General features: G+C 64.0%; 102 protein-coding genes and 2 pseudogenes (2 of these 104 only partly in view). 41 read left to right on the top strand and 63 right to left on the bottom strand.

Annotated elements, in window-relative coordinates; translation table 11 throughout:
- From ISX93_RS07860 to ISX93_RS07840, 5 genes are all read left to right on the top strand, one after another.
- On the top strand, positions 1-658 hold the end of the coding sequence (locus ISX93_RS07860; RefSeq protein WP_195778164.1) for a methyl-accepting chemotaxis protein. Its footprint begins 1,385 nt before the window's first position; the window shows 658 of its 2,043 coding nt (coding positions 1,386-2,043); its start codon lies beyond the left edge, outside the window; it ends in the stop codon at positions 656-658.
- Between the two features lie 84 nt (positions 659-742).
- Positions 743-1,609 (top strand): CheR family methyltransferase, encoded by an 867-nt coding sequence (locus ISX93_RS07855; RefSeq protein ID WP_195778325.1) that lies wholly within the window; start codon positions 743-745, stop codon positions 1,607-1,609.
- Between the two features lie 11 nt (positions 1,610-1,620).
- Positions 1,621-8,835 carry an Hpt domain-containing protein gene (locus ISX93_RS07850; protein WP_195778324.1) on the top strand — a complete coding sequence of 2,405 codons (7,215 nt, stop codon included), beginning with the start codon at positions 1,621-1,623 and terminating at the stop codon, positions 8,833-8,835.
- Positions 8,828-9,847 (top strand): chemotaxis protein CheB, encoded by a 1,020-nt coding sequence (locus ISX93_RS07845; protein ID WP_195778163.1) that lies wholly within the window; start codon positions 8,828-8,830, stop codon positions 9,845-9,847. The genes ISX93_RS07850 and ISX93_RS07845 overlap by 8 nt, the downstream gene beginning before the upstream one ends.
- 61 nt (positions 9,848-9,908) lie before the next feature.
- Positions 9,909-10,379: a chemotaxis protein CheW gene (locus ISX93_RS07840; protein ID WP_195778162.1), complete on the top strand. Its 471-nt coding sequence runs from the start codon at positions 9,909-9,911 to the stop codon at positions 10,377-10,379.
- A gap of 16 nt (positions 10,380-10,395) precedes the next feature.
- Here ISX93_RS07840 and ISX93_RS07835 read toward each other — a convergent pair whose 3' ends face one another.
- Entirely contained in the window at positions 10,396-11,115 is a 720-nt protein-coding gene (locus ISX93_RS07835) for a 16S rRNA (uracil(1498)-N(3))-methyltransferase (RefSeq protein ID WP_195778161.1), read from the bottom strand.
- A gap of 77 nt (positions 11,116-11,192) precedes the next feature.
- A complete protein-coding gene (locus ISX93_RS07830; RefSeq protein WP_195778160.1) occupies positions 11,193-12,599 on the bottom strand; it encodes an adenosylmethionine--8-amino-7-oxononanoate transaminase in 1,407 nt (468 codons plus the stop codon).
- 116 nt (positions 12,600-12,715) lie between these two features.
- On the opposite strand from ISX93_RS07830, the pseudogene ISX93_RS07825 reads away from it, so the two are divergent.
- Positions 12,716-14,080 (top strand): annotated as a pseudogene (locus ISX93_RS07825) (flavin monoamine oxidase family protein); the annotation flags it as partial.
- Positions 14,081-14,088: 8 nt separating this feature from the next.
- Here the strand turns inward: ISX93_RS07825 and ISX93_RS07820 are convergent.
- The 7 genes from ISX93_RS07820 to ISX93_RS07790 form a co-directional block, all read right to left on the bottom strand.
- Positions 14,089-15,753, bottom strand: coding sequence for a SulP family inorganic anion transporter (locus tag ISX93_RS07820; protein ID WP_195778158.1), 1,665 nt, complete (start codon positions 15,751-15,753; stop codon positions 14,089-14,091).
- Positions 15,754-15,965: 212 nt separating this feature from the next.
- Positions 15,966-17,267, bottom strand: coding sequence for an MFS transporter (locus ISX93_RS07815; RefSeq protein ID WP_308705307.1), 1,302 nt, complete (start codon positions 17,265-17,267; stop codon positions 15,966-15,968).
- A 209-nt stretch (positions 17,268-17,476) separates the two neighbouring features.
- On the bottom strand, positions 17,477-18,523 hold the full coding sequence (locus tag ISX93_RS07810) for a 3-keto-5-aminohexanoate cleavage protein (protein ID WP_195778157.1): 1,047 nt from the start codon (positions 18,521-18,523) through the stop codon (positions 17,477-17,479).
- A gap of 90 nt (positions 18,524-18,613) precedes the next feature.
- Positions 18,614-19,015: a carboxymuconolactone decarboxylase family protein gene (locus ISX93_RS07805; RefSeq protein WP_195778156.1), complete on the bottom strand. Its 402-nt coding sequence runs from the start codon at positions 19,013-19,015 to the stop codon at positions 18,614-18,616.
- A gap of 968 nt (positions 19,016-19,983) precedes the next feature.
- Positions 19,984-20,775, bottom strand: a complete 792-nt coding sequence (locus ISX93_RS07800) for an SDR family NAD(P)-dependent oxidoreductase (RefSeq protein WP_195778155.1) — start codon at positions 20,773-20,775, stop codon at positions 19,984-19,986.
- Between the two features lie 40 nt (positions 20,776-20,815).
- Positions 20,816-21,649: an SDR family NAD(P)-dependent oxidoreductase gene (locus ISX93_RS07795; RefSeq protein WP_195778154.1), complete on the bottom strand. Its 834-nt coding sequence runs from the start codon at positions 21,647-21,649 to the stop codon at positions 20,816-20,818.
- A 35-nt stretch (positions 21,650-21,684) separates the two neighbouring features.
- Positions 21,685-22,509 (bottom strand): SDR family NAD(P)-dependent oxidoreductase, encoded by an 825-nt coding sequence (locus tag ISX93_RS07790; protein WP_195778153.1) that lies wholly within the window; start codon positions 22,507-22,509, stop codon positions 21,685-21,687.
- A gap of 176 nt (positions 22,510-22,685) precedes the next feature.
- Here ISX93_RS07790 and ISX93_RS07785 point away from each other — a divergent pair, with 176 nt between their 5' ends.
- From ISX93_RS07785 to ISX93_RS07755, 7 genes are all read left to right on the top strand, one after another.
- Positions 22,686-23,687: an AraC family transcriptional regulator gene (locus tag ISX93_RS07785; protein WP_229732104.1), complete on the top strand. Its 1,002-nt coding sequence runs from the start codon at positions 22,686-22,688 to the stop codon at positions 23,685-23,687.
- 286 nt (positions 23,688-23,973) lie between these two features.
- Positions 23,974-25,974: a transketolase gene (gene tkt, locus ISX93_RS07780; protein WP_195778151.1), complete on the top strand. Its 2,001-nt coding sequence runs from the start codon at positions 23,974-23,976 to the stop codon at positions 25,972-25,974.
- A 90-nt stretch (positions 25,975-26,064) separates the two neighbouring features.
- Positions 26,065-27,114 carry an erythrose-4-phosphate dehydrogenase gene (gene epd, locus ISX93_RS07775; RefSeq protein WP_195778150.1) on the top strand — a complete coding sequence of 350 codons (1,050 nt, stop codon included), beginning with the start codon at positions 26,065-26,067 and terminating at the stop codon, positions 27,112-27,114.
- A 26-nt stretch (positions 27,115-27,140) separates the two neighbouring features.
- Positions 27,141-28,301 (top strand): phosphoglycerate kinase, encoded by a 1,161-nt coding sequence (locus tag ISX93_RS07770; protein ID WP_195778149.1) that lies wholly within the window; start codon positions 27,141-27,143, stop codon positions 28,299-28,301.
- A 59-nt stretch (positions 28,302-28,360) separates the two neighbouring features.
- Positions 28,361-28,720, top strand: a complete 360-nt coding sequence (locus ISX93_RS07765) for an MliC family protein (RefSeq protein WP_195778148.1) — start codon at positions 28,361-28,363, stop codon at positions 28,718-28,720.
- A 69-nt stretch (positions 28,721-28,789) separates the two neighbouring features.
- On the top strand, positions 28,790-29,854 hold the full coding sequence (gene fba, locus ISX93_RS07760) for a class II fructose-bisphosphate aldolase (protein ID WP_195778147.1): 1,065 nt from the start codon (positions 28,790-28,792) through the stop codon (positions 29,852-29,854).
- A gap of 104 nt (positions 29,855-29,958) precedes the next feature.
- Complete coding sequence (locus tag ISX93_RS07755; protein ID WP_195778146.1) at positions 29,959-30,480, top strand: YgjP-like metallopeptidase domain-containing protein; 522 nt, start codon at positions 29,959-29,961, stop codon at positions 30,478-30,480.
- A 127-nt stretch (positions 30,481-30,607) separates the two neighbouring features.
- Here ISX93_RS07755 and ISX93_RS07750 read toward each other — a convergent pair whose 3' ends face one another.
- The 4 genes from ISX93_RS07750 to ISX93_RS07735 form a co-directional block, all read right to left on the bottom strand.
- Positions 30,608-31,306, bottom strand: a complete 699-nt coding sequence (locus ISX93_RS07750; RefSeq protein WP_195778145.1) for a lipopolysaccharide kinase InaA family protein — start codon at positions 31,304-31,306, stop codon at positions 30,608-30,610.
- 14 nt (positions 31,307-31,320) lie between these two features.
- Entirely contained in the window at positions 31,321-32,004 is a 684-nt protein-coding gene (locus ISX93_RS07745; RefSeq protein ID WP_195778144.1) for a class I SAM-dependent methyltransferase, read from the bottom strand.
- 156 nt (positions 32,005-32,160) lie between these two features.
- On the bottom strand, positions 32,161-34,014 hold the full coding sequence (gene ilvD, locus ISX93_RS07740; protein ID WP_195778143.1) for a dihydroxy-acid dehydratase: 1,854 nt from the start codon (positions 34,012-34,014) through the stop codon (positions 32,161-32,163).
- 141 nt (positions 34,015-34,155) lie between these two features.
- On the bottom strand, positions 34,156-35,352 hold the full coding sequence (locus tag ISX93_RS07735; protein WP_195778142.1) for a class I SAM-dependent rRNA methyltransferase: 1,197 nt from the start codon (positions 35,350-35,352) through the stop codon (positions 34,156-34,158).
- 172 nt (positions 35,353-35,524) lie between these two features.
- Between ISX93_RS07735 and mutM the strand changes: the two genes are divergently transcribed.
- Together mutM and ISX93_RS07725 are read left to right on the top strand one after the other, a co-directional pair.
- Positions 35,525-36,337 carry a bifunctional DNA-formamidopyrimidine glycosylase/DNA-(apurinic or apyrimidinic site) lyase gene (mutM, locus tag ISX93_RS07730; RefSeq protein ID WP_195778141.1) on the top strand — a complete coding sequence of 271 codons (813 nt, stop codon included), beginning with the start codon at positions 35,525-35,527 and terminating at the stop codon, positions 36,335-36,337.
- Positions 36,338-36,661: 324 nt separating this feature from the next.
- Positions 36,662-37,036: a multidrug transporter gene (locus tag ISX93_RS07725; RefSeq protein WP_195778140.1), complete on the top strand. Its 375-nt coding sequence runs from the start codon at positions 36,662-36,664 to the stop codon at positions 37,034-37,036.
- A gap of 88 nt (positions 37,037-37,124) precedes the next feature.
- Here ISX93_RS07725 and ggt read toward each other — a convergent pair whose 3' ends face one another.
- The 7 genes from ggt to ISX93_RS07690 all read right to left on the bottom strand — a co-directional run bounded on the left by ggt (position 37,125) and on the right by ISX93_RS07690 (position 44,225).
- A complete protein-coding gene (gene ggt, locus ISX93_RS07720; RefSeq protein WP_195778139.1) occupies positions 37,125-38,798 on the bottom strand; it encodes a gamma-glutamyltransferase in 1,674 nt (557 codons plus the stop codon).
- 71 nt (positions 38,799-38,869) lie between these two features.
- Positions 38,870-39,121 (bottom strand): YfhL family 4Fe-4S dicluster ferredoxin, encoded by a 252-nt coding sequence (locus tag ISX93_RS07715; RefSeq protein WP_195778138.1) that lies wholly within the window; start codon positions 39,119-39,121, stop codon positions 38,870-38,872.
- Between the two features lie 109 nt (positions 39,122-39,230).
- Positions 39,231-39,713: a pantetheine-phosphate adenylyltransferase gene (gene coaD, locus ISX93_RS07710; RefSeq protein WP_195778137.1), complete on the bottom strand. Its 483-nt coding sequence runs from the start codon at positions 39,711-39,713 to the stop codon at positions 39,231-39,233.
- Positions 39,714-39,793: 80 nt separating this feature from the next.
- On the bottom strand, positions 39,794-40,789 hold the full coding sequence (locus ISX93_RS07705) for a hydrolase (RefSeq protein WP_195778136.1): 996 nt from the start codon (positions 40,787-40,789) through the stop codon (positions 39,794-39,796).
- Positions 40,790-40,796: 7 nt separating this feature from the next.
- Positions 40,797-41,396 carry a 16S rRNA (guanine(966)-N(2))-methyltransferase RsmD gene (gene rsmD, locus ISX93_RS07700; protein ID WP_195778135.1) on the bottom strand — a complete coding sequence of 200 codons (600 nt, stop codon included), beginning with the start codon at positions 41,394-41,396 and terminating at the stop codon, positions 40,797-40,799.
- Complete coding sequence (locus tag ISX93_RS07695) at positions 41,396-42,877, bottom strand: M16 family metallopeptidase (protein WP_195778134.1); 1,482 nt, start codon at positions 42,875-42,877, stop codon at positions 41,396-41,398. The genes rsmD and ISX93_RS07695 overlap by 1 nt, the downstream gene beginning before the upstream one ends.
- Complete coding sequence (locus tag ISX93_RS07690; protein WP_195778133.1) at positions 42,870-44,225, bottom strand: M16 family metallopeptidase; 1,356 nt, start codon at positions 44,223-44,225, stop codon at positions 42,870-42,872. Before ISX93_RS07690 ends, ISX93_RS07695 begins: the two co-directional genes overlap by 8 nt.
- 139 nt (positions 44,226-44,364) lie before the next feature.
- On the opposite strand from ISX93_RS07690, the gene ftsY reads away from it, so the two are divergent.
- From ftsY to rpoH, 4 genes are all read left to right on the top strand, one after another.
- The gene (gene ftsY / locus ISX93_RS07685) at positions 44,365-45,942 is read left to right on the top strand and encodes a signal recognition particle-docking protein FtsY (RefSeq protein WP_195778132.1); all 1,578 of its coding nucleotides are present in this window, start codon (positions 44,365-44,367) and stop codon (positions 45,940-45,942) included.
- The gene (ftsE, locus tag ISX93_RS07680; RefSeq protein ID WP_195778131.1) at positions 45,939-46,607 is read left to right on the top strand and encodes a cell division ATP-binding protein FtsE; all 669 of its coding nucleotides are present in this window, start codon (positions 45,939-45,941) and stop codon (positions 46,605-46,607) included. Before ftsY ends, ftsE begins: the two co-directional genes overlap by 4 nt.
- The gene (ftsX, locus tag ISX93_RS07675; RefSeq protein WP_195778130.1) at positions 46,607-47,614 is read left to right on the top strand and encodes a permease-like cell division protein FtsX; all 1,008 of its coding nucleotides are present in this window, start codon (positions 46,607-46,609) and stop codon (positions 47,612-47,614) included. The genes ftsE and ftsX overlap by 1 nt, the downstream gene beginning before the upstream one ends.
- 112 nt (positions 47,615-47,726) lie before the next feature.
- A complete protein-coding gene (gene rpoH, locus ISX93_RS07670) occupies positions 47,727-48,581 on the top strand; it encodes an RNA polymerase sigma factor RpoH (RefSeq protein ID WP_195778129.1) in 855 nt (284 codons plus the stop codon).
- 826 nt (positions 48,582-49,407) lie between these two features.
- On the opposite strand, the gene mtgA is transcribed toward rpoH, so the two are convergent.
- Positions 49,408-50,115 carry a monofunctional biosynthetic peptidoglycan transglycosylase gene (mtgA, locus tag ISX93_RS07665; RefSeq protein ID WP_195778128.1) on the bottom strand — a complete coding sequence of 236 codons (708 nt, stop codon included), beginning with the start codon at positions 50,113-50,115 and terminating at the stop codon, positions 49,408-49,410.
- A 69-nt stretch (positions 50,116-50,184) separates the two neighbouring features.
- On the opposite strand from mtgA, the gene ISX93_RS07660 reads away from it, so the two are divergent.
- From ISX93_RS07660 to trmB, 4 genes are all read left to right on the top strand, one after another.
- Entirely contained in the window at positions 50,185-50,559 is a 375-nt protein-coding gene (locus tag ISX93_RS07660; protein ID WP_195778127.1) for a DUF423 domain-containing protein, read from the top strand.
- A gap of 69 nt (positions 50,560-50,628) precedes the next feature.
- The gene (thiS, locus tag ISX93_RS07655) at positions 50,629-50,829 is read left to right on the top strand and encodes a sulfur carrier protein ThiS (protein ID WP_195778126.1); all 201 of its coding nucleotides are present in this window, start codon (positions 50,629-50,631) and stop codon (positions 50,827-50,829) included.
- Positions 50,830-50,908: 79 nt separating this feature from the next.
- On the top strand, positions 50,909-51,703 hold the full coding sequence (locus ISX93_RS07650) for a thiazole synthase (protein ID WP_195778125.1): 795 nt from the start codon (positions 50,909-50,911) through the stop codon (positions 51,701-51,703).
- A gap of 71 nt (positions 51,704-51,774) precedes the next feature.
- A complete protein-coding gene (gene trmB / locus ISX93_RS07645) occupies positions 51,775-52,422 on the top strand; it encodes a tRNA (guanosine(46)-N7)-methyltransferase TrmB (RefSeq protein ID WP_219841004.1) in 648 nt (215 codons plus the stop codon).
- Positions 52,423-52,467: 45 nt separating this feature from the next.
- Here the strand turns inward: trmB and ISX93_RS07640 are convergent, their stop codons facing one another.
- The 11 genes from ISX93_RS07640 to ISX93_RS07590 all read right to left on the bottom strand — a co-directional run bounded on the left by ISX93_RS07640 (position 52,468) and on the right by ISX93_RS07590 (position 61,526).
- Positions 52,468-52,791 (bottom strand): DUF3392 domain-containing protein, encoded by a 324-nt coding sequence (locus ISX93_RS07640; RefSeq protein ID WP_195778124.1) that lies wholly within the window; start codon positions 52,789-52,791, stop codon positions 52,468-52,470.
- 64 nt (positions 52,792-52,855) lie between these two features.
- Complete coding sequence (hemW, locus tag ISX93_RS07635) at positions 52,856-54,019, bottom strand: radical SAM family heme chaperone HemW (RefSeq protein ID WP_195778123.1); 1,164 nt, start codon at positions 54,017-54,019, stop codon at positions 52,856-52,858.
- On the bottom strand, positions 54,016-54,615 hold the full coding sequence (rdgB, locus tag ISX93_RS07630; protein WP_195778122.1) for an RdgB/HAM1 family non-canonical purine NTP pyrophosphatase: 600 nt from the start codon (positions 54,613-54,615) through the stop codon (positions 54,016-54,018). Before rdgB ends, hemW begins: the two co-directional genes overlap by 4 nt.
- On the bottom strand, positions 54,612-55,031 hold the full coding sequence (locus ISX93_RS07625; RefSeq protein ID WP_195778121.1) for a DUF4426 domain-containing protein: 420 nt from the start codon (positions 55,029-55,031) through the stop codon (positions 54,612-54,614). Before ISX93_RS07625 ends, rdgB begins: the two co-directional genes overlap by 4 nt.
- Before the next feature lie 37 nt (positions 55,032-55,068).
- Complete coding sequence (gene metW / locus ISX93_RS07620) at positions 55,069-55,674, bottom strand: methionine biosynthesis protein MetW (protein WP_195778120.1); 606 nt, start codon at positions 55,672-55,674, stop codon at positions 55,069-55,071.
- A 7-nt stretch (positions 55,675-55,681) separates the two neighbouring features.
- On the bottom strand, positions 55,682-56,821 hold the full coding sequence (metX, locus tag ISX93_RS07615) for a homoserine O-succinyltransferase MetX (RefSeq protein WP_195778119.1): 1,140 nt from the start codon (positions 56,819-56,821) through the stop codon (positions 55,682-55,684).
- Between the two features lie 104 nt (positions 56,822-56,925).
- Complete coding sequence (locus ISX93_RS07610) at positions 56,926-58,914, bottom strand: dynamin-like GTPase family protein (RefSeq protein WP_195778118.1); 1,989 nt, start codon at positions 58,912-58,914, stop codon at positions 56,926-56,928.
- Positions 58,915-59,064: 150 nt separating this feature from the next.
- Entirely contained in the window at positions 59,065-59,361 is a 297-nt protein-coding gene (locus ISX93_RS07605) for a DUF167 domain-containing protein (protein WP_195778117.1), read from the bottom strand.
- 8 nt (positions 59,362-59,369) lie between these two features.
- Positions 59,370-59,963, bottom strand: a complete 594-nt coding sequence (locus tag ISX93_RS07600) for a YggT family protein (RefSeq protein ID WP_195778116.1) — start codon at positions 59,961-59,963, stop codon at positions 59,370-59,372.
- Positions 59,964-59,988: 25 nt separating this feature from the next.
- Positions 59,989-60,807, bottom strand: coding sequence for a pyrroline-5-carboxylate reductase (proC, locus tag ISX93_RS07595; protein WP_195778115.1), 819 nt, complete (start codon positions 60,805-60,807; stop codon positions 59,989-59,991).
- Positions 60,804-61,526 carry a YggS family pyridoxal phosphate-dependent enzyme gene (locus tag ISX93_RS07590; protein WP_195778114.1) on the bottom strand — a complete coding sequence of 241 codons (723 nt, stop codon included), beginning with the start codon at positions 61,524-61,526 and terminating at the stop codon, positions 60,804-60,806. Before ISX93_RS07590 ends, proC begins: the two co-directional genes overlap by 4 nt.
- A 64-nt stretch (positions 61,527-61,590) precedes the next feature.
- Here ISX93_RS07590 and pilT point away from each other — a divergent pair, with 64 nt between their 5' ends.
- The 3 genes from pilT (at position 61,591) to ISX93_RS07575 (ending at position 64,264) form a co-directional block, all read left to right on the top strand.
- A complete protein-coding gene (gene pilT / locus ISX93_RS07585; protein WP_195778113.1) occupies positions 61,591-62,625 on the top strand; it encodes a type IV pilus twitching motility protein PilT in 1,035 nt (344 codons plus the stop codon).
- Between the two features lie 68 nt (positions 62,626-62,693).
- Positions 62,694-63,839: a PilT/PilU family type 4a pilus ATPase gene (locus ISX93_RS07580; RefSeq protein ID WP_195778112.1), complete on the top strand. Its 1,146-nt coding sequence runs from the start codon at positions 62,694-62,696 to the stop codon at positions 63,837-63,839.
- A gap of 23 nt (positions 63,840-63,862) precedes the next feature.
- Complete coding sequence (locus ISX93_RS07575; RefSeq protein ID WP_195778111.1) at positions 63,863-64,264, top strand: NINE protein; 402 nt, start codon at positions 63,863-63,865, stop codon at positions 64,262-64,264.
- A 54-nt stretch (positions 64,265-64,318) separates the two neighbouring features.
- Here the strand turns inward: ISX93_RS07575 and ISX93_RS07570 are convergent, their stop codons facing one another.
- Positions 64,319-65,743: a coniferyl aldehyde dehydrogenase gene (locus ISX93_RS07570; RefSeq protein ID WP_195778110.1), complete on the bottom strand. Its 1,425-nt coding sequence runs from the start codon at positions 65,741-65,743 to the stop codon at positions 64,319-64,321.
- Between the two features lie 173 nt (positions 65,744-65,916).
- Here ISX93_RS07570 and ISX93_RS07565 point away from each other — a divergent pair, with 173 nt between their 5' ends.
- Positions 65,917-66,678 (top strand): helix-turn-helix domain-containing protein, encoded by a 762-nt coding sequence (locus tag ISX93_RS07565; RefSeq protein WP_195778109.1) that lies wholly within the window; start codon positions 65,917-65,919, stop codon positions 66,676-66,678.
- 45 nt (positions 66,679-66,723) lie between these two features.
- Here ISX93_RS07565 and ISX93_RS07560 read toward each other — a convergent pair whose 3' ends face one another.
- Positions 66,724-68,031: an NADH:flavin oxidoreductase/NADH oxidase family protein gene (locus ISX93_RS07560; RefSeq protein ID WP_195778108.1), complete on the bottom strand. Its 1,308-nt coding sequence runs from the start codon at positions 68,029-68,031 to the stop codon at positions 66,724-66,726.
- A gap of 249 nt (positions 68,032-68,280) precedes the next feature.
- On the opposite strand from ISX93_RS07560, the gene ISX93_RS07555 reads away from it, so the two are divergent.
- Positions 68,281-69,147, top strand: a complete 867-nt coding sequence (locus ISX93_RS07555; RefSeq protein WP_195778107.1) for a type 1 glutamine amidotransferase domain-containing protein — start codon at positions 68,281-68,283, stop codon at positions 69,145-69,147.
- Between the two features lie 120 nt (positions 69,148-69,267).
- Here the strand turns inward: ISX93_RS07555 and ISX93_RS07550 are convergent, their stop codons facing one another.
- The 3 genes from ISX93_RS07550 to ISX93_RS07540 form a co-directional block, all read right to left on the bottom strand.
- Positions 69,268-70,257: an alpha/beta hydrolase gene (locus ISX93_RS07550; protein WP_195778106.1), complete on the bottom strand. Its 990-nt coding sequence runs from the start codon at positions 70,255-70,257 to the stop codon at positions 69,268-69,270.
- Between the two features lie 62 nt (positions 70,258-70,319).
- Positions 70,320-71,288, bottom strand: a complete 969-nt coding sequence (locus ISX93_RS07545; RefSeq protein ID WP_195778105.1) for an alpha/beta hydrolase — start codon at positions 71,286-71,288, stop codon at positions 70,320-70,322.
- Positions 71,285-72,958 carry a wax ester/triacylglycerol synthase family O-acyltransferase gene (locus tag ISX93_RS07540; protein ID WP_195778104.1) on the bottom strand — a complete coding sequence of 558 codons (1,674 nt, stop codon included), beginning with the start codon at positions 72,956-72,958 and terminating at the stop codon, positions 71,285-71,287. Before ISX93_RS07540 ends, ISX93_RS07545 begins: the two co-directional genes overlap by 4 nt.
- 314 nt (positions 72,959-73,272) lie before the next feature.
- Here ISX93_RS07540 and ISX93_RS07535 point away from each other — a divergent pair, with 314 nt between their 5' ends.
- Positions 73,273-74,220, top strand: a complete 948-nt coding sequence (locus ISX93_RS07535; protein WP_195778103.1) for an alpha/beta hydrolase — start codon at positions 73,273-73,275, stop codon at positions 74,218-74,220.
- Positions 74,221-74,238: 18 nt separating this feature from the next.
- On the opposite strand, the gene dbpA is transcribed toward ISX93_RS07535, so the two are convergent.
- The 7 genes from dbpA to ISX93_RS07500 all read right to left on the bottom strand — a co-directional run bounded on the left by dbpA (position 74,239) and on the right by ISX93_RS07500 (position 82,794).
- The gene (dbpA, locus tag ISX93_RS07530) at positions 74,239-75,618 is read right to left on the bottom strand and encodes an ATP-dependent RNA helicase DbpA (protein WP_195778102.1); all 1,380 of its coding nucleotides are present in this window, start codon (positions 75,616-75,618) and stop codon (positions 74,239-74,241) included.
- A 94-nt stretch (positions 75,619-75,712) separates the two neighbouring features.
- Positions 75,713-77,269: an alkyl hydroperoxide reductase subunit F gene (ahpF, locus tag ISX93_RS07525; RefSeq protein WP_195778101.1), complete on the bottom strand. Its 1,557-nt coding sequence runs from the start codon at positions 77,267-77,269 to the stop codon at positions 75,713-75,715.
- 225 nt (positions 77,270-77,494) lie between these two features.
- Positions 77,495-78,058 carry an alkyl hydroperoxide reductase subunit C gene (gene ahpC, locus ISX93_RS07520; protein ID WP_195778100.1) on the bottom strand — a complete coding sequence of 188 codons (564 nt, stop codon included), beginning with the start codon at positions 78,056-78,058 and terminating at the stop codon, positions 77,495-77,497.
- Positions 78,059-78,260: 202 nt separating this feature from the next.
- On the bottom strand, positions 78,261-79,436 hold the full coding sequence (locus ISX93_RS07515) for a zinc-binding dehydrogenase (RefSeq protein WP_195778099.1): 1,176 nt from the start codon (positions 79,434-79,436) through the stop codon (positions 78,261-78,263).
- A gap of 128 nt (positions 79,437-79,564) precedes the next feature.
- Complete coding sequence (locus tag ISX93_RS07510; protein ID WP_195778098.1) at positions 79,565-80,260, bottom strand: hypothetical protein; 696 nt, start codon at positions 80,258-80,260, stop codon at positions 79,565-79,567.
- Between the two features lie 65 nt (positions 80,261-80,325).
- Positions 80,326-81,129, bottom strand: coding sequence for an alpha/beta fold hydrolase (locus ISX93_RS07505; protein WP_219841001.1), 804 nt, complete (start codon positions 81,127-81,129; stop codon positions 80,326-80,328).
- 27 nt (positions 81,130-81,156) lie between these two features.
- Entirely contained in the window at positions 81,157-82,794 is a 1,638-nt protein-coding gene (locus tag ISX93_RS07500) for an acyl-CoA synthetase (protein ID WP_195778097.1), read from the bottom strand.
- Between the two features lie 172 nt (positions 82,795-82,966).
- On the opposite strand from ISX93_RS07500, the gene ISX93_RS07495 reads away from it, so the two are divergent.
- On the top strand, positions 82,967-83,986 hold the full coding sequence (locus ISX93_RS07495) for an AraC family transcriptional regulator (RefSeq protein WP_195778096.1): 1,020 nt from the start codon (positions 82,967-82,969) through the stop codon (positions 83,984-83,986).
- A 117-nt stretch (positions 83,987-84,103) separates the two neighbouring features.
- Here ISX93_RS07495 and ISX93_RS07490 read toward each other — a convergent pair whose 3' ends face one another.
- Positions 84,104-86,284 (bottom strand): malate synthase G, encoded by a 2,181-nt coding sequence (locus tag ISX93_RS07490; RefSeq protein ID WP_195778095.1) that lies wholly within the window; start codon positions 86,282-86,284, stop codon positions 84,104-84,106.
- Positions 86,285-86,468: 184 nt separating this feature from the next.
- Between ISX93_RS07490 and ISX93_RS07485 the strand changes: the two genes are divergently transcribed.
- Both ISX93_RS07485 and ISX93_RS07480 read left to right on the top strand, forming a co-directional pair.
- The gene (locus ISX93_RS07485) at positions 86,469-86,912 is read left to right on the top strand and encodes a GNAT family N-acetyltransferase (RefSeq protein WP_195778094.1); all 444 of its coding nucleotides are present in this window, start codon (positions 86,469-86,471) and stop codon (positions 86,910-86,912) included.
- Positions 86,913-86,945: 33 nt separating this feature from the next.
- On the top strand, positions 86,946-87,464 hold the full coding sequence (locus tag ISX93_RS07480) for a glycine cleavage system protein R (RefSeq protein WP_195778093.1): 519 nt from the start codon (positions 86,946-86,948) through the stop codon (positions 87,462-87,464).
- A 272-nt stretch (positions 87,465-87,736) separates the two neighbouring features.
- Here the strand turns inward: ISX93_RS07480 and rarD are convergent, their stop codons facing one another.
- The 10 genes from rarD to ubiE all read right to left on the bottom strand — a co-directional run bounded on the left by rarD (position 87,737) and on the right by ubiE (position 94,878).
- Positions 87,737-88,624 (bottom strand): EamA family transporter RarD, encoded by an 888-nt coding sequence (gene rarD, locus ISX93_RS07475; RefSeq protein ID WP_195778092.1) that lies wholly within the window; start codon positions 88,622-88,624, stop codon positions 87,737-87,739.
- 67 nt (positions 88,625-88,691) lie between these two features.
- On the bottom strand, positions 88,692-89,399 hold the full coding sequence (locus tag ISX93_RS07470; protein WP_195778091.1) for a 16S rRNA (uracil(1498)-N(3))-methyltransferase: 708 nt from the start codon (positions 89,397-89,399) through the stop codon (positions 88,692-88,694).
- Entirely contained in the window at positions 89,396-90,178 is a 783-nt protein-coding gene (gene tatC, locus ISX93_RS07465) for a twin-arginine translocase subunit TatC (RefSeq protein WP_195778090.1), read from the bottom strand. Before tatC ends, ISX93_RS07470 begins: the two co-directional genes overlap by 4 nt.
- Positions 90,175-90,522 (bottom strand): Sec-independent protein translocase protein TatB, encoded by a 348-nt coding sequence (gene tatB, locus ISX93_RS07460; RefSeq protein ID WP_195778089.1) that lies wholly within the window; start codon positions 90,520-90,522, stop codon positions 90,175-90,177. The genes tatC and tatB overlap by 4 nt, the downstream gene beginning before the upstream one ends.
- Before the next feature lie 17 nt (positions 90,523-90,539).
- On the bottom strand, positions 90,540-90,785 hold the full coding sequence (locus ISX93_RS07455) for a twin-arginine translocase TatA/TatE family subunit (protein ID WP_195778088.1): 246 nt from the start codon (positions 90,783-90,785) through the stop codon (positions 90,540-90,542).
- Between the two features lie 24 nt (positions 90,786-90,809).
- Complete coding sequence (locus ISX93_RS07450) at positions 90,810-91,145, bottom strand: phosphoribosyl-ATP diphosphatase (RefSeq protein WP_195778320.1); 336 nt, start codon at positions 91,143-91,145, stop codon at positions 90,810-90,812.
- Positions 91,146-91,152: 7 nt separating this feature from the next.
- Positions 91,153-91,554: a phosphoribosyl-AMP cyclohydrolase gene (gene hisI, locus ISX93_RS07445; RefSeq protein ID WP_195778087.1), complete on the bottom strand. Its 402-nt coding sequence runs from the start codon at positions 91,552-91,554 to the stop codon at positions 91,153-91,155.
- Between the two features lie 74 nt (positions 91,555-91,628).
- On the bottom strand, positions 91,629-93,218 hold the full coding sequence (gene ubiB / locus ISX93_RS07440) for a ubiquinone biosynthesis regulatory protein kinase UbiB (RefSeq protein WP_195778086.1): 1,590 nt from the start codon (positions 93,216-93,218) through the stop codon (positions 91,629-91,631).
- Positions 93,215-93,832 carry a ubiquinone biosynthesis accessory factor UbiJ gene (locus tag ISX93_RS07435; RefSeq protein WP_195778085.1) on the bottom strand — a complete coding sequence of 206 codons (618 nt, stop codon included), beginning with the start codon at positions 93,830-93,832 and terminating at the stop codon, positions 93,215-93,217. Before ISX93_RS07435 ends, ubiB begins: the two co-directional genes overlap by 4 nt.
- A gap of 275 nt (positions 93,833-94,107) precedes the next feature.
- A complete protein-coding gene (ubiE, locus tag ISX93_RS07430; RefSeq protein ID WP_195778084.1) occupies positions 94,108-94,878 on the bottom strand; it encodes a bifunctional demethylmenaquinone methyltransferase/2-methoxy-6-polyprenyl-1,4-benzoquinol methylase UbiE in 771 nt (256 codons plus the stop codon).
- A 162-nt stretch (positions 94,879-95,040) separates the two neighbouring features.
- Between ubiE and ISX93_RS07425 the strand changes: the two genes are divergently transcribed.
- The 3 genes and pseudogenes from ISX93_RS07425 to ISX93_RS07415 all read left to right on the top strand — a co-directional run.
- Positions 95,041-95,319, top strand: coding sequence for a polyhydroxyalkanoic acid system family protein (locus ISX93_RS07425; RefSeq protein ID WP_195778083.1), 279 nt, complete (start codon positions 95,041-95,043; stop codon positions 95,317-95,319).
- A 102-nt stretch (positions 95,320-95,421) separates the two neighbouring features.
- The gene (locus ISX93_RS07420; protein WP_195778082.1) at positions 95,422-95,844 is read left to right on the top strand and encodes a phasin family protein; all 423 of its coding nucleotides are present in this window, start codon (positions 95,422-95,424) and stop codon (positions 95,842-95,844) included.
- Between the two features lie 10 nt (positions 95,845-95,854).
- A pseudogene (locus ISX93_RS07415) lies at positions 95,855-96,556 on the top strand (phasin family protein); the annotation flags it as partial.
- A 58-nt stretch (positions 96,557-96,614) separates the two neighbouring features.
- On the opposite strand, the gene ISX93_RS07410 reads toward ISX93_RS07415, so the two are convergent.
- From ISX93_RS07410 to ISX93_RS07380, 7 genes are all read right to left on the bottom strand, one after another.
- Positions 96,615-97,229 (bottom strand): TetR/AcrR family transcriptional regulator, encoded by a 615-nt coding sequence (locus ISX93_RS07410; protein WP_195778080.1) that lies wholly within the window; start codon positions 97,227-97,229, stop codon positions 96,615-96,617.
- Between the two features lie 100 nt (positions 97,230-97,329).
- On the bottom strand, positions 97,330-97,701 hold the full coding sequence (locus ISX93_RS07405) for a gamma-butyrobetaine hydroxylase-like domain-containing protein (RefSeq protein WP_195778079.1): 372 nt from the start codon (positions 97,699-97,701) through the stop codon (positions 97,330-97,332).
- A gap of 56 nt (positions 97,702-97,757) precedes the next feature.
- Complete coding sequence (gene hslU / locus ISX93_RS07400; protein ID WP_195778078.1) at positions 97,758-99,098, bottom strand: ATP-dependent protease ATPase subunit HslU; 1,341 nt, start codon at positions 99,096-99,098, stop codon at positions 97,758-97,760.
- A 27-nt stretch (positions 99,099-99,125) separates the two neighbouring features.
- Complete coding sequence (gene hslV, locus ISX93_RS07395) at positions 99,126-99,656, bottom strand: ATP-dependent protease subunit HslV (protein ID WP_195778077.1); 531 nt, start codon at positions 99,654-99,656, stop codon at positions 99,126-99,128.
- Between the two features lie 96 nt (positions 99,657-99,752).
- Entirely contained in the window at positions 99,753-100,430 is a 678-nt protein-coding gene (locus ISX93_RS07390) for an SPOR domain-containing protein (RefSeq protein ID WP_195778076.1), read from the bottom strand.
- Positions 100,431-102,170, bottom strand: a complete 1,740-nt coding sequence (gene argS / locus ISX93_RS07385; RefSeq protein ID WP_195778075.1) for an arginine--tRNA ligase — start codon at positions 102,168-102,170, stop codon at positions 100,431-100,433.
- Positions 102,171-102,270: 100 nt separating this feature from the next.
- A complete protein-coding gene (locus tag ISX93_RS07380; protein WP_195778074.1) occupies positions 102,271-104,490 on the bottom strand; it encodes a primosomal protein N' in 2,220 nt (739 codons plus the stop codon).
- Positions 104,491-104,783: 293 nt separating this feature from the next.
- On the opposite strand from ISX93_RS07380, the gene rpmE reads away from it, so the two are divergent.
- The 4 genes from rpmE to ISX93_RS07360 all read left to right on the top strand — a co-directional run bounded on the left by rpmE (position 104,784) and on the right by ISX93_RS07360 (position 108,617).
- A complete protein-coding gene (rpmE, locus tag ISX93_RS07375; RefSeq protein ID WP_090196816.1) occupies positions 104,784-104,996 on the top strand; it encodes a 50S ribosomal protein L31 in 213 nt (70 codons plus the stop codon).
- A gap of 62 nt (positions 104,997-105,058) precedes the next feature.
- Positions 105,059-105,823: a thermonuclease family protein gene (locus tag ISX93_RS07370; protein WP_229732103.1), complete on the top strand. Its 765-nt coding sequence runs from the start codon at positions 105,059-105,061 to the stop codon at positions 105,821-105,823.
- Positions 105,820-107,262 carry a M48 family metalloprotease gene (locus ISX93_RS07365; protein ID WP_195778072.1) on the top strand — a complete coding sequence of 481 codons (1,443 nt, stop codon included), beginning with the start codon at positions 105,820-105,822 and terminating at the stop codon, positions 107,260-107,262. The genes ISX93_RS07370 and ISX93_RS07365 overlap by 4 nt, the downstream gene beginning before the upstream one ends.
- A gap of 86 nt (positions 107,263-107,348) precedes the next feature.
- A complete protein-coding gene (locus ISX93_RS07360; protein ID WP_195778071.1) occupies positions 107,349-108,617 on the top strand; it encodes a malic enzyme-like NAD(P)-binding protein in 1,269 nt (422 codons plus the stop codon).
- Between the two features lie 79 nt (positions 108,618-108,696).
- Here the strand turns inward: ISX93_RS07360 and ISX93_RS07355 are convergent, their stop codons facing one another.
- Positions 108,697-111,102, bottom strand: a complete 2,406-nt coding sequence (locus ISX93_RS07355) for a penicillin-binding protein 1A (RefSeq protein ID WP_195778070.1) — start codon at positions 111,100-111,102, stop codon at positions 108,697-108,699.
- Between the two features lie 181 nt (positions 111,103-111,283).
- On the opposite strand from ISX93_RS07355, the gene ISX93_RS07350 reads away from it, so the two are divergent.
- Positions 111,284-112,348, top strand: a complete 1,065-nt coding sequence (locus tag ISX93_RS07350) for a pilus assembly protein PilM (RefSeq protein ID WP_195778069.1) — start codon at positions 111,284-111,286, stop codon at positions 112,346-112,348.
- Positions 112,348-112,882, top strand: partial view of a PilN domain-containing protein gene (locus ISX93_RS07345; RefSeq protein ID WP_195778068.1) — the 5' portion only. 41 nt of this gene lie beyond the right edge of the window; 535 of the gene's 576 nt are visible here — the first part of the coding sequence; its start codon is at positions 112,348-112,350; the stop codon falls past the right edge of the window. Before ISX93_RS07350 ends, ISX93_RS07345 begins: the two co-directional genes overlap by 1 nt.

The raw sequence follows: 112,882 nt of genomic DNA, 5'->3' as shown, positions 1-112,882 counted from the left end.
CTCCGTAGCCATCGCCAACAAGGGCAACGAGGTGGTGCATAACACCATCACCGGCATGGACAACATCCGGGAGCAGATCCAGGACACCTCGAAGCGGATCAAGCGTCTCGGTGAGTCGTCGCAGGAGATCGGTGACATCGTCAGCCTGATTAACGATATTGCTGACCAGACCAACATCCTGGCACTTAACGCGGCAATTCAGGCATCCATGGCCGGTGACGCGGGTCGCGGCTTCGCCGTGGTTGCGGACGAAGTTCAGCGCCTTGCAGAGCGTTCATCCGCCGCGACCAAGCAGATCGAAGCGCTGGTTAAAACCATTCAGACTGACACCAACGAAGCGGTAATTTCGATGGAGCAAACGACCTCCGAAGTGGTTCGAGGTGCGCGTTTGGCCCAAGATGCCGGGGTTTCCCTGGAGGAAATTGAAAAGGTATCCAAGGCCCTTGCGGCATTGATCCAGAACATTTCCAACGCTGCGCGGCAACAGGCGTCCTCTGCTGGGCATATTTCCAACACGATGAACGTCATCCAGGAAATTACTTCGCAGACCTCTGCCGGTACTACCGTGACAGCAAACAGCATCGGTACCCTGGCGAAGATGGCTAATGAAATGCGCGGTTCCGTTTCCGGCTTTAACTTGCCGGAATCAGCTGGTTAGGCTCAAACAACCATATAGCAGTGGCTCCAGATGCAGGGGCCTTGTTTGAGAGGCCCAACCATGAGCGTCGGCGGGGAACACGGCATGCGGTCGAGTGGAGCCTGGGCTCTGAGGCCTGTGATTGATATGTCCGCCCAGGAGTTTCATGAGTGGCAGGTGTTGCTGGAAGATCGTACCGGACTTGTGGTTAGCGAGCAGAGACGGGCCTTTTTGCAGACCAGCCTAAGTTCGCGGATGCGTGAACTGGGCTTCCAGGACTACTGTAGCTATTACCGTTATGTGACAGACGGGCTGAAGGGGGCTGTCGAGTGGTCAGCTTTGCTTGACCGCCTGACCGTTCAAGAAACACGGTTCTTTCGCCACCGCGCGTCATTTGATGCTCTCGATAGTTACCTGTGCCAGCGGCTGTCGGGTTCAGCGCTCAAGCAGCCACTGGAGCTCTGGAGTGTGGGTTGCTCTACAGGTGAGGAACCGTACTCCTTGGCGATCAGTGCTGCGGAGATCTTGCGCCGCCTGGAGCAGCCTGAACTGTTTGGTGTGACCGGTACCGATATCAGCCTTAGCGCCTTGAGCAAAGCACGCGAAGGTGTCTATGGCGCGCGTAAGTTGGAGCAGCTGGATATTGAGTTTGGCGAGCGTTATTTCGAGCGTCTTGCTGATGGGCATTTCAAAGTTATACCGGCACTGGCGTCGCGAGTATGTTGCGCCAGGCTCAATGTGCTGGAGCTGGCGAAAGCGCCATTTTTCGGCATGGACGTCATATTTTGTCAGAACTTGCTTATCTATTTCCGTCGCTGGCGTCGCCGCGAAATCCTTAATCGCCTGGCGGAGCGCCTGGTGCCGGGAGGGTTGCTGGTGGTTGGGGTGGGTGAAGTAGTTGGTTGGCAACATCCGGACATGCTGCCGGTGGCTGACGAGCGGGTTTTGGCATTTATCCGGAAGAATGTATGAGCGGAGTCGTTATGGGTGATTGGCACGACTATGTCGCCCTGGAATGGGTCAAAGGCGAGATTTCCGAAACCCTGAAGCAGGCGCGCCAGGCGCTTGAGGCTTACGTAGAAAATCCGCAGGATCTGACGCGTTTGCGTTTCTGCCTCACATACGTCCATCAGGTGCATGGCACCTTGCAGATGGTCGAATTCTTTGGTGCGGCCCTGCTCGCTGAAGAAATGGAAAAACTTTCCCAGGCGATGATTGATGGGCGCGTCAGCAACCAGAATGAAGCGCTTGAGGTAATGATGCAGGCAGTCCTGCAGATGCCAGCGTATCTGGAGCGTGTACAGGAGGCGCGGCGCGACTTGCCGATGATTGTCCTGCCGCTGCTCAATGACTTGCGCGCGGCGCGAGGAGAAACGCTGCTTTCCGAAACCAGTCTGTTTTCGCCTGATTTGTCTTCTCGTCCACCCAGCTTGCCAGCCGATGCATTGGCAAACAGGCACGGAGCTGAGTTTCCGGTACTGTTGCGAAAGCTGCGACAAATTCAGCAGCAGGCTCTGGTTGGCGTTGTTCGCGGACAGGACTTGCCGGCCAATCTTGGCTACATGGCCCGCGTTTTTGCGCGGCTTGAAAGTCTGTGCCAAGGCGCTCCCTTAGGGCAGTTGTGGCAGATAGCCGCCGGACTGACCGAGGGTCTGGCCAACGGCAGCATAGCCAATGGCGCTTCGGTACGCAGCTTGTTACGTCAGGTCGACAGGGAGCTCAAGCGCCTGATTGAACAGGGTAGCCTGGGGATTAACCAGGCGGCCCCTGATGTGCTGGTCAAGAATTTGTTGTTTTACATTGCCAAGTCCGGCGCGCAGTCGCCACGCATCAAGCAGTTGGTAGAGCTGTTCAGGTTGAATGAAGCGCTGCCTGATCAGGGCCTGGTTGCTGATGAGCGGGCCCGGTTGGGTGGGCCGGATCGTGACGCGATGCGCTCGGTTGTCGCGGCACTTTGTGAAGAACTCGTTCGGGTTAAGGACAGTCTTGACCTTTTTGTGCGGAGCGACCGCAGTAGGATTGCCGAGCTTGAGGCGCTACTGGCACCGCTCAAGCAAATTGGCGACACCCTTGCAGTGCTCGGATTTGGCCAGCCGCGCAAGGTGATTCTCGATCAGTTGGATCTGCTCAAGGAGATGTCTCTGGGTGAGCAGCAGCCCACTGATGCCCTGCTGATGGACATTGCTGGCGCGTTGCTTTATGTCGAGGCGACACTGGCCGGGATGGCTGGCCCTGCTGATGTTGCGCGAGGCGAAGAAAGCCTTATGCCAACGACAGACGTGTCGCAAATCCACCAGGTGGTGATCAAGGAGGCGCGCAACGGTCTCGAACAGGCCAAGGACGCGATCGTCGAATTCATAGCTTCACAATGGGATCATCAGCATCTTGAACGGGTTCCTAACCTGCTTTCGCAGGTGCGCGGCGGCCTGGCCATGATCCCCTTGCCCCGCGCCGCCGCGTTGCTGGGTGTGGCTACACAGTATATTCAGGAGCAACTGCTGTTCCGCAAAATGGTACCTAACTGGCAGAGCCTGGATACCCTGGCGGACGCCATAACGGGCCTCGAGTATTACCTTGAGCGGATATCTGAAGACCGGACCGATCAGGGCGAGCAGATTCTGGATGTGGCTGAAGACAGCCTGGAAGCGCTGGGGTATTCGCTCAAAGACAAATCTTTGCCGGAGCAGTTGCCTGAGCCGGCCGCTAGCCCGTTCTTGTCCGCCATCGACCCTCTGCAGGAAATTGATGTTCTTGCCGTGGCGCCTGCGGAGGATGACGGAGCTACACAAGACCTTAGTCTTTCCCTGCCCGATGAGCTGGCCTGGCCAGGCGATTCGTTGGATGAGGGCGCGGAGCTATCTGGCGCACAGATGGAAATAACCGACATCCAGGCCGAACAGCCCGAGGAGGCAGCCGAGCTGCCAGTGATGGAGGCATCTTGGGCTGACGAGGAGCTGGAGGTTGAGGCTTGGGCCGACTCAGGAGCCGACGCAGTACTGCCTGCCGATTATCTGCAGCCATTGGAAGCAGGTGATCTGGAAGAGCTTTCTGCTGGAGAGCTTGAGCCTTCGCTGACGCAATCGGCCGGTAACGAGATTGCCGAGGCAGGGTTGTCGGATGTGGCACTGTCAACAGTGGCTGAAATAGCGCCCGAGAAAATGGCTGAACCGACATTGTCGGTCGCGGATGTCATGGCAACTCCGGTAGCGGCGATCAACCCGCCGGCTCAAGATGTCCCGCAAAGCTTGTTGCCACCACCGTCTGATGAAGAGCCGCTGGACGAAGATTTGCTAGAGGTTTTTATCGAGGAAGCCGGCGAGGTTCTCGAGACCATTGCTGAATATTTGCCGAAATGGTTTGCAGATACTGCAGACAAGTCAGCCCTGAGTGAAGTTCGTCGGGCTTTCCATACCCTTAAGGGCAGCGGCCGAATGGTTCGTGCGCTGATCATTGGTGAGCTCTCCTGGTCGATCGAGAACCTGCTCAATCGAGTGCTGGATCGCAGCATCGAGGCTGATCTCGATGTGCAACAAGTCATCACGGATGTGGTTGCCTTGCTCCCCGAGCTGGTGGAAGAGTTTGCTGCCAAGCAGCAACGCCAAAGAGCAGACGTGGATCAATTGGCTGCCCGGGCGCACGCACTGGCAAAAGGCCTTAAGCTTGCCGTGCCCGAGCCTGAAACCCGGGCCGAAGCTGAGTTCGAGCAAATTGCGCTGACGGAGCCTGAAGCTGAACATGCTCAAGGCGAGCGGCTCGACGCACAGTTGCTGGAGATTTTCCGCAACGAAGCAGATACGCACCTGGAGACGCTGCATGCGTTTCTTCAGGATTGCGCAAACGAACTGCCACAGCCTGTGACGGATGACTTGCAGCGAGCGTTGCATACACTCAAGGGCAGCGCGTACATGGCGGGCATCCAGTCCATCGCGGAAATTGCCGCGCCACTGGAGAAGCTGGCCAAGGAATACAAAGCCCACCAGCTTGATTTTGATCTCGCGGAAACCGAGCTGCTGCTGCAGGCAACCGACCTTCTTCGGCGTGGCCTGGCGCAGTTGGACAGCACCCCGACGCTGCCCGTTACGGGCTCCAGTGAGTTTATTCAGCGTATCCAGCTTCTTCAGGAGGAAAGGCTGGCGGCAGAGGCTAGCCTGCTGGAAGAGGAGGGGCTTACGCGGGATCCACAACTTATCAGCATATTCCTGGCCCAGGGCATGGACATTCTGCTGGATGCAGAAGGATTGCTTAAGCGTTGGCGCAACCATCCCGCTGAGCAGCAGGAACTTACGGCATTGCTGGATGAGCTGAATACGCTGGGGCGCGGCGCGCAAATGGCTGAGTTGTCGCAAATTGACGCGCTTTGTCAGTCTCTGCTGGGCTGTTATGCCGCAGTCCAGAGCGGACGCCTCCCGGTCAGCACGGGATTCTTCGACCAGGTGGAAGCCGCACATGAAGCGCTGATCAGCATGATGGATCAGGTAGCTGCGGGACTCGAAGTAACGCCGCGGAATGAGCAGGTTGAGGCGTTGGATGCGCTGACCTCGCAGTTGCCGGATGACCAACCGCTGAGTCTGCAGGCAGCGGAAAGTGTTGAAATGACGGATGTTATCGACTTCTTCGATGCTTCATCCGCTGAGCTGGTCGAGCCGGAAGCGGAATTCAGCCCTGCACCGTCACCGCCACATCAAGCGGTTTACCAGGAGCCTGCAGCTTCTATTGCCGCGGATGATCTGGAAGAACTCGACGAGGACATGGTTGAGATTTTCCTGGAAGAGGCCATAGAGCTGGTCGAAAGCTCAAGTCACTCGCTGGAAAAATGGCTTGGTGACACGGCCAACACGCAAGCACTGGCCGCCCTGTTGCGAGATCTGCATACCCTCAAGGGCGGGGCCAGAATGGCCCGAGTACGTCCGGTAGGGGATCTGGCGCATGAGTTGGAAACCCTTTACGAGGGTCTGGTTGACGGTCGCTACAGGCCGTCTGCCGAGCTGGAGGGCCTGTTGCATCAGGGCCACGATTTGCTGGCTGTGTTGATTGAGCAAATGCAGGGTGGGCAGTCACTGGGCAATCCTGCCGAACTGATTATCGCGCTGTCGAATTTTTGTCGGGGCACCGGGTCCGCTACGAAGGGGCAGCAGTCGGAGTTTTCCGCTGATCACGAGAGCGCTGCATTAGAGGCCCGGCAGGCTGATTCGGAGCTGATGACGGCTAGCCCTGCGCAGGATGAGTCCGCGTCCATGGCGGCAGTCGAAGTGCAGACCGGAGAACTCTCCCCGGCAACAGAAGTGATCGACTTGCTACCGCTTCCTGCAGATGTCCTGCCGGATGCGCCGCAGCTTGATGAGTACCTTGATGCGGCAGAGATGGCCGATCCCGAGCTGGTAGAAATCTTCCTCGAGGAAGGCTTCGAGATCGTAGACAGCGCTGCCGCATCGCTGCACAACTGGATTGCCAATGTAAATAACAGCCTTGAACTGGAGTCTCTGCAGCGAGATCTGCATACCCTCAAGGGCGGGGCGCGGATGGCAGAGATTCGCCAGGTCGGTGACCTGGCGCACGAGCTTGAGTTTCTTTATGAAGGACTTGGCGCGGGCAACCTGAGGCCTGGACCTGAGCTGTTTGCCCTCTTGCAGCGCTGTCACGACTGCTTGGCGGAAATGCTCGACGCCGTTCGCAACCGGCACGTGATGCCGGATGGCGATGCGTTGATCGACGCCATCAAGCGCCTGCGTGCAGACCCACAGGCGCAGCAGAGCATCCCGCCCAGTGTGCATGTCCAGGCGCTGGAGCCAGTGCCTTCCGCGCCAGCAGCGGTACCCGTGAACACCGACACCGACACGGATATCCTCAAGATATTCCTGGAGGAGGCGGATGGCCTGATGGAGGCCATGGCGCTAGCAATTGGCCGTTGGGGTGCAGTGCCCGACGACACTACCCAGCTCGATGAGTTGCGCCGTACGCTGACTACCCTCAAGGGCGGTGCGCGGCTGGCCGTTCAGCCTCGCCTGGGAGATCTGGCGCAAGATCTTGAACAGTATCTGAGCGAAATTCAGCAGCAGGGTACGCCTTGGGCAGAGCCTCAACTGGCAGACGTGCAAGCCGCATTTTCCAGCCTGCAGGCTGAGTTGGAGCGCCTGCGCGAAACGGTCACTCAGGGTGCGGAAAGCACATCTGGCCAGTCCCCAGCAGTGACTGAGCTGCATTCGAGCCGCAGCGTAAAGTTTGATCAGCCGATCATCGCGGTCAGCCACCGTTCTGCGCCCACTGCCAAGCAGGCGCGAGTATTACCGTTCGTCCAGCGCGCGGCCAAAGCGGCGCAAGAAGCCGAGTCAAACCGCGCTCCGCAGGAGCTGGTCAAGGTTCCTGCCGAGCTGCTCGAGGGGCTGGTCAACCTGGCCGGCGAGACCTCCATTTTCCGTGGTCGTGTCGAGCAGCAGGTGAGTGATGTCGGCTATACGCTGGGTGAAATGGAAGCCACCATTGAGCGGGTGCGCGACCAGTTGCGCCGGCTTGACACAGAAACCCAGGCACAGATCCTCAGTCGTTATCAATCGGAAACCGAGCGTTCGGGCTATGAAGAGTTCGACTTGCTGGAAATGGATCGCCACTCGCAGTTGCAGCAGCTCTCGCGCGCCTTGTTCGAGTCAGCCTCCGACCTGCTTGATCTGAAAGAAACCCTGGCGGTGAAGAACCGGGATGCGGAAACCCTGTTGCTGCAGCAGGCACGCGTCAATACCGAATTGCAGGAAGGTCTGATGCGAACCCGCATGGTTCCGTTTGACCGCCTGGTACCACGCCTGCGCAGGATAGTCCGGCAAGTGTCCGGGGAGCTCGGTAAGCAGGTCGAATTCAACGTCGGCAACGCCGAAGGCGAGATGGATCGTACCGTCCTCGAGCGCATAGTTGCGCCCTTGGAGCACATGCTGCGCAATGCCGTCGACCATGGCATCGAACCTGCCGCGACCAGGATTGCCAATGGCAAGCCTGAGGTTGGCACCATTAGCCTGAGCCTGGGCCGCGAAGGTGGCGAAATCCTGCTGATCCTTGCCGATGATGGCGGTGGTATCAAGCTCGAAGCGGTGCGCCGCAAGGCTATCGATCGCGGCATGATGGCCGCTGATTCGGACCTGTCCGATCAGGAGATTCTGCAGTTCATCCTCGAGGCCGGGTTCTCCACCGCCGAGAAGGTCACGCAGATTTCCGGGCGTGGCGTGGGCATGGATGTGGTTTATTCCGAGGTCAAGCAACTCGGTGGCTCCATGCGCATCGAGTCCGTGGAGGGCAAGGGCACACGCTTCCTGATCCGCTTGCCGTTCACCGTATCGGTCAACCGCGCGTTGATGGTGCTTTCGGGTGAAGACCTGTATGCCATCCCGCTGAACACCATTGAAGGTATCGTGCGCGTTTCGCCTTTCGAGCTGGAAGCCCTGTACCAGCGCGAGGAGGGCAAAACCGAAGCGCCCCGTTTCGAATATGCCGGCCAGGCTTACGAGCTCAAGTACCTGGGCGATCTGCTGGCCAACGGCCAGCAACCGAAACTGGTCGGGCAGACCCTGCCGTTGCCGGTGATTCTGGTGCGCTCGGACGAACATACCATGGCTGTTCAGGTAGACAGCCTGGCGGGTTCGCGGGAAATCGTGGTGAAAAGCATGGGGCGGCAATTCGCCGCCGTGCATGGGATTTCCGGCGCGACAATCCTTGGTGACGGTCGCGTAGTGGTGATTCTCGACCTGCTGGCAACCATCCGCAGCCTGCACACCCAGCACCAGCTGCTGTTGCCGCGCACGCAGGGCCAGATGCTGCTACAGGCCGAAACCGATCTGGCCAGGCCGACGCTGGTGATGGTGGTAGACGATTCGGTAACGGTGCGCAAGGTAACCACTCGCCTGCTCGAGCGGGCCGGGATGAACTCCTTGACGGCCAAGGACGGGATCGACGCACTGACCCAGCTGCAGGAACATCGTCCGGACATCATCCTGCTCGATGTGGAAATGCCGCGCATGGACGGTTTCGAGGTGGCGACATTGGTCCGCCACGATGAGCGTCTGAAGGATTTGCCAATCATCATGATCACTTCGCGGACGGGTGAGAAACACCGTCAGCGCGCCCTGGCGATTGGCGTCAACGAGTATCTGGGCAAGCCGTACCAAGAGGCGCAGCTGCTCGAAACCATCAACCGGCTGGTCAAGGAACATGACTGAGAAAACTGCAGCACGCATCGCCGTCATCGCCGATACCTCGCTGCAGCGCCATGTTCTGCAGCAGGCACTGGTGAGCAATGGCTATCAGGTGGTGCTGAACAGTGATCCGCTGCGTCTTGCACCGGAGATGCTGCAGGACTGCCAGACCGACTTGTGGCTGGTCGACCTTGACCAGGTCGAGGATTCGCCGCTGATCGACGAGCTGATCGAACAGGCCACGGCCCCGGTGCTGTTCGGCGAAGGGCGTGCGCCGGAACGAAACTCGGAGAACTATCCGCGCTGGGAGCGGCGCCTGTTTGGCAAGCTCAAGCGACTGGTCGGAGACCCGGCCAGGGCGGTCGGTCCGAGCTTGGATGCATTGCTGGAGGATACCCAGCGCCCCAATCGTCTTGAATTGCCCCAGGCGCTTGCCCAAACCCCGCTCAAGGCTGGCGCGGTGGCTGATCAGGTGTGGCTGTTGGCCGCCTCGCTGGGGGGGCCGGCCGCGGTCAAGGCATTTCTGGATGCCCTGCCCGGCGGTCTGCCCATCGGCTTCATTTATGCCCAGCACATCGATTCGGGTTTCGAGGCCATGCTGCCGCAAGCCGTTGGCCGGCATAGCCAGTGGCATGTGAACGTGGCTCGGCAAGCCGAGGCGGTTCGCTGTGGCGAGGTGGTGATCGCACCGACCAGCAATGAGCTTGGTTTTGCCGATGACGGCCTGATGTGCATGAGCAGTCGCGGCTGGCCCGACCCCTACAGTCCTTCGATTGACCAGATGATGCTCAACCTTGGCCGGCAGTTTGGCCGACGCTGCGGCGTGATCGCGTTCAGTGGCATGGGCAGCGATGGGACCGCCGCGGCAGCCTATGTGGTGCGCCAGGGAGGCCTGATCTGGACCCAGAGCGCAGAAAGCTGTGCTTGTCCGAGCATGCCCGACAGTCTGCGCGAAGGTGGCTACAGCAGCTACAGCGCAGACCCGCGGGAACTGGCGGCGGCACTGGTCAATCATCTGGCAGAGCAGTGCGCCTGAGGGCTCCCGCGGTTAGCCGCATAGTCGCCATACAACACACAGTATTATTACGGAGTCATGCATGAGCCAAGCCGTCGCCACCAAGAGCCGGGAAGAGACCCTCACGGGGCTGTTGCTGCCGCTGGCAGATCGCACTTTGCTGCTACCCAACGTCGCCCTGGCTGAACTGGTGCCCTATCGCGCTCCGCAGACCACCTCGGGAATGCCGGCCTGGCTGCTGGGGCAGATCAGCTGGCGCGAATTACGCCTGCCACTGCTGTCTTTCGAGGCCGCTTCCGGTGGCGTCGCGCAGGTGGGCCCCGGTTGCCGGGTGGCCGTGCTGAATGCGCTGGGTGGCAGGCCGCAGGTCAAGTTCATCGCCCTGCTGCTGCAGGGTATCCCGCACTCGATCAAGGTCGATGCCAAACTGGCACCTGTGGATAGCCCCCTGGCACCGCTGGAGCTGCAGGCCGCGTTGCTCGACGACTCCGTGGTGAAAATTCCGGACCTGATCGGGCTTGAGCAATTGTTGGCCGATGCCGGGGTGATCTGACTTTCGTCAGCCCGACCTAGAAATCTCCCCACAATTGCTGTGCCACCGCCAGCGCCACCACCGGCGCGGTTTCCGTGCGCAGCACCCGTGGTCCGAGTCGCGCGGCCTGGAAGCCGGCGGCCTGCGCCTGGCCCACTTCCGTATCCGTCAAACCACCCTCGGGGCCGATCAGGAAGGCCAGCGATCCCGGCCGGGCATGGCTCACCAGCGGTTCGGCCAGCGGGTGCAACACCAGCTTCAGTTCGGCGCTGGCCTGCGCCAGCCACTCATCCAGTTCGACCGGTGCCTGCAGCACCGGCAATACTGAGCGCCCGCACTGTTCGCAGGCGCTGATGGCCACCTGGCGCCAGTGACTCATGCGCTTGTCCGCGCGTTCATCCTTCAGGCGCACCTCGCAACGGGCGGAAATGATCGGCGTGATCTGGGCCACGCCAAGTTCGGTGGCCTTCTGGATCGCCCAGTCCATGCGCTCCCCGCGCGACAGGCCCTGGCCCAGGTGGATGCGCAAGCCGGACTCGGCAAGCCCGGCAACCTGTTCGCGCAATTCCACGCACACCGACTTTTTCCCGGCCTCGATGATCTCGCCGCGGTATTCCTGGCCACTGCCGTCGAACAACTGCAGCGCGGCCCCCGTGCCCAGGCGCAGCACGCGAGCGATGTAGTGGGCCTGGGCTTCAGGCAGTTGGTGCTGGCCCAGAGCCAGCGGGGCATCGATGAAGAAGCGGGATAGGCGCATGGCGGCAACTGCAGGGGGAAGTCTGGAAGCCGCCAGCTTACTGCTTCCGGCGGCTGGCTTGTAGCCTGTGGCAGGACTCAGCCGGGATCGCGGTGGTTGGGGTAGAGGTTCGCTCCGACGCTTATGCTCACGCTGTTGCGGGTGGCCAGATCGATGCCTTCGCTGGCGACCTCGGCAAGAAAGTCGATCTGCTCCGGGGTGATCACATAGGGCGGCAGGAAGTACACCACGCTGCCCAGCGGACGCAGCAGGGCGCCGCGTTCCAGCGCGTGCTGGTAGACCTTGAGACCGCGGCGTTCCTGCCAGGCATAGGCGGTTTTGCCTGGCTTGTCCTTGACCATCTCGATGGCCAGGGCCATGCCGGTCTGGCGCACTTCGGCCACATGCGGGTGCTCGACCAGGTGCGCGGTGGCGCTGGCCATCCGCGCGGCAAGCACCTGGTTGGCCTCGATGACGTTGTCGTCGCGGAAGATGTCCAGCGTCGCCAGGGCGGCGGCGCAGGCCAGCGGGTTGCCGGTGTAGGTGTGGGAATGCAGGAAGGCGCGCAGGGTGGCGTAGTCGTCGTAGAACGCCTGATACACGGTGTTGGTGGTCAGCACTGCAGCCATCGGCAGATAACCACCGGTCAGTGCCTTGGACAGCACCAGAAAGTCCGGAGTGATGCCGGCCTGCTCGCAGGCGAACATGGTTCCGGTGCGGCCGAAGCCAACGGCGATCTCGTCGTGAATCAGGTGCACGCCGTAGCGGTCGCAGGCCTCGCGCAGCAGGGTGAGGTAGACCGGGTGATACATGCGCATGCCGCCGGCGCCCTGGATCAGCGGCTCGACGATCACCGCGGCGACTTCCTGGTGATGCTCGGCCAGGGTCTGCTCCATGGCGGCGAACAGGTTGCGCGAGTGTTCTTCCCAGCCCATGCCCTCGGGGCGCAGGTAGCAGTCCGGGCTAGGTACCTTGATGGTGTCCAGCAGCAGCGCCTTGTAGGTGTCGGTGAACAGTGCCACGTCGCCCACCGACATGGCCGCCACGGTTTCGCCGTGGTAACTGTTGGTCAGCGTGACGAAGCGTTTCTTCGCCGGCTGCCCGCAGTTGAGCCAGTAGTGGTAGCTCATCTTAAGCGCCACCTCGATGCCCGACGAGCCGTTGTCGGCGTAGAACACCCGCTCCAGACCGGCCGGGGTGATCTGCACCAGGCGCTCGGACAGCTCGATCACAGGCGCGTGGCTGAAGCCGGCGAGCATCACATGCTCAAGGTTGTCGAGCTGCTCGCGGATGCGCTGGTTGATCCGCGGGTTGCCGTGACCGAACACATTGACCCACCAGGAGCTGACCGCGTCCAGGTAGCGCTTGCCATCGAAATCTTCCAGCCACACCCCTTCACCGCGGCGGATCGGGATCAGCGGCAGGGTCTCGTGATCCTTCATCTGCGTGCAGGGATGCCATAGCACTTTCAGGTCACGCTGCATCCACTCGGCATTCAGGCTCATTGACGGTTCTCCTCGAATAATCTGCGCAGCCTACCAGAACCGCCGGCCGCTTATGGCTGGCCGGTGGGGGTGCCCCGGCGTATGCTGCGCGGCCTCGCTGAAGCTGGAGAGCAAAGATGTCGATCACTGGATGGCGCGTGGCGCTGCTCGGGTTGTTGCTGGGCAGTGCGCTGGTGCAGGCCAAACCGGCACAACCCTCGGTCATCGTGGTCGGTGCCGGGTTTTCCGGGCTGGCCGCCGCCTTTGAGCTGCAGGAACAAGGCTGGCAGGTGACCGTGCTCGAAGCGCGCCCCACTGTCGGTGGCCGCGCGGGGGTGGCGTCTGCCGAGTGGCTGGGCAGCGCAGAGTTGCAGCCCGTGCTGCACCAGTACCTGGCGCGGTTCAAGCTGCACACGCAGGCGGCGCCCGAGTATGTGCGCGCAGCGTCCTACCTGATCGATGGAAAGCTGTTCACCCAGGCCGAGCTGGAGCAGCAGCAACCGGCGGTCGCCGCGGCCATCCTGGGCTACGAGCAGGCGCTCGACGGGCTGGCGGCACAACTGGATGACCCCCTGCAACCGCTGGCCAGTGCCCGGTTGCGCGGCCTGGATCAGCTGAGCGTGGCTCGCTGGCTGGATCAGCTGGCCCTGCCGGCAACCGCCCGCGCGTTGATCGAGCAGCGCATCCGCTCGCGCTACGACGAGCCATCGCGCCTGGCGCTGCTCTACCTGGTCCAGCAGAGCCGGGTCTATCGCGGCCGCCCGACCATCCAGCTGCGCAGCGAGCGCTTGCCGGGTGGCAGTCAGGTGCTGGCCCAGGCGCTGGTCAAGCAACTGCAGACCCTCAAGACCGGGGCCCGGGTGGAAGCCGTCACCCAGACGGCAGACGGGGTGACAGTCAAGGTCGGCGCCGCCGGCTACCACGCGGACTATGTGATCCTCAGCGTGCCGCTGCCGGCGCTGGCGCGGATCAGCCTGACACCGGCGCTGCCGGCCTTGCAGCAGGCGGCGCTGAAGGACATCAACTACGGTTGGCGCGAGCAGATGCTGCTCAAGTTCCGCAAGCCGTTCTGGGGCAACACGCGCCTGACCGGAGAGATCTTCAGCAACCAGGGGGTCGGGGTGATGTGGATCGAGCCGGCACCCAAGGGCGGCGCCAACCTGCTGGTGAATATCTCCGGGGACAATGCGCGCCTGATGAAGGCCTTCAATGACCGGCAGATGGTCGACCAGGTGTTGCTGCGCCTGGACAAGTACTACCCCGGCGCGCGCGCTGCCTTCAGCGGCTTCGAGATGCGCCGCACGGGTACCGACCCGCTGGCCGGCGGCGCCTACCTGGCCTACGGCCCGGGCGAGATCAGCCGTTACTGGCGCTTGTGGGAACAGCCGCTGGGGCGGCTGCTATTCGCCGGCGAACACACCGACGCGCTGTATCCGGGTACCCTCGAAGGTGCCCTGCGCAGCGGCCAGCGTGCCGCGCAGCAGGTTGAAGCGCTGCGCGCAGCCACGGATTAATCCGCAGCGCGTCGACTGTCTGGCGCGTGCATGGCTGAATCGAACAGTTCGCTGAAAGCAGCGGCGGTACTGAGGAAAACCTTGCCGCTCAGGTTTTGCAGCAACAGGCTGCTGTGCTGCAGACGATCCATCACCTGCCCCTTGACCTCGCTCATGTGCAGCTGGATACCCTGTCGGGCCAGGTTGCGGTTGAGCTCGACCAGAGCATACAGCCCGGTGGTGTCGATCTGGTTGACCGCCGACATCACCAGCAGCACTTGCCGCGTTGCCGGTTGCACCGCGTGCATGATCTGCCCGGTGATCACCTCGGCGTTGCCAAAAAACAACCCGGCATCGATGCGCAACATCAGCAGGTGCGGCAGGGTTTCCACCGGGTAGCGTTCCACGTTGCGGAAGTGCTCGGTACCCGGCAGGCGCCCGAGGATGGCAATGTGCGGGCGGCTTGCGCGGGCGATGACCGTGCCGAGCGAGAGGATCAACCCCAGCACCACGCCTTCCTCGACTCCCAGCAGGAGGACGCCGGCGAGCGTCGCCAGCCAGGCCAAGGCATCACCGCGGTCATGCCGCAGCGCCAGGCGCGGGGTGTCGAAATCGAGCATGCCGAGCACGGCGATGATGATGGTGGCCGCCAGGGCCGGCAGCGGCAGCAGGGCCAGCCAGCCAGTGGGCACGCAGAGGATGATCGCCAGCAGGCCGGCGGTAACCAGGGTGGCCAGCGGGGTGTTGGCGCCCGCCGCCTGGTTGACCGCCGAGCGCGAGATGCTGCCGGTCACCGGGAAGCCGCCGGAAACGGCACTGGCCAGATTCGCCGCACCGAGGCCAAGCAGTTCCTGGTCGGTATTGATGCGCTCGTTGCGCTTCTGGGCCAGGGTCACCGCGGCCGATTGACCGGACAGAAAGATCATGAAGCCGATCAGCAGCGCCGGCAGCAGCAGGCTGCGCAACTGCTCCAGCGAAAGCGCGATCCCCAGTCCTGGCAGGCCGGCGGGAATCGGACCAACCAGAGCCACTTGCCCAAGCCAGCCCATCTTGACGATCACCAGGATGGCCAGCAGCAGGGTCAGCGCCGGGGCCAGTTTGCTCAGGATGTCAGCCCCTTTGGCCGGCAGCCCCAGCCGCTTGAGTAGCGCCGGGAGGTGATTCCTGGCCAGCCAGAGCAGCAGCAGGGAACCCGCACCGATGCTTGCCCCGGGCAGGTTGAAACTGCTCAGCGAGCCACCAAGCAGGGTCTTCAGCTGGCTGACGGCGATGATGATGGCAGCACCGCAGGTAAAGCCGCTCATCACTGGCCGACTGAGAAAGTTCGACAGGAAACCCAGGCGAAAGATGCCGCAGAGCAGCAGCACCACGCCGGCAATCAGGGCCATCTGCGCGGCCATGGCCGAATACAGTGCCGAGCCGGCTGGCGCCAGTGATGCCAGTGAAGTGGCCGTCATCAACGAGGTAATTGCCATCGGCCCGACCGACTGCACCATGCTGCTGCCGAACAGTGCATAGGTCAGGGCCGGCAGGATACTCGCATAGAGTCCGGCCACCGGCGGCAGCCCGGCCACCAGCGCATAGGCCATGCCCTGCGGCACCAGCATCAGCACGACGATGATGCCGGCAGTCAGGTCTCCGCTCAGCAACTCGCGGCGATAGTTTCTAAGCCAGAACAACATGCAGTCACCTCTTACCTGATTGAGCACGGTGCTTGCGCACGGCCGGCCGGGACAGTCTGCGTGCACCGTTCAACATAAATCCGCCCAGCAGCATACAAAGACAGCCGCTCAGCCCCTATAAAGCAGCCTGTATGCGCTGTTTGTTCGGGCGCTTGGCGCGTCAACCGAACGGCCGTCGCTACGTTTGCCGCAAATCGCATGGCAGTGTCTGCTCATGCGGGACCTAGCGCTGGCGCGGCCTCTGGGTGAAAGCGCTGCAGATCGCGCCGGTAATGCCGGCTGGCCAGCAGATAGGCTGCCGCCGAAGCAAAGCCTACCAGCGGCACCAGTTGCATGGCGTCCTGCAGGCTGTAGGCGTCAGCCAGGGCGCCGGTGATAAACGGACCGGGTGCCAGACCGAAGATGTTGTTGGCCAGGGTCAGGGTGGCGAAGGCGGTGGCATGAATCGCCGCTGGTGTGACGTCTGCCACTGCCGAGCCGGAAGGGCCGGCGAAGCCACCACTGATCAGCAGCCCAAGGCCGATCAACAGCAGTTGCGCAGTGCCTGGCGGCAGGGCGAAAGCCAGCAGCAGGACCATTGCGGAAATCAGGGCGTAGAGCATGGGTATGCGCAGCTTGTTCTGATTGTTGTGGCGGCTCAGACGATCCACCAGGGCGCCGCCGAACACCATGCCGATGCCGGCGACCAGTACCAGCAGGCCTGCGCCCATGGCGGATTGCGCCATGTCCATGGCGTGGTAGCGGTTCAGGTAGCTGGGCATCCAGGCAATTACTGCGCCTTGAATGAACATCAGCAGGCCTGAGCCTAAGTAGGTCCACAGCGCTGTGCGGGTGGTCAGCAGTTCGCGCAACACCTGCCTGATCGGCATGCGTGCGCTGTGTGCGCCTCCCTGGGGTGGTGGTTCACGCACCACCAGCGGATAGATCAGCGCGAGAAGCAGACCGCCGGCGCCGACCAGAATGAACGCCATGCGCCAGCCATAGTGCTGGGCAATCACGCCGCCGAACATTACCCCGAGTACCGAGCCGAACAGCGCAGCGGCGAGAAAGGCGCCGATCACCGTAGAGTGCAGCCGCCGCGGGAACACACTGAGCAGAATCGCCCCGCCGGCGCTGCCGTAGCCGGCCTCGCCGAGACCGACTATGCCGCGGGCGATGAACATCAGCAGGAAGTTGCCGGAGAGACCACAGGCGATGGTGGCCAGGCCCCAGACGATGGCCATCGCGGTGGCGCTTTTGACCCGGCCCCAGCGATCCGCCAGCAGCGAAACCGGGAAGGTCATCACGCCAACAGTGAGGGCCACCACGCTGACCAATGCGCCCAGTTGGGTGTCGCTCAGCGCCCATTCAGCCTTGAGCGAGGGAAAAATGGCATTGATTACCTGACGCGACATGTAGTCGGACAGCATCAAACCGAAGGTCAGGGCGAACACCAGCCAGGCATAGCCACGCGAAACCGGAGGGTTTTCAGCGGTGTGACAGTCGGCATTTGAATCGGGTAGAGGCAGGGCCACAGATACACTCCAGAGTTTGCGCGCAGCGAATGAGACGGCTGTATGGGCGTCTCAGAACTCGCGCCTGAGTAGCACAAGAGTCTTCAACCAGTCGTAGGTTGGGTTGAGCGTAGCGAAGCCCGGCATTTCGTGCAGGCACAAGCAATGTGCCGCCCCGTTGGGCTGCTCCGCGTTGCGGTTCAACCCAACCTGCGGTCATGCCCTTCCGCTTAGCTCCACATTGGCCGACCACGCTGGCCCGGCTTGCGGTTCGGCGCCCAGCCGAGATTGCGCAAGGTTTCATCCACGCTGTTGTAGGTCACGCCGATCTTCGACAGTGCACGGGCTTCGTCAGCGCTGGCGACGTCACGGCCGAGGTGCTCGGCCTGCTTCACGCACCACTGGATCTGCTCCACCGTGGTCATGCGCTCGTGGCGCGGACCATAGAGGTTGTCTTCGATACCGACGCGCACGTGATGGCCGAGGGCGATGGCGATGGCGTTGGTCGGGTGCATGCTGCGCATCAGCGATTCGTTGGTCAGCAGCGCGCCGTCCGGGGTGCGCAGGGCGAACTCGATAAGGTCGGACGGATGACGGCCGGCAGCGCCGCCACCGATGGCCACGTAGGTCAGGTTCAACGGGCCCATGTACAGGCCGTTGCGCACGATGTGCTCGACGGTTTCCAGGGAATGCACGTGCTGCAGCATGAAATAGGGCTGGATGCCGTTGTCACACAGGGCCTTGAGGTTGGTTTCGTAGAAGGTCGGGCCGGCCTCCAGCCACATGTCGCGGTAGGCCGCCTGCATGGCCGGGTCGCCTAGCGAGGTACCGGCCACATCACGTGCGCTCATCAGTTCAGTGATGTTCATGCTGGTGGTGTTGATGGCGATGGTCACCTGATCCGGTTTGGGTTCGAGCAGGGCCAGTGCATGGCGCGCATCGTTGCCCGGCCACACGGCTTCCTGGCCTTCTTCCGGAGCAAAGGAGATCGAACCGCCAACCTGCAGGATCATCTTCGGCACGGCTGTGCGCAGGCGACCGAGCATTTCCTCGAACTTGGACAGGCGCTTGGAGCCCTTGCCGTCATCCTCGCGGACATGGATGTGCAGCACGGTGGCGCCGGCGTTGTAGCAGTCGACCGCTTTCTGTACCTGCTCGTCCATGGTCACTGGAATGTCGTCCGAATCACTTGGTACGAAGCCGGGGCCGTAGGGGGCGGCGGTGATGACGAGTTTTTCCTGATTTTCCGGGAACAGCGAGTCGTGGGTATAGAACATGGTGGTGCCCTCTATGGATCAATGTTTGTCCGGCCAGGCCGGGCGTTGTTTACAGGTGCTGTGCCGGTTGGGCAGCGCCGTTGTGCAAAATCAGTAGGTGCCCTGCATCGGGCCATCAGTGGCCAGCTTCTGCTCTTCGTCAAGCAGGATCGGCGCGCCGAGGGCGACCGAGTGGATGCCTAGCACCGAGACCAGTTGCAGCACGCCGAAGATCTGCTGGCGGGTCGCGCCCAGCTCCAGCGCCTTGCGGATGTGGCGGCGGGTGCCCGGGGCATACATATGGGTGCAGGAGGCATCCACGGCGATGGCGATCAGCTCGATGGTCAGCGCATCCAGCCCGCAGTTCTGCATGGCATGGGCGCCCATGGCGACGAATTTTTCGGTATAGCCGGCGTCCAGCTCAGCCAGCGCGTCCCAGTTGGGGTTCCAGTTGCCAGCGGCGCGCATGGCATCGCTGACGGGGGTGGCGCTGTTCTGGGTGGCGTTGCTCATGGCAGAAACCTCAATCGAGATGGGGCTGGCGATGGGTTTAATTTAGTCCGATTGAACGGTGTTTGTTTGACCTTTCGGGGCATTGATTTGACATTTCGGGACGGGCTGTGGAGCGCCGGACCGGCCGGCATTGGACCCCGTGGGGATGGACTGGTTGGATGCCGGGCTGGCAAGAAAGTCGCGGAGGCTCTTTGTTTGCCTGCCCCCACTGTGGTTACCGTGCGCAGCGCTTTCCTCGGCCCATGGGCACAGGTTTCGCCTTGCACGGCGAGTCACTCTCTCTTTGTTTGCGCAAACGTAGCGAAGCGAAGTAACAGCCGCAGGCTGGCCCGAAGGGCGAGCGCCGCGAGTCAAGAGAGAGTAACCAGAGAGAAAGCGCCCCCGACATCCGGCCCTGCACTTCGCTGCGTTACGTTGCGGGTTCGCTCGCTCCATCGGCGCTCCAGGGGCACGCCCCGAAGGGCCTTCCTTGGCCCATCGTGGCTCTCGCGGTATCCATGCCGCTCAACCCCTTCCACACCGATTCCGCTCGCCCTCCTGACGGGACCTGCCCCGGCCCAGTCATTGCAGCCAAACGCGACAATCAAGCTGGCAGACGACTCGTTACTTCGACGGAGAATTTCTGGCTCAGGCGCGCCGACTCCCCGTCAGGAGGCCGAGTGGAGGTGTTGCGCAGGGGGATGCGAGGCAGGACGCCGAGCAAGGAGCGAAGGGACAGGGACGTCCCTTCGTGACGGCCCCCGTAGCTGCACAGGAGCGAGGGAAGTCGAGCGCAGCGAGACCCGGATGCCGGGGTGTGTTTTGCTTACTTTTCTTTGCACAAGCAAAGAAAAGTGAGGCGCCCGGCGGGGCGCAACCGGAACTATCAGGCAGCCGCAACAATCGGCTCCGCCAGAAATCGGCCATTACACAGCGGATTGCCAGTCCGGCGTCAGCCAAGGCTCCACCCCGGCAATCCTCACAGAACCCTATTTCAGACTCTTGGCCAACTGCAGCATGGCCTTGAAATAAACGCTGTAGGGCAGCGTGTGCAGGCCCTTGAGGAAACTGGTGAAACGCTTGGGGAAGTGAATGTCGAATTCGCCGCGCTGCAGCCCCTGCAGCATCGCCCGGGCGGCATCGTCCGGTTCCATCAGCGCCGGCATGTAGAACTCGTTGACCTCTTCCACCGCCTCGGTGCGGACGAAGCCGGGGGAGATCAGGTAGACCCCCAGGTTCTTCTCATGCAGGTCGATGTACAGCGCCTCGGCGAAGTTGCTCAGGGCCGCCTTGGTCGGGCCGTAGGTGATGCAGTTGGGCATGCCACCGTAAGCGGCGACGCTGGACACCAAGCCGATGGCGCCGGCGCCGTCCCTGATCAGGTCAGGTACCAGTACGCCGCAGGCACGCATGATCGAACCGAGGTTGAGGTCCAGGGTGCGGTTGATCGACTCCGCTTCCAGAGTCCAGGCGCGGGTCGGCGTGTAGCTGCCGGCGACGAACAACACCAGATCGACTTTGCCCCAGCTGCGCCGCAGTTTTTTCCAGGCGGCGCTGAAGGCCTTGCTGTCGGTGATGTCCAGCGGCACCGCGCGAGCATTGCCGTATTGCCCGGCCATGGCTTGCAACGCTTCGCTGCGGCGCGCGGAGATCGCCACCTGGGCGCCGGCCTCCAGCAGATGCCTGGCCACGGTGGCGCCGATGCCACTGGAGGCGCCGATCACCCAGACCTTGCTCGCTGACCATTTGGGCAACCTGGGGTTGAGGCGGGTGAGATTCATGGAACGCTCCAACAGGACAGGGGGATGTCTGAGTGTAGGGTCAGGCCGGATTGTTGCGCGACTGGCGCAAGGCCCGGCTGACAATGCCGTCGGTAATCAGCTGCCAGAGCGCGGGTGGCGTCAGGCGAACGGCCCAGTGGACCAGGCGGGTCTTCCAGCCCGGGGTGATGAAGAACTCGCCGCGCTGCAGCCCGGCCAGCAGGCCGTCGATGGCCTGATCCGTAGTCAGCGTGCCGCCGATCAGCTTGAGCGCCCTGGTTGCTGGATGGGTTGCCTCGCGTTCGGCGGCCAGCGCCGGGGTGGCCACTTCGCCGGGGCAGAAACACTGCACCTGGATGCCGCGCGGCTTGAGTTCGTAGCGCAGGCTCTGGGCGAAACCGACCACGGCGAATTTCGAGGTGCCGTAGGCGGTGTAGCCGTAAACCGGGACTATGCCGCCCATTGAGCCGACCAGCAGCAAGTGGCCGTGGCCGCGCTGGAGCATCAACGGGAGCACCGCTTCACAGACGTGGCGGGTGCCGTACAGGTTGATCTGCAGCATCTGGTCGAACTGCTCGAAGGGCATGTCGACAAACTCGGCCACGCCGCCGATCCCGGCCATGTGCACCAACAGGTCAGGGCTGCCGGCTTGTACCGCTGCCTGGGCGATGACTGCCAGCACCTGATCGCGGTTGGCCACATCCAGCTGGTAGCGCCGCACCTGTTGCGTCGGGGTCAGGCAGGCGGCCTGTATTTCGGCCAGGGCTGCATCGTTTGGCGAGCGCTCAAAACAGACGATATGAGCGCCCAGTCCGGCCAGGCGCTTGGCGGTGAGCAGGCCCATGCCGCTGGCGGCGCCGGTGATATAGACGGTCTTGTTGGCGAAGTCGTGCATCTGCGGATATCCGTGCAATGGGGTGGCGGCGGCCGTCAGATGACGGTTCCGCCGGAGGCATTGATGACTGTACCGACCAGATAGCACTCGTCGGAAGCCAGATGCACGGCCAGCGCCGCGTACTCTTCCGGCTTGCCCATGCGCCCCAGCGGCAGGATCTGGTTCAGCACGTTGAGCTGCTCCGGCGACTGCCGGCTGAGGAAGTCGTTCATCGGCGGGGTCAGCACGCCGCCCGGGCAGATGGCGTTGACCAGCACGTTGGCGCCGGCCACTTCGTAGGCCACTGCGCGGGTAAAGGCCACCACCGCACCCTTGGTGGCGCTGTAGTGCGGGCTGTGGGCGCTCATCGCGGAAATGCCGGCGATGCTGGCGATGTTGATGATGCGTCCGTAACGCTGCGGTTCCATGCGCTGCAGGGCGGCGCGGGTGCAGAAGAACACGCCGTCGACATTCACTGCCCAGAAGCGTTTCCACTGCGCATCACTCATGTTTCTGGTGATTTCCAGCGATTGGCGGGGCACCGGCTGGGTCAGCAGTGCGTAATGACGCTTGCGGCGCTCTTCGTCCTCGGGCTTTTCCGGTACCAGAGCGGCGTTGTTGAGCAGAATGTCGATCCGCCCGAAGTGCGCCTCGACTGCGGCGAAGGCGGCGTCCACCGCAGCGCTGGACGATACGTCGCAGTGCAGCGCCAGGCACTCGGCACCTTCGGCCTTGAGTTCTTCAGCCAGCTGGGTGACACCTGCCAGATTGATGTCGAGCAGCGCCAGTTTCGCACCTTCGCGGGCGAAGCGGCGGGCCAGGCCCATGCCGAGACCGCCAGCGGCACCAGTGATGACGGCGATACGATTGTTGAGTTGCATGGTCGCTCTCCAAGCTCGATTCGGGAGCCCATTGTGCCGATGGTCGCGTCGTCAAATTTGACTGAGCGGGACGTTTGTTTGACATTCTGGGACAGTCGGCAACACTGCACAGACAGTAATGCCATTTGCTGCATTGATGAGAGGTGAGCTTGGGCGGTCTGGTACGCAGTGCTTGTTTGACCAACTACGCGGAGATCGCCCGCGCGCTCGGTGTCGACCCGTTGCAGCAGTTGCGCGCGGTCGAGCTGAATCCGAATTGTCTGCAGCAGCTTGATCTGAAGATTCCGCTGGAAGCCGTCGCGCGGTTGCTGGAGAACTCCGCACGGCTGGCCGGAGTCGAAGATTTCGGCATGCGCATGGCCGAAACCCGCAGCCTGTCCAATCTTGGCCCGCTGGCACTGCTGCTGCGCGACGAGCCGAGCATCCGCCAGGCGCTGGAAGCGTTCCGCGATTACCTCTACCTGCACAACGAAGGACTGGTCATGCGCATTGAGGAGGACAATGGCGTGGTGGTGCTGCGTGAGGAGCAGGTGACGGTCGGCCATATGCCGGTGCGGCAGGCCATGGAACTGTCGATCGCGGTGACCTACCGCCTGCTCAAGTGCCTGCTCGGGCAGGGCTGGGCGCCGCGTGCGGTGTGCTTCAGCCATTCGGCGCCGAAAGACCTCGCCATCTACCAGCGAACCTTCGGTGCACCGGTGCAATTCAACAGCGTGGTGGATGGCATTGTCTGTCGCAGTGCCGATCTCGACCGGCCGCTGCCTGCCGCCGATCCGCAGATGTCACGCTACATCCATCAGTACCTGCAGAGCATTCGCCAGGAAGCCCGGACGGCGCTGGTCGAGCAGGTACGGCAGATGATCTGGATGCTGCTGCCGAGCGGGCGTTGTTCCGTGGAGCAGGTGGCCAGCCACCTCGGCCGCGATCGCCGCACCCTGCATCGCCAGCTGCAGCGCGAGGGCGAGAGCTTTTCCAGCCTGCTGGACAAGGTGCGCGGCGAGCTGGCGCTGCGCCACCTGGAAAACCGCGAGCGGCCGCTGGGGGATATTGCCGAGCTGCTGGGCTTTTCCGCGCTGAGTGCCTTCTCCCGTTGGTTCAGTCAGCGTTTCGCCTGCAGCCCCAGCGCCTGGCGCAACCGCCACCCCGCGTCCGTTACGGGCAGTGAAAGCGATAGATAAAGCGCACTGTTCGCACATCGGTGATTGCCGCGCAGTGGCCTGCTGGGCGAAAATGCCGGCCTTTTTCGTCCCTCTGTGTTTCAACCCGGATGGTTCAGCAGGACGCGAGATGATGGCGAGGGCAGTTGCGAGGCAGTTTGGTTGCTTGGGAGAAGCGCATAGCCGGTCTATGGGCGCCGACCAGGCAGCGGAAATGGCCGCAAATGCATCGTCATGGCTCGCGTAGGCTCGCAGAGTCGCCTAATGGAGTATCCGGGTTCAATAGCAGACTCTCAGGAGATCAGCGATGCCCAGCCGTCGTGAGCGTGCCAATGCCATTCGTGCCCTCAGCATGGATGCCGTGCAGAAAGCCAACAGCGGTCACCCCGGTGCCCCGATGGGCATGGCGGATATCGCCGAGGTGCTCTGGCGCGAGCATCTCAAGCACAATCCGCAGAATCCGCAGTGGGCCGACCGCGACCGTTTCGTGCTGTCCAACGGCCACGGCTCGATGCTGATCTACTCGCTGCTGCACCTGACCGGCTACGACCTGTCGATCGACGACCTGAAGAACTTCCGCCAGCTGCACAGCAAGACCCCGGGACATCCGGAGTACGGCTACACCCCCGGCGTGGAAACCACCACCGGCCCGCTGGGGCAGGGCATCGCCAACGCGGTCGGCTTCGCCCTGGCGGAAAAGGTCCTGGCGGCGCAGTTCAACCGCGACGGCCACGCCATCGTTGACCACCACACCTACACCTTCCTCGGCGACGGCTGCATGATGGAAGGCATCAGCCATGAAGTCTGCTCGCTGGCCGGCACCCTGGGCCTGGGCAAGCTGATCGCCTTCTACGACGACAACGGCATCTCCATCGACGGCGAAGTGCACGGCTGGTTCACCGACGACACCCCGGCGCGCTTCGAGGCCTACGGCTGGCAGGTGATCCGCAATGTCGACGGGCATGACGCCGAGGAAATCCAGACCGCCATCCAGACTGCCCGTGGCGAAACCGCGCGGCCGACGCTGATCTGCTGCAAGACGGTGATCGGCTTCGGCTCGCCGAACAAGGGCGGCAAGGAAGAGTGCCACGGTGCCCCGCTGGGCAACGACGAGATCGCCGCCACCCGCGCCCAGCTGGGCTGGAACCATGGCCCGTTCGAAATCCCGGCGGACATCTATGCCGAGTGGGATGCCAAGGCCGCCGGTGCCGCCCGCGAAGCCGAGTGGAACGACCAGTTCGCCGCTTACGCCGCCGCTCATCCCGACCTGGCTGCCGAGTTCAAGCGGCGCATGGCCGGTGAGCTGCCGGCCGACTTCGCCGAGAAGTCCGCCGCCTATGTGGCCGATGTCGCCGCCAAGGGCGAAACCATCGCCAGCCGCAAGGCCAGCCAGAATGCGCTGAACGCCTTCGGCCCGCTGCTGCCGGAATTCCTCGGTGGTTCGGCCGACCTGGCCGGCTCCAACCTGACCCTGTGGAAAGGCTGCAAGGGCGTGTCTGCCGCGGATGCCTCAGGCAACTACATGTACTACGGCGTTCGCGAGTTCGGCATGTGCGCGATCATGAACGGCGTGGCCCTGCACGGTGGCTTCGTGCCCTACGGTGCGACCTTCCTGATCTTCATGGAATACGCGCGCAATGCCGTGCGCATGGCCGCATTGATGAAACAACGCGTGCTCTATGTGTTCACCCACGACTCCATCGGCCTGGGCGAAGACGGCCCGACGCACCAGCCGATCGAGCAACTGGCCAGCCTGCGCGGTACGCCGAACCTGGACACCTGGCGGCCGTGTGACGCGGTGGAATCCGCGGTGGCCTGGAAGTTCGCCATCCAGCGCAATGACGGCCCCAGCGCGCTGATCTTCAGTCGGCAGAACCTGCCGCACCAGTCGCGTGACGCGCAACAACTGGCCGACATCGCCCGTGGCGCTTATGTGCTGAAAGACTGCGCCGGCGAACCGGAGCTGATCCTGATTGCCACCGGCTCGGAAGTCGGTCTGGCGGTTCAGGCGTATGACCAGCTCAGTGCGCAGGGCCGCCAGGTGCGTGTGGTGTCGATGCCCTGTACCAGCGTGTTCGATGCCCAGGACGCCGGCTACAAGCAGGACGTGCTGCCGTTGCAGGTCGGCGCGCGGATCGCCATCGAGGCTTCGCATGCGGATTACTGGTACAAGTATGTGGGCCTGGAAGGGCGCATCATCGGCATGACCAGCTTTGGCGAGTCGGCACCGGCACCGGCGCTGTTCGAGGAGTTCGGCTTCACTGTCGAGAATGTGCTGGAAACTGCTGCCGAGCTGCTCGACGCTTGATCGTCCTTGTAGGAGCGAGCTTGCTCGCGATGCTCAAACATTGATCGCGAGCAGGCTCGCTCCTACAGGCTGACCGTAACCGTGCCGAACATGCCCAACGCCCAACGCCCCTATCGCATCGCCCTCAACGGCTACGGCCGCATCGGCCGTTGCGTGCTGCGCGCGTTGCACGAGCGTGGCGCAGCGGCCGGGTTGCAGATCGTCGCGCTGAATGACCTGGCCGACCAGGCCAGCATCGAATACCTGACCCGCTTCGATTCCACCCACGGGCGTTTTCCCGGCGCGGTAAGCGTCGAGGGGGATTGCCTGCACATCAACGGCGATTGCGTGAAGGTGCTGCGCCAGAGCACGCCGGAGGCGATTGACTGGGCGGCGCTGGACATTGACCTGCTGCTCGAGTGTTCCGGTCAGTACACCAGCCGGGTGCAGGCCGAACGCTTCCTCAGGGCCGGCGCGCCGCGCGTGCTGTTCTCGCAACCGATGGCCAGCGAGGCGGACATCGACGCCACCATCGTCTACGGCATCAACCAGCAGCAGCTCAGTGGCAATGAGCGGCTGATCTCCAACGCCTCCTGCACCACCAATTGCGGAGTGCCGCTGCTCAAGGTGCTGAACGAATCGGTCGGGCTGGAGTACGTGTCCATCACCACCATCCATTCGGCGATGAATGACCAGCCGGTGATCGACGCCTATCACCATGAAGACCTGCGCCGCACCCGTTCGGCCTTCCAGTCGGTGATTCCGGTGTCCACCGGCCTGGCGCGCGGCATCGAGCGCCTGCTGCCGGAACTGGCCGGGCGCATCCAGGCCAAGGCGATCCGCGTACCGACGGTGAATGTGTCCTGTCTGGACATCACGTTGCAGACCGCGCGCGACACCACGGCCGCCGAGATCAACCAGCTGCTGCGCGCGGCCACCGAGCGGGGGCCGCTGCGTCACCTGCTGGCCTACACTGAACTGCCGCATGCCAGCTGCGACTTCAACCATGACCCGCACTCGGCCATCGTCGATGGCAGCCAGACCCGTGTTTCCGGCCCCCGGCTGGTCAATCTGCTGGCCTGGTTCGACAACGAGTGGGGCTTCGCCAACCGCATGCTGGATGTGTCGCGCCATTGGCTCGATGCCACGGCTACCCGTTAATTCACTTCCCCAGATAGGACCCCGTCATGACCGTTCTGAAGATGACCGACCTCGACCTCGCCGGCAAGCGCGTGCTGATCCGCGAAGACCTCAACGTGCCGGTGAAGGATGGCGTGGTGAAGAGCGATGCGCGCATCGTCGCTTCGTTGCCGACCATGAAGCTGGCGCTGGAGAAGGGCGCGGCGGTCATGGTCTGCTCGCACCTGGGGCGTCCGACCGAGGGTGAGTACAGCGAGGAAAACAGCCTGGCGCCGGTGGCCGCGTATCTGAGCAAGGCGCTGGGCCGCGAAGTCCCGCTGGTCAAGGATTACCTGGGTGGCGTTGCGCTGAAAGCCGGCGAGATCGTGCTGTTCGAGAACGTGCGCTTCAACCCGGGCGAGAAGAAGAACGCCGACGCGCTGGCGCAGCAGTACGCCGCGCTGTGCGATGTGTTCGTCATGGACGCCTTCGGTACCGCGCACCGCGCCGAGGGTTCTACCCACGGCGTGGCCAAGTTCGCCAAGGTCGCCTGCGCCGGTCCCTTGCTGGCTGCCGAGCTGGAAGCCCTGGGCAAGGCCCTGGGTCACCCGGCCAAGCCGATGGCGGCGATTGTCGCCGGCTCCAAGGTGTCGACCAAGCTGGACGTGCTCAACAGCCTGAGCCAGATCTGCGACCAGCTGATCGTCGGTGGCGGCATCGCCAATACCTTCCTCGCCGCCGCCGGTTTCCCGGTGGGCAAGTCGCTGTATGAAGCCGATCTGGTCGATACCGCGCGCGCCATCGCGGCCAAGGTCAGCGTGCCGCTGCCGGTCGACGTGGTGGTGGCCAAGGCCTTTGCCGAAGATGCCGAGGCCACGGTCAAACTGGTGGCCGATGTGGCCGAAGACGACATGATCCTCGACATCGGCCCGCAGACCGCCGCGCAGTTCGCCGAGCTGCTCAAGGCCTCCAGGACGATCCTGTGGAACGGCCCGGTCGGCGTGTTCGAGTTCGACCAGTTCGGCAACGGCACCAAGGTGCTGGCCGAAGCCATCGCCACCAGCCCGGCATTCTCGATTGCCGGCGGTGGCGACACCCTGGCGGCCATCGACAAGTACGGCGTGGCCGGGCGCATCAGCTATATCTCCACCGGTGGCGGCGCCTTCCTCGAATTCGTCGAGGGCAAGGTGCTGCCGGCAGTGGCGGTGCTCGAGCAGCGCGCCAAGTGATGGCCCCGCTCGGCATCGAGCCTGCAGGAGCGAGCTCGCTCGCGATGAGGTCTGCAGGCATGCCTCTGCACGGTCATCGCCAGCAAGCTGGCGCCTGCAGGAGTACCTGTCTGGTCGTGGCGCTGACGGCGCTGCTGTCCGGCTGTGCCAGCCCCGAGTCGGGCGGGCCGTGGATCCACTGGGTCTGCGACAGCCAGACCGAGCTGCTCTGGCGGCATGTGAACGGCAAGCCGGATCGGGTGGAGCTGCGCCTGGACGGCGCCACGCACATCTACTACCTCACCGAGCAGGAAGCCGGCTCCGGCGTGATCTACAGCGACGGCGAACTGGTGTTTCACACCAAAGGCCAGCAGGGCTTGCTCTACTGGGCGGAAACCGACGAGCTGATCGGCAGCGGCTGCCAGCAGCCGGGCAAATGACTTGAATGCAGCCTGCCCGTGCGGCAGGCTAACTAACGATTTATCGACCTCCAACGGGAGACAGGCAACATGGCACTTATCAGCATGCGTCAGATGCTCGACCACGCCGCCGAATTCGGCTACGGCGTGCCGGCGTTCAACGTCAACAACCTCGAGCAGATGCGCGCCATCATGGAAGCGGCCGACAAGACCGACTCGCCGGTGATCGTGCAGGCCTCGGCCGGCGCGCGCAAATACGCCGGTGCGCCGTTCCTGCGCCACCTGATCCTGGCCGCCATCGAAGAGTTCCCGCACATTCCGGTGTGCATGCACCAGGACCACGGCACCAGCCCGGACGTGTGCCAGCGCTCGATCCAGCTCGGCTTCAGCTCGGTGATGATGGATGGCTCGCTGAAGGCCGACGGCAAGACCCCGGCCGACTACGACTACAACGTCCGCGTGACCCGCGAAACCGTGGCCTTCTCGCACGCCTGTGGCGTGTCGGTGGAAGGCGAGCTGGGTTGCCTGGGCAGCCTGGAAACCGGCCAGGCCGGTGAAGAGGATGGCGTCGGCGCCGAAGGTACGCTGGATCACAGCCAGATGCTCACTGATCCGGAAGAAGCCGCCGACTTCGTCAAGCAGACCCAGGTCGATGCCCTGGCGATCGCCATCGGCACCAGCCACGGCGCCTACAAGTTCACCAAGCCGCCAACTGGCGACATCCTCGCCATCGACCGCATCAAGGCGATCCACGCGCGCATCCCCAACACGCACCTGGTGATGCACGGCTCGTCGAGCGTGCCGCAAGAGTGGCTGGCGATCATCAACCAGTACGGTGGTGACATCAAAGAGACTTACGGCGTGCCGGTGGAAGAGATTGTTGAAGGCATCAAGCACGGCGTGCGCAAGGTCAACATCGACACCGATCTGCGTCTGGCCTCGACCGGTGCGATCCGCCGCATGATGGCCGAGCAGCCGAGCGAGTTTGATCCGCGCAAGTTCTTTGCCCAGACCATCGTCGCCATGCGCGACATCTGTATCGCCCGCTACGAAGCCTTCGGCACCGCCGGCAATGCCTCGAAGATCAAGCCGATCTCCCTCGAAGGCATGTTCCAGCGCTATGCCAAGGGTGAGCTGGCCGCCAAGGTCAACTGATCCTGGCGTTCGCGCACGGGCCCGCTTCGGCGGGCCTTTGCTTTTGGCTCGGCTCAGCCCGGGTGTCGCTGGCTCCTGCAGCCTTATCTCTGACTGATTTGCCGATGAACGATCTTAAATACCTGCGTGGCTACCCCGAGCCGCTGCTGGCGCAGGTGCGCCAACTGCGCGAACAGGGGCGCCTGGGCGACTACCTGCAGCAGCGCTACCCGGAGCGGCATGCGGTGCAGAGCGACAAGGCACTGTATGCCTATGCGATGCAGCTCAAGCAGGAGTTCCTGCGCAATGCGCCGGGGCTGGACAAGGTGCTCTACGACAGCAAGCTGGATGTGCTCCGGCAGGCCCTCGGCCTGCACACGGCGGTATCCCGGGTGCATGGCAGCAAGCTCAAGGCGAAGAAGGAAATCCGCATCGCCGCGGTGTTCCGCGAGGCGGCGCCACAGTTCCTGCAGATGATCGTGGTGCATGAGCTGGCGCACCTGCGCGAGTTCGAGCACAACAAGGCGTTCTACCAGCTGTGCGAACACATGCTGCCCGGCTATCACCAGCTGGAATTCGACCTGCGCGTGTGGCTGAGCTGGCGCGAGGCGCCTGCCGCGCCGCCAGTGATCACGCCTGCGCAATGAGCAAGGCATGCTGGCGCTGCTGTTGGCAGGGCGGGTTGCACCCGCCCTACACAGCCATGTCGCTGGCGACCGTCGCAGTCAGGAGGACGGGTGCAGGTTACGCCGCGGCATGGCTAACCGACCCTGCTCAGACTTTCTTGAAGTCCGCGCCGAAGGTCTCGGCATAGCCCTCGAGAAAGGCTTGCCAGAGCTTGTCGTTCCACTCCGAGCGGCGCCGCAGCTGGCGGATGTCGTGGCGCGCGGCGCGAATCGCGGTGATGCGCTGGCGGCTTTTCTCCAGGTCGAGCACGCCGATCTCGACCTTCTCGCCCTGTACGCGCACAAACACATGCTTCATGCGCAGGCAGCCATGCTGCCAGCGCCCGAGGTTGAAGCGCGCCAGGGTGCAGCCGATTTCATGCAGGATGCGCAGGTGCAGGGCCTCGCCCCACTGCTGGTCAGCGCCGCGGGCATAGCAGTCTTCCAGGCTGCTGAAGCCATCCAGCGCCTCGGTGACCAGCAGTGCGTGCCAGGTGCCGGATACCTTGCGGCAGTCGGCGTAGACCACGATTGGCGCGATCACCTGCAGCTCGGCACAGGCGCGCAGTGCGGCGGCCTCGCGCATCGAGGTCGGGTAGCCCAGGGGATGCTGCAGCGAGCGGTAGGTATGCCCGACCTGCTGTTTGCGGTAGAGCATCTTGCCGGTGGTGGTCATGATGCGTTTCACGCCACTTTCGCCGCCACGCCGGACATTCGGCTCCTCCACCCATTCGCCGGGGACCCCCAGCCATTGCTTGAAGGCTTCGTCACGGGGGAGCTGCAACAGTGCATTTACATCAGCAGGCATTGGTTATTCCTTATTCAGGCCTTGCGCAGAATGTAGATACGCCACATCGCCCACTTGGGGATGTAGTCCAGATGGTCTTGAACGGTGAAGCCGGCTTCGCGGAATTCGGCCTCGATGGTCTTGGCCGGGATCACGAAGCGATTCTGGTACGCGGTGCCATCGGCGGCAAGATCCAGGCGCTTGCGCCCGCGGGCTTTCTTCCAGGCCTTGTAGTTGCCATCCACCCACAGCGAAATCAGCACGCTGTCACGGCTGACGCGGTGGAACTCCTTGAGCATCAGCGCACGATCCTTCGGCTGACCGATATGGTGGATCAGGCGCATGCTGAAAATGCTGTCCACTGCATTGTCCGGCAGGTCGATGGCGAAGGCGGAAGTCTGCATCGGCTTGACCCGGGCCACCACCTCGGCCGGCTGGCTCTGGCAGGCCACGGCCACCATGTCGGCGGAGTTGTCAGCACCGATGATCAGGCGGTTCTGCTTCTCGGCCAGCATCGGCCAGAAGCGCCCGGCACCGCAGGGCAGGTCGAGTACCAGGTTGGGCTCGCCGGCCAGGCGCAGGGCCTTGCGCGCAATCTGCACTTCGCGCCAGGTGGACAGGCGGCGACGCAGTCCGGTGCTGTGTTTCTTGAAGTAGCGTTCGGCATGTTCGCGGGTGTACTTGTCGGAAAACTCGAGTTCGACTTCTGGCTTTTTCATTGATGCATGGTTCCTGGAGGAATGCGGCGCACGGTCAGCAAATTTCCCTGAGCATGGCAAACCGAGTGTGAAAAAAGTATCAATACTTTTGGATAATGCCGCCGGGCAACGGGATCCGGCATGACCTGCATCAAGTGCAGGCCCTGCCGGCCGCGATCAGCTGTCCGGCAGGGCCTTGTCCAGATAGGCCTTGTCGCGCACGGCACCCTTGTCGGCGCTGGTAGCCAGCAGGGCATAGGCCTTGAGCGCGGTGGTGACCTTGCGCGGGCGTGGTGCGGCGGGTTTCCAGCCGAGGGTGTCCTGCGCCCTACGGCGGGCGGCCAGCTCGGCATCACTGACCAGCAGGTTGATCGAGCGCTGGTGGATGTCGATGAGGATCTTGTCGCCTTCGCGCACCAGGCCGATGGCGCCGCCGGCGGCGGCTTCCGGCGAGGCATGGCCGATCGACAGGCCCGAGGTGCCGCCGGAGAAGCGCCCGTCGGTGAGCAGGGCGCAGGCCTTGCCCAGGCCCTTGGACTTCAGGTAGCTGGTCGGATAGAGCATTTCCTGCATGCCCGGGCCGCCTTTCGGCCCTTCGTAGCGGATGATCACGATATCGCCGGCCTGCACCTCGTCGGCGAGGATGCCCTTCACCGCGCTGTCCTGGCTCTCGAAGATCTTCGCCGTGCCTTCGAACACATGGATGGATTCGTCCACCCCGGCGGTCTTCACCACGCAGCCGTCGAGGGCGATGTTGCCGTAGAGCACGGCCAGGCCGCCTTCCTGCGAGTAGGCGTGCTCGACGCTGCGGATGCAGCCTTCGGCGCGGTCCAGATCCAGGCTCGGCCAGCGGGTGCTCTGGCTGAACGCGACCTGGGTCGGGATGCCGGCCGGGCCGGCCTTGAAGAAGGTGTGCACGGCTTCATCGGTGGTCTGGGTGATGTCCCAGCGGGCGATGGCGTCGGCCATGCTCGGGCTGTGCACGGTCGGCACATCGGTGTGCAGCAGGCCGCCGCGTGCCAGGGCGCCGAGGATCGAGAAAACCCCACCGGCGCGATGGACGTCTTCCATGTGGTACTTCTGGATGTTCGGCGCCACCTTGCACAGCTGCGGCACCTTGCGCGACAGGCGGTCGATGTCGCGCAGGTCGAAGGCGATCTCGGCTTCCTGGGCCGCAGCCAGCAGGTGCAGGATGGTGTTGGTCGAGCCGCCCATGGCGATGTCCAGGGTCATGGCATTCTCGAATGCCTTGAAGCTGGCGATGTTGCGCGGCAGCACGGAGTCGTCGCCGGCGCCGTAGTAGCGCTGGCACAGCTCGACGATGGTGCGTCCGGCCTGCAGGAACAGCTGTTCGCGGTCGCTGTGGGTGGCCAGGGTCGAACCGTTGCCCGGCAGCGACAGGCCGAGGGCTTCGGTCAGGCAGTTCATCGAGTTGGCGGTGAACATCCCCGAGCAGCTGCCGCAGGTCGGGCAGGCACTGCGCTCGTACTCGGCGACCTTCTCGTCGGAGCAGGAGTCGTCGGCGGCCACCACCATGGCGTCGACCAGATCGAGGCCGTGGCTGGCCAGTTTGGTCTTGCCGGCTTCCATCGGCCCGCCGGAGACGAACACCACCGGGATGTTCAGGCGCAGCGCGGCCATCAGCATGCCGGGAGTGATCTTGTCGCAGTTGCTGATGCAGACGATGGCGTCGGCGCAATGCGCGTTGACCATGTATTCCACCGAGTCGGCGATGATCTCGCGGCTGGGCAGCGAATAGAGCATGCCGTCGTGGCCCATGGCGATGCCGTCATCCACCGCGATGGTGTTGAACTCTTTGGCCACGCCGCCGGCGCGCTCGATCTCGCGGGCCACCAGCTGGCCCATGTCCTTCAGGTGCACGTGGCCCGGGACGAACTGGGTGAAGGAATTGGCAACGGCGATGATCGGTTTCTTGAAGTCCTCGTCCTTCATCCCGGTGGCGCGCCAGAGGGCGCGGGCGCCGGCCATGTTGCGGCCGAAGGTGGAGGTTTTCGAGCGATAGTCAGGCATGGCGGTGTACTCGGAATCAACTCAATACAGAGGTTGGCAGAATATCCGATCTGCTTCGCAGAGCGGCAGCCAACCTGTTAATGAAAATTGCGGTTGCGGGACCTGAGCGCCGGGTGGCTTGGCTGACCCACCCGGCAATCCTCAGCTGTTGGGCAGCAGGCGGCAGGTCAGGCTCTTGATGTAGCGGGTCTCGGCAATCGCCGGGTGTACCGGATGGTCCGGGCCCTGGCCGCCGCGTTCGAGCAGCTGGATATTGCGGTCCAGGTGGCGGGCGCTGGTCAGCAGGATGTTCTGCAGGTCGTCTTCGGGCAGGTGCATCGAGCAGCTGGCGCTGACCAGGATGCCGTCCTTGCCGAGCAGGCGCATGGCCTGTTCGTTGAGGCGGCGGTAGGCCGCCTCGCCGTTCTTCAGGTCCTTCTTGCGCTTGATGAAGGCGGGCGGGTCGGTGATCACCACGTCGAAGCGTTCTTCCGCGCTCTTGAGCTCCTTCAGCGCTTCGAACACGTCGCCTTCGACGCAGGTCATGCGCTCGGCCAGGCCGTTCAGCGTGGCGTTGCGCTCCACGCCGTCGAGGGCGAAGGCCGAGGCATCCACGCAGAACACTTCGCTGGCGCCGAAGGCCGCCGCCTGCACGCCCCAGCCGCCGATGTAGCTGAACAGGTCGAGTACGCGCTTGCCCTTGACATAGGGTGCTAGGCGCGCGCGGTTCATCCGGTGGTCGTAGAACCAGCCGGTCTTCTGTCCCTGCAGCACCGGCGCCTCGAACTTCACGCCGTTCTCTTCCAGCGCCACCCACTCCGGCACCACGCCGAAGGCGGTGCTGACATAGCGCTCGAGGCCTTCGGCATCGCGCGCGGCGGAGTCGTTCTTGAACAGGATGCCGCTCGGCTTGAGCACCTGCACCAGCGCTTCGATCAGCGCGTCGCGGTTGCGCTCCATGGCGGCCGAAGCCAGCTGTACCACCAGGATGTCGGCGAAACGGTCGACCACCAGTCCCGGCAGCAGGTCGGAGTCGCCGAACACCAGCCGGTAGAACGGCTGGTCGAACAGCCGCTCGCGCAGGCTCAGGGCCACATTGAGGCGGTGCACCAGCAGCGACTTGTCCAGTACATGGCTGACATCGCGCGACAGCAGGCGGGCGCAGATCAGGTTGTTCGGGCTCATCGCCACGATGCCCAGCGGCTTGCCGCCGGCGGCCTCGAGGATGGCCTGGTCGCCGGGGGCAAAGCCGTTCAGTGGGCTGGCGGTGACATCCACCTCGTTGCTGTAGACCCACAGGTGACCCGCGCGCAGGCGGCGGTCGGCGTTGGCTTTGAGGCGCAGGCTGGGCAGGGACATGGGGCGACTCCACAAAATTGAGGCGCAAATTATACCCGTGGATGACCCGCTTCCGCCCGTGGAGATTTGTCGTGCCGGCTGCTGGCGCGCCAGTGGCGCGGCTCTGTGCGCATCTCGCCGCTGCCGGGCATTCCTGCTAAGTTGAGCGCCCCCAACCTTGACCGAGCGCGGCATGCCGGAATTACCCGAAGTTGAAACCACCCGGCGCGGTATCGCGCCCTACCTGGAAGGCGTCCGGGTCAGCCGGGTGATCGTGCGCGAGCGGCGCCTGCGCTGGCCGATTCCCGAGGACCTCGACGTGCGGCTGTCCGGCCAGCGCTTCGTGCAGGTGCTGCGGCGGGCCAAGTACCTGTTGCTGCAGGCCGAAAGCGGCACCCTGATCAGTCACCTGGGGATGTCCGGCAACCTGCGCCTGGTGCCGTGCGGCACGCCGGCGGCCAAGCACGAGCATGTCGACATCGAGCTGGAGTCCGGGCTGGCGCTGCGCTACACCGACCCGCGGCGCTTTGGCGCGCTGCTCTGGAGCACCGATCCGCTGCAGCACGAGCTGCTGCGCCACCTCGGCCCCGAGCCGCTGAGCGCCGATTTCAGCGGTGCGCGCCTGTACCAGTGTTCGCGTGGCCGCAGCATGGCGGTCAAGCCGTTCATCATGGATAACGCCGTGGTGGTCGGGGTCGGCAACATCTACGCCAGCGAGGCGCTGTTCGCCGCCGGCATAGACCCGCGCCGTGCAGCCGGTTCGATTTCGCGCGCGCGCTACACCAGGCTGGCGGATGAAATCAGGCGCATCCTCGCCTTCGCCATCGAGCGTGGCGGCACCACCCTGCGCGATTTTGTCGGCGGCGATGGCCAGCCCGGCTATTTCCAGCAGGAGCTGTTCGTCTATGGGCGCGGCGGCGAGCCCTGCAAGTGCTGCGGCAGCACCCTGCGCGAGGTGCGCCTGGGCCAGCGCTCCAGCGTGTATTGCCCGCGTTGCCAGCGCTGAGCAAATCGGCCAGTGCCGCCTGTTGCGCGGGCCGTTTGCCCATCCGCGGCTGAAGCGGGTCGGCCGGGCGCTGCAGGGTTTGCGCGATAATCCGCCATACAGGCGGATCCTTTCGCCGGCGGGCGCGCGCAGGAAAGTCGAGCGCTGGAAGGGGGCTTCCATCACCGCGCCTGCGGAGCTGGTCGCGAGACTGGATGGCTACCGGGCATTTCCGCCGCAGCAGGCGGTACACGCCTTTGTTGGCAATTGACCCGGATCACACTGACAAAACGCCATGCGCTGTTATAGTTAGGCACACGGACCTCTTGCTGAAGGAATGCTTTCATGAACCTGTTTCGCACCACGGCTGCTGTTCTGGCGTTTTCCACCGCCCTGCTGGCGCTTCCCGCCCACGCGGCCGAGGTGGAACAGAGTGGCTATGTCACCACGGAAGTGGCGCAGCAGAATGCCAGCGGCAATACCATGTACACCAATGACGCGCCCAAGGGTTACACGATGCTGGGTGACCTGCTGATCGCGCGCCCCTTGCTGATTGCCGCCACCGTCATCGGCGCGGCGGCCTTTGTCGTCAGCCTGCCGTTCTCGGCGCTGGGCGGGAACGTCAAGGAAGCCGGCCAGGCACTGGTCATCGAGCCCGGGCGTGAGGCCTTCGTGCGCTGCCTGGGCTGCGACACCAGCAACTCCAGCTACCCGAACTGACCATCAGGCGAATGCCGGCTGACGTCTCGTGCGGTCAGCCGGCATTCGCGCATCTGGCTTTCCCTCTTGGCGGCTTGCCGCGACCCTGCTACTCGACCTTTTCCGGCTGCAGCGCGCCCAGCCCGATGCCCCGCGGGTCGCTCGCCGCTTCCAGGTGGTTGCCCGTCTTGCGCCAGAGCAGCACCTGCTGGTTGCCGTAGCGCCTGTCGAGCTGTTCTAGGGTGTGGCCGCGCGCGCCCAGCTCGGCAACCTGGGCGGCGCTGAAGGTGCCGGGTTCGTATTCGATCCGGTCCGGCAGGTACTGGTGGTGAAAGCGTGGCGCTGCCGGCCAGCTGGCCAGTGGCCGGCCCTGCAGGTACTCCAGCATGGCCAGCAGCACCATGCTGGGAATGCGGCTGCCGCCGGGCGTGCCGAAGACCGCAAACTCGCGCGGACTCTCGATGAACGACGGGCTCATGCTCGACAGCGGCCGCTTGCCGGGTGCAATCGCATTGGCCGCGCTGCCGGCCAGGCCGTAACTGTTCGCCCCCTGCACCTGGGCGGCGAAGTCATCCATCTCGTCATTCAGCAACACGCCGGTTCCCGGAACGGTAAAGGCCGCGCCGAACGGCAGGTTGATCGAGAGGGTCGCTGCCACGGCATTGCCGGCGCTGTCGATCAGGCTGAAGTGGGTGGTGTGGTCGCCTTCGCGCCAGGCCGGTGCTGGCGGCAGGCTGCTGCTGGGGGTGGCCCGCTGCGCATCGATGCCCCTGGCGAGCCGTTGCAGGTAAGCGGGATCCAGCAGCTGGCCGAGCGGAATGTCGACGAAGTCGGGATCGCCCAGCCGGCCGCGATCACGATAGGCGCGGCGCAGGACTTCCACCACATAGTGCGTACGCTGCACCGGCCCGGCCTGCTGCCACGGCAGTTGCTGCAGCATGCCGAGGCTTTGTGCCAGGGCGATGCCGCCCGCCGAGGGCGGCGGTGCGCTGATCAGCCAGCGGTCGTCGGCCAAGCCGACACGCAGCGGCGCGCGCTCGATGACCCGGTAGTTGGCCAAGTCGCGCAGGCTCCAGCGGCCGCCACCGGCACGCACTCCGGCCACCAGCTGTTCCGCAAGCTCGCCGTGGTAGAACCCGGCATGGCCCTGGCTGGCCAGTCGTTTCAGGGTGGCGGCCAGCTGCGGTTGCCGGAGCAGGCTGAATTCTTCGGGGATCTCCCCTTCAGCCAGAAACAGGCGGGCGCTTTCCGGGTTGCTGCGCAAGGCCTGCAGGCGCCAGCTGGCGCGCTCACGATAGACGCGGTCAACCGGGAAGCCGTCCTCTGCCAGGCGGATGGCCGGGCTCAGCGAGGCGGCCAGCGGCAGGCGCCCGTAACGGCTGGCCAGTTCCACCAGCGCCGCCGGCAGGCCGGGGATGGCGGCGGCCAGGGCGCCATCCAGCGAGTGCCTGGGCTGCTGCCGGTACATGTCCGGATGCGCCGCCAGTGGCGCACGTTCGCGGGCATCGAGGAAGCGATAGGTAGGCGGCTCGCCGGCCTGGCGCAGCAGGAAGAATCCGCCCCCGCCCAGGCCCGAGCCGTAGGGTTCGACCACGGCCAGGGCGGCACTCACGGCGACCGCCGCGTCGAAGGCGTTACCGCCGGCGGCGAGGGTTTCCAGGCCGGCCACCGTGGCGGCCGGGTGGGCGCTGGCGATGGCGGCCTGCCCGGGGCTTTCGCCAGCCTGGCCCGACAGGCTGAGAGCCAGGAGCAGGAAGGCCAGCAGAACGGACAGTCGCTTCATGGGAGAGGCCGGGGCAGGGCGCCAGTGGCGCCGGGAAGCTGCAGTATGGCTTGCGGCGAGCCGCAGGAACCTCAGGCTTTGCCGGAGATGATCAGGTATTTCTGCATCAGTTCTTCCCTGCTTTCGACGTGGTTGACGTCGAGCGGGATGCAGTCAACCGGGCAGACCTGCTGGCATTGCGGTTCGTCATAGTGGCCGACGCATTCGGTACACAGGTTGGGATCGATCACGTAGATCTCCTCGCCCTGCGAAATCGCGCCGTTCGGGCACTCGGGTTCACACACATCGCAGTTGATGCAGTCGTCGGTAATGATCAGGGACATGTAGCCACTCCCGGAATGCGCGCAGGCATGCCGTTGTCTGGAAAACGATCAGCTGATTGTGCCGGATCAGCCTGGCGCGCGCCACGTCCGGCGTGGCGGCACCCCCGCTTCAGCGGCGCTGGAAGCGTTCGTCCAGCGCCGCAGCGACCGCCGGATGGACGAATTTGCTGATGTCGCCGCCGAGTGCGGCAATTTCGCGCACTAGGGTCGAGGAGATATAGGAATACTTCTCCGACGGCGTGAGGAACATGCTCTCCACCTCGGGCGCCAGCTGGCGATTCATGTTGGCCAGCTGGAATTCGTACTCGAAGTCGGAGACCGCGCGCAGGCCGCGGAGGAACACGTTGGCGTTCTGCTCCTTGGCAAAGTGCGCCAGCAGGGTGGAAAACCCCACCACCTCGACATTCGGCAGGTGCCTGGTGACTTCGCGGGCCAGCTCGACCCGTTGCTCCAGCGGGAACAGCGGGTTTTTCTTCGGGCTGGCCGCCACGGCGATGATCACCGTGTCAAACAGCCGGGCGGCACGCTCGACAAGATCGCCATGGCCCTTGGTGATGGGGTCGAAGGTGCCCGGGTAAAGCACTCTGTTCATCGCGACATCCTGACGAGGGTTTCGAGGGGCTGGATGTTAGCGCAGCGAGGCCCCGTGGCCAAGTTTGCCTGACTGGTCGTTCAGCGGGCGGCGTTCGACTGCTCGAGCAGCCAGGCCGGAATGCGCCGCTCCAGATAGAAGCCGGGCTGGCGCCAGCGGCCGTCGATAAAGCCGACATGGCCGCCGCGGGCGTGCAGTTCCAGCTGGGTGCCGGCGGCCAGCTCGTGGGGCTCCGGCAGGCTGTGGCGGAACACGAAGGGGTCGTCCGCGGCCTGGATCAGCAGGGTCGGGGTGCGGATCGCGCCGAGAAAGAAGCGGCTGGAGGCGCGCCGGTAATAGTCGTCGGCATCCGCATAGCCATGCAGCGGCGCGGTGACGCGGCCGTCGAAGTCCCAGAAGGTGCGCATGTCGTCGAGCTCGCCGAGCTGCTCGAGCGCGGCCAGTTGCGCGGTCTTGCCGGCCGCGCGGAACTCCCGCTGCTTGCGCCGCACATAGGCCAGCAGCTCGCGCATGAAGTGTGCCTGGTAGATCCGCGAAAAGCCGATGCCGATGCGGTCGGCACACTGATCCAGGCGAAACGGCACCGACACCGCCACGGCGGCCTGCAGGCCGGATTGCCCGCCGGTCTCGCCCAGGTACTTGAGCAGCACGTTGCCGCCCAGCGAGTAACCGACGGCGAACAGCGGCGCCAGCGGGCGGGCCGCCTGCAGATGGCGGATGACCGTGGCCAGGTCCTCGCTGACCCCCGAGTGGTAACCGCGCGGCAACAGGTTCGGCTCCCCCGAGCAGCCGCGCCAGTTCAGCGCCACGCTGGCCCAGCCCTGCGCGGCCAGCGCCTGTTGCAGGCCGAGCACATAGTGCGAGCCGGAGGAACCGGTCAGCCCGTGCAGCACCAGCACCAGCGGTGTCGTCGCTTCGTGCGGGCCGAACCAGTCGAGGTCAAGAAAGTCGCCGTCTTCCAGCCATAGCCGTTCACGGGTTCTGGGCAATTGCGGCGCGCGGCGGAAAAAGGCGCTCCACAGCGTCTGCAGGTGCGCATTGCGCAGCCACCAGGCGGGTTTGAAGGGCGCGCTCATGCGGGCATTACGTGCGCTGCCACAGCGCGTAATGCACCTGGCCGGCTTTCTGTTCGCGGTGCAGGCGCCAGTTGCCTGGCAGGCCGAGGCTGGATGGCGGGTTCTCGCTTTCGGTGTAGATCCAGGCGTCCTTGGCCAGCCAGCCGTTCTGCTCGAGCAGACTGCAGGCCGGTTGCAGCAGGTTCTGGCTGAACGGCGGGTCGAGAAACGCCAGGTCGAAGGTGCAGGCCGGCTGTTCCTGCAGGTAGCGCAGGGCGTCGGTGTGCAGCAGCTGGCCGTTTGCGCAGCGCAGGGTCTGCAGGTGGCCACGCAGGCTGGCGATGGCAGCGGCATTCAGGTCCAGCGCCAGGGCGCTGGCGGCGCCACGCGACAGGGCCTCGAGGAACAGTGCGCCGCTGCCGGCAAACAGGTCGAGCACCCGGGCGCCTTGCACATGGGGCGCCAGCCAGTTGAACAGCGTTTCGCGCACGCGGTTCGGCGTCGGGCGCAGGCCGGCGGCCATGGGGAAGTCGAACTGGCGGCTGCGCCATTCGCCGGCAATGATGCGCAGCTGGCCCTGGCCGCCGTGCGCGGGAGTGGGGGACTTGGCGGGAGATTTCTTGCGCATCAGTGCTCCGGTACGCCGGCGGGAAGTTCGGCGGGTGTGGCGGTCGGTGGCGGCAGTGGCTGTTGCGGCACCGTCGGGCCGGCGCTGACGATTACCAGCGCGTCGGCGGACAGGTGTTTCTGCATGGCGGCCTTCACGCTGTCGACGGTCTGCGCCTGGACCTGGGCCATGAAGTCTTCCAGCTGGGTCAGCGGCAGGTCGTAGAAGCCGATGGCACCCAGCTGGCCAACGATGTCGGCATTGCTGGCGGTGGTCAGCGGGAAGCTGCCGGCGGTTTCGCGCTTGGCGTCATCCAGTTCTTTCTGTGTCGGCCCTTCGGCGAGGTACTGGCGCAGGATGTCCCGGACCAGCTGCAGGGTGCCGGCGCTCAGTTCGGCGCGGGTCTGCAGGTTGATCATGAACGGGCCGCGCGCCTGCATCGGGCTGAAGCTGGAATACACGCCGTAGGTCAGGCCGCGCTTTTCGCGCACTTCTTCCATCAGCCGGGTGCCGAAACCGCCGCCGCCGAGAATCTGGTTGCCCAGGTAGAGGGCCGGGTAGTCCGGATCCTGGCGGTCCACGCCGAGCTGGGCGAGGAACAGGTTGGTCTGGCTGGAGGGGAACTCGATGTGCTGCTGGCCCGCCGCGGGCGGTTGCGCCGCGCTCACCTTGGGCAGCGCCGGGCCAGCCGGCAGGGCGGCGGACACCTGCGCGGCGATGGCTTCGGCCTCGCTGCGGCTGAGGTCGCCGACCAGCGCAATCACCGCATTGCCGGCGCTGTAGGCCTTGCCGTGGAAGGCGTGCAAGGCGGCGCTGTCGATGGTCGGGATGCTCTGCAGGGTGCCCTCGCTGGGGTGTGCGTAGGGGTGCTCGGCATACAGCCGTTCGAACAGGGCCAGCGCGGCCAGCTTGCCGGGGTTCTGCTTCTGTTGTTCAAACCCGGCCAGCAGCTGGTTCTTGATGCGCGCCAGCGAGTCGGCGGGAAAGGTCGGTCGGCCGATCACCTCGGCGAACAGTTGCAGCGCCGGGGTACGTTGCTCGGGCGCGCTCAGGCTGCGCAGGGAGGCGATGGCCATGTCGCGGTAGGCGCCATTGCCGAACTCGGCGCCGAGGTTCTCGAATCCCTCGGCAATCTGCGTGACGTCCTTGCCGGCAATCCCCTCGTTGAGCATGGCATTGGTCAGCGTGGCCAGTCCGGGCTGGCTGCCGTCATGGCTGCTGCCGGCGGCAAAGGTCACGCGCAGGTCGAGCATCGGCAGTTCCGGCGCGGCGACGAACAGCACTTTCGAGCCATCTGCGGTCTGCCAGGTCTGGATGTTCAGCGCGCGGCGCGGCGGGGCCTGGCCATCCAGTTCGGCCAGGGATTGCAGTCCGGCTGCCGGCGGCGGGACCTGCCCGCCCGTCGGCGCCATCGGGCGGCTGGCCAGCAGGGCCAGCAGGCCGACCAGCAGGCTCAGGACCAGAGCGATCAGGGCGTAACGCGGGCCGTTGCGCTCATTCATGGCGGGTTTCCTCGGGCAGCACATGGGCCACGCTCAGGCGTGAGCGGGTGAAGTAGGTTTGCGCGGCCGCCTGGATATCCGCCGGGGTGACCGCCTGCAGTGCCGCCAGGTCCTCATCCATCAGCTGCCAGCGCAGGCCGACGCTTTCCAGCTGGCCGATGGTGGTGGCCTGGCTGGTGATGGAGTCGCGCTCGTAGACCAGCCCGGCAATCACCTGGGCGCGCACGCGTTGCAGTTCTTCGGCGCTGGGCGGCTGCTGCTTGAGGGTCTCCAGCTCCTGCCAGAGGCCGGCTTCGACCTGTTCGAGGGTCTTGCCTTTCTGCACGTTGGGGCTGGCCGAAAGAACGAACAGGCTGTCACCGCGGCTGAAGGCGTCGTACCAGGCCGAAGCGCCGCTGACCAGTTCCTGCTCGCGCTCCAGCCGCGCCGGCAGGCGCGCGCTGTAGCCGCCATCCAGCAGCGCCGAAATCAAGCGCAGTGCATGCACCGGAGTGGCCTCCTGACTGGTCGCCAGACTGGGAACGTTAAAGCCCAGCATCAGGCTCGGCAGCTGGGTCTTGACCTGCAGGGTGATGCGCCGCGCGCCGGGTTCGGCCAGCTCCAGCGGACGGCGGGCGATCGGTACGCTGCGCTGCGGAATGCTGCCGAAGTAGCGCTGGGCCAGGGTTTTCACCTCGTCCGCGCGGACATCGCCGACCACCACCAGGGTGGCATTGTTCGGCGCATACCAGGCCTGGTACCAGGCGCGCAGTTCGTCGATCTGCATGCGCTGCAGGTCGGCCATCCAGCCGATGGTCGGGTTGTGGTAGCCGCTGGCGGGGTAGGCCAGCGCCTTGAAGCGCTCGTAGGCGAGTGCCGCGGGCTTGTCATCGGTGCGCAGGCGGCGCTCCTCCTTGATCACTTCGATCTCGCGCTGGAACTCCTCGGCCGGCAGGCGCAGGCTGCCCAGGCGATCGGCTTCCAGCTCGAAGGCGACGCCCAGGCGGTCGCGCGCCAGCACCTGGTAGTAGGCGGTGTAGTCGTCGCTGGTGAAGGCGTTCTCCTCGGCCCCCAGTTCGCGCAGGATGCGCGAGGCTTCGCCGGGCGCCAGCTGCTGGCTGCCCTTGAACATCATGTGCTCGAGGGCGTGCGAGAGACCGGTCTGGCCGGGTGTTTCGTAGCTGGAGCCGACCTTGTACCAGAGCTGCGACACCACCAGCGGGGCGCGGTGGTCTTCGCGCACGATGACCTTGAGGCCATTCTCCAGGCGAAACTCGTGGGTGGCCTGGGGCGCCGCGGCAAGGACTGCCAGCGAGGCGCCGAGGGTGCAGAGCAGCAGGCCGAAGGCCTGCAAGCGCATCAGTTTCATCGGTTTTGAACCTGTCAGACGGCTGCGGCGGACGTACCGCCGGTAAGCGTGGAGGTGCTAGGATACGCATCCGTTTTCCCGGCGGCCATGACTAGCGGTATCCGGCTAGCGTGGCGCTTGCATGAGATAGCTGCCGCCCATGTTTGGTTCCAGTGACGACAAGAAAAACCCCCATCCTCCGGCTGGCCAGCCACCCGCCAGCCCGCCGGCGGCCGCTCCGGGTACGCCGGGCGCGGTGAGCGAAAAGAAGGGCCTGTTTGGCTGGCTGCACAAGAAGCCGGTCGAGCTGCCACCGGTTGCCCCGCCGCCGCTGCCGTCCGCGCCGCCGCCTGAGGCCGCTACCGCCGCTCCCCCCGTGCCGACAGTGACCACGGAGCCTGCAGCGCCGCCGGTTGCGCCAGTTGTCCCGGCTGCGCTGGTCGAGCCGCCTGCGGTGGTGGCTCCCAGGGCCGAACCCCAGATTGTCCCGAGTCCAATGGTTCCGCCAGCGGCGCCGCTGGCGCCGGCGCCTGTCGCTGAGACCCCGGTTGCCACTGCCACTGCCGTTGCCGCAGCTGCCAGCGAGCCGCCGGCAGCTGTGCCGGTGCTGCCTGCGGCGGGCATGCCGGTGGCCACCACGCCCCTTGCGCCGAATCCCGCCGCGCCGCCGGCGCCAGGTTTCTCGCGCTTTCGCATCAATGCTGGCGCCGAAGTCAGCCATGCGCCGCTGGCCAGCCCTGCCGAGCCGCCCGTGGTCGTCGCGCCGCTGGCGCCGACCGTCGAGCCGAAGCCGGGCGAAGGCAGCAAGGAGGGCATTTTCCTGCGCCTCAAGCAGGGCCTGTCGAAAACCAGCGCCAGCCTTGGCGAAGGCATGGCCAGCCTGTTCCTGGGCAAGAAGGCCATCGACGATGAGCTGCTCGATGAGCTGGAGACCCGCCTGCTGACCGCCGATGTCGGCGTCGAGGCCACCAGCCAGATCGTGCAGAGCCTGACCCGCCGCGTGGCGCGCAAGGAGCTGGCCGACAGCGGGGCGTTGTACAAGGCGCTGCAGGAAGAGCTGCAGTTGCTGCTCAAGCCGGTGGAAAAGCCGCTGCAGATCGACAAGGCCATTCAGCCCTATGTGATCCTGGTGGTCGGCGTGAACGGCGCGGGCAAGACCACCACCATCGGCAAGCTGGCGAAGAAGCTGCAGCTGGAGGGCAAGAAGGTCATGCTGGCGGCCGGCGATACCTTCCGCGCCGCGGCCGTCGAGCAGCTGCAGGTGTGGGGCGAACGTAACCAGATCCCGGTGATCGCCCAGCACACCGGCGCCGACTCGGCGTCGGTGATCTTCGATGCGGTGCAGGCGGCCAAGGCCCGTGGCATCGATGTGCTGATCGCCGATACCGCCGGGCGCCTGCACACCAAAGACAACCTGATGGAAGAGCTGAAGAAGGTGCGCCGGGTGATCGGCAAGCTCGATCAGGCGGCGCCGCACGAGGTGCTGCTGGTGCTGGATGCCGGTACCGGGCAGAACGCCATCAACCAGACCCGCCAGTTCAACCAGGCCGTAGAACTGACCGGCCTGGCGCTGACCAAGCTGGATGGCACGGCCAAGGGCGGGGTGATCTTTGCCCTGGCCAAGCAGTTCAGCCTGCCCATTCGCTACATTGGCGTGGGTGAGGGGATCGATGATCTGCGCACCTTTGCCGCGGATGACTTCGTCAAAGCCCTGTTTGCCGAAAGAGAGCGCCCATGATTCGATTCGATCAGGTTGCCAAACGCTACCCGAACGGCCACGTCGGCCTGCACGAGCTGAGCTTCAAGGTCCGCCGCGGCGAGTTCCTGTTCGTCACCGGTCATTCCGGCGCCGGCAAGAGCACCCTGCTGCGCCTGCTGCTGGCCATGGAGCGCCCCTCCAGCGGCAAGCTGCTGCTGGCCGGGCAGGACCTGTCGACCATCACCAATGCGCAGATTCCTTATCTGCGCCGGCAGATTGGCGTGGTGTTCCAGAATCATCAGCTGCTGTTCGACCGCAGCGTGTTCGCCAATGTGGCGCTGCCGCTGCAGATTCTCGGCCTCGACCAGCAGGAAATTGCCGAGCGGGTCGGCATTGCCCTCGAGCGCGTCAGCCTCGGCGACAAGGCCACGCAGTTCCCGGCGGACCTGTCCACCGGCCAGCAGCAGCGCGTCGGCATCGCCCGCGCCGTGGTGCACCGGCCGGCCCTGCTGCTGGCGGATGAACCGACCGGCAACCTCGATCCGCGGCTGGCGGCAGAAATCATGGGCGTGTTCGAGGACATCAACCGCCTCGGCACCACAGTGCTGATTGCCAGTCACGACCTGGGCCTGATCGCGCGCATGCGCCATCGCATGCTGACGCTGCAACGCGGTCGCCTGATCGGTGACGGGGAGGCCAACTGATGAGCGCCAAACGCAATCCCAAAGCCGCCGAACGGGTCGGTGCGGCACCAGCGGTCCCGGCCGCCGGCAAGCACGTCGAGTCGGATTTCCGCCGCCACCTGCGCGCCTGGCTGGAAAGCCATCGCGCCAGCCTGCTCGACAGCCTGCGCCGTCTGGGCAAGCAGCCGATCGGCAGTTTCTTCACCTGCCTGGTGATGGCCGTGGCCCTCAGCCTGCCCATGGGCCTGTCGCTGTTGCTGGGCAATCTGGAGCGCCTCGGCGGCTCCTGGCAGAAAGCCGCGCAGATCTCGGTATTCCTGAAAATGGATATCGGCGATGCCCAGGGGGTCAAGCTGCGCGAGCAGGTGGCGGCCCTGCCCGGGGTGGCGCAGGCCGAATGGATCAGTCGCGAGCAGGCGCTGGAGGAATTCCAGCAGGGTTCCGGGCTGGGCGAGGCGCTCAAGGAGTTGCCGGACAATCCGTTGCCCGGGGTGATTCTGGTGACCCCGCACGAAGTCGACAAGCCGACCCTGGAGGCCTTGCGCCAGCAGTTGGCCGAGCTGCCCGCGGTGGAGCAGGCGCAGCTGGACATGGTCTGGGTGGAGCGCCTGACTGCGATCCTGCGCCTGGGCGACCATTTCGTGTTCGGCCTGAGCCTGTTGCTGATCGCGGCGTTGCTGCTGGTGATCGGCAACACCATTCGCCTGCACATCGAGAATCGCCGCAACGAGATCGAGGTGATCAAGCTGGTCGGCGGTACCGACAGCTATGTGCGCCGGCCATTCCTCTACATGGGCGCACTCTACGGTGCCGGTGCCGGGCTGCTGGCCTGGGGGCTGCTGGCCTACGGGCTGGACTGGCTGAACGGGGCGGTGGTGCGCCTGGCCGGGTTGTATGGCAGCGACTTCGCGCTGCTTGGCGTACCGCTGGCGGACGGCCTGTCGCTGCTGCTGGCAGCGCTGCTGCTGGGCTACATTGGCGCCTGGCTGGCCGTGGCGCGACACCTGAACGAACTTTCGCCAAGATAGTAACCTGTTGATTTATATCGATTATGTTATCTGTAAGGGAACTTTTCGGGCGGTTCCATGTCCCATTGCGCAGTGCTAAACTGCAGCCCGTTTGCTGAGTCGGAGGATTCGCATGACCACATCTTTGCAACCCGTCTATGCCCTGGTTCCCGGTGCCAACCTGGAGTCCTACGTGCATACGGTCAACAGCATCCCGCTGCTCAGCGCCGAACAGGAGCGCGAGCTGGCCGGCAAGCTGTTTTACCAGCAGGACCTGGAAGCCGCGCGGCAGATGGTGCTGGCGCACTTGCGCTTCGTCGTGCACATCGCGCGCAGCTATTCCGGCTACGGACTGGCCCAGGCTGACCTGATCCAGGAAGGCAACGTCGGCCTGATGAAGGCGGTCAAGCGCTTCAACCCGGAAATGGGCGTGCGCCTGGTGTCCTTTGCCGTGCACTGGATCAAGGCGGAAATCCACGAATTCATCCTGCGCAACTGGCGCATCGTCAAGGTCGCCACCACCAAGGCGCAGCGCAAGCTGTTCTTCAACCTGCGCCGGCAGAAGAAGAGCCTGGCCTGGCTGAGCAACGCCGAAGTGCATGCGGTTGCCGAAAGCCTGGGCGTCGAGGCGCGGGAAGTGCGCGAGATGGAAAGCCGCCTGAGCGGGCATGACATGGCCTTCGACCCGGCCGCTGAGGCCGACGACGATGTCGCCTACCAGAGCCCGGCCCATTATCTGGAAGACCATCGCTACGACCCGGCGCGCCAGCTGGAGGATTCCGACTGGACCGACAGTGCCAGCGTGAACCTGCACGAGGCGCTCAACGGCCTGGACGAGCGCAGCCGCGACATCCTCTACCAGCGCTGGCTGGCCGAGGAAAAGTCCACGCTGCACGACCTGGCAGCCAAGTACAACGTCTCCGCCGAGCGTATTCGGCAGCTGGAGAAGAACGCCATGAACAAGCTCAAGGGCTCGATTCAGGCATAAGGCTTCAGCAGTGAACCTGAAACCCCGTCTACGTGACGGGGTTTTTGTTTGCCGGTCTGGGGCGTCCGGCGCAGCAGGGGATTGGCAATCCTTGTGCAGCATTTTTTGACTGGCGTGGGTTCCGAGTCAGACCGCAGCACTTTCCTCGGCACAGGGCTACAGGTTGCGCCTTGCGCGGCGCCTTACTTTCTCTTTGTTTGCGCAAAGAGAAAGTAAGCAAAGAGAAAGCGCCCCCGGCATACGGCCCGGCTCTTCGCTGCGCTGCGAACTGGGTTCGTTCGCTCCATCGGCGCTGCAGGGGCCCGCTGCGATGGGCCTTCCTTGGCCCAGCGCAGCTTTCGCGGCATCCATGCCGCTCAACCCCTTCCACACCGATTCCGCTCACCCTACTGACGGGACGGTTAGTCCGTGCAGGATTGAACGATATTCGTAGGGTGGATAACCGCGCAGCGTTATCCACCATAGACCCTTCCGGTGGAAAAGCCGCAGGCGGCGTTTTCCACCCTACGCAAGCGATACGGTGGGCACCCAAGTCCCCGTCAGGAGGCCGAGTGCAGGTGCTGTGCAGAGGGGCATTTGGCATGGATGCCAAATGAGGAACGATGGGCCATGGATGGCCCTTCGAGACGACCCTCGGAACTGCACCGGAGCGAGGGGAGTCGAGCGCAGCGAGACCTGGATGCCGGGGGGTGTTTCTTTTGCTTACTTTTCTTTGCACAAGCAAAGAAAAGTGAGGCGCCCGGCGGGGCGAAACCGAAGCCATCAAGTAACCTCGATAATCAGCCCGGCACAGAGCAGAAAAAGCAGCGGATTGCCAATCCCCGGCCTATTCAGACTCAGGGCGCAGTTGGTCGAGGTAGTGGCTGCCGCCCAGCTGATAGCTTTGCTGGCGAATCCAGTTAGCCCGGCGACTCACATGCGGCCCTGGTTTGCGGGCACTCCAGGCGCGCGGGTTGGGCAAAACGGCGGCCAGCAGGCTGGCCTGCTGGTTCGACAGATACGGTGCACCGACTCCAAAGTGATAGCGCGCGGCCGCCTCGGCGCCGAATACGCCATCGCCCCATTCCGCACTGTTCAGGTAGACCTCGAGGATGCGCTGCTTGGGCCAGAGCAGCTCGATCAGCACGGTGAACCAGGTTTCCAGCCCCTTGCGCAGCCAACTGCGCCCGGACCAGAGAAAGATGTTCTTGGCGACCTGCTGGCTGATGGTGCTGGCCCCGCGCACGTGGCCGCCACTTTCGTTGTGCGTCATGGCGGCGCGGATGGCCGCGAGATCGAAGCCCCAGTGTTCGGCAAATTTCTGGTCTTCGGCGGCGATCACCGCCACTTTCAGGTTGTCCGGCAGCTCTGCCCAGGGCCGCCAGCTGCGCTGCAGGTCGATCGGCTGGCCGTAGACCCAGGATTCCAGCTTGCGCTCGATCATCACTCCGCTGCCAACCGGCGGCACCCAGCGCATCGACAGCACCAGCAGCACCGAGACGGCCGCGCAGTAAAAGGTGTAGCGCAACAGGCGCCGGAGCAGTGATCGCAGCATTGCAGCTTGGCCGGAGGAGACGGGGCGGCCATTATAGCCAGCGTCCCGGCCAATCTTGTGGAGAGTTGCATGGCTCGTGTGTTCCTGTTGCTGGCCGCCCTTGGCGGTTTTACCGGTGTGGCCCTCGGGGCCTTTGCCGCGCATGGCCTGAAGGCCCGCCTGAGTCCCGAGTATCTGGCGGTGTTCCAGACCGGCACCCACTATCAGCTGGTCCACAGCCTGGCCCTGCTGGCGGTGGCCCTGTTGCTGATGCTTGGCGCGCAGCCGCTGTTGCGCGTCAGCGGGTGGCTGTTTGCGCTGGGTATCCTGCTGTTTTCCGGCAGCCTGTACCTGCTGACGCTGACCGGGATCGGCCAGCTGGGCATGCTCACGCCGCTGGGCGGGCTGGCCTTTCTCGGCGGCTGGCTGTGCCTGGGGCTGGCGGCCTGGCGCCTGCCGCGCTGATCGGCGCCTTGGTCATCGCGGCTGATCAGGCTAGAATGCCGACCCTTTCCCGCTGCTGAAGTGGCCCTCATGCAGATCCAGTTGAACGGCGCAGCCCACGAGTTGCCCGACGGTGCAAGCATCGCCGACCTGCTCGCGCAGCTTGCGCTGCAGGGCAAGCGCATCGCGGTCGAGGTCAACCTCGAGATCGTGCCGCGCAGCCAGCATGCCGGTACGGTGCTGCACGCGGGTGACCGGGTCGAAGTGGTGCACGCCATCGGCGGTGGCTGAGCGCCGTACCCAGCCGTTTCACCGCCAGCCGATCCGCCCGCGGGCAGGTGCCCGCATCCTTAGCATGGAGTCCCGATCAATGAGCCAGGTTCGCCCCGACAAACCCTTTGTACTCGCCGGTCGCAGCTATGCGTCGCGCCTGCTGGTCGGTACCGGCAAGTACCGTGACCTCGAACAGACCCGCCTGGCCATCGAGGCCAGCGGCGCGGAAATCGTCACCGTGGCCGTGCGCCGGACCAATATCGGCCAGAATCCCGGCGAGCCGAATCTGCTCGATGTGCTCAGTCCCGAGCGCTACACCATCCTGCCGAACACTGCCGGCTGCTACGACGCCGCCGAGGCCGTGCGCACCTGCCGGCTGGCGCGCGAGCTGCTGGACGGGCGCCAGCTGGTCAAGCTGGAAGTGCTGGCGGACCAGAAGACCCTGTTTCCCAACGTGATCGAAACCCTCAAGGCCGCCGAGGTGCTGGTCAAGGACGGTTTCGACGTGATGGTCTACACCAGCGATGATCCGATCATTGCCCGCCAGCTGGCCGAGCTGGGCTGCATCGCGGTGATGCCGCTGGCCGGGCTGATCGGCACCGGCCTGGGCATCTGCAACCCGTACAACCTGCGCATCATCCTGGAGGAGGCACAGGTGCCGGTGCTGGTCGATGCCGGTGTCGGTACCGCCTCGGACGCCACCATCGCCATGGAGCTGGGTTGTGATGCGGTGCTGATGAACAGCGCGATTGCCCATGCCGGCGACCCGGTGCTGATGGCCAGCGCCATGCAGCACGCGATTCTCGCCGGGCGCATGGCCTGGCTGGCCGGGCGCATGCCGAAGAAGCTGTATGCCAGCGCTTCCTCTCCCCTAGAAGGCACCCTGAAGTGAACCTGCCCGACGACGAGCTGCATCCGGCGGCCAGTGCCGCGCGTCCGCACCGGGCGATCAAGAGTTTCGTCATGCGCTCGGGGCGCATGACCGAGGGCCAGCAGCGCGGCCTCGATCAGGGCTGGCCGCAGTTCGGCCTGGAGCCGGCCGCCGGCCTGCAGGATTTCGACCAGGTGTTCGGGCGCAGCGCCCCGCGCACTTTCGAGATCGGCTTCGGCATGGGCCAGGCCACCCTGGAAATGGCCGCGGCCGCGCCGGAGGAAGACTTCATCGGGGTTGAAGTACACCGGCCGGGCGTTGGCGCCCTGCTCAACGGCATGCTTACCCAGCACTTGAGCAACATTCGGGTGTACAGCTGGGATGCCATCGAAGTGCTGCGCGACTGTGTGGCCGATGCCAGCCTGGATCGCCTGCTGCTGTTCTTTCCCGATCCCTGGCACAAGTCGCGGCACCACAAGCGGCGCATCGTTCAGCCGCAGTGGGCGCAGCTGGTGCGGCAGAAACTCAAGGTCGGCGGGGTGTTGCACATGGCCACCGACTGGCAGGCCTATGCCGAGCACATGCTGGAAGTCATGAATGCGGCGCCCGGCTATCGCAACCTGGCGGCAGACGGGCGCTATGTGCCGCGCCCGGCCGAACGCCCGGTGACCAAGTTCGAGCGCCGCGGCGAGCGCCTCGGCCACGGCGTCTGGGACCTGAAATTCCAGCGGGTCGAGTAGGGCGGGTGCAACCCGCGCGGCGCATTCGCGGCGCGCGGTCGCGGTCTAGCTGCGGTCGGCCAGCACGCCGATCAGCAGGAAGATCAGCAGCAGCACCGGCGCCAGCGTGTAATTGTTGAAGTAGCCCAGCCCGCTGGCCAGCCAGGGCGTGAGGAAGATCAGCGCCAGCCCGTAACCGAACACGCACACCAGCACGAACAGCAGGGTGCGCAGGAAGAAGTTGAAGCCGCCGGTCGAGCGCTTCACCCAGGCATTGATCCCCGGGCCGAACAGCACCAGCAGGGTGGCCATGATCGCCAGCGCGATGTCGTACAGATGCCCGCGGCTCCAGCGCGAGAGGGTGGCGAGCAGGTCCAGCAGCAGATCCATGCGATTTCCTTGCGGGTTGATGCCTCTGCTGCTTCGGCGGCAGCCGTCAGGGGGCGGGTTTGGTTCAGGGTAAAAAATGCTGCAGCAGGTCGTTGAGAAACAGCTGGCCGTGCCGCGTGGCGCACAGGCGCTGTGGCTCGGCCTGCAACAGGCCCAGCGCCACGGCTTTCTGCCGCGCCGCGGCGAGCTCCTCGAGCGGGATGCCGGTGCGCTGGCTGAACAGCGCGGCCGGGACCCCGTCATTCAGGCGCAGGGCATTCATCAGGAACTCGAAGGGCAGCTCGGCGTGGCTCAGCAGGCGCTCGCCGGCGCGAAAGGTTTGCCCCGCGGCCAGGTAGTCCTTGGGCAGGCGGGTTTTCCAGCTGCGCCGGATCTGGCCCTGCGGGGTGCTCAGCTTGGCGTGGGCGCCGGCGCCGATGCCGAGAAAGTCGCCGAAGCGCCAGTAGTTGAGGTTGTGCCGGGCCTGGCGCCCGGCCTGGGCGTAGGCCGAGACTTCATATTGCGCGTAACCCGCGTCGGCGAGCAGGGCCTGGCCGGCTTCCTGGATGTCCCACAGGGTGTCTTCCGCGGGCAGCACGGGCGGCTGGTTCCAGAAAACGGTGTTGGGTTCCATGGTCAGCTGGTACCAGGACAGATGGGTCGGCCCCTGCGCGATCGCCGTGCGCAGGTCCTGCAGGGCATCTTCAATGCTCTGCTCGGGCAGCCCGTGCATCAGGTCGAGGTTGAAGTTGTCGAAACCGGCGGCGCGCGCCATGTCGGCGGCGCGGATCGCCTCGGCGCCGTCATGGATACGGCCCAGCGCCTTGAGCTTGGCCGCCTGGAAGCTCTGCACGCCGATCGACAGGCGATTGATGCCGAGGCTGCGGTAATCGCGGAACTTGGCTTGCTCGAAGGTGCCGGGGTTGGCTTCCAGAGTGATCTCGATATCCGCCTGGAAGCGAATCTGCTGCTCCACGCCATCCAGCAGGCGGCCCAGCGCATTGGCGGAGAACAGGCTGGGGGTGCCGCCGCCGAAGAAGATCGAGCTCAGCGGGCGGCCGTGTACCTGCGCGAGGTCCTGCTGCAGGTCGGCGAGGAGTGCGTCGACGTAGGCCTCTTCCGGCAGTTCGGGGCCGGCCGCATGCGAGTTGAAATCGCAGTACGGGCATTTGCGCACGCACCAGGGGATGTGGATGTACAGTGCCAGCGGCGGCAGCTCGAAGCCCGGGGCCGAAGGGGTGTGGCTCATGTCAGCCCCAGGCGTTGCCTGAGCAGGGCCATGGCACGCCCGCGGTGGCTCAGGCGATTTTTCTCCTGCGCGCTGAGTTCGGCGCTCGAACAGTCGTGCTCGCTGACCCAGAACAGCGGGTCATAGCCGAATCCGTTGCGACCCTGCGGCTGGTGCAGGATGCGCCCGCGCCAGAGCCCCTCGCAGATGATCGGCAGCGGGTCAGTGGCATGCCGCAGCAGCGCCAGAGCGCAGACGAACTGCGCGCCGCGCTCGCCCTCCGGCACATCCTTGAGCGCCTGCAGCAGCTTGGCGTTGTTGGCCGCGTCCCCCTGGCCATCGGCATAGCGTGCCGAATGGATGCCGGGCGCGCCGCCGAGGGCATCCACCGCCAGCCCGGAATCATCGGCCAGCGCCGGCAGCCCGGATACGCGCGCGGCATGCCGGGCCTTGAGCAGCGCGTTCTCGACAAAGGACAGGCCGTCCTCTACCGGTTGCAGCGCACTGAATTCGGCGACCGAGCGAACCTTGATCTGCTCGCCGAGCAGCGCCTGCAGTTCCTTCAGCTTGCCGGCGTTATGGCTGGCCAGGACCAGTTCCGTGATGAGGGTACTCATTCGTCGGGGAACACTTCCTGGCTGAAGGTGAAGTTGTTGCTGCCGCCGTCGCTGCTGTTGACGTTGAGGCTGAAGGTGAGTACCTCGCGATCCTCCAGGGCAAACTGCGCCAGGTGGTAGCTGGCCCCCGGCTCATCGACCTGCTTGAAGGTCAGCACCGTCTGCTGGCCGAGCAGGTTTTGCACCGAGCCTTCGACTTTGGCGGCCAGCGGCTTGCCGTCCTTGAGCACCGAAACACTGACAACGCCGAGGGTTTTGCTGCGTACCAGTCCGCTGGCGGCGGCAGTGTTGGGCTGCAGGAAGCTGGAATTGAATACGCTGTAGTGCACATCGATTTCACCAAAGGTCTGCTTGCGCTCGGCGAACGCCGGCAGGCTCAGGCAGAGGGTGAGCAGGCAGATCATGAGCTGACGCATGGCGAACTCCTTGGGACCGGTTGGGGCGGGCTGCGGGTTATTCCGCGCGCGCCGGGCCACTGACCCGATAGATGCCGATCTCACCCAGTAGATTAGGCCAGATACGGCTGCCCAGGCTGTCGCGGTGCAAGTGGTCGACCGCCAGGTGGTCGAGCACGCTGACCTGCATCTCGCGGCACAGCGCCTCGAAATCGCGGAAGGTGCAGAAGTGGATGTTCGGCGTGTTGTACCAGGTGTACGGCAGGAACTCGGACACCGGCATGCGGCCCTTGCTGGCCAGGTACCAGCGGCAGCGCCAGTGGGCGAAGTTGGGGAAGGTGATGATGCAGGTCCGACCGACCCGCAGCATCTCGCGCAAGACCTTGTCCGGGTAGCGCAGTGCCTGCAGCGACTGGGTCATCACCACCACATCGAAGCTGTTGCTGGCGAAGTTGCCGAGGCCCTTGTCGAGGTCCTGTTCGATGACATTGATGCCTTTTTCCACGCAGCGGGCGATGTTCTCCGGGTCGATCTCCAGGCCGTAACCGCTGACCTGCTTGTGCGTGCGCAGCCAGTCCAGCAGATCGCCGTCGCCGCAACCGAGGTCGAGCACACGGCTGCCGGCGGGAATCCACTCTTGAATGATGTCGAGGTCGGCTCTCATGGCTGTCTCAAAGGGTTATGCGGTTCATGTAGCTGCTGAAGGCCTGGATGTAGCGGGGGATCGGCATGAGGAAGGCGTCATGCCCCTGCGGCGCATCGATTTCCAGGTAGCAGACGTTCTTTTTCGCGGCGATCAGGGCGTCGGCGATCTCGCGCGAGCGCGCCGGCGAGAAGCGCCAGTCGGTGGTGAAGGAAATCACGCAGAAGTCGGCCTGCACCCCTGCCAGGGTGCGGGTCAGGTCACCGCCATGCTTGCCCGCCGGGTCGAAGTAGTCGAGGGCCTTGGTCATCAGCAGGTAGGTATTGGCGTCAAAGCGTTCGGAAAACTCCTCGCCCTGGTAGCGCAGGTAGCTCTCGACCTGGAATTCGACGCTGTGCACGTCGAAATTCAGCCGCTCGTTCTTCATCCGGTGGCCGAACTTCTCGCCCATGGCGTCATCCGACAGGTAGGTGATGTGGCCAACCATGCGCGCCAGCATCAGCCCGCGCTTGGGGAACACGCCCTGGGCCTTGAAGTGACCGCCATGATATTGCGGATCGGTCAGGATCGCCTGGCGCGCCACTTCATTGAAGGCAATGTTCTGTGCCGAGAGCGCCGGCGCCGAGGCAATCGCCAGGCAATGGCGCACCCGCTCGGGATAGCTGATGGTCCACTGCAGGGCCTGCATGCCGCCGAGACTGCCGCCGATTACCGCGGCCCACTGCGCAATGCCCAGCGCATCGGCCAAGCGCGCCTGGCTGTTGACCCAGTCCTCCACGGTGACCACCGGGAAGTCGGCGCCAAACGGCTGGCCGGTCTGCGGATTGTGGCTGGCCGGGCCGGTCGAGCCATTGCAGCCGCCCAGGTTGTTCAGGCTGACGACGAAGAACTTGCGCGTATCCACGGCCTTGCCCGGGCCGATGCAGCTGTCCCACCAGCCCGGCTTGCGCTCGTCCGGACTGTGATAGCCGGCGGCGTGATGGTGGCCGGACAGGGCATGACAGATCAGCACGGCGTTGCTGCGGGCGGCATTCAGCTCGCCATAGGTTTCATAAACCAGCGTGTAGTCGGCCAGGCTGCGCCCGCAGGCCAGTTCCAGCGGTTCGCTGAAATGCAGTTGCTGTGGAATCACCAGGCCGACGGAATCTTCGGGGTATGCAGTGGGCATCGACCCTGCTCTCGATTTGGGAAGTGCAGCAGTCTAAATAGGCGTGCCGCGCCGGGCAAGGGCGCGGGGTGGCCGGTTGCTGCCGGATGTTGCGGATCAGGCTCCTAGGCGGACTCGCCGGCATCACGCTGGCGCGCGGTAACCGGCAAGCTGACCACTTTGGCCTTGCGCTGGATGGGGGCGGGACGGCGCATGATGCGCAGGATGTCACTGGCTTCGGTCAGTTGCAGTTGCAGTTCGCTGGCGTACTGCTCCATCTGCTGCGAGCGCTTCTGCGTCAGCTGGGTTTCCTGGGCCAGGGCGCGCAGGCGCAGCAGGTGGATTTCCAGCAATTGCTTGTGTTCCATGGCGTGCTGCAGCAGCGGCATCAGGGCGTCGCTGGCCCATTGTTCGGCATCGCTGCGCACGCGCTCGTGCAGGGCGATCACCTCCTGTACCAGGGTGTCGAAGAACCGCTGGCCGAGGCTGGCCTGATCGGTTAGCAGGGTCTTCAGTTGCAGGCGAAACTGGTTGGTCTGTTCCTGCAGCTGGCGCAGTTCGCGCTGGTAGTGGCTGACGTTGAAGAGTGGTGCCTCCATGCCGTTCAGCGGGTTTTCGCTGTTATGCCGGGCATACACGGCCTCGACCAGCTGGTTGGCAGTGTCGGCCTCGTCGCCGAGGCTCTCGAGGTCGGCCGCCACGGCCTCGAAGAAATGCTGGATGGCGCGCTTGTTGCCAATGCTGGTCCAGCTGTCGCGCAGGCTGTTGCGCACCTCCTCGACATGCAGCTCGAAGCGTTGTGAGCGGGTTGCGGCGCGCAACAGGTCGCCCTGGCGGGCCAGCAGGCGCTGGCTGCTTTTCAGGCTGAGCAGGCGCTTGTGATGCAGGCCATGGTCGTCCTTGGTCTTGGCGGTCAGTTCCTGCAGCATCTGGCCGTTATCCTGCTGGTGTGCGGCAAGCTGTTGCTGCTGTTCCCGTACCTTGTCCAGGCGCTGGCTCAGCAGCTGCTGGCTGCTGCGCAGCATGCTCAGCAACTGGTTGACCACGCGCGACTGCAGCATTTCTTCCTTGCCGGCGACAATCCGCTCGCAGAGCAGTTGCTCGAGTCCGCCCAACTGGCTGCGGGCCAGCAACTGGCTGTCATTGCGCACCTTGGCCAGCATGCCCTGCTTGGCCGATAGCGGCAGCACCGCCTCGACGGCCAGGCCCAGCTGGCGGGCAGTGGACTCATGCATGCGCTGGATGGCGTCCTGCACGAAGCGTTCGCCGGCCAGGTCATCCCACAGCACATCGATCTTGTTCAGCACGGCAAACAGGTTCTGCTGGGTGTCCTGGTCGAGCTGGCGAATGTGTTGCTGCCAGATTGCCATGTCGCTGGCGGTCACGCCGCTGTCGGCGGCCAGCAGGTAGATGATCGCCTGGGCGCTGGGCAGCATCGACAGCGTCAGTTCCGGCTCGCTGCCCAGTGCATTCAGCCCGGGGGTGTCGAGGATGCGCAGGCCCTGGCGCAGCAGGGGGTGATCCAGGTTGATCAGGGCATGCCGCCAGGCCGGGACCAAGACCATGCCGGGCTGGCCGGCACTTTCCAGCATGTCCGGCTGGAAGCCCAGGGCAATCGCCTTCTCCAGCGGCATCGGCTTGGTCCGCGCGACTTGGGCAAAGGCGTGCGCCATGCTCTCGGGGTCATCCGGCAGCAGCGGGATATTTACCCAGTAGTGTGGAACCCGCTTGAACTGGACCAGGCTGGTCGAGGCCATGCGCGTTTCGATGGGCAGCAGGCGGATGTAGGAAGTTTGCGCCGCCGGATCGTAGAACAGTTCGGTCGGGCACATGGTGGTGCGCCCGGCGGTGGACGGCAGCAGGCGCTGGCCGTAGCTGGAGAAGAACAGGCTGTTGATCAGCTCGCTCTTGCCGCGCGAGAACTCGCCGACAAAGGCCAGGGTGATGTGGTCGGTGCGCAGCAGGCGCAGGGAGCGTTCGAGCCGGGTATCCAGGGTTGACGAGTTGAGCCGGTTGCGCTCGAGCCAGCCGCGATAGCGGGTGATCTCGCGGACCAGTTCGCGCTTCCAGGCTACATAACTGTCAACCTGATCACTCAGTCGCTCCATGCTCATCGCGATACCTCCCTGCCAGCGCCTGGGGCGCCTGGATCTGCCTGGCAGCGACTGGCGGATGTGCGTCGCCCGTCGCCAAAGGCGCATTATGCGATGCCGGCGGCCCGAGTCAATCCGCGCCGGGCGGGCGGACGGCTGGCGGGGGCCGGATCAGCGCACTGGCAGGCACAGGCCGGGAAGCGCGGGGAGCTTCTGTGGCGACTGGATACGCACGCGCTTCTGCCGGTTCAGCTCGCCGCTGAGCAACTGCACCTGGCTCTTCGCCACGCCGAAGGCGCTCCCGAGAAAGGCCAGCAGATGGGCATTGGCCTTGCCTTCCACGGGCGGGGCGGTCAGGCGAATCTTCAGGCGTTCGCCATGCAGGCCGGCAAATTCGTCCTTGCTGGCCTTGGGCTGCAGATGGCAATCGAGGATCAGGTCGTCGCCATCCCAGCGGAAGTAGCTCACCGGGGGGGCTAGAGGAACGGGCTGAGTTGCTGCGGCAGCCCGGTCAGCGCGGCCAGGTTGCCGATCACCAGCATGTCGAACAGGTTCAGCGCGATGAAGGCGAAGATCGGCGAAATGTCCAGCCCGCCGAGATTCGGCATGAGCTTGCGGAACGGCGCCAGCAAGGGCTCGCAGATCTGGTTGACCAGTTGCGCGCCGGGGTTGTAGCTGCCGGGGGCGACCCAGGACAGGATCACGCTGATGATCATGGCGAAGTAGAACACCTTGATGAACAGCGAGGCGACGCCAATCAGCGACCACACCAGCAGCTGCAGCAGGAAGCCGCCCAGGCCATAGCCCATCAGGGCGAGGGTGAGCATCATCACCAGCAGTTGCACCAGGATGGCCAGCACCAGCGAGGCGGTATCCAGGCCGAACAGGCTGGGGATCAGCTTGCGCAGGGGCTTCAGCAGCGGCTGGGTGGCACGCACGACGAACTGGCTCAGCGGGTTGTAGAAGTCGGCCCGCACCAGTTGCAGGATGAAGCGCAGCAGCACGATCAGCAGGTACAGGCTGCCCAGGGTTTGCAGGATATAGATGGCAGCAGTGTTCAGTCCGGTCATGGGGGTTTCCTTGGTTGCGTGTTGCTTAACTGCCCAGTTCTTGCGCCAGCTCGGCCGAGCGCGCGGCAGCAGCATGCAGGGCCTGTTCTACCAGTTCGGCGAAACCGCCGGCCTGGAAAGTCTTGATCGCCGCTTCGGTGGTGCCGTTGGGCGAGGTGACCCGGCGGCGCAGTTCGCTGGCATCGACGTCGCTGCCGGCGGCCATGCGCGCGGCGCCGAGGGCGGTCTGGATGCTCAGTTGGGCGGCGGTGGCGGCCGGCAGTCCGAGCTTGACGCCGGCGGCGCTCATCGCCTCGATCAGCAGGAAGAAGTAGGCCGGGCCACTGCCGGAGACGGCAGTCACTGCATCGATCTGCGCTTCGTCATCCAGCCACAGGGTCATGCCCACGGCAGCCAGCACCTGTTCGGCCTGCTGGCGCTGTGTACTGTTGACCAGGTGATTGGCAAACAGGCCGCTGACACCCTGGCGCAACAGTGCCGGGGTATTCGGCATGCAGCGCACCAGCGGCAACGGACCCAGCCAGGCGCTCAGGCTGGCGCAGCTGATCCCGGCGGCAATCGAGACGATCAGCTGATTGGCCTGCAGGTGTGGCGCCAAGGCCCGGCAGACGGCCTGCATGACCTGCGGCTTGACCGCCAGCACGATCAGGTCGGCGCCTTGCACGGCTGCCTCGTTGTGTTCATAGACGCGGATGCCGTGTTCGGCGGCAATGCGCGCGCGCTGTTCGGCGCCGGGTTCGCTGGCGCAGAGCAGGTCGGCGCTAATGCCCTCGGCACGCAGGCCGCCAATCAGGCTGGCGGCCATGTTGCCCGCGCCGATAAAGGCGATTCGCAGGTTGTTCATGGATGGTTTCCTTGGGTGGCTGGTGCGGCGTAGGCGCGCGCACCAAAGATTGCGCTGCCGATCCGCACCCAGCTGGCGCCTTCGGCGATGGCGGCTTCGAGGTCTTCGCTCATGCCCATCGACAGGCTGTCCAGCGGCGGGGTCCCCGGCGGCAGCTCAAGCCCGTCGCGCAGCGCGCGCAAGCGGGCAAATGCCGCATGCTGCTCGCCAGCGTCGGTGGTCGGTTGGGGAATCGCCATCAGGCCGCGCAGGCGCAGGCCGGGCAACTGGCTGATGGCCAGAGCCAGGGCGGGCAGCTCGGCGGGGCTGCAGCCGGACTTGCTGGTTTCGCCGCTGACATTCACCTGCAGGCAGATATTCAGTGGCGGCAGGCCGGACGGGCGCTGCGCAGAGAGTCGCTCGGCGATTTTCAGGCGATCCAGCGAGTGCACCCAGGCAAAGCTTTCGGCAATGCTGCGGGTCTTGTTCGCCTGGATCGGGCCGATGAAGTGCCAGGTCAGGGGCAGGTCGCGCAGTTCGGCCTGCTTGGCCAGGGCTTCCTGCAAGTAGTTCTCGCCAAAATCGGTGAGGCCGCAGGCGTAGGCTTCGCGTATGGCCGAGGCGGCCTGGGTCTTGCTGACAGCCAGCAAGCCAACCCCTTGCAGGTCACGGCCGCAAGCCTGCGCTGCGCCACGAATCCGTGCGCGAACCTTTGCAATATTTTCTCGTATGGTGGACATTAGCCCGGCCCGGCCGCCTTGTGGTGTGGGCATTCTAACCGCTTGTCAGGAATTGGGGAGTCCCATGGATATTACCGAGCTGCTTGCCTTCAGCGCCAAGCAAGGTGCTTCAGACCTGCACCTCTCTGCTGGTCTGCCACCGATGATCCGGGTGGATGGCGACGTGCGCCGGATCAACCTGCCGCCGCTGGAGCACAAGCAGGTGCATGCGCTGATCTACGACATCATGAACGACAAGCAGCGCAAGGATTTTGAAGAGTTCCTCGAGACCGACTTCTCCTTCGAGGTGCCCGGGGTGGCGCGTTTCCGGGTCAACGCCTTCAACCAGAACCGCGGTGCGGCGGCGGTGTTCCGGACCATTCCGTCCAAGGTGCTGACCATGGAAGACCTCGGCATGGGCGAGGTGTTCAAGAAGATCACCGATGTGCCGCGTGGCCTGGTGCTGGTGACCGGCCCCACCGGCTCGGGCAAGTCGACCACCCTGGCGGCCATGCTCGACTACCTGAACAGCAACAAGTACCACCACATCCTGACCATCGAAGACCCGATCGAATTCGTTCACGAGTCGAAGAAGTGCCTGGTCAACCAGCGCGAGGTGCACCGCGACACGCTGGGCTTCTCCGAGGCCTTGCGCTCGGCCCTGCGCGAAGACCCGGACATCATCCTGGTGGGCGAGATGCGTGACCTGGAAACCATCCGCCTGGCGCTGACCGCCGCGGAAACCGGGCACCTGGTGTTCGGTACGCTGCACACCACGTCCGCCGCCAAGACCATCGACCGGGTGGTCGACGTGTTCCCGGCGGAAGAGAAATCCATGGTTCGTTCCATGCTCTCCGAATCGCTGCAGTCGGTGATCTCGCAGACCCTGCTGAAGAAGATCGGCGGCGGCCGGGTGGCGGCCCACGAAATCATGATCGGCACCCCGGCGATCCGTAACCTGATTCGCGAGGACAAGGTCGCGCAGATGTATTCGGCGATCCAGACCGGCGGCTCGCTGGGCATGCAGACCCTCGACATGTGTCTCAAGGGGTTGCTGGCCAAGGGCCTGATCAGCCGCGAAAGTGCGCGTGAAAAAGCCAAGATCCCGGAAAACTTCTAATTCCGGGAAGCGCGGTCACCGCTACAGGCCGGTTGCCGTGATAGGTGCTTGAACAAAGGTGGACCTCGATGGAATTTGAAAAGCTGTTGCGACTGATGGTGGAGAAAGGCGGTTCCGACCTGTTCATTACGGCAGGCGTCGCGCCCTCGATGAAAGTAAACGGCACCATCATGCCGGTGACCAAGACGCCGCTGTCGCCGGAGCAGGCGCGCGAAGTGGTGTACTCGGTGATGAACGAGCAGCAGCGCCGCGACTTTGCCGAGAATCACGAGTGCAACTTCGCCATCAGTGCGCGCGGCGTCGGGCGCTTCCGGGTCAGCGCCTTCTACCAGCGCAACCTGGCCGGCATGGTGCTGCGGCGGATCGAGACCAACATTCCGACGATCGATCAGCTCAAGCTGCCGGAGATTCTCAAGCAGCTGGCGATGACCAAGCGCGGACTGGTGCTGTTTGTCGGTGCGACCGGTACCGGCAAGTCGACCTCGCTGGCTTCGATGATCGGTTATCGCAACGCCAACAGCTCCGGCCATATCATCTCGATCGAGGATCCGATCGAGTACATCCACCAGCACAACAAATGCATCGTGACCCAGCGTGAAGTGGGGATCGATACCGAGTCTTTCGATGTGGCGCTGAAGAACACCCTGCGCCAGGCGCCGGATGTGATCCTCATCGGCGAGGTGCGCACCCGCGAGACCATGGATTATGCCGTGGCCTTCGCCGAGACCGGCCACCTGTGCCTGGCGACCCTGCACGCCAACAACGCCAACCAGGCGCTCGACCGGATCATCAACTTCTTCCCCGCCGATCGCCAGCAACAGGTGTGGATGGACCTGTCACTGAACCTGCGTGCCATCGTCGCCCAGCAACTGGTGCCAACCCCGGACGGCAAGGGCCGCCGTGCGGTCATCGAGGTGTTGCTGAACACCCCGCTGGCGGCTGACCTGATCCGCAAGGGTGAGGTGCATGAGCTCAAGGCGCTGATGAAGCGCTCCACCGAAATGGGCATGCAGACCTTCGACCAGTCGCTCTACAACCTCTATACCCAGGGCGAAATCACTTACGAGGATGCGCTGGCCCACGCCGATTCGGCGAACGACCTGCGCCTGCTGATCAAGCTCGGTTCGGAAACCGATGGCGATCATCTGGCCACCCAGAGCCATGGTTTGAGCCTGCAGAACAGTGACGACGACGCCGGGCGGCGCTTTCGCTAGAGCGACATACCTGAACAAGGGGAATGACTATGCAGCAGGACAATCACAGCAAGGTTATTGGCTATCTGCTGTGGATCTTCGGTTTTCTCGGCGCCCACCGTTTCTATTACGGCAAGCCGGTGACCGGAACCATCTGGTTTTTCACCCTCGGCCTGCTCGGCATCGGCTGGCTGATCGACCTGTTCCTGATTCCGGGCATGGACCGGGATGCCGACCTGCGCTTTCACGCCGGGGCCATTGATTACAATGTGGCCTGGCTGCTGCTGACCTTTCTCGGGGTGTTTGGCGTGCACCGCATGTACCAGGGCAAATGGCTGACAGGGATCCTCTACCTGTTTACCGGCGGTTTGTTCCTGGTCGGCGTGCTCTACGACTTCTGGACCCTGAATGAGCAGATTTCGCTGCGCAATGCCAGCCAGGCGTGAGCCGGGGGAATTGAAAAAGGGGCCGCAAGGCCCCTTTTTCATTGAGCTGCCGGATCAGCGCAGCGTCAGTTTCAGCAGCAGGTTGGTGAGCTTGCCGTAGGGTGGCTTGAGCAGGCCGGAGCCGTTGATCTTCGCCTGGTAGAAGATCGGGCGCATCTTGCTGAAGGTCTGGAAGCCTTCCTCGGCATGGTAGTGGCCCAGCCCGGAATTGCCGACACCGCCGAACGGCAGGTTTTCCTGCAGCACGTGAAGCATCACCGAGTTGACCGACACACCGCCGGAGATGGTCTTCTTCAGCATCATGTCGACGCGGCTGCGGTCGTTGTCGAAATAGTAGAAGGCCAGCGGGCGTTCGTGCGAGTTGATGTAGCCGAGCACTTCGTCGAGGCCGCGGTAGGTCATGACCGGCAGCAGCGGGCCGAAGATTTCTTCCTGCATGATCTGCATGTCCTCGGTGACATTCAGCACCAGGTGCGGCGCCAGCTTGCCGGCACTGCGTGCATCCTCGGCATCCGCCAGGGCGATGATCTCCGCACCCTTCTCGCGAGCGTCCTCGAGCAGGCCGTTGACCCGGCGCAGCTGCTTGTCATTGATCATGCTGGTGTAGTCGGCGTTGCTGCTGAGTTTGCCCGGATAGTTCTTGGCCACCGTGGCGCGCGCGACTTCGACGAACGCCTTGCTGGTGCCTTCCGGGATGAACACGTAGTCCGGTGCCACGCAGGTCTGACCCGAGTTGACGCATTTGCCCCAGACAATGGTTTCGGCGGCGCTCTGGATCGAATAATCCGGGGCAATCACGGTTGGCGACTTGCCACCCAGTTCCAGGGTCACCGGGGTGAGGTTCTCGCTGCAGTTCTTCATCACCTGTTTGCCGACGCTCGGCGAGCCGGTGAAGATGAAGTGGTCGAAGGGCATGCGCGAGAAGTGGTCGTTGATGCCGGGACCGGGTTGTACGACGGCGACCAGATCCTGAGGAAATTCCCGCGCCAGCAACTGACTGATCAGGCTGCCGAAGTTGCTCGAGTCGCTGGCGATCTTGAGCATCGCGCGGTTGCCGGCGGTCAGGGCCCCGGCCAGCGGACCGAGAGTCAGGTACAGCGGGTAGTTCCACGGCGCGGCAATCCCGATCACGCCCAGTGGTTGCGCCTGCAGGACGGCCTTGCCGGGCTGGAACCAGATGCTCACGCCTTTGCGGCGCGGCTTCATCCACTTCTTCAGGTACTTCAGCGAGTGGTTGATCTCGGTGATGAAGCCGAAGATGTCGAGCAGCTTGGTTTCATAGGCGGAGCGCGAGCCGAAGTCGGCGGAAATGGCCGTGGCGATGGCGTCGGCATTGTCGAGGATCAGGCTCTTCAATTTGAGCAGGTTGGCCCGCCGGGTCTCGTAGGACGGGTAGCTGTCCAGCGCGAAGGCTTTGCGCTGCTCGGCAAAGACAAGGCGCATGCTTTCGACGTTGGGGCTGGGCTGTTCGCTAGACATGGTCGGAATCCAGATTGGCGGAGGTGATTTTCGAGTTTAATTGGAAGTGCTTCCAACGTCATCAGGCATGTTGTTCGAGTGATAAATGGTTGTGGCGGCTAAATCTCGCTGGCAGCCAGCCAGTCGGCGCGGCAGGCGCTACACTGAGCGCGATGCCTCAACCGGAGAGAACCATGGCCACTGCAAAAGGCAAGACCACCAGAACGGCGGCGCAAAAGGTCATAGACGCCAAGAGCAAGGCTGCGACCAGGCCGCCCCGGCCAGCCAAGCCAGGCGCGTCTGCGGCGGCCGCCACTTCTGGCGTGAAGTCTCTGGAAAAGGCCGCAGGCGCCCTGTTCGGCCAGCTCAAGGGCTATACCGACATGGTTGCAGGCGGCCTGCTCGATGTGGCGCGGGCCGGTTCGGCGATTCCGATGATGGCCAGTGACAACTGGCTGAAGGACATGTACGTCAAGGCCATCTCGCCGGAGCGTTTGTCGGCGATGGCGGATGCCGGCAGCTTTCTGCGCGATGCCCGCGAGGTGGCGGGGCTCAACCTGCAGGAACTGGCCACCGCGCTGGGTTTGAGCGATACCGAATTTCTCGAGGAGGTCGAACAGGGTCGCGCCACCCTGCCGTTCGACATGATCCTGCGGGTGGCGGCGCTGATCGCCCGGCATGACCCGATCCCGTTCATTCTCAACTTCCTGCGCACCTACAATCCGGCGCTGGAAAAGCGTCTCGACTACTGGGGGATCACGGCGTTACCCAAGCAGTACGAGCGCGAGCGGCGCTTCGTCAACCTGGTGCGCCAGCATGATGTGCTACGCGAAATGACCGATGCCGAGTTCGACCGTTTCATCGGCTATCAGGGCAGCGCGATCAATCTGACCCTGGAACTGATGGCCTCGGAGAAGCGCGCCAATCAGAGCAAGCCGCGCAAGCCCAAGGCCTGACACTGCTGGCGCCGGCAGGCCAGCCAGGCGCATGGCGCTGCGCACTTACTCGGGAAAGCGCGCGCTGGCCAGCCAGCGTTTCTGCTCCCGGAGTTCGCGCAGCAGGGCGCTGAAGACGCTGAGCCCCAGGCTCGCCTTTTCGCCACGGCCAAAATGGCGAAACTGCTGGTAGTACCAGTAGGTGGCGCCAAAGCCGTTGAGCATCCTGATCAGGCCGAAGGGCGAGTGCGGCCCCAGCCAGCCGGGGCCAAGCTGCAACTGGCGTTCCCAGCGGTCGAGGGTCTGCTGTTCGCCTTCCAGCAGCTTGCGCGCGCAGTCCGTGTCGACGCACAGCGGGCGACCCAGGCCGATCAAGGCCACCCCCGCGGTGCTGACCGCGCTGGTCATGGCAGCTGCGCTGCGGAAGCCGCCGGTAACCATCAGCGGAACGCTGACTTTGCGCTGCATCTCGATGGCGAAGTCGATGAAGTAGGCTTCGCGTGCGGCGGTCGAGGCCTGCAGCGCCGAGGTGTCGGGCTTCTCCACGCCTTCCATGTCCATCATGCGCGGCTGCTCGTAGTTGCCGCCGGATATTTCGATCAGGTCGATACCCGCCGCGGTCAGCCATTCGGCAACCTGGGTACTGTCGGCAAAGCTGAAGCCGCCTTTCTGGAAGTCGGCCGAGTTGAGCTTCACCGCGACGGTGAACCCGGCTCCGGTGCGTGCGCGCACCGCCTTGAGCACTTCAAGGAGCATACGTGCGCGATTCTCCAGCGAGCCGCCCCAGCGGTCGTTGCGCTGGTTGGCGCGCGGATTGAGGAAGGCCGACAGCAGGTAGCCGTGGGCGGCGTGAATCTGCACCCCATCAAAGCCGGCGGCCTTTGCCGCCTCTGCGGCCATGGCGAAGCGTTCGATGGTCGCGGCGATGTCGGCTTCGGTCATGGCCACGGGCGTGCCAAACTGTTTGCCCGGCAGGGCCAGGGCGATCGCCGAGGGCGCCAGTGGCTGCGGATTGACGATCGCCGCGGTCTGGCGGCCGGCATGGCTGATCTGCATCCAGGTCTTTGCCCCTCCGGCTTTGGCCGCCGTTGCCCAGCGTTGCAGGGCGGCGCGCATGTCGGCGTCCGGTTCGCGGTCGATCACCACATTGCCCGGCCGTTCCAAGTGATGGCGATCGACCAGCACATTGCCGGTGATCAGCAAGCCGCAACCACTTTTGCCCCAGCGCGCATACAACCTTTCAAGTTCCGCCGACGGATAACCGCGCGAATCCGCCAGGCCTTCGGTCATGGCGGCTTTGGCCAGACGATTGGGCAGGACGCTGCCATTGGGCAGTTCGAGGGGGAGTGATAACGGGCTGGTTTCTGCACTCATGGTTGCGCGCACCTTGAAAGTTGACTGGCGGAATGCCGAACAGAGACGTTAGCAGCAATGCGCGCCGGTGTATGGACTGACTGCCTGGTCAGGCTGCCCGCGTTGGGCAGTCCGGAGGCTGACACCGCAACTACGATAAAACCCGGCTCGGCTGACGAACTGCGCGGAACTGCTGGCGTCAGGTGGTAAAGTGGCGAGCTGGTGCAAATGCCCGTACTAAACGCCTCAGTCATGTTGTCGAGAGTTGTGATGTCTGTAAAAACTGTCCTGATCCCCCTGCCGCAAGCGGACTTCGATCCCACCCATGTGGTGGTGTGCTGGCAGGTGTTGCGTGCTGCCGGGCTGAAGGTCGAGTTTGCCACTGTGGATGGCCAGCCTTCGGCCGCTGATCCGCGGATGCTCGATGGGGAAGGGCTCGACTTGTGGGGCGGGCTACCGCTGCTGCGCCAGTTCAAGCTGCTTGGCTTGCTGCTGCGGGCCGAGCGCAAGGTTCGCCGGGGCTATGCGCAGTTGCTCGAGGATGAGGCATTCCTCAAGCCGCATGAATTTTCCCGCTTGAGCATTTCCGCGTTCGGCGGGCTGATGCTTTCCGCCGGGCATCGTTCCAGGTACATGCAGGACTATCTGGAAGATCCGGTATTGCTGCGCTTCATTGCCGACTTCTTTGCGACCGAGCGACCGGTTGCGGCTATCGCGCATGGCGTGCTGCTGGCCGCGCGCAGCCGGCGCAGTGACGGCCGCTCGGTGCTGTACGGGCGGAAAACCACGGCGGTGCCGTGGGGCATGGAGCGTGATGCATGGAACCTGACACGCTTTCTCGGACGTATCTGGGAACCGGACTACTACCGCGTCTATGCCGAACTGCCCGGCGAGCCGGAGGGCTATCGCGGCGTCGAAGCCGAAGTCACCCGCGCCCTGGCCCGGCCTACCGACTTTCTCAGCGTGACGCACGATGTCCCGGACTATTTTCGCAAGAGCACCGGGCTTTATCGCGACAGCCTGAAAGACAGTCGCCCGGCCTGGGTGGTGTGTGACGGCAATTACATTTCTGCGCGCTGGGCGGGTGATACCCACACCTTCGCCACCATGCTCGCCGAGCGCCTGCACGGCGCCTGAACCTGGCTGGTAGCCGGTGTGGCTGGCTGGTTCAGTGATTGCCCGGATCCTTCGAGGGTTGTACCGCCTGCAATCGCGCTGTCCCGGCGCAGGCTGTTGTCGGCTCGTCGCGGCGGAACATCAGGGGCCGTATCCATGGGCATCCGCTGCGCTGCCGGCAAGCGGCACAATGAACTGCTTGATCAGTTGGGCCACCCGCGCAGTGTCGGCGGGTGCCAGGATGCGCCCCGCCAGGACATGGTGACTGGGGTCCTGGCTGTGCTGCAATTCCACGCGCCGTTTGTGCGCTGAGCCGAATCGCGCGAATGCCGCGCTGGCGGCCGTTGCGCTGACGACCTGGTCGTCCGCCGCGTGAATCAGCAGCAGCGGCGTGCGCACCTGTTCCAGCGGCTGGGCGTTGACGGTCTGCACCAGCGCCATCATCGGCAGCAGGACTTTGCTCGGGTAGCGGTGATTCCAGTAGCGCGCCTGCTCGGCGTTCAGGGGTGTCCAGCGGCGTTCCTCGCCCAGCAGCAAGGGTACGAAGTACTTCGCCCAGGGCCAGTTGAGTAGCTGCGCGGCCGGATCCCTGGGGGCGAAGTTGGGCGATATCAGCACATAGGCGAGGATCGCCGGGTCGTTGTGCGTGGCGGCCAGCCAGGTGGCCAGGGTGCCGCCAGTGGAGGTGCCAATGATGATGACCTTGCGGCCCAGGCGCTTGCCGATGGCCAGCGCTTCCTCGGCATCGTTCAGCCATTGCCCTGCACGCGCTTCGCCGAGCGCCGCATTGCTCCGGCCGTGGCCGCTCAGGCGCGTGTAGAACAGGTTGGCACCCAGTGAGCGGGCCAGGTCATCACACAGTGGCGCGGTTTCCTGGCGGGTGGCAGAGAAGCCGTGCAGGTAGACGATGGCCAGGTTGGTCTGCCGGTGCTCCGCGCTGGCCCAGCGGATGGTTTTCTCGGCGCCCGGGGTAATGTCCGGGTAGGCCGCTTCCGCCTGTTGCAGGTAGGCCGTCAGGTCGCTGGGCAGCTGGCCGGCGTATGGCCGGTAATCCACGCTGGTCCTGGGGCCGGCGAGAAAAGCTGCAATCAGCACGATGGGCAGGCACAGGAGCAGCAGGCGAAGTTTCATTGAGGCTGGCCGCATGAGGGGCTGACGGGTGACCGGGATGGGCGGGCATTGCCCGCCACGGCTCAGTTTTCCCAGTGGGTGTGTTGCCGGATAAAGGCCAGGATGCGCTGCACGGCAGCCTGGCTTTGCGGCAGCCTGGGAAAGGCCTGGAACACGTGGGGCAGTTGGCCTTGCCAGAGCTCCACGCGCACCTCGACGCCGGCCGCATGGGCCCGTGCGGCGGCGCGCAGGCTTTCATCGCGGAGCATTTCGGTGTCGCTGGCCTGGAACAGCAAGGGTGGAAAGTCCCGGTAGTCGCCGAACAGCGGCGACAGGCCGGGCTCGAGGAACTGCTCCGGCTCGGCGTAGTAGCTGCGGACGGCAACCACGCCGCGGGCGGTGAAGATCGGATCCTTGAACTCGTTGTTGCACAGGCTGGGGCTGCTCAGGGTGAAATCGACAAACGGCGAGAGCAGTACGGCACAGGCTGGCATCGGCTCGCCGGCGGCCTTGATCCGGTGCAGCAGGGCCAGCGAAAGGTTGCCGCCGGCCGAGTCGCCGGCCACCACGATATTGCCTGCCGCAACGCCGCTGGCCAGCAGCCAGCGATAGGCCGCATGGCAATCGTCGAGACCGGCTGGCCAGCGGTGCTCGGGGGCCAGGCGATAGTCGACCATCAGCGCGCGGGCATTGAAGGCTTTGCACCATTCACCCGCCAGGCGGGCATGGGTGCGCGGAAAGCGGAACATGAAGGCGCCGCCGTGCAGATACAGAATCACCCGCTCGGGACGCAGGTCCATGGCCTCGACCCACTCGGCATCGAATTCGCCGGCCTCGGCTGACCGCCGCCGGGTGCTGAAATCTACCGGGGTCAGGCGGACGTCGAGAGCCTCCTGCTGGCGGCGCATTTTGCCGATATTCATGCCCAGGCCGAGGTTGCCCTTGGCGGCCAGTCGAAACAGCAGCTGCAGGAACAGGCGTTTCCAGAACCCACCGGCTATCCGCAGTTGCTCGACGTAGGCGGGGAGTGGCTGGCTGGTTTTTCTGCTCATGGCACGGATTCCTTGTTCGCTGCGTTGGTAACCGCTTTGGTCGTTGCGGGCTTGCTTGCCGGTTTGCCGGCCAGCTTGCTGTGCGGCGTGGTGCTGGCGGCCGCCTTGCCCGAGGCCTTGCTGCTGGCTGCGCGCGCCTTGGCCGGCGCAGTTTTGCCGGCCGGCAATGGCTTTGGTTTGCCAGCCGAGCCGATGGCATACACGTTCGAAGCCGGGCTGGCGGCCGCGGCACGCACCGCCGAAATACTTTTCGCGGCTTCCAGCAGGTCATTGAAGCTGTGCCGCAGGCAGTCGGTAAAGAAGCCCGGGTCAGGCAGCATGTTGCGGCACGCCACCAGGCTGATCCACAGCACGCCGTTGTAGCTGAAACCGGTCAGGTTGAGCCCGACGAAGTCGGTGGCGATGCTCACCGGGAAAAAGCTCAGCAAGCGGGCTCCCGCCACATACAGTGGGACTTCCGGGCCGCGCACGTTGGATGCCGAAACATTCAGCAAGGGCAGCAGGCCGTGGCGCATCAGCGCGCGGCCGGCCGCTTCCGGCAGGTTGTCGAGCAGGTCCTGGAACAGGTTGAGTCCGAGTCCTTCGGCCGTGTGCTTGGCATTCACGGTTTCGGCGCGCACTGCATGCAGGCGCTCGACCGGATCCTGAATGTCGGTGCCCAGCGCAATCGGCGTACCGCCAATTTCGTTGCTGCGCAGCTTGCGCTTGGTAATCAGCTTTTCATTGGCGCTGTTGGCCATCAGGGCGCGCAGGGATTCGTCCGGCAGCTCGCCCTTGGCATACAGGTAGCGGCGCAATGCACCGCCGCACACGGACAGGAAGACGTCATTGATGGTGCAGCCGGGAATGCCCTGGCGAATCAGCTTGATGTCGCTCAGGGGGAACTGCACGGCATCCACTACCCGGTTGGCGGATAACGGGTGGTTGAAGCGCGTCAGCGGCGCGGCCGAGATCGGCAGCTTGCGCGTCATGCCGTCATCCGCCAGGAAAGGCTTTGGCAGGCGCTGCCAGAGCAGCGCGCCAACCTTGCTCGCGGTTGACACATAGAGGCTGGACAGGCCGACCGTGCGCGCCACGGCATTCTTGGCCACGTTGCCGAGCATCTCCAGGGCGGTCGGGCCGGTGCTCGACTCCGGCAGCACATAGTGCCGCGGCGCGGCATGGGTCTCTTCGGCCGTGATGGCATGCACGGCTTCCAGCAGGGCCGTGCCATGCTGGCCGTCCACGGCGGAGTGGTGGAACTTGAGGAACAGCGCAAAACAGCCCGCGTGCATGCCCGGGATCTTGTCCAGGCCCTCGATGACATAGATTTCCCAGAGTGGCCGGCTGCGATCCAGCGGACGTGAATGCAGGCGCGCTACCTGGATCATCAACTGGCGCCAGTCGCCGGGATGGGGCAGGGCAATATGGCGAATATGGAATTCGACATCGATTTCACCGACATCGGCCCAGTAGGGGCGATCCAGGCCGTAGGGCACGGTGACCAGCTTGCGGCGGAAAATCGGGAACTCGCCCATGCGGCTCTTGAAGTGGTGCAGGATGTCCTTGAAACGGGTTTTGCCGTTCGGCGCAGTCGATGGATCGTAGATGCCCAGCGCGGCGACGTGGTTGTACACATTGCCCTGCTCGTCATAGAGCATGAAGTTGTCCAGGCCTGAAAGTTGTTCCATGGCTAAAGCTCCTGGTGCATCGCCGCACCAACAGGGGGTGCAGCGTCTGGAAAGCATGCAACCTTGCGAGTTAGAAGGCTTTTCTCAATTATGAAACCGTATAATTGACACGCATATTGTCACATCTGTCTTGTAGGACAAGGCGGGCTCTGTGATCTTATTGTACTGGCGTGCTACATGGCCTGCGTGGCCGCTTGTGCAGGCGCCCCTGGCGCCAGAGATTATTCAAATAATTCAACGGTATGGGTGAGCTTTAAGGCGCATTTCCGGCCTTGCTTCTGCCCTGCTGGAGGATTTCGCTGCAAGGACCCCACATGTTTTCCCGCAGTCTGACCTCGCATGCTGTTACCCGCTTCCTGCGGCATGTAGTCAAGCCCTTGCTGATGCGTCCGGGTACCGATATTGCCTCTTTGCGCAGTCGGGCGGTGACCCTCAGCGATGGCCTGGCCAGGATGCCGCGCGAAGTGCGGATGTGTAACGGCCGTCTGGACGGTATTCCGGTCAAGTGGCTGTACAGCGAAAAATCCAGTGCCGACTTTGTCATTCTCTATCTGCACGGCGGCGGCTTTGTCCTGCCGGCCCTGAAGCCGCATTACTCGTTCTGCGGCATGCTGGCGCTGAAAACCCACTCCACGGTGATCATGCCGTCCTATCGGCTGGCCCCCGAGCACCCCTTTCCGGCCGGCGTCGAAGACTGCCTGGCGGCCTACCGCTGGTTGCTCGAGCATGATTATGCCCCGGCGAAGATCATCATTGCCGGCGACTCGGCGGGCGGCAACCTGACCATGACCACCGTGCTGGCCGCGCGCAGTGCGGGTTTGCCGTTGCCTGCCGGGATGATCATGCTGTCCCCGGCCTTGCGTTTCGAAGAGGCGGCCAGCGGTTCGCACCAGACCAACCGCCAACTCGAGACCATCCTCTCCGAGCGCGCGCTGATGTACTTCAAGGAGAGCTACATGCCCGAGGGCAAGACCCCCAGTCATGAATGCATGCATCCGCTGGAAGCCGACTTTACCGGGTTGCCGCCGATGCGCTTCTACGTTGGCAGCACCGAAGTGCTGCTGGATGACTCCTTGCTTGCCGCGCAGAAGGCCCGCGAAGAGGGGGTCGACGTGGAAATCATGGTCGCCGAAGGCATGCCGCATGTGTGGCCGCTGATGGATGTGCTGCCGGAAAGCGTCCCGGCCCGTGAGGATGTGGTGAAGTTCATCAATGGCCTCTGGCAGTCGATTCGGCCGATGTATGCGGTGCCGCGGCGCTGACGTCGCCCCGCCCGGCCATCAGAGCAGGCGTACTTTCAGGCTGCGCCCCTTGATCTTGCCCTCGCTCAGGCGCTTCAGCGCTTGCCGGGCGATGCTGCGCTCGACGGCGACGAAGGCCTGGTAATCGAAGATGGCGATCTTGCCCACCTGGGTGCCGGGGATGCCGGCTTCGCCAGTGAGGGCGCCGAGAATATCGCCGGGGCGGACCTTGTCCTTGCGCCCGCCGGCGATGCACAGGGTCGCCATCGGCGGTTGCAGCGGAGCTCCGTCGCGGGGCTTCAGGCTGTTCAGTGGATGCCAGTTCAGCGGGGCTTTCTGCAGGGTCTCGATGGCCTGGGCGCGATGCCCCTCGGCCGGTGCGACCAGGCTGATGGCGATGCCCCTGGCGCCCGCCCGCCCGGTACGGCCAACGCGGTGGATGTGGATTTCCGCGTCGCGCGCCAGTTCCACGTTGATCACCATGTCCAGTGCATCGATGTCCAGGCCGCGCGCGGCCACGTCGGTGGCGACCAGCACCGACAGGCTGCGGTTGGCGAACATGGCCAGCACCTGGTCGCGGTCGCGCTGTTCCAGGTCGCCGTTCAGGGCGCTGGCAGAGATGCCGTGGGCGTTCAGCTGCTCGACCAGTTCCTGGCACTGCTGCTTGGTGAAGCAGAACGCCACGCAGGATTCCGGCCGGTAGGCGGCCAGTACCCGCAGCACCGCATCCATGCGCTGCTCGGGGCTGATTTCGTAGAAGCGCTGCTCGATCTGGCTGTCATCGTGCTGTGACTCGACTTCCACGCGCTGCGGGTTGCGCATGAACGCGGCGCTGAGTTGCTGGATGCCCGGCGGATAAGTGGCCGAGAACAGCAGCGTCTGGCGGCGCGCCGGGGTCTGGCCGATGACTTCGGCGATGCTGTCGTAGAAGCCCATGTCGAGCATGCGGTCGGCCTCGTCGAGCACCAGGGTGTTGAGGCCGTCGAGTTTCAGCGTGCCCTTGCGCAGGTGTTCCTGAATCCGCCCCGGGGTGCCGACAATCACGTGCGCGCCATGCTCCAGCGAGCCGATCTGCGGGCCGATGGAGACGCCGCCACACAGGGTCAGCACCTTGATGTTGTCGGCGCCGCGCGCCAGCCGGCGGAGTTCCTTGGCTACCTGGTCGGCCAGTTCGCGGGTCGGGCAGAGGACCAGGGCCTGGCAACCGAAGTAGCGCGGGTTGAGCCCTTCCAGCAGGCCGATGCCGAAGGCGGCGGTCTTGCCGCTGCCGGTCTTGGCCTGGGCGATCAGGTCCTGGCCCTTGAGGATCAACGGCAGGCTTTGTGCCTGGATGGCGGTCATCTCGGCGTAGCCAAGGCTTGCCAGGTTGGCCAGCGTGGCGGCAGAGAGCGAAAGGGAACTGAACGCGGAGGAGGACACGGCAAAACCTGCAGGCTGGAGGGAGGGGCAGTGTAACAGGCCCGCTGCCGCGGGCTTGCGAAGAACTGCGGCCGGCCGTTCGCGCCGGCCGGGTTCAGTTGTGGCGGATCAGGTGGTCGAAGGCGCTCAGCGAGGCCTTGGCGCCCTCACCGACGGCGATGACGATCTGCTTGTAAGGCACGGTGGTCACATCGCCGGCGGCGAAGATGCCCGGCAGCGAGGTCTCGCCACGCGCGTCGACGATGACCTCGCCGCGCGGCGACAGCTCGACGGTGCCCTTGAGCCAGTCGCTGTTGGGCAGCAGGCCGATCTGTACGAAGATGCCTTCCAGCGCAACCGACTTGAACTCTTCCGAGTTGCGGTCCTTGTAGACCAGACCGGTGAGCTTCTGCCCATCGCCCTTCACTTCGCTGGTCAGGGCGCTGGTGATCACCTCGACGTTGGGCAGGCTGAACAGCTTGCGTTGCAGCACGGCGTCGGCGCGCAGCTGGCTGTCGAACTCCAGCAGGGTCACGTGGCTGACGATGCCGGCCAGGTCGATGGCCGCCTCGACACCGGAGTTACCGCCACCGATCACCGCCACCCGCTTGCCCTTGAACAGCGGGCCGTCGCAGTGCGGGCAGAAGCACACCCCGCGCCCCTTGTACTGCTGCTCGCCGGGCACACCCATTTCACGCCAGCGGGCGCCGGTGGCGAGGATCAGGGTCCTGGCCTTGAGGCTGCCACCGCTGTCGAACTTCACTTCGTGCAGTTCGCCGGCATTCTTCGCCGGAATCAGCGCGCTGGCGCGCTGCAGGTTCATGATGTCGACCTCGTAGTGGCGCACGTGCTCTTCGAGGGCGCGGGCCAGTTTCGGGCCTTCGGTTTCCTGTACCGAGATGAAATTCTCGATGGCCATGGTGTCCAGCACCTGGCCGCCGAAGCGCTCGGCGGCCACGCCGGTGCGGATGCCCTTGCGCGCGGCATAGATGGCTGCTGCGGCGCCAGCCGGGCCACCGCCGACCACCAGCACGTCGAAGGCGTCTTTGGCCGACATCTTCCCGGCATCGCGGCTGGCCGCGCCGGTGTCGATCTTGGCAAGGATCTGCTCGACCTCCATTCGGCCCTGGCCGAACAGTTCACCGTTCAGGTAGATGCTCGGCACCGACAGGACCTGGCGGGCGTCGACTTCCTCCTGGAACAGCGCGCCGTCGATCGCTACATGGCGAATATTGGGGTTGAGCACGGCCATCAGGTTCAGTGCCTGGACCACGTCCGGGCAGTTCTGGCAGGACAGCGAGAAGTAGGTCTCGAAGTTGAATTCACCGTCGATGGCCTGAATCTGCTCGATCACGTCCTGGGCAACTTTTGCCGGATGGCCGCCGACCTGCAGCAGCGCCAGTACCAGCGAGGTGAACTCGTGGCCCATGGGGATGCCGGCGAAGGCCAGGCTGATGTTGCCGTCCGCGCGATTGAGGGCGAACGACGGCCGGCGGCTGGCGTTGCCGTCGATACGCAGGGCGATCTTGTCGCTCAGGCTGACGATATCGTTGAGCAGCGCCAGCAGCTCTGCGGATTTTGCGCTGTCATCGAGGGATGCGACGATCTCGAACGGCTGGGTGACCCTCTCGAGATAGGCCTGCAACTGGGTTTTAAGCGTGGCGTCCAACATGACGGCGGTTCCTTCTATCGATAAATTGCGGACAAACAAACGCCCGGACGGATCGCGCCCGGGCGTTCGGGCACCTTGGGGAGTCCTGTGGGACTGCTTCAGGCGGTGACGATCTAGCTGGCTCGGTAGGGCGTAGGGTGGAAACGGTCAAAGACCTTTTCCACCATGGGGCCATGGTGGGAACTCGCTTCGCGAGTTTCCCACCCTACAGGCCGGCGCGGCGTCTCAGATTTTTCCGACCAGGTCCAGAGACGGCGCCAGGGTCTTTTCGCCTTCCTTCCACTTGGCCGGGCAGACTTCACCCGGGTGGCTGGCGGTGTACTGGGCAGCCTTCAGCTTGCGCAGGGTTTCGGAGACGTCACGGGCGATCTCGTTGGAGTGGATTTCCACGGTCTTGATCACGCCTTCCGGGTTGATCACGAAGGTGCCACGCAGGGCCAGGCCTTCTTCCGGAATGTGCACGCCGAAGGCGTTGGTCAGGGCGTGAGTCGGGTCGCCGATCAGCGGGAACTGCGCCTTGCCCACTGCTGGCGAAGTTTCGTGCCAGACCTTGTGCGAGAAATGGGTGTCGGTGGTGACGATGTAAACCTCGGCACCGGCCTTCTGGAATTCGGCGTAGTTGTTGGCAGCGTCTTCGATCTCGGTCGGGCAGTTGAAGGTGAAGGCGGCCGGCATGAAGATCAGTACCGACCACTTGCCCTGGAGGGACTGTTCGGTAACCGAGATGAACTTGCCGTTGTGGAAGGCATTGGCTTTGAACGGCTGGACTTGGGTGTTGATCAGCGACATCGGTAAATCCTCGTGGTTGGTTGACGGGGAGGATATTAGGTTACCGGCGCTGATTGCCGAAATTGATTTATGGAATAAGCCTGATCGGTAAAGGCTATTGTCGTGCCGGGGACCAGCCATCATTGCCTGGCGCAGCACTGAACCCTCAGCAATCACCATCCCGGCGCCCGGGGGCGTCCGTGGCGCTGGGATGGCGGCCGGATCAGGCCGGGCTGACGGGCTGGGTGGCGCTGCTGCTCGGGTCGATGAGGATCTTGGCGTGCTTCTCCGGGTCCTTCAGCGCATCGAAGGCATTGGCCACCCCGTCCAGGCCGACCACGCCGGTGATCATCGGGGCGCAGTTGACCTTGCCCTCGGCGATCATGTGCACGGTGTCGCGGTACTCCAGCGGCGAATGGCCAAGCACGAAGCGCAGATCGATCTCCTTGTGAATCGCCAGGGCCGGCTCGATCCGGTCGACCTGCATGCAGACGCCAACCACCACCACGCGCGATTGCAGCGGCGCACCCTCAATCACCTGTTGCAGCAGACCGGGCACGCCGACGCATTCGAAAATCACCGGGCGTGGCGCATTGGCCGCACCGAGCAGCTCGGCCAGGCGCCAGACATGCCACCAGGGCAGAGGCAGTTTGCCCAGTTTTTCGCGGGTACCCAGGCCCAGCTCCAATAGGCCGGCAAGATCGGGAATGAAGCCGTACTCATCCCAGTTGGAATAGGGCGAGGTTTCGGCCGGGTTGATCACCACATCGGCGCCACACCTTTTTGCCAGCGCGCGGCGGCCCGCGGAAAAGTCACTGGCGACTACCGTGGCGACGCCGCGGGCCTTTAGCAGGCAGATCACCGCCAGGCCCACTGGCCCGCAGCCGATGACGATTGCCAGATCCTTCTTCTTGATCTCGCTGCGGCGAACGGCATGCCAGCCGACCGCCATGGGCTCGGTGAGGGCGGCCAGGTCCGAAGACAGACCGTTGGGTACCGGCACCAGGGTCGACTCCTGCAGGAGCAGGCGCTCGGCATAGGCTCCGGTGGTGACCTTCGACAGACCGGCCATGTCGATGTCAGTGCCCACGCGAAGCAGTGGTTGGGCGACTACCCGGGTGCCGGGCTTGAGCTTGCGCTCTGAGCCGGGACCGTAGTCGAGCACCTCGGCGCAGAACTCGTGGCCGAACACCACAGGATCGGTGCTGCTGGGGAAATTCTTGGCATAGCCGATCTTGCCCATCAGGGTTTTCATGTGATCGCAGTGATGGCGCAGATGCAGGTCGGAACCGCAGATGCCACAGCGCAGGACCTTGAGCAGGGCCTGACCCTTGGCGGGTACCGGCTCCGGCAGCTCGACCACGCTCAGTTCGGTGTTTTGGCAGACTACGGCTTTCATCGATTATTCCTCGGTAGGCATTTCAGGATCGCCGCCAATGGCGACGGCAGTGCTATTCATCGAGCGCGCAGGGCATTCCGGCCGTTCTGGCCGGGCAGGCGCCAACTGTGCGGTTGCCAATGGGCTTTCTACTTTGGCCAGGCTTGCTGCCCACGGGTTCGCCGCAAGGCCCGCAGCCAGGCCACCGCAAAAAACAGGATGAGCAGGATGGCGGCCATGCCGGGGATGCTGTCAGGCAGCACTACATCGCCTTTCATCGGGGTCAGCGCAACCATCACCGAGGCCAGCTTGTAAGGCACATAGGGCTGGTACTGTGGGTCGGTGACCAGATCGAGGAAGGCGCGGCGGCTGGGGTAGCGCACGATCAGCACACGGTCCCAGTTATCCACCTCCGGCTCGTAGGCGATCAGGTTGGTGCTCGGCTGCTCGCCAGCGATGACGCCCTGCATTTCGCTGGCGAACATCACGCTGACGCCCAGGCGCATCAGCACCGGGGCGATGCCTTGCTCGTAATGGGCGTTGGCCTGCTCGGCAGTGCCGCTGAAGCCCTCCACGCCAGGCACGTCAGTGCGCAACCTGGGCAGGTAGCGCATCAGGTTGAGCATGTACACCGGCTGACCATCATCAGCCTCGGCCCAGGCCTTGAAATGCTCGAGTGCGGCGGCTTTCTCGTCCGGCGGGATTGGCGAGTCCTCGAGCTTTGCCAGGTAGTCGCGGATCTCTGCCGCGCTAAGCGGGTTGCCCGGAGCCTGCCAATGGGCGAAGGCGAGAAACAGCGCCAGCAACACCGCGGCGAAGAGGATTTCAAAGCGAAATTTTTGCATGACGTTCTTCCTGTCAAGACCGCTATCCGGCCATTGTCATATCCAGATGGAGGGCCGTTGGCGCGTTATTTGAGGAACTCGAGCAGCAGCGGGTTGACCTTCTCCGGCATGTGCACCTGCAGCCAGTGGTTGGCGCCTTCGACCACTGCATACCGGAAGGGGCCGTCGACGAACCTGGCCGAATCGCGCATCTGGCCAATGGTCAGGTAACGGTCGCCGGTACTGACGATGCCGGACACCGGCACCTTGGCCTTGGGCCAGGCCTTGGGCAGCACCAGATCGAAGTTGGCACGGTAGTAGTTGATGCCCGGGCTGAGCCTGCCGGGTCGCTCAAGGGTGGCCTTCCAGCTCGCGAACTCTTCGGGGAAAGCGGTGAACTTGCGGAAGAACCACCAGTTGCCAGCCTTGAACAGCCATTCGGGGAAGCCGCGCAACTGGAACATCACCACGTACCAGCCCTTGAGCTTCTGTGCCAGGCCGCCGCTGCCGTAAGCCGCCGGATGCCCGACCGATAGCGGGATATAACGCTCGACCCGCTCGGGGTGCTTGAGGGTAAATAGCCAGCCCTGCACCGCGCCCCAGTCATGCGCGACCAGGCGCACCTTGTCGATCTGCAGGGCGTCGAGCAGTGCGCGCAGATCGTCCACCAGCTGGTCGCGATGATAGTCGGCCACCCGCGGCGCTATCTGCGATTCGCCGCAACCGCGGGTATCCGGGGCGATCACCTGATAGCCGGCCTCGACCAGTGCCGGGATCTGCTTGCGCCAGACTTCGTGGGTGTCGGGGAAGCCGTGCAGCAGCAGTACCGGCTCGCCTTCGCCGGCGACCAGCACGTTCATCTGCAGGCCGTTGATCTGCAGCTTGCGCATGGGGGAGTCCAAGGTCATGCCTCCGGGTTACTCGAGTGCATCGGTGGAACGGGCCTGCTGGCGCAGGATGAACTTCTGGATCTTGCCGGTGGAGGTCTTCGGCAGCACGCCGAAGATGAACTGCTTGGGCACCTTGAAGCGGGCCAGGCGCTCGCGGCAGAACGCGGTCAGCTCCTCCACGGTCGGCGCATGGCCATCGCGCAGTTCGAGGAAGGCGCAGGGCACCTCGCCCCATTTCTCGTCGGGAGCCGCCACCACGGCTGCCGCCATTACCGCCGGATGGCGGTAGAGCACATCCTCGACCTCGATCGAGCTGATGTTTTCACCACCGGAGATGATGATGTCCTTGCTGCGGTCCTTGATCTTCACGTAGCCATCAGGATGCATGACCGCCAGATCACCCGTGTGGTACCAGCCGCCGGCGAAGGACTCTTCGGTGGCGGTCGGGTTCTTCAGGTAGCCCTTCATCACCATGTTGCCGCGGAACATGATCTCGCCCATGGTTTCGCCGTCGCGCGGGACTTCCAGCAGGGTTTCCGGATCGCGCACGCTGATGCCGTCCTGGCAGTGGTAGGGCACGCCCTGGCGGGAATTCAGGCGTGCCTGCTCTTCCAGCCCGAGGTCCTGCCAGTCTGCGTGCTTGGCGCAGACTGACGACGGTCCGTAGGTTTCGGTCAGGCCGTAGACGTGGGTGAGGTCGAAGCCGAGCTGGCTCATGCCCTCGATCACCGCCACGGGTGGGGCGGCGCCGGCCACCAACGTCGCGACCTGCTGTTCGATGCCGTCGCGCAGGGCTGCCGGGGCATTGATCAGCATGGCCTGGACGATCGGCGCGCCGCAGTAGTGGCTGACCTTGTGTTCGCGGATGGCCTGGAAGATCAGCTGCGGGTCGACCCTGCGCAGGCATACGTTGGTTCCCGAGTTGGCCGCCATGGCCCAGGGGAAACACCAGCCGTTGCAATGGAACATCGGCAGGGTCCAGAGGTACACCGACTGCGGCGGCATGCCCCAGGACACCAGGTTGGACAGGGCGCCCAGGTAGGCGCCGCGGTGGTGCACCACCACGCCCTTGGGATTGCCGGTGGTGCCCGAGGTGTAGTTCAGGGCGATCGCATCCCACTCGTCAGCCGGCAGCTGCCAGGCAAAGTGCGGATCGCCGGCAGCGATGAATTCCTCATACTCGCGTGAACCGACGCGCTCGCCTTCGCCCTGGTATTCGCTGTCGCACACGTCGATGATCAGCAGCGGGCGCTCTACCCCGTGCAGCGCCGCACGCACCACCGGCGAGAATTCGCGATCGGTGATCAGGACCCTGGCCTCGCCGTGATTGAGGATGAAGGCGACGGTTTCGGCATCCAGGCGGGTATTGATGGCATTCAGCACGGCGCCGGTCATGGGCACGCCGAAATGGCATTCATACATTTCCGGGGTGTTGGCCAGCAGTACCGCCACCGTGTCGTCCTTGCCCACCCCCACTGCCGCCAGTGCCGAGGCCAGCTGACGGCAGCGTGCATAGGTCTCGCGCCAGTTGAAGCGGCGCGCGCCATGCACCACCGCCAGGTGTTCGGGGTAGATGCCGGCCGAGCGCTCGAGGAAGCTCAATGGCGACAGTGCCACATGGTTGGCGGCGTTCTTGTCCAGTCCGCCGCTGTAGGGGTTGCTCATTCGATGTTCCTCGTCGGTTGGATTTCGCCAGGGTGAGTACTCTGCCTATGCCAGCGGGCAGGGCGGCATCGGGCACTCCAAGGATAGTCTGCGATATTGCTTGGCGGAGTTGTATCGGGTATTGGCACTTGGTGACATTGTTTTTACACTTCATGACATGAATGCCAGGCCGATGCACACCGCACCCGCACTGATCAGGGCCCGCGCCCTGAGCGGTTTCCCTGCGCTGGTGCAAAGTCTTGGCGGTGATGTCGATGCCTTGCTCCAGGGCGCAGGGTTGAGCCGGCGGATGCTGGAGAATCCCGAGGACTGTGTCGCGCTGGACCGGGTGGCCCAGGTACTGGATGCCGCAGCGACGCAGCTTGCGGTCCCCGACTTTGGCCTGCGCCTGTCGCTGCAGCAGGATATCTCGGTACTCGGCACCGTTGCCCTGATCGCCCAGCACTCGGCAACCCTGGGCGAGTCCCTGGCGAACATTGCCCGGCATCTGCCCTACCACACGCCGAATGCGCAACTGCTGCTCGACGCGGACAGCGGGCGACACGGTTACATGCGCATTTGCTACGAGCTGACCCTGCAGGATGCCTGGCTGCGCCGGCAGCCGGTCGAGCTGTCCTACGGCATCCTGCAGCGCACCCTGCAAATGCTCAGTGGTGAAAGCGGCACCGACTGGCATGTCGACTTCCGCCACCCGGCCGGTTGCAGCGCCGAGTGTTATCAGCGGTACTTTGCCGGCAGCCTGGGTTTCGGTCGCCCGCAGGATGCCCTGAGCATCCCGGCAAGGCTGCTGGAGATTCCCCTGGCCAGCGCTGGTGGCAGCCTGCGCGAGACCGCCGAGCGCTTCGTGCAGAACATCGTGCGGCGCTTTCCGCTCGACGTGACCCATCAGGTGGAATCGCTGGTGGAACGCCAGCTGGCTGTCGGCGGCGGCAGCCTGGTCCGCGTGGCCCAGCAGTTGGGCCTGCATGAGCGCACCCTGCAGCGGCGGCTGGCCGAACAGGGTTGCTACTTTGAAGAGATTGTCGATCGCCTGCGCCGGCAGCGCGCCAGCAGCCTGCTGCTGGACTCGGCTTTGCCGCTGGCGGAAATTTCCGCAGCCCTGGGCTACAGCGAGCAGAGCTCGTTCAACCGCTCCTGCAGCCGCTGGTTCGGCATGCCGCCGAATGCCTATCGCCGGGAGGCCAAAGCCTGAGCCGGGCTGGCGCCAGTGCCGCGGCCTAAATGCAAACGCCCCGAACCAGTCGGGGCGTTGGTCTGTTGCAGCCAGGCGGGGACAATTGCTGCCTCCCGTCCGGATTTGCTGGGCGGGTTACTTCAGGCCATTCCTGGCCTTGAACTCGCGACGGCGACGGTGCAGCACCGGCTCGGTGTAGCCGTTGGGCTGCTTGGTGCCCTCGACCACCAGCTCGACCGCCGCCTGGAAGGCGATGTTGTCGTCGAAGTTTGGCGCCAGTGGGCGGTACAGCGGGTCGTTGGCGTTCTGCCGGTCCACCACCGGCGCCATGCGCTTGAGGGTTTCCATCACCTGCTCAAGGCTGACCACGCCATGCCGCAGCCAGTTGGCAATGTGCTGGCTGGAGATGCGCAGGGTGGCGCGGTCTTCCATCAGGCCGACGTCGTTGATGTCCGGCACCTTGGAGCAGCCGACGCCCTGGTCGATCCAGCGCACCACATAGCCGAGGATGCCCTGGGCGTTGTTGTCCAGCTCGTTCTGCACTTCTTCGGCCGTCCAGTTGGTGTTGGGCGCCAACGGGATGGTCAGGATGTCGTCCAGCGAGGCGCGTGCACGGGTAGCCAGCTCGGCCTGACGGGCGAATACGTCGACCTTGTGGTAGTGCAGGGCGTGCAGGGAGGCCGCAGTCGGCGAAGGAACCCAGGCGGTGTTGGCACCAGCCAGCGGGTGAGCGATCTTCTGCTCAACCATGGCGGCCATCAGGTCGGGCATGGCCCACATGCCTTTGCCGATCTGGGCGCGCCCCTGCAGGCCGGCGGCCAGGCCGATGTCGACGTTCCAGTTCTCGTAGGCGTTGATCCACTTCTCGGCCTTCATGGCGGCTTTGCGCACCATGGCGCCGGCTTCCATGGAGGTGTGCAGCTCGTCACCGGTACGGTCGAGGAAGCCGGTGTTGATGAACACCACGCGCTCGCTGGCGGCCTTGATGCACGCCTTGAGGTTGACGGTAGTCCGCCGCTCTTCGTCCATGATGCCGACCTTGAGCGTGTTGCGCGGCATGCCCAGCACGTCTTCGATGCGGCCGAACAGCTCGTTGGTGAAAGCAGCTTCTTCCGGACCGTGCATCTTCGGCTTGACGATGTACATCGAACCGGTACGGCTGTTCTTGCGGCTGCTGTTGCCTTTGAGGTCATGCAGGGCAATCAGGCTGGTAACCAGGCCGTCCATGATGCCTTCCGGCACTTCGAAGCCGTCTTTGTCGACGATGGCGTCGATGGTCATCAGGTGGCCCACATTGCGCACGAACAGCAGGCTGCGGCCGTGCAGGGTCAGGTTGCCACCGTTGATGGCGGTGTAGACGCGGTCCGGGTTCATGGTGCGGGTGAAGGTGGTGCCGCCCTTGGCGACTTCTTCCGCCAGGTCGCCCTTCATCAGGCCGAGCCAGTTCTTGTAGATCACCACTTTGTCTTCGGCATCAACGGCGGCGACCGAGTCTTCGCAGTCCATGATGGTGGTCAGCGCGGCTTCCATCAGCACGTCTTTGACGCCGGCGGCGTCGGTCTGGCCGACCGGGGTGCTGGCGTCGATCTGGATTTCGAAGTGCAGGCCGTTGTGCTTGAGCAGAATGGCGGTCGGCGCTGCAGCGTCACCCTGGAAGCCGATCAGCTGGGCATCGTTCTGCAGGCCGCTGTTGCTGCCGCCCTTGAGGCTGACGATCAGTTTGCCGGCTTCGATGCGGTAGCCGGTGGAATCAACGTGTGAACCGGCAGCCAGTGGCGCGGCCTGGTCGAGGAAGGCGCGGGCATAGGCGATGACCTTGTCACCACGGACCTTGTTGTAGCCGCGGCCTTTTTCGGCGCCGCCTTCTTCGCTGATCACGTCGGTGCCGTACAGGGCATCGTACAGCGAGCCCCAGCGGGCGTTGGAAGCATTGAGGGCGAAGCGCGCGTTCATCACCGGTACCACCAGCTGCGGGCCGGCCATGCTGGCGATTTCGGCGTCGACGTTTTCCGTGGTGATCTTGAAGTCAGCCGGTTCCGGCAACAGGTAGCCGATCTCCTGCAGGAAGGCTTTGTATGCGGCGGCGTCATGCGCCTGGCCGGCACGGGCCTGGTGCCAGCCGTCGATCTGCACCTGAATGGCGTCACGCTTGGCCAGCAGGGCGCGGTTTTTCGGCGCCAGGTCATTGATGACCGCTTCGGCACCGCTCCAGAACTGCTCGGCGCTCACGCCGGTTCCGGGAATGGCTTCGTGGTTGACGAAGTCGAACAGAACTTTGGCGACCTGCAGGCCACCGACTTGTACGCGATCAGTCATTGCTTGCCTCAACTCTTTCTCAGAACGGCTCTCGGCCTGGAGGGCTCCAGCACCCGGCACGGCGGCCATGTAGTGCGAGCCGGCGCATACTACATGAACTGCGGGCAAAAATCAGGCGCTACGGCTGTCCCGCCGGTCAGTCGCGCCTGTCTATACTGCGAGCATTCCCGCTGGAGTACCTGGAATGCCGGTGTTAGCCGCAACTGCCCATGACTTGGATGACCTGACCCGGCTGTTCGGCGGTTATCTGGAGTTTTACCAAGTGCCGCGCCCGGCGGAGGAGATCCGCAGCTTTCTTGGCGAGCGCCTGGCCCGGGGTGACTCCCGGCTGCTGATTGCGCGGGACCCACAGGCGCGCGCACAGGGTTTTGTGCAGCTTTACCCGCTGTTTGCATCCCTGGCCCTGCGTCCCTCGTGGTTGCTCAGTGACTTGTACGTGGCGCCGGCGGCGCGCCGCCAGGGACTGGCCGAGGCATTGCTGAATGCGGCCCGCAGCATGGCTGAAGCCAGTGGCGCCTGTGGTCTGCAACTGGAAACTGCGCGTGACAATCACGCCGCCCAGGCGCTGTATGAGCGGCTCGGCTATGTGCGCGACGCGGTTTATTACACTTACTGGCTGGGCCTCTGAGGGCCGGGCGATTTTTATGGCAAGGAGTCGAGCGTGGATCATCTGGTTCTGACGGTAATTGCCCCGGATCAGCCGGGGCTGGTGGAGAAGGTGGCCCAATGCGTGGCCGGACACGGCGGTAACTGGCTGGAGAGCCGCATGTCGCGGATGGCCGGACAGTTTGCCGGCATTCTGCGGGTGGCGGTGCCGGCCGAGGCCTATGACGAGCTGGTGCAGGCGCTGCAGGGCCTGGCCAGCCAGGGCATCCGCGTGCTGGTGGCGCAGAGCGGCATCGAGCCATCCTGTACCTGGAAACCGATCCACCTGGATCTGGTCGGCAATGATCGCCCCGGCATCGTGCGTGACATCACCCGTGCGCTGGCCGAGCAGGGGGTCAATCTGGAGCGTTTCACCACCGAAGTGGTGCCGGCGCCGATGAGCAGCGAACCGCTGTTTCACGCCGAGGCCCTGCTGGCAGTGCCGCTGGGGCTGACCCTGGATGCCCTGCAGGCGCGGCTGGAGGCCCTGGCCGACGACCTGATGGTCGAGCTCAACCTGCGCCCCGAGGACTAGGAGCCTGTCGGACTTGACCGCCCGCAGCAGGGCAGCGTTAAGTCCGCCAGGCTCCTGGCCGCTTATCCCCAGCCGGGGTGGACGTCTCTGTGGATAAGCTGGGGAGCCTCGGAGCCTGCGCTAGTGCCGCAGGCCTCTCCGCAACCTGGCTAAAAAAGCAGCAAGAACAACGGGTTTCGCACAAATGCCGGGGATGCTTCTGTGGATAAGCTCGGGATGACTCGCGCCAGCCCACAGCCACGGAGGGCTGCAGCGGGCTGTGCATTTTCTGCTCAGCGGCGCCTGCGCAGGCTCAGCCAGACATCCAGGCTGTACACGCCCAGTCCCGCCCAGATGCAGATGAAGGACAGCAGCTGGCTTGTCCCCAGATGCTCGCCAAACAGCCAGACCGCTTGCAGCAGCACCAGGGTCGGCGCCACATATTGCAGAAAGCCAAGGGCAGCGTAGGGCAGATGCCGCGCGGCAGCGTTGAAGCACAACAGCGGCAGCAGCGTGACTGGCCCGGCGGCAATCAGCCAGAGCGCAGTGCTGCTGTTCCAGAATGCGGGCTGCAGGGTCGGTGCTTGCGGGCTGAGCAGTAACCAGAGCAGCGCCAGTGGCAGCAGCAGCCAGGTTTCCACCACCAGCCCTGGCAGTGCCTGCACCGGGGCCTGTTTGCGAATCAGGCCGTAGCCGCCAAACGAAAGGGCCAGCACCAGCGATACCCACGGCAGGCTGCCCAGTTGCCACAGCTGTTGCGCCACGCCCAGTGCGGCGAGGCCGACGGCCAGCCATTGCAGGCGGCGCAGGCGTTCGCCGAGCAGCAACAGGCCGAGCAGCACATTGACCAGCGGGTTGATGTAGTAGCCGAGGCTGGCCTCGAGCATGCGCCCGTTGTTCACCGACCAGACATACACCAGCCAGTTGGTCGCGATCAGCGCGCCCGACAGCGTCAGCACCGCCAGCCGCCGGGGGTTGCCGCGCAGTTCCGACCACCATCCGGGATGTTTCCACACCAGCAGCAGGAGCGCGCCGAACAGGGCCGACCAGATGATCCGGTGGACAATGATCTCGAATGCCGGAATCTGCTCGATGGCTTTGAAGTAGAGGGGAAACAAGCCCCAGATCAGGTAGGCGCTGATGCCGAGCAGATAACCGCGCGGCGGATTGGTGGGTTGCATGGGAATAACCGTGGAAGGCCGGGCGCCAGTTTACTTGGCTGCGCTCCGGGCTGTCTGTGGCAATGCGCTAAAACAGGCGGGCCAGCAGCGCGGCAACCGCGTTCTCCACGCGCAGGATGCGCGCGCCCAGTTGCACCGGTTGCAGGCCGGCCTGGCGCAACAGTTCCACCTCGTAGGGAATCCAGCCGCCTTCGGGGCCGATGGCCAGCGTGACAGCCTGGGTCAGGGCGCGCGGGCAGGGCGGGAAGTCGCCGGGGTGACCGGTCAGGCCGAGGCTGCCGGCGGCCAGCGCCGGCAAACGATCCTCGACGAACGGCTTGAAGCGTTTCTCGATGCTCACTTCCGGCAGCACGGTGTCCCGCGCCTGTTCTAGGCCGAGCAGCAGTTGCTCGCGGATCGCCTCCGGCTGCAGGAACGGCGTCTGCCAGAAGCTTTTTTCCACCCGGTAGCTGTTCAGCAGGATCAGCCGGGGCACGCCCATGGCGCTGACGGTCTGCAACACGCGCTTGAGCATCTTCGGCCGCGGCAGGGCCAGCAGCAGGGTGATCGGCAGTTTTTCCGGTGCCGGCTGGTCCAGCTGGACCAGCAGTTCGGCGTTCTCGGCATCCAGGGCGGTGATCTGCCCCTCGCCCATCAGGCCGCCAAGCCGGCCGACACGCAGCCGGTCGCCCAGTGCAACCCGTTGCACGGCGTGCAGGTGCTGCAGCCGGCGCCCCTGCAGGAGTACCCGTCCGGGGCCGAGGAAGTCAGCCTCCTCCAGCAGCAGCAGGTTCACGGTAACGCTGCGGGCGGCTGATTTTCACGCGCGTCCCCGGTAGCGGGCGGATCCCGGCGCACCAGCCGGCCGAACAACAGGCCGATCTCGAACAGCAGCCACATGGGGACGGCCAGCAGTGTCTGCGAGAAGATGTCCGGTGGCGTCAGGATCATGCCGACCACGAAGCAGCCAACGATCACGTAAGGGCGGCTCTTGCTCAGGGTGGTGACGTCGACCACGCCGATCCAGATCACCAGGAAGGTTGCCACCGGAATCTCGAAGGCCACGCCAAAGGCGAAGAACAGGGTGAGCACGAAGTCGAGGTATTCGTTGATGTCGGTCATCATCGAGACCCCTTCCGGGGTCACGCTGGCAAAGAAATGAAACATCAGCGGGAACACCAGGAAGTAGGCGAAGGCCATGCCGGCATAGAACAGCAGAATGCTCGAAGCCAGCAGCGGCACGGCAATGCGCTTTTCGTGGCTGTACAACCCCGGGGCCATGAAGCCCCAGAGCTGTTGCAGGATGATCGGAATGCTGAGGAACAGGGCGCACCAGGCGGTGAGCTTGAACGGCGTCAGGAAGGGCGAGGCGACGCCGGTGGCAATCATGGTCGCGCCTTGCGGCAGGTAGGCGCGCAACGGCGCCGAGACAATCGTGTAGATATCCTGGGCAAAGTAGAACAGCCCGGCGAACACCAGGAAGATGGCGATCACGCAGTGCAGCAGGCGCGAACGCAGCTCGGTGAGATGGGCCACCAGCGGCATCTCTGCGTCGTGTTCGGGGGGCTGGTTCATGCCGGGCGCACCGGCGGCACTTCGCTTGTGGCCGCAGGACTGGCGCTGTCCGCCGTCGCGTCCGCTGCACCGGCAGGCGGCTCTGCCGCTAGCGCGGGGGGCAGCTGCTGCGACTGCTGGAGTTCGCGTTCCATCTGCAATATCTGCTCGTTATGCAGCTGGCGGCGCACCTCGTCGGCACCCAGCTCGCGCTCCACTTCCTGCTTGACGCTCTGGAAGCTGCGCTTCAGGCGGCCAATCCACAGGCCCGCCAGGCGCGCAGCCCCCGGCAGGCGCTCGGGGCCGAAGACCAGGAGTGCCACCAAGCCCACCAGAAGCAATTCGGAGAAGCCGATCTCGAACATTGAGGTAATACGCCTGCTCAGTCCTTGCGGACAGGGTCTTCAATTTTCTGTGCCTGTGCGTCGATCGTTTGCGGCGGCTGACGTGCCTCGCTGCTCGCCGGTGGCTCCGGCTTGCTGGCGTCGTCCTCAGTGTTCATGGCCTTGCGGAAACCCTTGATGGTTTCGCCCAGGTCGGAACCAAGGTTCTTCAGGCGTTTGGTGCCGAACACCAGGATCACCACGATCAGGATGACCAGCCAGTGCTTGATATCGAAAATGCCCATTTGATGAATCCCTGTAGCTGAAAGTTAGTCGGTTGCCGAGCGTGCGGCTTTCTCGGCGTGGCCGGAGAGGCCGAAGCGCCTTTCGAGTTCGTTGATCACGGACTGCGGGTGCTGTCCGAGCTCTGCCAGCATGACTAGGGTGTGAAACCACAGGTCAGCTGTTTCGTACACCAGTTCGCTGGTGTCGCCGCTGATGGCGGCATCCTTGGCCGCCAGGATGGTTTCGATCGACTCTTCGCCGACCTTCTCGAGGATCTTGTTCAGGCCCTTGTGATACAGGCTGGCCACGTAGGAGCTATCGGCGGCGGCGCCCTTGCGCGATTCGATTACCGCGGCCAGCCGGCTCAGGGTGTCAGTCATGCTGTGCTCAGTCATGGGCGTGTCCTGCCTGGTAGATGGCCTGCGGGTCTTTCAGTACCGGGTCGACGGTCTGCCAGCCGTGGTTGTCGTAGACGCGATAAAAGCAGCTCTCGCGTCCAGTATGACAGGCGATACCGCCCAGTTGTTCAACCATCAGGATGATCACGTCGGCATCACAGTCCAGGCGCAGTTCGTGCAGTTTTTGCACGTGGCCGGATTCCTCCCCCTTGCGCCACAGCTTGTTGCGCGAGCGCGACCAGTAAATCGCCCGGCCTTCGGTCGCCGTCAACTGCAGGGCCTCGCGGTTCATCCAGGCCATCATCAGCACACGGCCAGTCTTGTAGTCCTGGGCAATCGCCGGCACCAGGCCGTTGCTGTCCCACTTGATTTCATCCAGCCAGTTGCTCATTGCGCGTTCCAGAACGGGGCAGACCCGGCTGCCGGAAAAATTACGACTAGTTTGCCAGCCGCTACGTGCAGTGGCTATCGGCGCAGGACCAGATACAGCCCGCCGACGATCAGCAGTGCGGCCGGCCAGCTACTGAGCTGGAGCAGCGGTTGCTGCAGTACCCCGCCGCCGAGCAGGGTCACGCCGAGCAGGCGCTCGGGCCAGTTGCCAGCCTGTGGCGCGGGGGGCGGTGCGCTGGCGGCCGGCAAGGTGAAGCGCTCGAGTGTCTCGCGGGCGATCTGCGACAGGTGCGGCACCTGTTCGGCCTGCAATTGCAGGTTGCGCAGCAGTTGCAACGGATTGACCCGCTCGCGCATCCAGCGCTCCAGGAACGGTTGCGCGGTGCTCCACAGGTCGAGCTCCGGGTATAGCTGACGGCCAAGGCCTTCGATGTTGAGCAGGGTTTTCTGCAGCAGGACCAGCTGCGGCTGCACTTCCATGTTGAAGCGGCGGGCGGTCTGGAACAGGCGCAGCAGTACCTGGCCGAAGGAAATGTCCTTCAGCGGTTTCTCGAAGATCGGCTCGCAGACGGTGCGGATGGCGGCTTCGAAGTCGTTGACCCGGGTATTGGCCGGAACCCAGCCGGAGTCGATATGCAACTGGGCGACCTTGCGGTAGTCGCGCTTGAAGAAGGCGAACAGGTTGCGCGCCAGGTAGTCCTGGTCCTCCGGTGTGAGGGTGCCGATGATGCCGCAATCAATCGCGATGTACTGTGGATCGGCGGGGTTCCGGTTGCTGACAAAGATATTGCCCGGGTGCATGTCGGCATGGAAAAAGCTGTCGCGGAATACCTGGGTGAAGAAGATTTCCACGCCCCGCTCGGCGAGCAGCTTCATGTTGGTGCCCTGCCTGGCCAGACCGGCCATGTCGGTTACCGCGACGCCGTAGATGCGCTCCAGTACCAGCACCTGGGGCCGGCACCAGTCCCAGTAGACCTGCGGCACGTAGAGCATCGGCGAATGCTCGAAGTTGCGCCGCAGCTGGCTGGTGTTGGCCGCTTCGCGCAGCAGGTCGAGCTCGTCGTAGATGGTCCGCTCGTAGTCGGCCACCACTTCGATCGGGCGCAGGCGTCGCGCATCCGCGGAGACTTTTTCCGCGAGCCGGGCCAACACGAACAGCCAGGCGATGTCCTGGCGGATCACCGGGCGCAAGCCCGGACGAATCACCTTGACCACCACTTCTTCGCCGCTGCGCAGCTGCGCGGCATGCACCTGGGCGATCGAGGCCGAGGCCAGCGCCTCGCGATCGAAACGGGCGAACGCCTGGTCGAGGGGCAGGCCGAGCTGCTTTTCGATCAGCGCAACGGCCTGTCCGGAGTCGAAGGGGGGAACCTGATCCTGCAGGCGCGCCAGCTCGTCGGAAATGTCTGGTGGCAGCAGGTCGCGGCGGGTGGAAAGCAGCTGGCCGAACTTGATGAAGATCGGCCCGAGATCCTCCAGCGCCAGGCGGATTCGTGCGCCGCGGGACAGTTGCAGTGGCCGGCGTGGCAGCCAATGCCAGGGCAGGCAGCGACCGAACAGGCGCAGCCACCAGGGCAGGGGCAGGGCCAGCAGCAGGTCATCCAGCTGGTAGTGGATGGTCACGCGCAGGATGCGCAGCAGGCGGCGGGCGGCGAGCAGCTTCATGGGGTGTCGTTGACCTTGCGGGCCAGGCGCTCGATGCGGGCGTCCAGGCGATCGAGGGAGAGCTTGAGCTGGTCCAGTTCATTGAAGCGGGCGGCGGCCTCGCGCTGGCCAACCAGGGCCCGGGACTCCTCGCCGAGATAGTCGGCGAGGTTGTGGCGCAGGCGCTCCAGGCTGTTGCCGGACCACTGCGCGGTACTGCGCAGCGTGCTGCCCAGCACCTGGCTGGCAACCGGGCCCAGCCAGCGTGACAACTGGTATTCCCAGTCGAGTTCGAGGTCTTGCAGTATGCCCGCCAGCTCCAGGAGCACGGCGCTGTCGCCATCCAGGTCGACATCTGCCGCATGCAGCACCGCGCTCTTGTCCTTGCTCACGACCAGTTGCAGCAGCCGCGCGGCGGGAGCCCTGAGGCTGCAGTCGGCAGGGGCCTGCCACTGCGCCGCCAGCCGCAGGCCGGTGCTGTCGGGCAGCAGGAAGAGGCGTGCAGGCGGGTTCTGGCAGTCGATCTCGATGACCTTGCCCTGCAGCCCGGCCAGCCGCTCGAGTGCGCTGCTGTCGAGGCTGAGTACCTGCGCCAGTCCCTGTTCGGCGGCGGCGAGCAATGCCTGGATTAGCATGCGAATACCTTAGGGTCTGTTGACGTTTGGTCGCGAACCGCGTTGCTGCGGCAAATCGCGCCAGGCTAGGCGTGGGACGCCGGCAATGGTTATTCCCTTGTCAAGTCCCGCAACAACGCTTGGCGCGATTTGCCGCGCAACCCGAAGGGACGGGACCCGCTTGGCGCAGGCCGTTGTTACTCGTCGTTCATTGGCAATAAGCAAATCTCTCTCCTCGCGCCTAGTCCTGCGTCAAGCGGGTCGCCGTCGCGGCCGTGACCAAACGTCAACAGACCCTAGGGCTTGATGCCGCGATGCAGGGCGACAATGCCGCCAGTCATGTTGTGGTAGGTGACGCGTTCAAAGCCGGCGTCAGCCATCATGCCCTTGAGCGTTTCCTGGTCCGGATGCATGCGGATCGACTCGGCCAGGTAGCGATAGCTGTCGGCATCGTTGGTGATCAGCTTGCCCATCATCGGCAGCAGGCTGAACGAGTAGGTGTCATAGGCCTTGGACAGCAGACTGTTGCCGGGCTTGGAAAACTCCAGCACCAGCAGGCGTCCGCCCGGTTTGAGCACGCGCAGCATGGAGCGCAGGGCGTCCTCCTTGTGCGTCACGTTGCGCAGCCCGAAGGCGATGGTGACCACGTCGAAGTGGTTGTCGGGGAACGGCAGCTTTTCCGCATCGGCCTGGACAAAGCGCACGTTGCCGGCCACGCCCAGGTCCAGCAGGCGATCACGCCCGACCTTGAGCATCGAGGCATTGATGTCGGCCAGTACCACTTCGCCGCTGGCGCCCACCAGGCGCGAGAACTGGCGGGTCAGGTCGCCGGTGCCGCCGGCGATGTCGAGCACCCGGTTACCCGGGCGGACGCCGGAAAGCTCGATGGTAAAGCGCTTCCACAGGCGGTGAACGCCAGCAGACATCAGGTCGTTCATCAGGTCGTACTTGGCCGCTACCGAGTGGAATACTTCAGCCACCTTGCCGGCCTTCTGGCTCTCCGGCACGTTCTGGTAACCGAAGTGCGTGGTGGGTTCCTGCTCGGGGGCTTTGCGCGGATCGTTCATGTTGATTTCACCGGGTTGATTTCGCGCGTCATTCTAACCGGTTATGCGCTGGTTGATTCGGAGTTTTGTACGGCGCGCGCGGCGTCTCGCCGCTTCCTGCATTCCGCTGCCGGACTTAACTGATATAGTCACGCCACTTGAATGCCGCAGTCGGAGTTCTGCATGTCGCATATTGTTGTCGAACGTCAGCACAGCCTGGGGCGCGAAGCCGTCCGCAATATGGCCGAAGAGCTGGCGGAACACCTTTCCAACAAGTACGACATTCGCTATCGCTGGCATGACGATGTACTGGTCTTCAAGCGCGTTGGCGCCCACGGCCGCGTCATCGTCGACCCGCAACGGGTGCGGGTTGAGCTCGATCTGGGCTTTCTGCTGATGGCGTTCGAGCGCACGATCAGGCAGGAAATCGAAAATACCCTGGATGAAACGCTGAGCGCCTGAGGCGGGCGCGTGGCCTCTAGTGTGTCTTTTCTAAACCGCTTCTATACCTTGGCCGAAAGCCTGAAATGGCGTTCACTGTTCACTTGAAAACCGAGGTGTACCATGGCCAAAGCAACCGTCAAGAAACAAGCCGAATCGCAGAGTGTGGTCCTCGACGACGTCAAGGCTTACGCGCGTAAAATCTGGCTGGCCGGTCTCGGCGCATACAGCAAGGCGGGCCAGGACAGCGCCGAGATCTTCAAGGATCTGGTCAAGGCTGGCGAGGGCATCGAGAAGAAAGGCAAGAAGCTGGTCCATCAGCAGGTCGATGCGGCCAACTCGCAGATCGACTCGGTCAAGAGCAGCGTTTCCGGTGTGAAAGAGAAAGTCGAAGTTCAGTTGGACAAGATCGAGCAGAGCTTCGACAACCGGGTTGCCAGCGCGCTGAATCGCCTGGGCATTCCGTCCCATCAGGACGTTGCGGCACTCTCTGCTAAACTCGATCAGCTGAGCGCCGTGCTCGAGCAAGTTTCGCGTAATAAGTAAGGAGAACCACATGGTTACCAAGAAAACTGTTGCGAAGAAAGTTGGCAAAGAAGCGAACTCCTGGATCAGCGAGATCGAGAAATACTCGCGGCAAATCTGGCTGGCGGGCCTGGGTGCCTTTTCCAAGGTCAGCAAGGATGGCAACAGCTTGTTCGACGGCCTGGTAAAAGACGGCGAGAAAGCCGAGAAGCAAGCCAAGAGCGGCGTGACCAAGCAGGTTGACGCGGTCAAGACTTCGGTCGACAGCGCCAAGTCCAGGGTTGAAGAGGTCAAGGACAAGGCGGTTGGCAAGTGGAACGAGCTGGAAGAGGCCTTCGACAAGCGTCTGAACAGCGCCATTTCCCGCATGGGCGTACCGAGCCGCAACGAAGTCAAGGAACTGCACGCCAAGGTGGAAAGTCTGGCCAGGCAGATAGAGAAACTGACGGGTGTTGCGGTCAAACCGGTCAAGGCGGCGGCAGCCAAGCCAGCGGCCAAGGCTCCAGCAAGAGCTGCGGCCAAGCCCGCCGCCAAACCGGCGGCCAAGGCGCCAGCCAAACCGGTAGCCAAGCCTGCAGCCAAACCGGTGGTCAAGCCCGCAGCGAAACCGGCAGCGAAACCAGCAGCCAAGCCGGCAGCCAAGCCAGTGGCCAAGACACCGGTGAAAGCCGCAGCCAAGCCAGTTGCTGCGGCCCCGGCAGTTGCTCCGGCAGTGACGCCAACGGCAGCTTCCTGAGTCTGTCGCAATAAAAAACGCCCGGCATTGCCGGGCGTTTTTTATTGCGCGCGGTTCAGTTTTCCAGGAAGTGCCGCGCCAGCTTTTCCGCCCCCGCGCGCGAGTTCGGGGTGAGGTGCGGAATCACCAGCATCATCACCTGGAACACCACCAGGCGGGTCTCTCCGGGGCGGCCGAGGATGCGCTGGTAATCCAGCGAGAACAGCAGGGTCAGGGTGATCTGCTCGACCAGTTGGCCCAGCGCGGGGGTGTCACTTTCCAGGCGGCCCTCGGCCTTCAGTCGCGCCAGCATGGAGGCTTCGGTGCGCTTGAGTACATTCAGCCAGTCACGAATGGCCTTGCCCAGCTTTGGCAGGCGGCTGGCCAGATTGGACAGGTCGTGGAACAGGAAGCGGTAGTGGGCCAGATGCTCGACGATCAGCGAGATGAACAGCCAGTAGTCTTCGGCATCCAGCGTGATGTCTTCCGGCGGGTCGAGCAGCGCGGCCATCTCGCCCTGGAAGCGGCCAAGCAACTCCATGATCAGCGGTTCTTTGCCGTGGAAGTGGTAGTAGAGGTTGCCCGGGCTGATTTCGAGTTCGTTGGCAATTTCCAGTGTCGTTACGTTCGACTCGCCCTGCCGGTTGAACAGTTCAAGGGCGCATTCAAGAATGCGATCGCGGGTCTTCATGGCCTGCTCTGAGCTGAAAAAATGAGTTCAGACAATAGCGTGGGCAGCGGCTTACAGCCAGCAGCAAACGCATGCGCGGGCATTGCGCTTGCAGCTGATCCTAGAGCAGCAGGCGGACAACGCTGGCCGCCGGGTCGCGGGTACGTCCGGCATCGTGCAGCGCCTGCAGGTAATCGCGCCACAGCTGTTCCTGGCGGGTGGCCAGTTGGTACAGGTAGTCCCAGGTGAACAGGCCGCTGTCATGGCCATCGTCGAAGATCAGTTTCAACGCATAGTTACCCGCCGGCTCCAGCTTCAGCAGCGCCACCTCCTGTTTGCCGTACTGCAGGATCGGCTGGCCGTGGCCCTGCACTTCGGCGGAGGGCGAATGCACGCGGAGGAATTCGGCGCTCAGACTGTAGCGGGTGTCGCCATAGCGCAACTCCAGGGTTCTGGAAGCCTTGTGCAGCTTGATCTGACTGGGGATCTGCATGGCTGGAGCCTGTCTTTCGCAGGCGCAGAGCGGTTGCCCACCCTGTGCCGATCTGCCTAGAGGATGTAGCGCGAGAGATCTTCATCCATGGCGAGTTCGCCCAGATGACTGTTGACGTAGCTGGCATCGATCAGCAGCGGGATGCCATTCTGCTGGCTCGCCAGGTCGCCAGCACTGAAGGAGACTTCTTCGAGCAAGCGCTCCAGCAGGGTGTGCAGGCGTCGCGCCCCGATGTTCTCGGTCTTCTCGTTGACCTGCCAGGCAATCTCGGCAATGCGCTGGATGCCGCTTTCGGCGAACTCGATCAGCATGCCCTCGGTGGCCAGCAGCGCGCTGTATTGCTCGGTGAGCGAGGCGTGCGGCTCGCTGAGGATGCGCTTGAAGTCATTGGGGGTGAGCGCCTTGAGCTCGACCCGGATCGGCAGGCGGCCCTGCAGTTCCGGCACCAGGTCGCTGGGCTTGCTCAGGTGGAAGGCCCCGGAGGCGATGAACAGGATGTGGTCGGTCTTGACCATGCCCAGCTTGGTGTTCACCGTGCAGCCTTCGATCAGTGGCAGCAGGTCGCGTTGCACGCCCTCGCGGGAGACATCGGCGCCGCCGACGTTGCCGCGCTTGGCGACCTTGTCGATTTCGTCGATGAACACGATGCCGTTCTGCTCCACGGCTTCGAGGGCCCTGGCCTTGAGCTCGTCCTCATTGACCAGGCGCAGGGCCTCTTCATCGCGCACCAGCTTCAGCGCGTCCTGCACCTTGAGCTTGCGCGATTTCTTCTTGCCCTTGCCCATGCTGGAGAACAGGTTCTGCAGCTGGCTGGTCATTTCTTCCATGCCCGGCGGCGTCATGATTTCCACCCCGACCGGACTGTCAGCGACTTCGATGTCGATTTCCTTGTCATTCAGCTGGCCTTCGCGCAGGCGCTTGCGGAACAGCTGGCGGGTATTGCTGTCCTCATGGCGCGCCGGCTCATCGGCAAAGCCCTGGCGAGCGGGCGGCAGCAGGGCGTCGAGGATGCGCTCTTCGGCGGCATCTTCGGCGCGAAAGCGCACGCGCTGCATCTCTTCCTCGCGCAGCAGCTTGATCGCGGCATCGGCAAGGTCACGGATGATCGACTCGACATCGCGGCCGACATAGCCGACCTCGGTGAACTTGGTGGCTTCCACCTTGATGAACGGGGCACCCGCCAGTTTGGCCAGGCGGCGGGCAATTTCGGTCTTGCCGACGCCGGTCGGGCCGATCATCAGGATGTTCTTCGGCGTGACTTCCTGGCGCAGTTCGGCCGGCAGCTGCATGCGCCGCCAGCGGTTGCGCAGGGCAATGGCCACGGCGCGCTTGGCGTCATCCTGGCCGATGATGTGGCGGCTGAGTTCGTGCACGATCTCGCGGGGGGTCATGGGCATGTGCTGGGTCTCCAGGGCAGGCTGCGCTTACTCGGCGCAGTCCTGCTCTTCAATGGTCAGGTTCTGGTTGGTGAAGACACAGATGGAGCCGGCGATATTCAGCGCGGTTTCGGTGATTTCGCGGGCCGACAGGTCGGTCTTCTGCAGCAGGGCCATGGCTGCGGCCTGGGCGAAGCCGCCGCCGGAGCCCATGGCGATCAGGCCCAGCTCGGGTTCGACGACGTCGCCGTTGCCGGTGATGATCAGCGAGGCATCCTTGTTGGCTACCGCCAGCATGGCTTCCAGGCGGCTCAGCGAGCGATCGGTACGCCAGTCCTTGGCCAGTTCGACCGCCGCGCGCACCAGATGGCCCTGATGCTTTTCCAGTTGCCCCTCGAAGCGTTCGAACAGCGTGAAGGCATCGGCGGTGGCACCGGCAAAGCCGGCCAGCACTTCGCCGTGGTAAAGGCGGCGGACTTTCTTCGCGTTGCCTTTCATGATGGTGTTGCCAAGGGAAACCTGGCCGTCCCCGCCCATGACGACTTTGCCGTTGCGGCGAACTGAAACAATGGTGGTCAAGAGAAGCTGCTCCGCGCTGCGGGGCCGGGTGGCCCTTGTGCAGGAAGAGATGGGGCGATGCCGGCGGCTTTTCAACCGTGACGCGGAAAAACCCTGCTAGCGCGACTGGCGCTGCTGTAACAGCAGGTTGCCGAAACCGCTGGCGGCCAGGGATTTCTGCGCCTGGGCGAGCTGTTCGCGATTGGCGAACGGACCCACCAGCACACGATGCCAGACTTCCTCGCGCACGGTGCCGGACTCAACCTGGACGTTCTGTCCGAGCATGATGATCTGGGCCCTGACCTTGTCGGCGTCTTCGCGCTTGCGGAACGAGCCGGCCTGCAGGAAGAACTCGGTGGTCACCGGCGCCTTGGCCACCGTGGGCGGGGCTGGCGGAGTCTGCCCGTTGAGCAGGGCTTCCGCGCGGGCGGCGTCAAGCTTGGCGGCTTCGGCAGGCGTCAGCGGCTTGCTCGCCGGCTTCTCCGCGGTCAGAGCGTCGGGCGGGACTATGACTTCCGACTCCGGCAGCAGGGTGTAGAAGTCGTACTTCGGTTTCTGCGGCTCGGACTTTTTCGCCGCAGACACTTCGGTTTTCGGCTGGCGGCTGACGGCTTGTTCGGCCTTGTCGCGCTTGATCTCTTCGCGGCCGGGCTGCAGCTGCATGAGAAATACGATGAAGCCGCCTACCAGTAATCCGCAGGCCATCCACACCCAGCCGGGTACCGGTTTGCGGGGTGGCGGCTGGTAGCGGCTGGCGCCGCGCCTGGGCGTGGCGGTTTTTTTTCGGGTTGCCACTTACATGCGCTCCAGCGGCTGCAGGCCGAGGAGTTCCAGACCCTGCTTGAGGGTGCGGCCGGTCAGCGCGGCCAGGCGCAGGCGGCTGTTGCGCACGCTTTCGTCCTCGGCAGCGAGGATCGGGCAGTGCTCATAGAAGCTGGAAAACAGCCCGGCCAGGTCGTAGAGGTAGCTGCACAGGGTGTGCGGGGTGCCCTTGTCGGCGACGTTGTTGAGCACCTCGCCGAACTGCGCGAGCCTGGTGGCCAGGTCGATTTCCTGGGCGGCCCCGAGCTGGATCTGGCCGCCGACCTCGGCGAAGTCCTTGCCCAGCTTGCGGAACACGCTGGCCACGCGGGTGTAGGCGTAGAGCAGGTAGGGCGCGGTGTTGCCCTCGAAGCTGAGCATCTGCTCGAAGTTGAAGCTGTAGTCGCTGCTGCGGTGCTTCGACAGGTCGGCGTACTTCACCGCGCCGATGCCGACGGCGTGGCCGATCTGGCGCAGTTCGCTGTCGTCGAGTTGCGGATTCTTGCTCTTGACCAGCGCGTAGGCGCGTTCTTCGGCCTCGTCGAGCAGGTCGACCAGTTTTACCGTGCCGCCGTCGCGGGTCTTGAACGGGCGGCCGTCGGCGCCGTTCATGGTGCCGAAGCCCATGTGTTCGAGCTGCATGCCGGCATGCACGAAGCCGGCGCGGCGCGCCACCTCGAAGACCATCTGGAAGTGCAGGGCCTGGCGCTGGTCGACGAAGTACAGCGCGCGGTCGGCGTGCAGTACCTGGCTGCGGTAGCGCATCGCGGCCAGGTCGGTGGTGGCGTACAGGTAGCCGCCGCCGGCTTTCTGCACGATCACCGGCAGCGGGTTGCCTTCGGCGTTCTTGAATTCGTCCATGAACACGCACTGGGCGCCGTCGCTCTCGCTGAGCAGGCCCTTGTCGCGCAGGGCTTCGACGATGTCAGCCAGTTGGTCGTTGTAGGCACTTTCACCCTTGACGTCGGCCATCGACAGTTTCACGCCGAGGCGGTCGTAGACCTTCTGGCAGTGGGACAGGGAAATGTCGTTGAAGCGCTGCCACAGCCGCAGGCAGTTGGCATCGCCGGCCTGCAGCTGGACCACCAGTTCGCGGGCGCGCACGGCAAAGTTTTCCGACTCGTCGAAGCGCTGCTTGGCGGCGCGGTAGAACTGCTCGAGATCGGCCAGCCCGCTCTCGGCGGCAGCCGGGTTCTCTTCCAGGTAGGCCAGCAGCATGCCGAACTGGGTGCCCCAGTCGCCGACATGGTTCTGCCGGATCACGCTGTCGCCAAGGAACTCCAGCACGCGGGCCACGCCGTCACCGATGATGGTCGAACGCAGGTGGCCGACGTGCATTTCCTTGGCCAGGTTCGGCGAGGACAAGTCGACCACCACGCGCTGTGCCACACCGTTCTTGCGCACGCCGAGGCGGGGGTCGGCCAGTGCGGCTTCCAGGCGCTGGGCCAGGGCGTCGCTGTTCTGGAAGAAATTGAGAAAGCCCGGGCCGGCGATTTCCACCTTGCTGACCTGGCTGTCGGCCGGCAGCGCGGCGACCAGTTTCTCGGCCAGTTCGCGCGGCTTCAGCCCGGCCGGCTTGGCCAGCATCAGGGCGATGTTGCTGGCGAAGTCGCCGTTGCTCTTGTCCTTGGTGTTCTCCACCTGGATCACCGGGCTCAGCCCTGCGGGCAGCACGCCCTCGGCAGTCAGGCGGGTCAGGGCTTGCTGGATCAGGTGGCGAATGCTGTCTTTCATGGTGTGCTCTTGAGGCCGGCAGAACAGGCGGGCGTGATGCGGTGGAATAGCCGTGCATTATCCGTGGCGGCTTCGGGCTTGCCAACCGCCGTGTCAGGCTTCAGAACAGGTCGATCGGGTCGACATCCAGCGACCAGCGCACGCTGCGGTTGCCTGGCAGCTGTTCCAGCGCCTGCAGCCAGGGTGTCAGCAGGCGGTGCAGGCTGGCGCGACTGCCGGCTTGCACGAGTAACTGCGCGCGATGGCGGCCGGCGCGGCGCTCCATGGGCGCTGGAACCGGGCCGAGCAATTCGATGCCGGTAGTATTGCGCGCGGCCAGCAGGCGCTCGGCTGCGCCGCAGGCCGTGTCGAGAAACGCCTCGGCCTGGCCAGGTACGAGGGCATCGGCACGCAGCAGGGCCAGGTGGCTGAACGGTGGCAGGCCGGACGCACGCCGCTCGCTGAGGGCCTGTTCGGCGAAGGCGAAATAGCCCTGCTCGGTCAGCTGCACCAGCAGGGGGTGGTCGGCCAGGTGGGTTTGGATGATCACTCGCCCGGGCTCCTCGGCACGTCCGGCGCGCCCCGCCACTTGCACGATGAGCTGTGCCATGTGTTCGCTGGCGCGGAAGTCTGCGGAAAACAGCCCGCCATCGGCATCCAGGATCGCCACCAGCGTCACCCGCGGGAAGTGGTGGCCCTTGGCCAGCATCTGGGTGCCGACCAGGATGCACGGCTCGCCACGGTTGACGCGGTGAAACAGCGCGTCCATGGATCCCTTGCGCGCGGTGCTGTCGCGATCGACGCGCAATACCGGAACGTTTGGAAACAGGATGCCCAGGCGCTCTTCCGCGCGCTCGGTACCGGCGCCCAGCGGGCGCAGGTCGACCTTGCCGCAGTCGGGGCAGGCTTTGGGCTGGCGCTGGCTGTGGCCGCAGTGGTGGCAGCGCAGCTCGGCCGAGCGCTGATGCAGGGTCATGCGCGCGTCGCAGTGGCTGCACTGGCTGATCCAGCCGCAGTCATGGCACAGCAGGGTGGGGGCGAAGCCGCGGCGGTTGAGGAATACCAGCACTTGCTGGCCGGCCTGCAGGGTCTGTGCAATGGCTTGCTGCAGCGGTCCGGAAATGCCCGAGTCCAGCGGCCGGCTCTTGATGTCCAGGCGCAGGAAGCGCGGTGGTCGCGCCCCGCCGGCGCGCTGGGTCAGGCGCAGCAGGGCGTAGCGGCCGCTGTGGGCATTGTGCAGGCTTTCCAGCGAAGGGGTGGCCGAGCCGAGCACGATCGGGATGTTTTCCTGTTGTGCGCGCACCAGGGCCAGGTCGCGGGCGTGATAGCGCAGGCCTTCCTGCTGTTTGTAGGAGGCATCGTGTTCTTCGTCGACGATGATCAGGCCGGGATTCTTCATCGGCGTGAACAGCGCCGAGCGGGTACCGATGATGATGTCGGCGTCACCGTCGCGGGCGGCCAGCCAGGCATCCAGGCGCTCGCGGTCGTTGACGGCCGAATGCAGCAGCACGATGCGCGCATTGAACCGGCGGGTGAAGCGCTCCAGGGTCTGCGGCCCCAGGTTGATTTCCGGGATCAGCACTAGCGCCTGCTTGCCGGCCGCCAGGGTCTGGTGGATCAGTTGCAGGTAGACCTCGGTCTTGCCGCTGCCGGTGATGCCGGCCAGCAGAAAGGCGTTGAAGCTGTCCAACCCGGAGCGGATGGCCGTGCAGGCGCTGAGTTGTTCGGCATTCAGTGGCAGCTCCGGCTGGGCCAGCCAGCCGCCGTGATGCCGGTGAACTGTGCTGTGGCGTACCTCGAGCTCGACCAGGCCTTTCTCCTGCAGCAGTTCGAGGCTGTCGCGGTTCAGCTGCAGCTGGCCGAGCAACTGCTGGGCCACCCCGTGCGGGTGCTGCGCCAGCGTCTGCAGGGCGCTGCGCTGGCGCGGCGCCCGCTGCAGGCGCGGATCATTCGGGCTGGCATCGGCGGCGACTTTCCAGAAGCGCTCCTGGCGCAGTTCGGCGGGCTCGCCCTGGCGCAGGAGTGCCGGCAGGGCCCAGCTGAACGTGTCGCCGAGGCTGTGCTGGTAGTACTGGGCGGTCCAGCGGCACAGCTTGAGCATGCTTGCCGGCAGCGCGGAGCGGCTGTCGAGCAGCTGCAGGGCAGGCTTGAGTTTCTCTGCTGGAACCTCGCTATGGTCACGCAGTTCGACCAGTATTCCGATGACTTCGCGCCGGCCGAACGGCACCCGCAGGCGCATGCCGGGCTGCAGATCCTGGCGCGACAGGCCCGCGGGGGCGCGATAGTCGAACAGGCGGCGCAGCGGTGATGGCAGGGCGAGGCGCAGAATGAGGTCGGGCAATACGGGCTCCGTAGTGGCAGTGGCGGTTGGCGATTATCCGCGGCGTTCAGGTTGAGCGTGACCCTGCGCAGCATTGTACGTCCCGGGTCGGCTTGGCCTATTCTCGCCGGATAAGGCCGGGCGGGGGAGGCTGATTGTGGATGCAGCGGATTCTGCCGGATTTTTCGCCGTATATCGCCCCGCCGCGCGGGCGGCTTGCATCGGCAATGCGCTCTGGTATGATCCGCCGCCTGTTTACGTGCGGTGTTCGACATAGGGTCGGATGGCGGCACGCCAGACTCGAGGAATTGCACATGAAAGCCGATATCCATCCGAATTACGTCGAAATCGATGCTACCTGCAGCTGCGGTAACGTGATCAAGACCCGCTCCACCCTGGGCAAGAGCCTCAGCATCGACGTATGCAACGAGTGCCACCCGTTCTACACCGGCAAGCAGAAGGTGCTCGACACCGGCGGCCGTATTGATCGCTTCAAGCAGCGTTTCGGCGTGTTCGGCACCAAGTAACTGGCCGAATGAGCAGGAAAGACTTACGGGTTTTTTCGCAGCTGATAAAAAAGGCGTCCGTGATGGGCGCCTTTTTTATTGGTTTGCTGGGCTGCATCGCCGCTCAGGCGTCCTGCCCGTTGCCCGGCAAGCTGCCGACTTATCGCGTCGAGCGGGTGGTCGACGGCGACACGCTGCGGCTGATGGATGGGCGCAGTGTCCGGCTGGTCGGGCTGAACACGCCTGAACTCGCGCACCAGGGGCGACCTGTGCAGCCATTTGCGCATCAGGCGCAGCAGCGCTTGCAGCAATTGGTGGTGGCCAACGACAGCCAGGTGGCCCTGCAAGTCGGTGTGCCGGCGAAGGATCACTATGGCCGCACGCTGGCGCATGTCTATGATCGCCAGGGCCGCAACCTGGAGCAGCAACTGCTGGCGGAGGGGCTTGGATATCAGGTGGCGTTTGCTCCGGAAACCGCCCTGGTGGATTGTCAGCGCGCGGCCGAGCGCCAGGCGCGCCAGTCCGCGCGCGGTCTGTGGCGTCGGCCGGATATCCTGGCGCCGGGCCAGGTGCGCGCAGGCGGCTTTGCCCTGATTCATGGCCAGGTGCTGAAGATCGAGCGCAATCGTGGCGGACTCTGGCTTGATCTGGGCAGTTCGCTGGTTTTGCAGGTGAAGCCGAAACTCTTTTCGCAGTTCGATATCCAAGCCTTGCAGAAGCTGTCCGGCCGCGAAGTGGAGGTGCGTGGCTGGGTGGTCGATCGCGCGCGTCGTGGCCAGACAAGGCCGGGTCAGGCGCGCTGGTTATTGTCGCTAACATCTCCGGTCATGCTCGAGGTTTTGCAATGAACATACGTGTTGTTCTGGCTTTGTTGTGCGCCGTGGCCGGGATATCGGGCTGCGCGGTCAATCCGGTGACCGGCAACAGCGATTTTGTGATGATGACCGAGCAGCAGGAGCTCAGCCTGGGTCGGCAATCGTACCAGCAGGTGCTCAAGCAGTACCCGATTTACCAGGACGAGAAGCTGCGTGCGTATGTCCAGCAGGTCGGTGAAAAGCTCGCCAGCAATAGTCATCGCAGCAATCTCCAATACCAGTTCTTCGTCGTCGACAGTGCTGACATCAATGCCTTTGCCCTGCCGGGCGGCTACGTGTTCATCAATCGCGGGCTGCTTGCCTACCTTAATTCAGAGGCGGAGATGGCCGCGGTGCTCGGCCACGAGATCGGCCACGTCACCGCCCGTCACGGCGTGCGCCAGCAAAGCCAGGCACAGGCCTGGAATATTCTCGGTCAGGCGGTTGCCATCGGCACCGGAGTCGGGGCGGCCGGCGACCTGACCAATGTGCTGGGCAATGCCATTGTCACTGGCTACGGCCGCGACATGGAACTGGAGGCTGACGGGCTGGGTGCCCAGTATCTGGCACGCAGTGATTACAACCCCGAGGCGATGATCGAGGTTGTCGAAGTGCTCAAGACACAGGATGACTTTGCCCGCGACCAGGCGCAGAAGAACGGCCAGCCGGTTAAAGCGTCCGGTTATCACGGCCTGTTCGATACCCATCCGGATAACGATACCCGGCTCAAGCAGGTAATCGGTCCGGCCCGGGCGCTGGCCAGTGGCCAGCAGCTGGAAAACCGCCAGGCCTTCCTCAAGCATCTCGAAGGCCTGCCGTTGGGCGACTCGGCCGAGCAGGGCGTGCGTCGGGGACAGCAGTTTTTCCATGCCGGGCTCGACTTCACCCTGGGTATCCCGCAAGGCTGGGAGCTGCTCAATCGCCCTGATGCGGTGGTTATCCACACCGCGGATCAGCAAGCCTTCGTTGCCCTGAAGATGGGTGAGTTCGACGCGCGCCTGACGCCCGAAGAAATGCTCAGGAAGCAGGTCGGCGATCAACGTCTGGCCATGCAGGAGAGTTTTCAGCGTGACGGGCTTTCCGGGGTCACGGCGGTTATCCCCGGCCAGCCGGCGCGACGGGTGGCGCTGATTGTGAAAGGCCAGCAGGTCTACATGTTCATTGGCGTGGTCAAGGCACCAGGCTCGCTGGAAAGCGAGGACAATCAGTTTATGGCGGTGATCAACAGTTTCCGGGCGTTGACCGCGAAGGAGAAAGCCCTGGCTCAGCCGGTGCGGATCCATGTGGTGCAGGTCAAGCCGGGAGAAACGCTGGAAAGCCTGGCCGGGTCAGCCGACCTTCCGGGCGACAAGGTGGCTCGCATTCGCCTGCTGAATGGCCTTTATCCGAGCGGAGAAGTTGCGCCCGGAAGTATGCTCAAGCTGGCTCGCTAGGCCAGCCCTCGCTTGTTAGGTCAGGGTGTATTGGTTATTCTCGCCTGCCCGCTTTACCCATGCGCATAAAGAATGGTGTCGCCAAAATGACTGATCTGAAAACCGCCGCCCTCGAATATCACGCCCAGCCTCGTCCGGGGAAATTGAGTGTTGAAGTGACCAAGCCAACGGCTACCGCCCGCGATCTGGCACTGGCTTATAGTCCGGGTGTCGCAGAGCCTGTGCGCGAGATTGCCCGCGATCCGGAGCTGGCCTACAAGTACACCGGCAAAGGCAATCTGGTGGCAGTGATTTCCGATGGCACGGCAATTCTGGGTCTGGGGGATCTCGGGCCGCTGGCTTCAAAGCCGGTCATGGAAGGCAAGGGCGTCCTGTTCAAGCGCTTTGCCGGGATTGATGTATTCGATATCGAGGTCGATGCAGAAAGTCCGCAGGCGTTCATCGACACGGTCAAGCGCATTTCCATCACTTTCGGCGGGATCAACCTCGAGGATATCAAGGCTCCCGAGTGCTTCGAGATTGAGCGCGCTCTGATCGAGCAGTGCGACATCCCGGTCATGCACGATGATCAGCATGGCACGGCTATCGTGACGGCGGCCGGCATGCTCAACGCGCTGGAAATCGTTGGCAAGAAATTGCCGGAAGCCAGGATTGTCTGCCTGGGCGCTGGTGCTGCCGCCATATCCTGCATGAAGTTGCTGGTGAGTGTGGGCGCACGCATCGAGAACATTTTCATGTGCGACCGCAAGGGTGTGATTCATTCGGGGCGGGATGACCTGAACCAGTACAAGGCGGTGTTTGCCCATGAAACCGACAAGCGCACCATGAGTGATGCGCTCGAGGGCGCTGATGTGTTTGTCGGTCTGTCCGGTCCGAATCTGCTGTCCGCCGCAGATCTGCAGCGCATGGCCGTGAACCCGATCGTCTTCGCCTGTTCCAATCCGGACCCGGAAATCAAGCCTGAACTGGCTCACGCGACGCGGCCGGATGTGATCATGGCTACCGGGCGCTCGGATTACCCGAATCAGGTCAACAATGTGCTGGGCTTCCCCTTCATCTTCCGGGGCGCGCTGGATGTGCGCGCCAAGCGTATCAACGAAGAAATGAAGATCGCTGCCGCGCTGGCTCTGCGTGATCTGGCGAAGCTGCCGGTTCCGCAGGAAGTCTGCGATGCGTATGGCGGTGCCAAGCTGACCTTCGGTCGCGAATACATCATTCCGAAGCCAATGGACGCACGGTTGATTACCGTTGTAAGCGATGCGGTCGCCAAGGCGGCCATCGAGTCCGGCGTGGCAACCCTGCCTTATCCGAAGAACTACCCAATCAAAACGGTGGACGATGTGTTCAACGGCTGACCACTGGTTAGCTTTATGAAGCACTGAACCAAAGCCCTCGTCGAAAGACGGGGGCTTTTTGCTGTTGGCTATACCGGGTTCAGAACAGGTCGATGGGCGTACTTTCGTCCGCAGGCAACGGGCCGCCCGGTGCTGCCGAGCCAGGGGATTGTTCACCCATGCTCGGGAGCGAATCATCGCTCCTGAACAGTTCGAAGTAGGCGCCAGGGGTCCCTGGGGCGGCTGCCCGGCCGGTCACCGGATCTATGCGCAGGGTCTTGATGCCGTCGGGTTCGGGTAGCAGGTGCTCCGGCTGGTCCTTTAGGGCGGCGCTCATGAAGCTGATCCAGATGGGCAAGGCAACCGTGCCGCCGTATTCATTGCGCCCGAGGCTTTCCGGCTGGTCAAAGCCGGCCCACACGGTAGTCACGTAATCCGCGTTGAAGCCGGAGAACCAGCTGTCTTTCGATTCGTTGGTGGTGCCGGTCTTTCCGGCCAGGTCGTTGCGCTGCATTTCCAGGGCGCGTCTACCGGTGCCGCGCTTGATTACATCCTGCAGCATGTTGGTGAGAATGTACGTCGTGCGCGCGTCGACAATACGTTCGGCCAGGACTGGCGAGGTGTCAGTAGTGTCAGAGGGGGCTTCATTTATTTCGACGGCGACTGATTCCTGTGGTGCGGGGATGCTCGCAGGATTGGCTATGAATAATGCCTGGCCATCACGACTTTCAATGCGTTCAATCAGGTAGGGCGAGACCTTGAAGCCGCCGTTGGCAAAAACGCTCCAGCCGCTGGCGATTTCCAGTGGTGTCAGGTTTGCAGTGCCCAGGGCTAGGGAAAAGTTGCGCGGCAGGTCCTCTTTGTTGAAGCCAAACCGGCTTACGTAATCGAGGGCGTAATTGATGCCGATGGCCTGAAGAACGCGGATCGAAACCAGGTTGCGTGACTTGTACAGGGCTTCGCGCAGGCGTATCGGGCCGAGAAAGGTATCGTTGTCGTTCTTCGGTCGCCAGGCCTCGTCCATGCCGGCCTCCTGGAAGACAATTGGCGCGTCATTGACCAGGCTGGCAGCTGTAAAGCCGTGGTCAAGGGCGGCGCTGTAGAGGAAGGGCTTGAAGCTTGACCCTGGCTGCCTCTTTGCCTGGGCGGCACGGTTGTAGTTGCTTTGCTCGAATGAGAAGCCGCCGACCAGGGCGCGGATTGCGCCGTTGCGCGGATCAAGGGAAACCAGGGCGGCCTGGGCTGCCGGAATCTGACGAAAACTGAAACTGCCATCCGTTCCGCGGCTTACCCTTATCAGGTCGCCGACCTGGGCTACATCGCCGGGTTTTTGCGGGCGACTGCCAATGCTGTTGGTGCTTAAAAATGGCCGGGCCCACTTCATGCTTTCCCACGGGACAGCTACTTCTTCGCCGCTCCTGGTCAACACCAGAATGCCGCTTTGCTCGACCTGGGTGACAATCGCGGGTTCAAGGTCGCCAATGCTGCGGTGCTTGGCCAGCTCTTCCAGCCAGGTATTTTTGGTCATTCCGGGCAGGCGAGCTTCCGGCCCCCTGTAGCCATGACGCGCGTCGTAATTTGTCAGCCCCTGGCGAACTGCGCTGGTCGCCGCATCCTGCAAATGGCTGGGAACGGTAGTTGTGACCTGAAAGCCCTCGGTATAGGCATCGCTGCCGTAACGGCCAACCATTTCTGCGCGAACCATTTCGGCTATATAGGGGGCGTTCAGTTCCGGCGTCGGGCCGTGGTAGCTGGCGTCGATAGGTTCGGCAATTGCCGCGTCGTAGCGTGACTGATCGATCCGGCCGAGCTTGTACATCCGCCCGAGAATCCAGTCGCGGCGCTCTTTGCTGCGCGGGGCGTTAGCCAGGGGGTTGTAGCGTGAGGGAGCTTTGGGCAACCCGGCAATCATGGCCATCTGTGACAGGCTGACATCCCTGATGGATTTGCCGTAGTAAACCTGTGCGGCTGCCTCGATACCATAGGCGCGATTGCCGAGGTAAATCTTGTTCACGTAAAGTTCCAGAATTTCATCCTTGCTGAGTTCCCGCTCGATTTGCAGGGCTAGCAAAATTTCATTGATCTTTCTGGAAAAGCTGCGCTCGCTGGAAAGGAAGAAGTTTTTTGCCACCTGCATGGTGATGGTACTTCCGCCTGTCTGGATGTGCCCGCTCCTTAATAGCTCGGAGCTCGCGCGTACCAGGCTGGTCAGGTCTACGCCATGGTGATTGGCAAAGTTGTCATCTTCGGCCGCTAACAGTGCATTGATGAAGTCGGTTGGAATGTCGGCGAATCGAATTGGCGTGCGCCGCATTTCGCCGAATTCGGCAATCAGCTTTCTGTCGCTACTGAAAACCCTGAGAGGCATCTGCAGCTGAACGCTGCGTAATGTCTCGACAGAAGGCAGGCTGGGGCTGAGGTAGAGAAAGGCGCCGCTTAAACTGAGCAATAGCCCGCAAAAAACAGCTACGAAAGACCACCAGAAAAACTTTATCAGGTGTATCAAGGCTTTTAGATTTCCAGATAAAAGAATGGGTTATGCGAGAGGAATAACCTGAAACGAAAAACTGATCACATTATAAGCGGTTTTTTTGCGGGGTCGCCATTTGCGCTTCTGTCAAGACTGTTATTTAATGTAGAAAAATATAAACCTTCCGTAAGTCTCGGATGTAGATAGGAAATCAGTCGTGCTAGGGCTCTTCAATAAGAAAGCACATACGCTGCTGGGGATCGATATCAGTTCGACCTCGGTCAAGCTCATCGAACTGAGTCGCTCGGGAAGCCGCTACAAAGTAGAGGCTTACGCAGTCGAGCCGCTTCCACCAAATTCTGTTGTCGAAAAGAATATCGCAGAGCTGGAGGGCGTGGGGCAGGCCTTGGTGAGGGTGATTTCCAAGGCTAGAACCAGCACCAAGCAGGTGGCCGTTGCTGTGGCCGGCTCGGCGGTGATCACCAAGACAATCGAGATGGAGGCTGGTCTTTCCGATGATGAATTGGAGAATCAGCTGAAAATCGAGGCTGACCAGTACATTCCCTACCCTCTGGAGGAAGTTGCAATCGACTTCGAGGTTCAGGGGCCTTCGCCAAGAAATGCCGAGCGAGTGGATGTGCTCCTGGCTGCTTGCCGCAAGGAAAACGTGGAGGTGCGGGAGGCAGCTCTTTCGGTAGCCGGGCTGACGGCCAAGGTGGTAGACGTCGAAGCTTACGCCCTGGAGCGTGCGTACGGCTTGCTGGCCCAGCAGCTTGGTTCTGATCGTGATGACCTGACGGTTGCGATAATAGATATCGGCGCCACCATGATGACGCTCAGCGTTCTGCATAATGGCAAGACGATTTATAGCCGTGAATCCATGTTTGGTGGCCGGCAGCTGACAGAGGAAATCCAGCGGCGCTACGGCCTGTCCGTCGAGGAGGCGGGGCTGGCCAAGAAGGCAGGCGGTCTTCCTGATGACTACGAGGCCGAGGTATTGCAGCCATTCAAAGAGGCCGTGGTGCAGCAGGTTTCGCGCTCTTTGCAGTTCTTCTTTGCCTCTGGGCAGTTCAATGATGTCGACTACATCCTGCTTGCCGGGGGTACCGCGTCCATTCCGGATCTGGATCGATTGATTCAGCAGAAAATAGGTACGCAAACGCTGGTGGCAAACCCCTTTGCAGAGATGGCTCTTGGTAGCAAGGTCAACGCGGGCAGTCTTGCAAGCGATGCCCCGGCTCTGATGATTGCCTGTGGTTTGGCGATGAGGAGTTTCGACTGATGGCGCGCATCAACTTACTGCCGTGGCGCGAACAGCTTCGCGAGGAGCGCAAACAACAATTTCTGGTCACGCTTGCTGGGGTATTGATAGTTGCCTGCGGCCTGGTTTTTGTTGGCGATCAGTACCTGAACGCAGCTGTCGACAATCAGATTGCGCGCAATGAATTTCTCAAGAAAGAGATAGCGGTGCTGGACGCGAGAATCAAGGAAATCAGCGAGTTGAAAGTTCGTCGCCAGCAGCTGCTTGAACGCATGAAGATCATTCAGGATCTGCAGGGGAACCGTTCCATTATCGGGCGCATATTTGACCAGTTTGTCCGCACATTGCCGGACGGTGTTCATTTCACCCGCCTCAAGATGACGGGGAGCAATATTGCTGTCACTGGCGCGGCTGAGTCGAATAACCGGGTTTCTAGCCTGATGCGTAACATGGATGGTTCTGAATGGCTTGCATCGCCGAATCTGTCTGAAGTCAAGGCGGTTACTTCGGGCGGGGTCGATCAGGCCAATGTATTTACCATGAGTGTGCAGCAGG

Source organism: Pseudomonas sp. N040, assembly GCF_015637705.1.
Classification (GTDB): domain Bacteria; phylum Pseudomonadota; class Gammaproteobacteria; order Pseudomonadales; family Pseudomonadaceae; genus Aquipseudomonas.
Note: the sequence above shows the minus strand (reverse complement) of the source record. Positions and strands in the feature narration are given on the sequence as shown.

Bases quoted from the DNA above. Each gene is read 5' to 3' on its own strand.
- ISX93_RS07855 (WP_195778325.1), top strand. From the start codon at position 743: ATGCGGTCGAGTGGAGCCTGGGCTCTGAGGCCTGTGATTGATATGTCC.
- ISX93_RS07850 (WP_195778324.1), top strand. From the start codon at position 1,621: ATGGGTGATTGGCACGACTATGTCGCCCTGGAATGGGTCAAAGGCGAG.
- ISX93_RS07845 (WP_195778163.1), top strand. From the start codon at position 8,828: ATGACTGAGAAAACTGCAGCACGCATCGCCGTCATCGCCGATACCTCG.
- ISX93_RS07840 (WP_195778162.1), top strand. From the start codon at position 9,909: ATGAGCCAAGCCGTCGCCACCAAGAGCCGGGAAGAGACCCTCACGGGG.
- ISX93_RS07835 (WP_195778161.1), bottom strand. From the start codon at position 11,115: ATGCGCCTATCCCGCTTCTTCATCGATGCCCCGCTGGCTCTGGGCCAG.
- ISX93_RS07830 (WP_195778160.1), bottom strand. From the start codon at position 12,599: ATGAGCCTGAATGCCGAGTGGATGCAGCGTGACCTGAAAGTGCTATGG.
- ISX93_RS07820 (WP_195778158.1), bottom strand. From the start codon at position 15,753: ATGTTGTTCTGGCTTAGAAACTATCGCCGCGAGTTGCTGAGCGGAGAC.
- ISX93_RS07810 (WP_195778157.1), bottom strand. From the start codon at position 18,523: ATGTTCTATACCCACGACTCGCTGTTCCCGGAAAATCAGGAAAAACTC.
- ISX93_RS07805 (WP_195778156.1), bottom strand. From the start codon at position 19,015: ATGAGCAACGCCACCCAGAACAGCGCCACCCCCGTCAGCGATGCCATG.
- ISX93_RS07800 (WP_195778155.1), bottom strand. From the start codon at position 20,775: ATGAATCTCACCCGCCTCAACCCCAGGTTGCCCAAATGGTCAGCGAGC.
- ISX93_RS07795 (WP_195778154.1), bottom strand. From the start codon at position 21,649: ATGCACGACTTCGCCAACAAGACCGTCTATATCACCGGCGCCGCCAGC.
- ISX93_RS07790 (WP_195778153.1), bottom strand. From the start codon at position 22,509: ATGCAACTCAACAATCGTATCGCCGTCATCACTGGTGCCGCTGGCGGT.
- tkt (WP_195778151.1), top strand. From the start codon at position 23,974: ATGCCCAGCCGTCGTGAGCGTGCCAATGCCATTCGTGCCCTCAGCATG.
- epd (WP_195778150.1), top strand. From the start codon at position 26,065: ATGCCCAACGCCCAACGCCCCTATCGCATCGCCCTCAACGGCTACGGC.
- ISX93_RS07770 (WP_195778149.1), top strand. From the start codon at position 27,141: ATGACCGTTCTGAAGATGACCGACCTCGACCTCGCCGGCAAGCGCGTG.
- ISX93_RS07765 (WP_195778148.1), top strand. From the start codon at position 28,361: ATGCCTCTGCACGGTCATCGCCAGCAAGCTGGCGCCTGCAGGAGTACC.
- fba (WP_195778147.1), top strand. From the start codon at position 28,790: ATGGCACTTATCAGCATGCGTCAGATGCTCGACCACGCCGCCGAATTC.
- ISX93_RS07755 (WP_195778146.1), top strand. From the start codon at position 29,959: ATGAACGATCTTAAATACCTGCGTGGCTACCCCGAGCCGCTGCTGGCG.
- ISX93_RS07750 (WP_195778145.1), bottom strand. From the start codon at position 31,306: ATGCCTGCTGATGTAAATGCACTGTTGCAGCTCCCCCGTGACGAAGCC.
- ISX93_RS07745 (WP_195778144.1), bottom strand. From the start codon at position 32,004: ATGAAAAAGCCAGAAGTCGAACTCGAGTTTTCCGACAAGTACACCCGC.
- ilvD (WP_195778143.1), bottom strand. From the start codon at position 34,014: ATGCCTGACTATCGCTCGAAAACCTCCACCTTCGGCCGCAACATGGCC.
- ISX93_RS07735 (WP_195778142.1), bottom strand. From the start codon at position 35,352: ATGTCCCTGCCCAGCCTGCGCCTCAAAGCCAACGCCGACCGCCGCCTG.
- mutM (WP_195778141.1), top strand. From the start codon at position 35,525: ATGCCGGAATTACCCGAAGTTGAAACCACCCGGCGCGGTATCGCGCCC.
- ISX93_RS07725 (WP_195778140.1), top strand. From the start codon at position 36,662: ATGAACCTGTTTCGCACCACGGCTGCTGTTCTGGCGTTTTCCACCGCC.
- ggt (WP_195778139.1), bottom strand. From the start codon at position 38,798: ATGAAGCGACTGTCCGTTCTGCTGGCCTTCCTGCTCCTGGCTCTCAGC.
- ISX93_RS07715 (WP_195778138.1), bottom strand. From the start codon at position 39,121: ATGTCCCTGATCATTACCGACGACTGCATCAACTGCGATGTGTGTGAA.
- coaD (WP_195778137.1), bottom strand. From the start codon at position 39,713: ATGAACAGAGTGCTTTACCCGGGCACCTTCGACCCCATCACCAAGGGC.
- ISX93_RS07705 (WP_195778136.1), bottom strand. From the start codon at position 40,789: ATGAGCGCGCCCTTCAAACCCGCCTGGTGGCTGCGCAATGCGCACCTG.
- rsmD (WP_195778135.1), bottom strand. From the start codon at position 41,396: ATGCGCAAGAAATCTCCCGCCAAGTCCCCCACTCCCGCGCACGGCGGC.
- ISX93_RS07695 (WP_195778134.1), bottom strand. From the start codon at position 42,877: ATGAATGAGCGCAACGGCCCGCGTTACGCCCTGATCGCTCTGGTCCTG.
- ISX93_RS07690 (WP_195778133.1), bottom strand. From the start codon at position 44,225: ATGAAACTGATGCGCTTGCAGGCCTTCGGCCTGCTGCTCTGCACCCTC.
- ftsY (WP_195778132.1), top strand. From the start codon at position 44,365: ATGTTTGGTTCCAGTGACGACAAGAAAAACCCCCATCCTCCGGCTGGC.
- ftsE (WP_195778131.1), top strand. From the start codon at position 45,939: ATGATTCGATTCGATCAGGTTGCCAAACGCTACCCGAACGGCCACGTC.
- ftsX (WP_195778130.1), top strand. From the start codon at position 46,607: ATGAGCGCCAAACGCAATCCCAAAGCCGCCGAACGGGTCGGTGCGGCA.
- rpoH (WP_195778129.1), top strand. From the start codon at position 47,727: ATGACCACATCTTTGCAACCCGTCTATGCCCTGGTTCCCGGTGCCAAC.
- mtgA (WP_195778128.1), bottom strand. From the start codon at position 50,115: ATGCTGCGATCACTGCTCCGGCGCCTGTTGCGCTACACCTTTTACTGC.
- ISX93_RS07660 (WP_195778127.1), top strand. From the start codon at position 50,185: ATGGCTCGTGTGTTCCTGTTGCTGGCCGCCCTTGGCGGTTTTACCGGT.
- thiS (WP_195778126.1), top strand. From the start codon at position 50,629: ATGCAGATCCAGTTGAACGGCGCAGCCCACGAGTTGCCCGACGGTGCA.
- ISX93_RS07650 (WP_195778125.1), top strand. From the start codon at position 50,909: ATGAGCCAGGTTCGCCCCGACAAACCCTTTGTACTCGCCGGTCGCAGC.
- trmB (WP_219841004.1), top strand. From the start codon at position 51,775: ATGCGCTCGGGGCGCATGACCGAGGGCCAGCAGCGCGGCCTCGATCAG.
- ISX93_RS07640 (WP_195778124.1), bottom strand. From the start codon at position 52,791: ATGGATCTGCTGCTGGACCTGCTCGCCACCCTCTCGCGCTGGAGCCGC.
- hemW (WP_195778123.1), bottom strand. From the start codon at position 54,019: ATGAGCCACACCCCTTCGGCCCCGGGCTTCGAGCTGCCGCCGCTGGCA.
- rdgB (WP_195778122.1), bottom strand. From the start codon at position 54,615: ATGAGTACCCTCATCACGGAACTGGTCCTGGCCAGCCATAACGCCGGC.
- ISX93_RS07625 (WP_195778121.1), bottom strand. From the start codon at position 55,031: ATGCGTCAGCTCATGATCTGCCTGCTCACCCTCTGCCTGAGCCTGCCG.
- metW (WP_195778120.1), bottom strand. From the start codon at position 55,674: ATGAGAGCCGACCTCGACATCATTCAAGAGTGGATTCCCGCCGGCAGC.
- metX (WP_195778119.1), bottom strand. From the start codon at position 56,821: ATGCCCACTGCATACCCCGAAGATTCCGTCGGCCTGGTGATTCCACAG.
- ISX93_RS07610 (WP_195778118.1), bottom strand. From the start codon at position 58,914: ATGAGCATGGAGCGACTGAGTGATCAGGTTGACAGTTATGTAGCCTGG.
- ISX93_RS07600 (WP_195778116.1), bottom strand. From the start codon at position 59,963: ATGACCGGACTGAACACTGCTGCCATCTATATCCTGCAAACCCTGGGC.
- proC (WP_195778115.1), bottom strand. From the start codon at position 60,807: ATGAACAACCTGCGAATCGCCTTTATCGGCGCGGGCAACATGGCCGCC.
- ISX93_RS07590 (WP_195778114.1), bottom strand. From the start codon at position 61,526: ATGTCCACCATACGAGAAAATATTGCAAAGGTTCGCGCACGGATTCGT.
- pilT (WP_195778113.1), top strand. From the start codon at position 61,591: ATGGATATTACCGAGCTGCTTGCCTTCAGCGCCAAGCAAGGTGCTTCA.
- ISX93_RS07580 (WP_195778112.1), top strand. From the start codon at position 62,694: ATGGAATTTGAAAAGCTGTTGCGACTGATGGTGGAGAAAGGCGGTTCC.
- ISX93_RS07575 (WP_195778111.1), top strand. From the start codon at position 63,863: ATGACTATGCAGCAGGACAATCACAGCAAGGTTATTGGCTATCTGCTG.
- ISX93_RS07570 (WP_195778110.1), bottom strand. From the start codon at position 65,743: ATGTCTAGCGAACAGCCCAGCCCCAACGTCGAAAGCATGCGCCTTGTC.
- ISX93_RS07565 (WP_195778109.1), top strand. From the start codon at position 65,917: ATGGCCACTGCAAAAGGCAAGACCACCAGAACGGCGGCGCAAAAGGTC.
- ISX93_RS07560 (WP_195778108.1), bottom strand. From the start codon at position 68,031: ATGAGTGCAGAAACCAGCCCGTTATCACTCCCCCTCGAACTGCCCAAT.
- ISX93_RS07555 (WP_195778107.1), top strand. From the start codon at position 68,281: ATGTCTGTAAAAACTGTCCTGATCCCCCTGCCGCAAGCGGACTTCGAT.
- ISX93_RS07550 (WP_195778106.1), bottom strand. From the start codon at position 70,257: ATGAAACTTCGCCTGCTGCTCCTGTGCCTGCCCATCGTGCTGATTGCA.
- ISX93_RS07545 (WP_195778105.1), bottom strand. From the start codon at position 71,288: ATGAGCAGAAAAACCAGCCAGCCACTCCCCGCCTACGTCGAGCAACTG.
- ISX93_RS07540 (WP_195778104.1), bottom strand. From the start codon at position 72,958: ATGGAACAACTTTCAGGCCTGGACAACTTCATGCTCTATGACGAGCAG.
- ISX93_RS07535 (WP_195778103.1), top strand. From the start codon at position 73,273: ATGTTTTCCCGCAGTCTGACCTCGCATGCTGTTACCCGCTTCCTGCGG.
- ahpF (WP_195778101.1), bottom strand. From the start codon at position 77,269: ATGTTGGACGCCACGCTTAAAACCCAGTTGCAGGCCTATCTCGAGAGG.
- ahpC (WP_195778100.1), bottom strand. From the start codon at position 78,058: ATGTCGCTGATCAACACCCAAGTCCAGCCGTTCAAAGCCAATGCCTTC.
- ISX93_RS07515 (WP_195778099.1), bottom strand. From the start codon at position 79,436: ATGAAAGCCGTAGTCTGCCAAAACACCGAACTGAGCGTGGTCGAGCTG.
- ISX93_RS07510 (WP_195778098.1), bottom strand. From the start codon at position 80,260: ATGCAAAAATTTCGCTTTGAAATCCTCTTCGCCGCGGTGTTGCTGGCG.
- ISX93_RS07505 (WP_219841001.1), bottom strand. From the start codon at position 81,129: ATGCGCAAGCTGCAGATCAACGGCCTGCAGATGAACGTGCTGGTCGCC.
- ISX93_RS07500 (WP_195778097.1), bottom strand. From the start codon at position 82,794: ATGAGCAACCCCTACAGCGGCGGACTGGACAAGAACGCCGCCAACCAT.
- ISX93_RS07495 (WP_195778096.1), top strand. From the start codon at position 82,967: ATGCACACCGCACCCGCACTGATCAGGGCCCGCGCCCTGAGCGGTTTC.
- ISX93_RS07490 (WP_195778095.1), bottom strand. From the start codon at position 86,284: ATGACTGATCGCGTACAAGTCGGTGGCCTGCAGGTCGCCAAAGTTCTG.
- ISX93_RS07485 (WP_195778094.1), top strand. From the start codon at position 86,469: ATGCCGGTGTTAGCCGCAACTGCCCATGACTTGGATGACCTGACCCGG.
- rarD (WP_195778092.1), bottom strand. From the start codon at position 88,624: ATGCAACCCACCAATCCGCCGCGCGGTTATCTGCTCGGCATCAGCGCC.
- tatC (WP_195778090.1), bottom strand. From the start codon at position 90,178: ATGAACCAGCCCCCCGAACACGACGCAGAGATGCCGCTGGTGGCCCAT.
- tatB (WP_195778089.1), bottom strand. From the start codon at position 90,522: ATGTTCGAGATCGGCTTCTCCGAATTGCTTCTGGTGGGCTTGGTGGCA.
- ISX93_RS07455 (WP_195778088.1), bottom strand. From the start codon at position 90,785: ATGGGCATTTTCGATATCAAGCACTGGCTGGTCATCCTGATCGTGGTG.
- ISX93_RS07450 (WP_195778320.1), bottom strand. From the start codon at position 91,145: ATGACTGACACCCTGAGCCGGCTGGCCGCGGTAATCGAATCGCGCAAG.
- hisI (WP_195778087.1), bottom strand. From the start codon at position 91,554: ATGAGCAACTGGCTGGATGAAATCAAGTGGGACAGCAACGGCCTGGTG.
- ubiB (WP_195778086.1), bottom strand. From the start codon at position 93,218: ATGAAGCTGCTCGCCGCCCGCCGCCTGCTGCGCATCCTGCGCGTGACC.
- ISX93_RS07435 (WP_195778085.1), bottom strand. From the start codon at position 93,832: ATGCTAATCCAGGCATTGCTCGCCGCCGCCGAACAGGGACTGGCGCAG.
- ubiE (WP_195778084.1), bottom strand. From the start codon at position 94,878: ATGAACGATCCGCGCAAAGCCCCCGAGCAGGAACCCACCACGCACTTC.
- ISX93_RS07425 (WP_195778083.1), top strand. From the start codon at position 95,041: ATGTCGCATATTGTTGTCGAACGTCAGCACAGCCTGGGGCGCGAAGCC.
- ISX93_RS07420 (WP_195778082.1), top strand. From the start codon at position 95,422: ATGGCCAAAGCAACCGTCAAGAAACAAGCCGAATCGCAGAGTGTGGTC.
- ISX93_RS07410 (WP_195778080.1), bottom strand. From the start codon at position 97,229: ATGAAGACCCGCGATCGCATTCTTGAATGCGCCCTTGAACTGTTCAAC.
- ISX93_RS07405 (WP_195778079.1), bottom strand. From the start codon at position 97,701: ATGCAGATCCCCAGTCAGATCAAGCTGCACAAGGCTTCCAGAACCCTG.
- hslU (WP_195778078.1), bottom strand. From the start codon at position 99,098: ATGCCCATGACCCCCCGCGAGATCGTGCACGAACTCAGCCGCCACATC.
- argS (WP_195778075.1), bottom strand. From the start codon at position 102,170: ATGAAAGACAGCATTCGCCACCTGATCCAGCAAGCCCTGACCCGCCTG.
- rpmE (WP_090196816.1), top strand. From the start codon at position 104,784: ATGAAAGCCGATATCCATCCGAATTACGTCGAAATCGATGCTACCTGC.
- ISX93_RS07370 (WP_229732103.1), top strand. From the start codon at position 105,059: ATGGGCGCCTTTTTTATTGGTTTGCTGGGCTGCATCGCCGCTCAGGCG.
- ISX93_RS07365 (WP_195778072.1), top strand. From the start codon at position 105,820: ATGAACATACGTGTTGTTCTGGCTTTGTTGTGCGCCGTGGCCGGGATA.
- ISX93_RS07360 (WP_195778071.1), top strand. From the start codon at position 107,349: ATGACTGATCTGAAAACCGCCGCCCTCGAATATCACGCCCAGCCTCGT.